The 115,096-nt window shown below is 73.1% G+C and carries 104 protein-coding genes and 1 pseudogene (2 of these 105 running past the window's edge); 76 read left to right on the top strand and 29 right to left on the bottom strand.

Features of this window, described 5'->3' with window-relative positions; genetic code table 11:
• On the bottom strand, positions 1 to 143 hold the start of the coding sequence (locus BM414_RS08520) for a carbohydrate ABC transporter permease (protein WP_093578995.1). 808 nt of this gene lie to the left of the window's left edge; the window shows 143 of its 951 coding nt (coding positions 1-143); it begins with the start codon at positions 141 to 143; its stop codon lies off the left edge, out of view.
• 15 nt (positions 144 to 158) lie between these two features.
• Positions 159 to 1,487: an extracellular solute-binding protein gene (locus tag BM414_RS08515; RefSeq protein ID WP_093578994.1), complete on the bottom strand. Its 1,329-nt coding sequence runs from the start codon at positions 1,485 to 1,487 to the stop codon at positions 159 to 161.
• Positions 1,488 to 1,679: 192 nt separating this feature from the next.
• Here BM414_RS08515 and BM414_RS08510 point away from each other — a divergent pair, with 192 nt between their 5' ends.
• On the top strand, positions 1,680 to 3,560 hold the full coding sequence (locus tag BM414_RS08510) for a glycoside hydrolase family 2 protein (protein ID WP_093578993.1): 1,881 nt from the start codon (positions 1,680 to 1,682) through the stop codon (positions 3,558 to 3,560).
• Positions 3,561 to 3,813: 253 nt separating this feature from the next.
• Positions 3,814 to 4,980, top strand: coding sequence for an ABC transporter ATP-binding protein (locus BM414_RS08505; protein WP_175551501.1), 1,167 nt, complete (start codon positions 3,814 to 3,816; stop codon positions 4,978 to 4,980).
• Between the two features lie 171 nt (positions 4,981 to 5,151).
• Here the strand turns inward: BM414_RS08505 and BM414_RS08500 are convergent, their stop codons facing one another.
• Positions 5,152 to 6,357 carry a glycosyltransferase family 4 protein gene (locus BM414_RS08500; protein WP_175551500.1) on the bottom strand — a complete coding sequence of 402 codons (1,206 nt, stop codon included), beginning with the start codon at positions 6,355 to 6,357 and terminating at the stop codon, positions 5,152 to 5,154.
• Positions 6,358 to 7,191: 834 nt separating this feature from the next.
• Positions 7,192 to 7,659, bottom strand: a complete 468-nt coding sequence (locus BM414_RS29225; RefSeq protein ID WP_175551499.1) for a DUF6153 family protein — start codon at positions 7,657 to 7,659, stop codon at positions 7,192 to 7,194.
• Between the two features lie 219 nt (positions 7,660 to 7,878).
• Here BM414_RS29225 and BM414_RS08490 point away from each other — a divergent pair, with 219 nt between their 5' ends.
• From BM414_RS08490 to BM414_RS08470, 5 genes are all read left to right on the top strand, one after another.
• Positions 7,879 to 8,088, top strand: a complete 210-nt coding sequence (locus BM414_RS08490) for a heavy-metal-associated domain-containing protein (RefSeq protein WP_175551498.1) — start codon at positions 7,879 to 7,881, stop codon at positions 8,086 to 8,088.
• A 92-nt stretch (positions 8,089 to 8,180) separates the two neighbouring features.
• On the top strand, positions 8,181 to 8,462 hold the full coding sequence (locus tag BM414_RS08485) for a metal-sensitive transcriptional regulator (protein WP_093578989.1): 282 nt from the start codon (positions 8,181 to 8,183) through the stop codon (positions 8,460 to 8,462).
• A gap of 61 nt (positions 8,463 to 8,523) precedes the next feature.
• A complete protein-coding gene (locus BM414_RS08480) occupies positions 8,524 to 9,576 on the top strand; it encodes a hypothetical protein (protein ID WP_093578988.1) in 1,053 nt (350 codons plus the stop codon).
• A gap of 45 nt (positions 9,577 to 9,621) precedes the next feature.
• The gene (locus tag BM414_RS08475; RefSeq protein ID WP_093578987.1) at positions 9,622 to 11,982 is read left to right on the top strand and encodes a heavy metal translocating P-type ATPase; all 2,361 of its coding nucleotides are present in this window, start codon (positions 9,622 to 9,624) and stop codon (positions 11,980 to 11,982) included.
• Positions 11,983 to 12,056: 74 nt separating this feature from the next.
• The gene (locus BM414_RS08470; RefSeq protein WP_093578986.1) at positions 12,057 to 14,501 is read left to right on the top strand and encodes a heavy metal translocating P-type ATPase; all 2,445 of its coding nucleotides are present in this window, start codon (positions 12,057 to 12,059) and stop codon (positions 14,499 to 14,501) included.
• 246 nt (positions 14,502 to 14,747) lie between these two features.
• Here BM414_RS08470 and pdxT read toward each other — a convergent pair whose 3' ends face one another.
• Together pdxT and pdxS are read right to left on the bottom strand one after the other, a co-directional pair.
• Positions 14,748 to 15,392: a pyridoxal 5'-phosphate synthase glutaminase subunit PdxT gene (gene pdxT, locus BM414_RS30130; RefSeq protein ID WP_139245747.1), complete on the bottom strand. Its 645-nt coding sequence runs from the start codon at positions 15,390 to 15,392 to the stop codon at positions 14,748 to 14,750.
• Positions 15,389 to 16,294 carry a pyridoxal 5'-phosphate synthase lyase subunit PdxS gene (pdxS, locus tag BM414_RS30125; RefSeq protein WP_093578985.1) on the bottom strand — a complete coding sequence of 302 codons (906 nt, stop codon included), beginning with the start codon at positions 16,292 to 16,294 and terminating at the stop codon, positions 15,389 to 15,391. The genes pdxT and pdxS overlap by 4 nt, the downstream gene beginning before the upstream one ends.
• Positions 16,295 to 16,392: 98 nt before the next feature.
• On the opposite strand from pdxS, the gene pdxR reads away from it, so the two are divergent.
• The 28 genes from pdxR to BM414_RS08320 all read left to right on the top strand — a co-directional run bounded on the left by pdxR (position 16,393) and on the right by BM414_RS08320 (position 47,965).
• Entirely contained in the window at positions 16,393 to 17,817 is a 1,425-nt protein-coding gene (gene pdxR, locus BM414_RS08455) for a MocR-like pyridoxine biosynthesis transcription factor PdxR (RefSeq protein ID WP_093578984.1), read from the top strand.
• Positions 17,818 to 18,766: 949 nt separating this feature from the next.
• Positions 18,767 to 18,976, top strand: coding sequence for a dodecin (locus BM414_RS08445; protein WP_093578982.1), 210 nt, complete (start codon positions 18,767 to 18,769; stop codon positions 18,974 to 18,976).
• A gap of 209 nt (positions 18,977 to 19,185) precedes the next feature.
• A complete protein-coding gene (locus BM414_RS08440) occupies positions 19,186 to 20,454 on the top strand; it encodes an ROK family transcriptional regulator (RefSeq protein ID WP_175551497.1) in 1,269 nt (422 codons plus the stop codon).
• 97 nt (positions 20,455 to 20,551) lie between these two features.
• A complete protein-coding gene (locus tag BM414_RS08435; RefSeq protein WP_093578980.1) occupies positions 20,552 to 21,823 on the top strand; it encodes an ROK family transcriptional regulator in 1,272 nt (423 codons plus the stop codon).
• A 234-nt stretch (positions 21,824 to 22,057) separates the two neighbouring features.
• On the top strand, positions 22,058 to 23,359 hold the full coding sequence (locus tag BM414_RS08430) for an ABC transporter substrate-binding protein (RefSeq protein ID WP_093578979.1): 1,302 nt from the start codon (positions 22,058 to 22,060) through the stop codon (positions 23,357 to 23,359).
• Positions 23,360 to 23,424: 65 nt separating this feature from the next.
• Positions 23,425 to 24,378 carry a carbohydrate ABC transporter permease gene (locus tag BM414_RS08425; RefSeq protein ID WP_093578978.1) on the top strand — a complete coding sequence of 318 codons (954 nt, stop codon included), beginning with the start codon at positions 23,425 to 23,427 and terminating at the stop codon, positions 24,376 to 24,378.
• A gap of 12 nt (positions 24,379 to 24,390) precedes the next feature.
• On the top strand, positions 24,391 to 25,224 hold the full coding sequence (locus BM414_RS08420; protein ID WP_093578977.1) for a carbohydrate ABC transporter permease: 834 nt from the start codon (positions 24,391 to 24,393) through the stop codon (positions 25,222 to 25,224).
• 165 nt (positions 25,225 to 25,389) lie between these two features.
• On the top strand, positions 25,390 to 26,310 hold the full coding sequence (locus tag BM414_RS08415) for a thioredoxin family protein (RefSeq protein ID WP_175551496.1): 921 nt from the start codon (positions 25,390 to 25,392) through the stop codon (positions 26,308 to 26,310).
• 27 nt (positions 26,311 to 26,337) lie between these two features.
• Positions 26,338 to 27,564, top strand: coding sequence for an ABC transporter ATP-binding protein (locus BM414_RS08410; RefSeq protein WP_093578975.1), 1,227 nt, complete (start codon positions 26,338 to 26,340; stop codon positions 27,562 to 27,564).
• A 14-nt stretch (positions 27,565 to 27,578) separates the two neighbouring features.
• Positions 27,579 to 28,586: a sugar phosphate isomerase/epimerase family protein gene (locus BM414_RS08405; RefSeq protein WP_093578974.1), complete on the top strand. Its 1,008-nt coding sequence runs from the start codon at positions 27,579 to 27,581 to the stop codon at positions 28,584 to 28,586.
• A complete protein-coding gene (locus tag BM414_RS08400) occupies positions 28,586 to 28,981 on the top strand; it encodes a C-glycoside deglycosidase beta subunit domain-containing protein (RefSeq protein ID WP_075015896.1) in 396 nt (131 codons plus the stop codon). Before BM414_RS08405 ends, BM414_RS08400 begins: the two co-directional genes overlap by 1 nt.
• Entirely contained in the window at positions 28,981 to 29,385 is a 405-nt protein-coding gene (locus BM414_RS08395) for a C-glycoside deglycosidase beta subunit domain-containing protein (protein WP_093578973.1), read from the top strand. Before BM414_RS08400 ends, BM414_RS08395 begins: the two co-directional genes overlap by 1 nt.
• A 2-nt stretch (positions 29,386 to 29,387) precedes the next feature.
• Positions 29,388 to 30,422 carry a sugar phosphate isomerase/epimerase family protein gene (locus BM414_RS08390; RefSeq protein ID WP_093578972.1) on the top strand — a complete coding sequence of 345 codons (1,035 nt, stop codon included), beginning with the start codon at positions 29,388 to 29,390 and terminating at the stop codon, positions 30,420 to 30,422.
• Positions 30,419 to 31,930, top strand: a complete 1,512-nt coding sequence (locus tag BM414_RS08385) for a GMC oxidoreductase (RefSeq protein WP_093578971.1) — start codon at positions 30,419 to 30,421, stop codon at positions 31,928 to 31,930. Before BM414_RS08390 ends, BM414_RS08385 begins: the two co-directional genes overlap by 4 nt.
• Positions 31,927 to 33,432 (top strand): GMC oxidoreductase, encoded by a 1,506-nt coding sequence (locus BM414_RS08380; RefSeq protein ID WP_093578970.1) that lies wholly within the window; start codon positions 31,927 to 31,929, stop codon positions 33,430 to 33,432. The genes BM414_RS08385 and BM414_RS08380 overlap by 4 nt, the downstream gene beginning before the upstream one ends.
• Positions 33,429 to 34,733, top strand: a complete 1,305-nt coding sequence (locus BM414_RS08375) for a C-glycoside deglycosidase beta subunit domain-containing protein (protein ID WP_093578969.1) — start codon at positions 33,429 to 33,431, stop codon at positions 34,731 to 34,733. Before BM414_RS08380 ends, BM414_RS08375 begins: the two co-directional genes overlap by 4 nt.
• A 110-nt stretch (positions 34,734 to 34,843) precedes the next feature.
• Positions 34,844 to 35,623, top strand: coding sequence for a nuclear transport factor 2 family protein (locus BM414_RS08370; RefSeq protein WP_093578968.1), 780 nt, complete (start codon positions 34,844 to 34,846; stop codon positions 35,621 to 35,623).
• On the top strand, positions 35,623 to 37,047 hold the full coding sequence (locus tag BM414_RS08365; protein WP_093578967.1) for an MFS transporter: 1,425 nt from the start codon (positions 35,623 to 35,625) through the stop codon (positions 37,045 to 37,047). Before BM414_RS08370 ends, BM414_RS08365 begins: the two co-directional genes overlap by 1 nt.
• Positions 37,048 to 37,211: 164 nt before the next feature.
• Positions 37,212 to 38,180 (top strand): sugar phosphate isomerase/epimerase family protein, encoded by a 969-nt coding sequence (locus tag BM414_RS08360; protein WP_093578966.1) that lies wholly within the window; start codon positions 37,212 to 37,214, stop codon positions 38,178 to 38,180.
• A complete protein-coding gene (locus tag BM414_RS08355) occupies positions 38,177 to 39,151 on the top strand; it encodes a sugar phosphate isomerase/epimerase family protein (RefSeq protein ID WP_093578965.1) in 975 nt (324 codons plus the stop codon). The genes BM414_RS08360 and BM414_RS08355 overlap by 4 nt, the downstream gene beginning before the upstream one ends.
• Complete coding sequence (locus BM414_RS08350; RefSeq protein ID WP_245784575.1) at positions 39,148 to 40,107, top strand: sugar phosphate isomerase/epimerase family protein; 960 nt, start codon at positions 39,148 to 39,150, stop codon at positions 40,105 to 40,107. Before BM414_RS08355 ends, BM414_RS08350 begins: the two co-directional genes overlap by 4 nt.
• Positions 40,104 to 41,090, top strand: coding sequence for a sugar phosphate isomerase/epimerase family protein (locus BM414_RS08345; protein ID WP_093578964.1), 987 nt, complete (start codon positions 40,104 to 40,106; stop codon positions 41,088 to 41,090). Before BM414_RS08350 ends, BM414_RS08345 begins: the two co-directional genes overlap by 4 nt.
• Positions 41,090 to 41,500 (top strand): C-glycoside deglycosidase beta subunit domain-containing protein, encoded by a 411-nt coding sequence (locus tag BM414_RS30120; protein WP_217644616.1) that lies wholly within the window; start codon positions 41,090 to 41,092, stop codon positions 41,498 to 41,500. Before BM414_RS08345 ends, BM414_RS30120 begins: the two co-directional genes overlap by 1 nt.
• Positions 41,497 to 42,555, top strand: coding sequence for a sugar phosphate isomerase/epimerase family protein (locus tag BM414_RS08340; RefSeq protein ID WP_217644615.1), 1,059 nt, complete (start codon positions 41,497 to 41,499; stop codon positions 42,553 to 42,555). The genes BM414_RS30120 and BM414_RS08340 overlap by 4 nt, the downstream gene beginning before the upstream one ends.
• Before the next feature lies 1 nt (position 42,556).
• Positions 42,557 to 43,333 carry a TIM barrel protein gene (locus BM414_RS08335; RefSeq protein ID WP_093578963.1) on the top strand — a complete coding sequence of 259 codons (777 nt, stop codon included), beginning with the start codon at positions 42,557 to 42,559 and terminating at the stop codon, positions 43,331 to 43,333.
• Positions 43,330 to 44,247, top strand: coding sequence for a ThuA domain-containing protein (locus BM414_RS08330; protein WP_093578962.1), 918 nt, complete (start codon positions 43,330 to 43,332; stop codon positions 44,245 to 44,247). Before BM414_RS08335 ends, BM414_RS08330 begins: the two co-directional genes overlap by 4 nt.
• 196 nt (positions 44,248 to 44,443) lie before the next feature.
• Positions 44,444 to 45,556, top strand: a complete 1,113-nt coding sequence (locus tag BM414_RS08325) for an FAD-dependent monooxygenase (RefSeq protein WP_175551495.1) — start codon at positions 44,444 to 44,446, stop codon at positions 45,554 to 45,556.
• A gap of 570 nt (positions 45,557 to 46,126) precedes the next feature.
• Positions 46,127 to 47,965, top strand: a complete 1,839-nt coding sequence (locus BM414_RS08320; RefSeq protein WP_093579065.1) for a BCCT family transporter — start codon at positions 46,127 to 46,129, stop codon at positions 47,963 to 47,965.
• Positions 47,966 to 48,049: 84 nt separating this feature from the next.
• On the opposite strand, the gene BM414_RS08315 is transcribed toward BM414_RS08320, so the two are convergent.
• Entirely contained in the window at positions 48,050 to 48,661 is a 612-nt protein-coding gene (locus BM414_RS08315) for a TetR/AcrR family transcriptional regulator (RefSeq protein ID WP_093578960.1), read from the bottom strand.
• Positions 48,662 to 48,745: 84 nt separating this feature from the next.
• On the opposite strand from BM414_RS08315, the gene BM414_RS08310 reads away from it, so the two are divergent.
• Positions 48,746 to 49,894 carry an MFS transporter gene (locus BM414_RS08310; protein WP_245784574.1) on the top strand — a complete coding sequence of 383 codons (1,149 nt, stop codon included), beginning with the start codon at positions 48,746 to 48,748 and terminating at the stop codon, positions 49,892 to 49,894.
• On the opposite strand, the gene BM414_RS08305 is transcribed toward BM414_RS08310, so the two are convergent.
• Positions 49,871 to 51,043: an NAD(P)/FAD-dependent oxidoreductase gene (locus BM414_RS08305; RefSeq protein ID WP_093578958.1), complete on the bottom strand. Its 1,173-nt coding sequence runs from the start codon at positions 51,041 to 51,043 to the stop codon at positions 49,871 to 49,873. The genes BM414_RS08310 and BM414_RS08305 overlap by 24 nt on opposite strands.
• Positions 51,040 to 51,360, bottom strand: a complete 321-nt coding sequence (locus tag BM414_RS08300; protein ID WP_093578957.1) for a bifunctional 3-phenylpropionate/cinnamic acid dioxygenase ferredoxin subunit — start codon at positions 51,358 to 51,360, stop codon at positions 51,040 to 51,042. The genes BM414_RS08305 and BM414_RS08300 overlap by 4 nt, the downstream gene beginning before the upstream one ends.
• A 129-nt stretch (positions 51,361 to 51,489) precedes the next feature.
• Between BM414_RS08300 and BM414_RS08295 the strand changes: the two genes are divergently transcribed.
• Together BM414_RS08295 and BM414_RS08290 are read left to right on the top strand one after the other, a co-directional pair.
• Entirely contained in the window at positions 51,490 to 52,281 is a 792-nt protein-coding gene (locus BM414_RS08295) for an IclR family transcriptional regulator (protein WP_093578956.1), read from the top strand.
• A gap of 327 nt (positions 52,282 to 52,608) precedes the next feature.
• Positions 52,609 to 53,730 (top strand): aromatic ring-hydroxylating oxygenase subunit alpha, encoded by a 1,122-nt coding sequence (locus BM414_RS08290; RefSeq protein WP_093578955.1) that lies wholly within the window; start codon positions 52,609 to 52,611, stop codon positions 53,728 to 53,730.
• Positions 53,731 to 53,946: 216 nt separating this feature from the next.
• Here BM414_RS08290 and BM414_RS08285 read toward each other — a convergent pair whose 3' ends face one another.
• Together BM414_RS08285 and BM414_RS08280 are read right to left on the bottom strand one after the other, a co-directional pair.
• Complete coding sequence (locus BM414_RS08285) at positions 53,947 to 54,555, bottom strand: MBL fold metallo-hydrolase (protein ID WP_093578954.1); 609 nt, start codon at positions 54,553 to 54,555, stop codon at positions 53,947 to 53,949.
• Positions 54,552 to 55,643 carry an S-(hydroxymethyl)mycothiol dehydrogenase gene (locus tag BM414_RS08280; protein ID WP_093578953.1) on the bottom strand — a complete coding sequence of 364 codons (1,092 nt, stop codon included), beginning with the start codon at positions 55,641 to 55,643 and terminating at the stop codon, positions 54,552 to 54,554. The genes BM414_RS08285 and BM414_RS08280 overlap by 4 nt, the downstream gene beginning before the upstream one ends.
• Before the next feature lie 193 nt (positions 55,644 to 55,836).
• Here BM414_RS08280 and glyA point away from each other — a divergent pair, with 193 nt between their 5' ends.
• From glyA to BM414_RS08250, 6 genes are read left to right on the top strand one after another with little or no spacing between them, the layout of a single operon-like run.
• On the top strand, positions 55,837 to 57,165 hold the full coding sequence (glyA, locus tag BM414_RS08275; protein WP_093578952.1) for a serine hydroxymethyltransferase: 1,329 nt from the start codon (positions 55,837 to 55,839) through the stop codon (positions 57,163 to 57,165).
• Complete coding sequence (locus BM414_RS08270) at positions 57,162 to 58,394, top strand: sarcosine oxidase subunit beta family protein (RefSeq protein WP_093578951.1); 1,233 nt, start codon at positions 57,162 to 57,164, stop codon at positions 58,392 to 58,394. Before glyA ends, BM414_RS08270 begins: the two co-directional genes overlap by 4 nt.
• A 15-nt stretch (positions 58,395 to 58,409) precedes the next feature.
• A complete protein-coding gene (locus BM414_RS08265; protein ID WP_093578950.1) occupies positions 58,410 to 58,688 on the top strand; it encodes a sarcosine oxidase subunit delta in 279 nt (92 codons plus the stop codon).
• Entirely contained in the window at positions 58,685 to 61,555 is a 2,871-nt protein-coding gene (locus tag BM414_RS08260; protein WP_093578949.1) for a 2Fe-2S iron-sulfur cluster-binding protein, read from the top strand. The genes BM414_RS08265 and BM414_RS08260 overlap by 4 nt, the downstream gene beginning before the upstream one ends.
• Entirely contained in the window at positions 61,548 to 62,132 is a 585-nt protein-coding gene (locus BM414_RS08255; RefSeq protein ID WP_093578948.1) for a sarcosine oxidase subunit gamma, read from the top strand. The genes BM414_RS08260 and BM414_RS08255 overlap by 8 nt, the downstream gene beginning before the upstream one ends.
• Positions 62,133 to 62,185: 53 nt before the next feature.
• Positions 62,186 to 64,666 (top strand): GcvT family protein, encoded by a 2,481-nt coding sequence (locus tag BM414_RS08250; RefSeq protein ID WP_093578947.1) that lies wholly within the window; start codon positions 62,186 to 62,188, stop codon positions 64,664 to 64,666.
• A 64-nt stretch (positions 64,667 to 64,730) separates the two neighbouring features.
• Here BM414_RS08250 and BM414_RS08245 read toward each other — a convergent pair whose 3' ends face one another.
• Entirely contained in the window at positions 64,731 to 65,399 is a 669-nt protein-coding gene (locus BM414_RS08245) for a GntR family transcriptional regulator (RefSeq protein WP_245784573.1), read from the bottom strand.
• A gap of 140 nt (positions 65,400 to 65,539) precedes the next feature.
• Here BM414_RS08245 and BM414_RS08240 point away from each other — a divergent pair, with 140 nt between their 5' ends.
• A complete protein-coding gene (locus tag BM414_RS08240) occupies positions 65,540 to 66,913 on the top strand; it encodes an L-serine ammonia-lyase (RefSeq protein WP_093578945.1) in 1,374 nt (457 codons plus the stop codon).
• Positions 66,914 to 66,923: 10 nt separating this feature from the next.
• Positions 66,924 to 67,772, top strand: a complete 849-nt coding sequence (purU, locus tag BM414_RS08235; RefSeq protein ID WP_093578944.1) for a formyltetrahydrofolate deformylase — start codon at positions 66,924 to 66,926, stop codon at positions 67,770 to 67,772.
• 63 nt (positions 67,773 to 67,835) lie between these two features.
• Here purU (BM414_RS08235) and BM414_RS08230 read toward each other — a convergent pair whose 3' ends face one another.
• Together BM414_RS08230 and BM414_RS08225 are read right to left on the bottom strand one after the other, a co-directional pair.
• Entirely contained in the window at positions 67,836 to 69,239 is a 1,404-nt protein-coding gene (locus BM414_RS08230) for a threonine/serine exporter family protein (RefSeq protein ID WP_245784572.1), read from the bottom strand.
• 197 nt (positions 69,240 to 69,436) lie between these two features.
• A complete protein-coding gene (locus BM414_RS08225) occupies positions 69,437 to 70,165 on the bottom strand; it encodes an enoyl-CoA hydratase/isomerase family protein (protein WP_093578942.1) in 729 nt (242 codons plus the stop codon).
• 268 nt (positions 70,166 to 70,433) lie between these two features.
• Between BM414_RS08225 and BM414_RS08220 the strand changes: the two genes are divergently transcribed.
• The 3 genes from BM414_RS08220 to ald all read left to right on the top strand — a co-directional run bounded on the left by BM414_RS08220 (position 70,434) and on the right by ald (position 75,358).
• Complete coding sequence (locus tag BM414_RS08220; RefSeq protein ID WP_175551494.1) at positions 70,434 to 72,524, top strand: SpoIIE family protein phosphatase; 2,091 nt, start codon at positions 70,434 to 70,436, stop codon at positions 72,522 to 72,524.
• A gap of 208 nt (positions 72,525 to 72,732) precedes the next feature.
• On the top strand, positions 72,733 to 74,127 hold the full coding sequence (locus tag BM414_RS08215) for an aspartate aminotransferase family protein (protein WP_093578940.1): 1,395 nt from the start codon (positions 72,733 to 72,735) through the stop codon (positions 74,125 to 74,127).
• Positions 74,128 to 74,227: 100 nt separating this feature from the next.
• Entirely contained in the window at positions 74,228 to 75,358 is a 1,131-nt protein-coding gene (gene ald / locus BM414_RS08210; protein WP_093578939.1) for an alanine dehydrogenase, read from the top strand.
• 150 nt (positions 75,359 to 75,508) lie between these two features.
• Here ald and BM414_RS08205 read toward each other — a convergent pair whose 3' ends face one another.
• Positions 75,509 to 76,273 carry a hypothetical protein gene (locus BM414_RS08205; protein ID WP_093578938.1) on the bottom strand — a complete coding sequence of 255 codons (765 nt, stop codon included), beginning with the start codon at positions 76,271 to 76,273 and terminating at the stop codon, positions 75,509 to 75,511.
• A gap of 115 nt (positions 76,274 to 76,388) precedes the next feature.
• The gene (locus tag BM414_RS08200; RefSeq protein WP_093578937.1) at positions 76,389 to 77,231 is read right to left on the bottom strand and encodes a Rossmann-fold NAD(P)-binding domain-containing protein; all 843 of its coding nucleotides are present in this window, start codon (positions 77,229 to 77,231) and stop codon (positions 76,389 to 76,391) included.
• 116 nt (positions 77,232 to 77,347) lie between these two features.
• Between BM414_RS08200 and BM414_RS08195 the strand changes: the two genes are divergently transcribed.
• Positions 77,348 to 77,776: a MarR family winged helix-turn-helix transcriptional regulator gene (locus BM414_RS08195; RefSeq protein WP_093578936.1), complete on the top strand. Its 429-nt coding sequence runs from the start codon at positions 77,348 to 77,350 to the stop codon at positions 77,774 to 77,776.
• Between the two features lie 96 nt (positions 77,777 to 77,872).
• On the opposite strand, the gene BM414_RS08190 is transcribed toward BM414_RS08195, so the two are convergent.
• The 6 genes from BM414_RS08190 to BM414_RS08170 are packed head-to-tail and all read right to left on the bottom strand — an operon-like array spanning position 77,873 to position 83,986.
• Positions 77,873 to 79,372: an aldehyde dehydrogenase family protein gene (locus BM414_RS08190; RefSeq protein ID WP_093579064.1), complete on the bottom strand. Its 1,500-nt coding sequence runs from the start codon at positions 79,370 to 79,372 to the stop codon at positions 77,873 to 77,875.
• Positions 79,369 to 80,259, bottom strand: a complete 891-nt coding sequence (gene folP / locus BM414_RS08185; protein ID WP_245784571.1) for a dihydropteroate synthase — start codon at positions 80,257 to 80,259, stop codon at positions 79,369 to 79,371. Before folP ends, BM414_RS08190 begins: the two co-directional genes overlap by 4 nt.
• Complete coding sequence (locus tag BM414_RS29215; RefSeq protein WP_175551493.1) at positions 80,256 to 80,393, bottom strand: hypothetical protein; 138 nt, start codon at positions 80,391 to 80,393, stop codon at positions 80,256 to 80,258. The genes folP and BM414_RS29215 overlap by 4 nt, the downstream gene beginning before the upstream one ends.
• Positions 80,390 to 82,210: an aminodeoxychorismate synthase component I gene (gene pabB / locus BM414_RS08180; protein WP_093578935.1), complete on the bottom strand. Its 1,821-nt coding sequence runs from the start codon at positions 82,208 to 82,210 to the stop codon at positions 80,390 to 80,392. The genes BM414_RS29215 and pabB overlap by 4 nt, the downstream gene beginning before the upstream one ends.
• Positions 82,210 to 83,070, bottom strand: coding sequence for a bifunctional methylenetetrahydrofolate dehydrogenase/methenyltetrahydrofolate cyclohydrolase FolD (gene folD / locus BM414_RS08175; protein ID WP_093578934.1), 861 nt, complete (start codon positions 83,068 to 83,070; stop codon positions 82,210 to 82,212). Before folD ends, pabB begins: the two co-directional genes overlap by 1 nt.
• 52 nt (positions 83,071 to 83,122) lie before the next feature.
• Positions 83,123 to 83,986 carry a methylenetetrahydrofolate reductase gene (locus BM414_RS08170; RefSeq protein ID WP_093578933.1) on the bottom strand — a complete coding sequence of 288 codons (864 nt, stop codon included), beginning with the start codon at positions 83,984 to 83,986 and terminating at the stop codon, positions 83,123 to 83,125.
• A 289-nt stretch (positions 83,987 to 84,275) separates the two neighbouring features.
• Between BM414_RS08170 and BM414_RS08165 the strand changes: the two genes are divergently transcribed.
• From BM414_RS08165 to BM414_RS08135, 7 genes are all read left to right on the top strand, one after another.
• Positions 84,276 to 85,874, top strand: a complete 1,599-nt coding sequence (locus tag BM414_RS08165; protein WP_093578932.1) for a PAS domain-containing sensor histidine kinase — start codon at positions 84,276 to 84,278, stop codon at positions 85,872 to 85,874.
• Positions 85,871 to 86,533, top strand: coding sequence for a response regulator (locus BM414_RS08160; RefSeq protein WP_093578931.1), 663 nt, complete (start codon positions 85,871 to 85,873; stop codon positions 86,531 to 86,533). Before BM414_RS08165 ends, BM414_RS08160 begins: the two co-directional genes overlap by 4 nt.
• A gap of 162 nt (positions 86,534 to 86,695) precedes the next feature.
• Positions 86,696 to 86,995, top strand: coding sequence for a 2Fe-2S iron-sulfur cluster-binding protein (locus tag BM414_RS08155; protein ID WP_245784570.1), 300 nt, complete (start codon positions 86,696 to 86,698; stop codon positions 86,993 to 86,995).
• A 173-nt stretch (positions 86,996 to 87,168) separates the two neighbouring features.
• Positions 87,169 to 87,903, top strand: a complete 735-nt coding sequence (locus BM414_RS08150) for an alpha/beta fold hydrolase (RefSeq protein WP_093578929.1) — start codon at positions 87,169 to 87,171, stop codon at positions 87,901 to 87,903.
• A 1-nt stretch (position 87,904) separates the two neighbouring features.
• Positions 87,905 to 88,183, top strand: a complete 279-nt coding sequence (locus BM414_RS08145; RefSeq protein WP_093578928.1) for a muconolactone Delta-isomerase family protein — start codon at positions 87,905 to 87,907, stop codon at positions 88,181 to 88,183.
• A gap of 47 nt (positions 88,184 to 88,230) precedes the next feature.
• Complete coding sequence (gene ligA / locus BM414_RS08140; RefSeq protein ID WP_175551492.1) at positions 88,231 to 88,599, top strand: protocatechuate 4,5-dioxygenase subunit alpha; 369 nt, start codon at positions 88,231 to 88,233, stop codon at positions 88,597 to 88,599.
• Positions 88,592 to 89,446 carry a class III extradiol dioxygenase family protein gene (locus BM414_RS08135; RefSeq protein ID WP_093578927.1) on the top strand — a complete coding sequence of 285 codons (855 nt, stop codon included), beginning with the start codon at positions 88,592 to 88,594 and terminating at the stop codon, positions 89,444 to 89,446. Before ligA ends, BM414_RS08135 begins: the two co-directional genes overlap by 8 nt.
• Positions 89,447 to 89,522: 76 nt before the next feature.
• Here BM414_RS08135 and BM414_RS08130 read toward each other — a convergent pair whose 3' ends face one another.
• Together BM414_RS08130 and ligM are read right to left on the bottom strand one after the other, a co-directional pair.
• Entirely contained in the window at positions 89,523 to 90,884 is a 1,362-nt protein-coding gene (locus BM414_RS08130) for an aminomethyltransferase family protein (protein WP_093578926.1), read from the bottom strand.
• Between the two features lie 286 nt (positions 90,885 to 91,170).
• Positions 91,171 to 92,571, bottom strand: a complete 1,401-nt coding sequence (gene ligM, locus BM414_RS08125; protein WP_093578925.1) for a vanillate/3-O-methylgallate O-demethylase — start codon at positions 92,569 to 92,571, stop codon at positions 91,171 to 91,173.
• Between the two features lie 451 nt (positions 92,572 to 93,022).
• On the opposite strand from ligM, the gene BM414_RS08120 reads away from it, so the two are divergent.
• From BM414_RS08120 to BM414_RS08060, 13 genes are all read left to right on the top strand, one after another.
• Entirely contained in the window at positions 93,023 to 94,168 is a 1,146-nt protein-coding gene (locus BM414_RS08120; RefSeq protein ID WP_175551491.1) for an MFS transporter, read from the top strand.
• A gap of 156 nt (positions 94,169 to 94,324) precedes the next feature.
• Positions 94,325 to 95,080, top strand: coding sequence for an ABC transporter ATP-binding protein (locus BM414_RS08115; RefSeq protein WP_217644612.1), 756 nt, complete (start codon positions 94,325 to 94,327; stop codon positions 95,078 to 95,080).
• On the top strand, positions 95,067 to 95,777 hold the full coding sequence (locus tag BM414_RS08110; protein ID WP_093578922.1) for an ABC transporter ATP-binding protein: 711 nt from the start codon (positions 95,067 to 95,069) through the stop codon (positions 95,775 to 95,777). Before BM414_RS08115 ends, BM414_RS08110 begins: the two co-directional genes overlap by 14 nt.
• Position 95,778: 1 nt before the next feature.
• Complete coding sequence (locus tag BM414_RS08105) at positions 95,779 to 96,660, top strand: branched-chain amino acid ABC transporter permease (RefSeq protein ID WP_093578921.1); 882 nt, start codon at positions 95,779 to 95,781, stop codon at positions 96,658 to 96,660.
• A 125-nt stretch (positions 96,661 to 96,785) separates the two neighbouring features.
• A complete protein-coding gene (locus BM414_RS08100) occupies positions 96,786 to 97,817 on the top strand; it encodes a branched-chain amino acid ABC transporter permease (protein WP_245784569.1) in 1,032 nt (343 codons plus the stop codon).
• Complete coding sequence (locus BM414_RS08095) at positions 97,814 to 99,076, top strand: ABC transporter substrate-binding protein (protein WP_093578920.1); 1,263 nt, start codon at positions 97,814 to 97,816, stop codon at positions 99,074 to 99,076. Before BM414_RS08100 ends, BM414_RS08095 begins: the two co-directional genes overlap by 4 nt.
• A gap of 151 nt (positions 99,077 to 99,227) precedes the next feature.
• Complete coding sequence (locus tag BM414_RS08090) at positions 99,228 to 99,905, top strand: GntR family transcriptional regulator (protein ID WP_245784568.1); 678 nt, start codon at positions 99,228 to 99,230, stop codon at positions 99,903 to 99,905.
• A gap of 80 nt (positions 99,906 to 99,985) precedes the next feature.
• Positions 99,986 to 100,639 (top strand): GntR family transcriptional regulator, encoded by a 654-nt coding sequence (locus tag BM414_RS08085; protein ID WP_093579059.1) that lies wholly within the window; start codon positions 99,986 to 99,988, stop codon positions 100,637 to 100,639.
• Complete coding sequence (locus BM414_RS08080; RefSeq protein ID WP_093578919.1) at positions 100,636 to 101,340, top strand: 4-carboxy-4-hydroxy-2-oxoadipate aldolase/oxaloacetate decarboxylase; 705 nt, start codon at positions 100,636 to 100,638, stop codon at positions 101,338 to 101,340. The genes BM414_RS08085 and BM414_RS08080 overlap by 4 nt, the downstream gene beginning before the upstream one ends.
• Positions 101,337 to 102,413, top strand: a complete 1,077-nt coding sequence (locus BM414_RS08075) for a 4-oxalomesaconate tautomerase (RefSeq protein WP_093578918.1) — start codon at positions 101,337 to 101,339, stop codon at positions 102,411 to 102,413. Before BM414_RS08080 ends, BM414_RS08075 begins: the two co-directional genes overlap by 4 nt.
• A 26-nt stretch (positions 102,414 to 102,439) precedes the next feature.
• On the top strand, positions 102,440 to 103,396 hold the full coding sequence (locus BM414_RS08070) for a VOC family protein (protein ID WP_093578917.1): 957 nt from the start codon (positions 102,440 to 102,442) through the stop codon (positions 103,394 to 103,396).
• A complete protein-coding gene (locus BM414_RS08065; RefSeq protein ID WP_093578916.1) occupies positions 103,393 to 104,178 on the top strand; it encodes a DUF1932 domain-containing protein in 786 nt (261 codons plus the stop codon). Before BM414_RS08070 ends, BM414_RS08065 begins: the two co-directional genes overlap by 4 nt.
• Positions 104,175 to 105,194, top strand: coding sequence for an amidohydrolase family protein (locus BM414_RS08060; protein WP_093578915.1), 1,020 nt, complete (start codon positions 104,175 to 104,177; stop codon positions 105,192 to 105,194). The genes BM414_RS08065 and BM414_RS08060 overlap by 4 nt, the downstream gene beginning before the upstream one ends.
• Before the next feature lie 22 nt (positions 105,195 to 105,216).
• Here the strand turns inward: BM414_RS08060 and BM414_RS08055 are convergent, their stop codons facing one another.
• A complete protein-coding gene (locus tag BM414_RS08055) occupies positions 105,217 to 105,837 on the bottom strand; it encodes a putative quinol monooxygenase (RefSeq protein WP_093579058.1) in 621 nt (206 codons plus the stop codon).
• A 268-nt stretch (positions 105,838 to 106,105) separates the two neighbouring features.
• Between BM414_RS08055 and BM414_RS08050 the strand changes: the two genes are divergently transcribed.
• Positions 106,106 to 107,683, top strand: coding sequence for a tannase/feruloyl esterase family alpha/beta hydrolase (locus BM414_RS08050; protein WP_093578914.1), 1,578 nt, complete (start codon positions 106,106 to 106,108; stop codon positions 107,681 to 107,683).
• A 275-nt stretch (positions 107,684 to 107,958) separates the two neighbouring features.
• Positions 107,959 to 108,831 (top strand): formyltetrahydrofolate deformylase, encoded by an 873-nt coding sequence (gene purU, locus BM414_RS08045; RefSeq protein ID WP_093578913.1) that lies wholly within the window; start codon positions 107,959 to 107,961, stop codon positions 108,829 to 108,831.
• 91 nt (positions 108,832 to 108,922) lie between these two features.
• Here the strand turns inward: purU (BM414_RS08045) and BM414_RS08040 are convergent, their stop codons facing one another.
• Positions 108,923 to 109,549, bottom strand: coding sequence for a hypothetical protein (locus BM414_RS08040; RefSeq protein ID WP_093578912.1), 627 nt, complete (start codon positions 109,547 to 109,549; stop codon positions 108,923 to 108,925).
• 186 nt (positions 109,550 to 109,735) lie between these two features.
• Here BM414_RS08040 and BM414_RS08035 point away from each other — a divergent pair, with 186 nt between their 5' ends.
• The 3 genes and pseudogenes from BM414_RS08035 to BM414_RS31610 form a co-directional block, all read left to right on the top strand.
• A complete protein-coding gene (locus BM414_RS08035; protein WP_093578911.1) occupies positions 109,736 to 110,608 on the top strand; it encodes an SDR family NAD(P)-dependent oxidoreductase in 873 nt (290 codons plus the stop codon).
• 135 nt (positions 110,609 to 110,743) lie between these two features.
• Positions 110,744 to 111,934 carry an MFS transporter gene (locus BM414_RS08030; protein WP_175551490.1) on the top strand — a complete coding sequence of 397 codons (1,191 nt, stop codon included), beginning with the start codon at positions 110,744 to 110,746 and terminating at the stop codon, positions 111,932 to 111,934.
• Positions 111,935 to 112,048: 114 nt separating this feature from the next.
• A pseudogene (locus BM414_RS31610) lies at positions 112,049 to 112,258 on the top strand (aromatic-ring hydroxylase C-terminal domain-containing protein); the annotation flags it as partial.
• 41 nt (positions 112,259 to 112,299) lie between these two features.
• On the opposite strand, the gene BM414_RS08020 reads toward BM414_RS31610, so the two are convergent.
• On the bottom strand, positions 112,300 to 113,532 hold the full coding sequence (locus tag BM414_RS08020) for an FAD-dependent oxidoreductase (protein ID WP_093578909.1): 1,233 nt from the start codon (positions 113,530 to 113,532) through the stop codon (positions 112,300 to 112,302).
• Between the two features lie 42 nt (positions 113,533 to 113,574).
• Positions 113,575 to 113,868, bottom strand: a complete 294-nt coding sequence (locus tag BM414_RS08015; protein ID WP_093578908.1) for a putative quinol monooxygenase — start codon at positions 113,866 to 113,868, stop codon at positions 113,575 to 113,577.
• Positions 113,869 to 113,996: 128 nt separating this feature from the next.
• Here BM414_RS08015 and BM414_RS08010 point away from each other — a divergent pair, with 128 nt between their 5' ends.
• The gene (locus tag BM414_RS08010; RefSeq protein ID WP_245784567.1) at positions 113,997 to 114,653 is read left to right on the top strand and encodes a TetR/AcrR family transcriptional regulator; all 657 of its coding nucleotides are present in this window, start codon (positions 113,997 to 113,999) and stop codon (positions 114,651 to 114,653) included.
• Positions 114,654 to 114,657: 4 nt separating this feature from the next.
• Here the strand turns inward: BM414_RS08010 and BM414_RS08005 are convergent, their stop codons facing one another.
• Positions 114,658 to 115,096, bottom strand: the 3' portion of a protein-coding gene (locus BM414_RS08005; RefSeq protein ID WP_139245743.1) for a GNAT family N-acetyltransferase. The gene runs 134 nt beyond the window's last position; only the last 439 of its 573 coding nucleotides appear in the window; the start codon falls outside the window, past its right edge; its stop codon occupies positions 114,658 to 114,660.

Below are 115,096 nucleotides of genomic sequence, written 5' to 3'. Positions count from 1 at the left end.
AGGAAGGCGAGGTAGAGGGCCAGGAACGGGGTGGCGAACAGCCAGCCCGCCCGGTTCTCCGACCGCGGGGGCCTCCCCGCGGTCGCGGCGCGGTCCCCGACCTCGACCCCTGTCCTGGGCGCGGGGAGAGCGGTGGCGGTCATGGCGCGGTCTCCGTCCTACACGGGTGGCCGGGCGGTGGAGAACGTCTGCAGGCTGCTGGTCAGGGCGGCGACGCCACCCGCGGGGTCGGTGGCCCCGGTGAGCACGCTGGCGACGACGGAGCCCATGGCGGTCTGGAAGTCCGAGCCCGCTCCGGTGTACCAACCCGGCGGGTCGTACACCGCGTTGAAGGCCGCCTCCGTGTAGTTGCTCTGCGGCTGGAGCTCGAGGAACTCCTCGCTCTCCTGCACCGGTAACCAGGCGGGGACGTGCCCGCCGTCCGCCCAGGTCGAGCTCTGGTCCAGCAGGCCCTGGACGAAGCGCACGGCGTTCGCCGTCCGCTCGTCGGAGCGTCCGGGACTCGCCGGGACGACCAGTGCGTGCGAGTCGGCGTAGGCGACCGGCTCGGGGCCGAGGAGGGCGGGGAAGGGCACGACGTTGAAGTCGAGACCCTCGACGTCCCGGTACGTCGGGATCTGCCACACGCCGTCGAAGAGGAAGCCGACCTCGCCGTTACTGAAGAGGGTCGACGACGTCGTCGACGTGGCGGTGCGTGGCATCAGTCCCAGGTCCCCGGTGAGGCTCTGGAGGAAGGCGAAGGACTCCTCCATCGCGGCGCGGTCGATCGTGACCCGGGTGCCGAGGTCCTCGACGATCGGTCCGGCCAGACCGGAGTAGGTCATCAGGAGGAGGCGCCAGCAGGTCGAGGGGTCCACCGTGATCGACGCGACCGCCGCGTACTCGCTACCGGTCGAGTCCTTCATCGCCTGGAGGGTGGCGACGAAGTCGTCGCTGTTCCTCATGGGCTTGAGGTTCTCGCCGGTCTCGTCGAGCAGGCCGGCCTGCGCCGCCAGCTCGGTGTTGTAGTACAGCACGAACGGGTGGGTGTCGATCGGCACCGCGTACGTGGTGCCGTCCACCGTGGCCTTCTCCCAGGCGGCCGGTGTGAACTTGTCCTCGGTGATCCCCGCGGCGGCGAACTGGTCCGCGACGGGCTCGAGCAGTTCGGCCTGCGCCAGGAGGGGCACCCGGGACAGGTGCGCGACGGTCACGTCGGGCGGGCGGCCGCTCGACGTCGACAGCGCCAGCTTGGTGTAGAAGGGGTTGCCCCAGGAGAGCAGCGAGGACTCGACCGACGTGCCGGACGACTCGCGATAGGTCTCGATCATGGTCGCCATGTTCTCGCCGTCGCCGCCGCCGAACAGGTGCCAGAAGATGACGTCGGCCGTGCTCGGCTGGGCCCCGGTGAGGCTGCTCCCGATCGGTGTGGAGCACCCCGACATCGCGACGGCGAGCGAGACACTGCCCCCCGCGGCAAGGAACTGGCGACGCGAGAGCTGAGTCATGAGGGGACATCCAGTCTGGCGCGATAAGCCGAACCCGATGACTGTCACACGGCTGTATATCGACGGCAACTCGGCACTCGTCGTTGAGTGAGACGCGTGACCCAGACATCGGGCCTCTAAGGTTTTCCTCGTGTGCGCTGATGCGGGCCAGGTGAAGGCGACTGCTCGTCGACGCAACGGAGGAGCCCGCTCGTGAAGGCGACGCAGCAGGACGGTTCCCATCCCCGACCCCTGATGTGCCGGGAGGCGTGGACCAGCCTTGACGGCACCTGGCAGTTCGCTCACGACGACGCCCGCGAGGGGATTGCTTCGCGGTGGTTCCACCCCTCGAGCGCCGAAGCGTTCGAGCGGAGCATCCAGGTTCCGTACCCCCCGGAGTCGCCCGCCTCAGGGGTGGGGGCTCGTGAGTTCCACCCTGTCGTCTGGTACCGCCGGGTCATTCCGCACGACGTCCTCGCCGGAGACGGCGGTGACGCACGTCGGGTCCTCGTGCACTTCGGTGCCGTCGACCACAGCGCCCAGGTCTGGTTCGACGGACAGCTGGTCGCCGAGCACGTCGGTGGCCAGACGCCCTTCACCGCCGACGTCACCGACGCGCTGGCGACCAGCCAGGATCAGGGTCCGGAGGAGCACGTCCTCGTGGTCCGGGCCGAGGACGACCCCCACGCCCTCCACCAGCCCCGCGGCAAGCAGGACTGGAGAGAGAAGCCGCACAGCATCTGGTACGAGCGCACGACCGGCATCTGGCAACCGGTCTGGCTCGAGACGGTCCCGGTCCCAGCGGTCGTCGACGTCGCGTGGACCTTCTACGCGTCGTCCGCCGTGGTCCGTGGGGAGGTCACGCTGGCCGCCACGCCGGCCACTCCGCTCGAGCTGGAGGTCACGCTGAGCCTCGGCGAGGAGGTCCTGGGGGAGGCCACGTGCGTGGTACGGCAGGCGGTCACCCAGATCGACATCGCCGTACCGGCGGTGCGCAACGGTCAGGACCGCGCGCGTCTGTTGTGGGCCCCGGAGCATCCCCACCTCGTCGACGCGGAGGTGGTGCTGCGCGACCGCGACTCCGGGCAGCCGGTCGACACGGTGGCCAGCTACCTGGGTCTGCGGGAGGTGTCGGTCGGCGAAGGCTCCTTCAACCTGAACGGGCAGCCCTACTACACGCGGTCCGTGCTCAACCAGGGCTACCGGCCTGAGACCCACCTCGCTTCGCGCGGCAACGACGAGTTGCGCGCCGAAGTGGAATTGATCAAGGCGATGGGGTTCAACGCGGTCCGCATCCACCAGAAGGCCGAGGACCCGAGATTCCTCTTCTGGGCTGACCGGCTCGGTCTGCTGGTATGGGGCGAGACGGCCGGGGCCTACGAGTTCTCGGTGAGTGCGATCGCCCTGCTCACCTCCGAGTGGATGGAGATCGTCCGCCGCTACCGCAGCCACCCCTCGGTCGTGGTGTGGGTCCCCGTCAACGAGAGCTGGGGAGTGCAGGACATCGCCACGGTCCCGGCTCAGCAGCAGTTCTCGCAGTCCCTCGTGAGCCTGACGCGGGCCCTGGACCCGAGCCGTCCCGCCGTCTCCAACGAGGGGTGGGAGCACGTGGACAGCGACATCCTCGGGCTGCACGACTACACCGTCGACCCCGACCGGCTACGCGCCCGCTACCTCGACAACCAGGCGGCCCTCCGCGCAGTCCTGACCGGGCACGGCCCGCAGGGGCGACGGCCGATCCTGAACGACGCGCAACGACAACGATTCCTCGACGGCCGGGCTCCGTTGATGATCACGGAGTTCGGCGGCATCTCGCTCTCGCAGCAGGAGGAGTCCTGGGGCTACGACCAGGTCGAGTCGACGGACGAGTACGCCGGCCGTCTCGCAGGGCTCTTCGAGGCGCTCCGGGCCAGCAGCGACATCGTCGGATTCTGCTACACGCAGTTCATGGACACCGGGCAGGAGACCAACGGGCTCGTGTTCGCTGACGGAACGCCGAAGCTCCCTGTCGAGGACATCTTCCGGATCGTCACCGGCCGCACGGACACTGCGCTCGACGAGCCCTCCTCGACCTTCGGTACGCCGGACGAATGACTTCGTGGGTGTCCGCTGATTCGACCTGGATCGACCGGGTGCCGGGAGCAGACCTGCACCGTCGACTCCCGCACCACAGGAGATCAACGACGGCTCGCGGCTGACCATGCACTAGGTCGTTAGGCGGGACGAGTGACGTTCAGGGGCAGCCCGGATGGCCTCGGCTTGCCCGAACTCAGCAGACTCCGCCCACCGCAGCGCCCAGCGTCGTGGATCATCGGTCGGGCAGCGGCCTGAGCGGTGGAGGCGGCGGATGGGCGACCCGATGAGCGGCACATGGCTCAAGAACGTGACCGTCATCCGTGACGGCAGACAGGTGCTGCGGGACGTGACGCTCCGGGCGGCCGACGGGGAACTGCTCGTCGTGCTCGGTTCCTCAGGAAGCGGCAAGTCCACCCTCCTGCGGGTGCTCGCCGGGCTCAACCAGGTCGGGTCCGGCACTGTGATCATCAACGGCCGTGACGTCACCAAGCTGCCGCCCGGTGAGCGACGCGTGGCGATGGTCTTCGAGACCTCGGCGCTCATTCCCTTTCTCGACGTGTCCCGCAATCTCGGGTGGGGGCTGCGCGCGCAGCGGCTACCGGATACCGAGGTGAAGGAGCGGGTCAAGGACCTCGCCCGGCAACTGCGGTTGAGCCGGTTACTGCCCCGCCGTCCGGACGACTTGTCCACGGGCGAGCGCGGCCTGGTCGGCATCGGGCACGCTCTCGTGCAGCGCCCGGACGTCTTCTTGCTCGACGAGCCGCTCGCGGGCCTGGATGCCGCGGAGCGCCCCCGAGTGCGTCAGGAGATCGTCCACATCGTCCGTTCCCTGGGAGCCACGACGTTCTTCGTCACCCACGACCAAGCCGAAGGACTCGCGGTCGCCGACCGGGTCGCCCTGCTGCACGACGGCGCCGTGGTGCAGGTGGGCACACCTCGCGAGCTGTATGAGCGGCCGGTGGACCTGTTCGCGGCCGGGTTCGTCGGCACCCCGCCGATCGGACTGCTTCCCGCCCGGCTGGTGTCCGCCGGCGGGCAGGCCGCGTTCACCGTGGGCAACAGGACACTGCCGCTGTGGCGGGCGGTTCCGCCGCCGCTTCGTGACCACGTGGGCCGTGAGGTGGTACTCGGGCTCAGAGCTGAGGACGTGCACGACCCCACGGCCGGCAACGACCCGGACTCGGTGGCCCTGGCTGCGGTAGTGCGGGAGGTCGAGTACACCGGTCGACGAAACGTGGTCACGGTCGCAGTCGGCGCCCCGCCGATCACAGCCCGGGGCAGCGAAGTGTCCGGCGACAAGTCACGTGGCGCGACGCTGCGCTCGTTCTTTCCACCGCGATCCGTGATTCGTCCCGGTGCCGCGGTGACAGTCGCGGTCAAGGCGTCGAGCGCCCACGTCTTCGACGCCGTCACCGGCCGCGCGCTCTGGCACCCCTGAACCTCTCCAGATCACCCGTGAACCTCTCCAGACGAAGCGAGGACGCCGCTCCCATGTGGCGATCCGGAGGCGAGCCACCTGCATCAGCGTTGCGGAGAGCCGGGGGAGGGCCAACGCTGGAGCAGTGAGGTGTTTGCCCGGTGGTCGTCTCCAGTGCGGGACCGGCGGGCCTCAGCGCAGCAGCTCGACGTAGACCTCCGCGGTCTGCCGCGCCATCCGCTCGCTGCTGAACTCGCGCTGTACGCGCGCCCGGCCCGCGCTGCCCCAGGCGGACGCGAGTTTCCGGTCCTCCAGCGGCTCCAGGATGGCGGCTGCGAGCGCGTCGGTGTCGCCCGTGCCGTCCAGTCTTCCCCGCTCGACCAGCCGGCCCGTGACGTCGTCGATCACGACCTCGCTGGTCCCGGGTACGCGGGTCGCCACGACGGGGCGGGCGGCTGCCATCGCCTCGAGTACGACGAGCGGCAGCCCCTCAACGGTGGACGCGAGGAGGAAGACGTCCGCGGCGGCCATGAGGTCAGGGACGTCCGAGCGCTCCCCGGCGAACCACACCCATTCATCGAGGCCCATCATCCGCACCCCCTCGCGCAGTTCGGTCTCGAGCGGCCCGGTACCGACCCACAGGAACACCGCCTCCGGCCGGCTCCGGACGACCTTGTCCACAGCGCCCAATATGAAGCGGTGCCCCTTCAACTCGACCATCCGGCCGACGCTGAGCACGATCCGCCGCTCTGGGGGCAGGTGCAGGCGGCCGCGAGCGTTCTCCGCGCTCACCCCGCCGCGCGACGGCCGGATCCCGTTGCGCACGACGCGCAGCTTCGCCTGCTCGACCCCCACCTCGAGGAAGCTGTCGCGCACGCCCTCCGACACGCAGATCACGCGGTCGACGAGCTCGACGACGTCCAGGTACTCCCTTTGAAGAACCGTGACCAGCTCCGCCACCTCTGCGTCGGACAGCCGCCGGTCGGGGTGGTGGTACGGCGAGTGCAGGAGGTCGGGCAGTTCGTCGGTGGGAAACACGGCGGAGGGCTCGGCCAGGTGCTCGGTGCGCACCACCGCGGGGACGCCGGCCTGCCGGGCCGCACGCACCCCGGCGTATCCCTCGATCATCACTCCGGCGTGGCAGTGGAAGAGCTCCACTCGGACGTCGCTCAGGAACGCGACCAGCTCGGCTTCGCTGTCGGGACGGCCGACGTGGATCTCCGCGGTCCTCACCCCGAGCGCGTGGGCGCGCTCGAGCAGCCGCGAGCCGCTTGGGCTCGGCGGGCAGACGAGCGAGAGCGTGAAACTCTCCTGCAGCTCGTCCGCGAGGGTCAGGATGTGCTCGCCCACACCGGACGGGGCCGTGCTGTCGGTGAACAGGCACACCGCCGGTTTCACGACCACCCCTCACTGGGCCCGGTGAACCGCGCCTCGTCCTGTCGACGAGAGGGGCAAACACCACCACCAATCGTGGGAGTTGTCCAGCGGGGGGCGCGCTCGGTGTGGCGAACGACTTCGGGGAGCTGGCCGGAGAAGGACTGGAGGATGTATCCGTACTGCCAGCCGGGAGCGCATCAGGCGTCCGCCCGGGTTCAGCACTGAGCTGCTGGGCACAGTGGACGACGCTCCCGGGTGCGGGGGAGGGCTACCGCAACCGGTACAGCAACGCGGTCCGGACGAGCCCGTACCCGGCCCGAACGACGGCGGACGCTGCGGCCCTGCGACCTGCGGAAACAGCACGACCGCGGACGACGGCGAATGTCACGAAGGTGACTCGGGGTCAAGGGGTCGCAGGTTCGAATCCTGCCAGCCCGACAGTAGGAAACCGCAGGTCAGGGGCCGCTTACGGAGAGATCCGGAACGGCCCTTGACTGCTTTCCGACCACAGTTTTGACCACCATGGTCCCTGTCGACGGTCCGCAACCGGGCCTGATGACTGTGCCGCCGGGTGGCGCTTTCGGCGAGCCGTGCGTCGTGTCCGGCGTCGATCTCCGGTCGCGTGGCTCGCACGTCACCGCCATGACCAGCGCATTCGCCCGAGGGGCCATCTGCGTCTTCGAACGGGCGCCTGCACGGCGGTGACTCGCCCGGCGAGCAGGGCGCCGGTCAGGCCGGGGGTGTGTGCGGTGGTGCGGTTCATGAGGGTGTTCTCCTGCGGTCGTTGCTGGAGGGAGGCGTGCGCGGACCGTCGCCGCGGCAGCTGTGCTGGCGCGGGACGGTCGAGCAGTCGGCCTAGATCCGCAGGACGCAGAGTGAAGACAGCTCCGGCGGCCGCAGCGGCGTGGGCCAGCGAGCGCCGCGCAGTTCCCGCGGGGCCGTGAGGGGCGATGCCAGCCCGACCAGCCGGGGTGCGAGGACGGCGGCCAGGACGGCCAGGCCGGCGGCGAGCACCGCCAGGCAGACCATCCACAGATGACCGGGCAGGCCGTGCCAGTGCCCGGGCGTGCTGTCGGCGGTGGTGGCGGGTGTCGCCGCGGTGTGTGCGGCCGGTGCAGCCATCGCCGGGCTCTCGGCGGCGTGAGCGGTGGGGTCGGTCCGGTGGGTGTCGGTGGCCGTGAGCGCCACCGACACGGTGGGGGAGCCCTGGCCGTGGTCGGCGTTCGTGGGGTGGCCGGCTGCCGGGCTGCACTGCAGTCCGTGCCCGAGGAAGACCGCGGCCAGCAGCAGCACCGCCGCCCAGCCGTGCAGCACCGTCCTCACGCGCTCGAGGCTACGACGGCGCCATCGCAGTGACGCGCGCTGCGACGACAGGCAGCAGGGGCAGGAGGTGACCCTCGTCGGCCACCTTCTGTTTCGGCGCAGCGGTCAAGGCGTGCACGAGACGAGCGCCACAACCACTTGTCAGATGTACCCCAGGGGGGTACACCTTGTACCCCGTACCACTAGGGGGTACCCATCCACCTCGAGAGGAGAACCACCGTGAGCACCACCGACTACGCCGTCCGGGGGATGACCTGCGGCCACTGCGCCAGCGCGGTGACCGAGGAGGTCTCGAAGGTCCCCGGTGTCACCGGGGTGCAGGTCGACGTGGCTGCCGGCCGGGTGACCGTCGAGGCCGACCAGCCGGTGCCCGCCGACGCGGTCGCCGCGGCGGTCGACGAGGCCGGCTACGAGGTCGTACCGGCCTGACCCGGTCCGGAGCGGAGCGCCGGCTGCCCGTCGGACCCGGCGCTCCGCCCCACTTCCCCCACCGCACCTGCCGACTGCACGAGGAGACCGACATGGCCAGCTACACCCACGCGAAGGACGAGCACCTCAAGCGGCTGCGCCGCATCGAGGGCCAGATCCGCGGGCTCCAGCGGATGGTCGAGGACGACAAGTACTGCATCGACATCCTCACCCAGGTGTCGGCGGCCACCCGAGCCCTGCAGTCGTTCTCCCTCGGCCTGCTCGATGAGCACCTGGCCGGGTGCGTGGTCGACGCCGCGCAGAAGGGCGGGCCCGAGGCCGAGGAGAAGGTCCGCGAGGCCTCCGAGGCGATCGCCCGCCTCGTCCGCTCCTGACTGTCCGCAGCCGGCCCGGCATCTCCCGGCTCCCCGGGCACCACTTGCAGGAAGGACCCCGATGAACACCCCCACCCGGCTCGGCGTCTACGCGCTCGGTCTGGTCGCCGTCTTCGGCGCCGCCGCCGGCATCGGCTCGGTGGCCGGCCCCATCGGCGCGGCCGCCGACGACGCCGCCACCCAGGACACCGCCACCCAGGACACCGCCACCCACGACACCGCCACCCATGACACCGCCACCCACGACACCGCCTCCTCCACCGGGTCGCACACGGAGTCCCCGATGGACACCAGTGCACCGCAGGCATCCGCCGTCGACCACGTGCCCGGCGGCCTGCAGATCTCGGAGGGTGGCTACACCCTCGACGTGGCCGGCTCCCTGCCGGCCGGCGCGGCCACCCCGGTGTCCTTCCGGATCCTCGGCCCCGACGGGCGCCCGGTCACCGCCTACGACACCGCCCACGACGAGGACCTGCACCTGATCGCCGTGCGCCGGGACCTGACCGGCTACCAGCACGTGCACCCGGACCTGGCCGCCGACGGCACCTGGTCGATCCCGCTGGAGCTGACCGCCGGCACCTGGCGGCTGTTCGCCGACTTCGACCCCGCCGGCGGGGACGCCGGGCTCGTCCTGGGCGCCGACGTCGACGTCGCGGGCGACCTCGTCCCGCAGTCGCTGCCCGAGCCGTCGACCACGGCTGAGGTCGACGGGTACACCGTCACGCTCGACGGGCAGCTGACCCCCGGCGCCGAGTCCGAGCTGACCCTGTCGGTCAGCCGGGACGGCCGGCCGGTCACCGACCTGCAGCCCTACCTGGCCGCCTACGGGCACCTGGTCGCCCTCCGCGACGGCGACCTGGCCTACCTGCACGTGCACCCGGCCGGTGAGCCCGGTGACGGCACCACCGCGCCCGGCCCGGACATCACCTTCTACGCCACCGCCCCCTCGGCTGGGGACTACCGGCTGTTCCTGGACTTCCAGCACGGCGACGTCGTCCGCACCGCCGAGTTCACCGTCCGCGCTGGTGATCTCGCCGGCGCACCGACCGGCAACGGAACCCCTGCCACCGGCGACGGGGGTGGGCACGGCGACGACGGCCACGCCCACGGCTGACGCCCACTGCCCGACCACCGCGAGCGCGATCCGAGGAGGAAGACGATGAGCTCCGCGACACAGAACACGACCCCGTCGACCCAGGCCGGCGACAACCACGTCGACCTGGCGATCGGCGGGATGACCTGCGCCTCCTGCGCGGCGCGCATCGAGAAGAAGCTCAACCGGCTCGACGGCGTCACCGCCACGGTCAACTACGCCACCGAGAAGGCGAGAGTCACCTTCACCGGCGACGTCACGCCCGCCGACCTCATCGCAACGGTGGAGAAGACCGGCTACACCGCCCACCTGCCCGAACCCCCGAAGGCCCAGACCGACGGCGGGCAGCCGGACGCCTCGGAGGGCGACGATCACGTCCGCACCCTGCGGCAGCGGCTGCTGATCTCGGCCGTCCTCACCGTCCCGGTGGTGGCGATGGCGATGATCCCCGCGCTGCAGTTCACCTACTGGCAGTGGCTCTCGCTCACCCTCGCCGCGCCGGTGGTGGTGTGGGGAGCGTGGCCGTTCCACAAGGCGGCCTGGACCAACCTGCGCCACGGCGCGTCCACGATGGACACCCTCATCTCCATGGGCACCCTCGCCGCGCTGGCCTGGTCGCTGTACGCGCTCTTCTGGGGCACCGCCGGCGAGCCGGGCATGACCCACCCGTTCGAGTTGACCATCGCCCGCACCGACGGCTCGGGGAACATCTACCTCGAGGTCGCCGCCGGGGTCACCACGTTCATCCTGGCTGGGCGCTACTTCGAGGCCCGATCCAAGCGCCGCGCCGGCGCCGCCTTGCGCGCGCTGCTCGAGCTGGGCGCGAGGGAGGTCTCGGTGCTGCGCGGCGGGCGTGAGCAGCGGATGCCCGTCGACCAGCTGGCCGTGGGCGACCTGTTCGTCGTCCGCCCCGGGGAGAAGATCGCCACCGACGGCGTGATCACCGAGGGTTCCTCGGCGGTCGACGCCTCGATGCTCACCGGCGAGTCCGTGCCGGTGGAGGTCGGACCCGGCGACGGCCTCATCGGTGCCACCGTCAACGCCGGCGGCCGGCTCGTCGTGCGGGCCACCCGCATCGGCGCCGACACCCAGCTGGCGCAGATGGCCCGGCTGGTCGAGGACGCCCAGAACGGCAAGGCCGAGGTGCAGCGCCTCGCCGACCGCGTCTCGGGCGTCTTCGTCCCGATCGTCATCGGCCTCGCCGTCGGCACCCTCGGCTTCTGGCTCGGGACCGGTGGCGGACTGGCGGCCGCCTTCACCGCGGCGGTCGCGGTGCTGATCATCGCCTGCCCCTGCGCGCTGGGCCTGGCCACACCGACCGCGCTCATGGTCGGCACCGGCCGCGGCGCCCAGCTCGGCATCCTGATCAAGGGTCCTGAGGTGCTGGAGAGCACCCGCCGTGTTGACACCGTCGTACTCGACAAGACCGGCACGGTCACCACCGGCCGGATGACCTTGCTCGACGTCGTCGCCGCTCCCGGCGAGGACCGCGTCCAGGTGCTGCTGCTGGCCGGTGCGCTGGAGGACGCCTCCGAGCACCCGATCGCCCGAGCGATCGCGACCGGCGCCGCCGAGGCCGTCGGCGACCTGCCGGCCGTGGAGGACTTCGCCAACGTCGAGGGCCTCGGGGTGCAGGGGATCGTCGACGGGCACGCGGTGCTCGTCGGACGCACCACGCTGCTGGCCGACTGGTCCCAGCCCCTCGGCGCGGAACTCGAGCAGGCGAAGACCGCGGCTGAAGCGCAGGGCAGGACCGTCGTGGCCGTCGGCTGGGACGGCGCCGCCCGTGGCGTCCTCGTGGTCACCGACGCCATCAAGGACACCTCCGCCGAGGCCATCCGCCAGCTCCGCGAGCTGGGCCTGACCCCGGTCCTGCTGACCGGCGACAACGCCACCGTCGCCCGGTCGGTCGCCGTAGCCGTCGGTATCGACGAGGTCATCGCCGAGGTGCTGCCCGCCGACAAGGTCGACGTCGTCCGCCGGCTGCAGCAGCAGGGCAAGGTCGTGGCGATGGTCGGCGACGGCGTCAACGACGCCGCCGCACTCGCCCAGGCCGACCTCGGCCTCGCGATGGGCACCGGCACCGACGTGGCCATCGAGGCCAGCGACCTCACGCTGGTCCGGGGCGACCTGCGTGCCGCTTCCGACGCCATCCGGCTGTCCCGCAGGACTCTGAGCACCATCAAGGGCAACCTGATCTGGGCCTTCGCCTACAACGTCGCCGCACTCCCGCTGGCCGCCGCCGGGCTGCTCAACCCCATGCTCGCCGGCGCGGCGATGGCGTTCTCCTCGGTGTTCGTCGTCACCAACAGCCTGCGGCTGCGCCGCTTCCGCACCGCCAGCGGTGCGACCCCGGCCGGCGTGCGCCGGGAAGCGGCAGCCGACGCCACCAGTGACGCACCACGGGCGACCACCGCGGCCCGCTGAGGGCCGCATCCACAGCCCACTCACTGCCAGACCCGCGCGCCCACAGGCCGCGGTGGACCGGGAGAGGAGAGGTCATGGCAGGAGACCAGACGACAACCGTGCTGGAAGTCGCCGGCGTGCACTGGGCGTCGGAGAAGGCCACCGTCGAGCGCGTCCTCGGCCGGCGCCCCGGCGTCCTGGGCGTCGAGGCCAACCCCGTGGGTCAGACCGCCACGGTCACCTACGACCCGACACGTACCTCAGTGGCCGACCTCACCGCGTGGATCCGCGATTGCGGCTACCACTGCGCCGGGCAGTCGGTGCCGCGGCACGTGTGCGACCCCGCCGCGGAGCCGCACGGGGGTGACGACCACGGCGGCCACCGGCCGACCGCGGACGCCGGGGGAGGCGACCACGGACAGGCTCCTCACGCCGGTCACGAGATGGGCCTCGGCGGACACGGCGGGATGACGCCGCAGGACGCGATGGGGCACGGCGGCCACCACGCCGGCATGTCGACGGACGACATGGCCAGGGACATGCGCAACCGCTTCCTCGTCGCGGCACTGCTGTCGGTGCCGATCCTGTTGTGGTCGCCGATCGGCCGGGAGGTGCTCGGCTTCACCGCGCCGGCGCCGTTCGGCCTGCGCGACGACGTCTTCTCGCTCCTCCTGTCGCTGCCGGTGGTCTTCTGGTCAGCCTGGATCTTCTTCGACGGCGCCTGGCGGGCGCTGCGTGCGAAGACGCTGGACATGATGGTGCTGGTCGCCGTCGCGGTCGGCGCGGGCTGGCTGTACAGCCTGGTCATCACGCTGACCGGGGGCGGGGAGGTCTTCTACGAGGCCGCCACCGTGCTCACCGCGTTCGTGCTGCTCGGGCACTGGTTCGAGATGCGCGCCCGCGGCGGCGCCAACGACGCCATCCGCACGCTGCTGGAACTGGCACCGCCGCGTGCCGTCGTGCTCCGCGACGGGCAGCTGGTCGAGGTGCCCACCGCCGAGGTCGTCGTCGGGGACCTGCTGCTCGTACGGCCGGGCGCCAAGATCCCGGTCGACGGGGTGGTCGAGGACGGCGACTCCGAGGTCGACGAGTCGATGGTCACCGGCGAGAGCCTGCCGGTGCACAAGGCGCCCGGCGACGCGGTCATCGGCGCCTCGGTCAACACCACCGGCACCCTGCGCGTTCGGGCGACGAAGGTCGGCGCTGACACCGCGCTGGCCCAGATCGTGCAGCTGGTGCAGGAGGCGCAGAACTCGAAGGCCCCGGGCCAGCGGCTGGCCGACCGGGCCGCGTTCTGGCTGGTCCTCGTCGCGCTGATCGGTGGCGGCCTCACCCTCGCGGTCTGGCTGCTGGTCGGCGCCGTCTTCGCCACGGCCATGCTCTTCGCGATCACCGTCGTGGTGATCACCTGCCCGGACGCCCTGGGCCTGGCCACGCCGACGGTGATCATGGTCGGCACCGGTCTCGGCGCCCGGCGCGGCGTGTTGTTCAAGAACGCCACCGCGCTGGAGACCGCCGCGCAGATCGACACCGTGGTGATGGACAAGACCGGCACCTTGACGAAGGGGGAGCCCGAGGTCACCGACGTCGTGGTCGACGGCATGGTGGCCGAAGACGTCCTGGCGCTGGCCGCCGCCGTGGAGCGGGAGTCCGAGCACCCGCTGGCCGCCGCCGTCGCTGCGCATGCCGAGTCCCTCGGCGTGCCGGTGCTGACCGCCACCGGGTTCCGCAACGTCCCCGGCCACGGGGCAGCCGCGGAGGTCGTCGGGCACCGGGTGCTGGTGGGCAACGCCAGGCTGATGGCCGACGAGGGCGTCGACCTCGGGACGCTCGGCGCCCGCCGGGACGAGCTGGCCGGTAGCGGCCGCACCGCCGTCCTGGTCGCCGTCGACGGACGTGCCGCGGGGGTGATCGCCCTGGCCGACGCTCCGCGGGAGACCTCGGCCGCCGCGGTGACCGCGCTGCACGAGGCCGGCGTCGAGGTGGTCGTGCTCAGCGGCGACAACGAGGCCACCGCCCGCCGGATCGCCGGCCAGCTGGGCATCAACAGGGTCATCGCCGAGGTCCTCCCCGGCGACAAGGCCGCGAAGATCACCGAGCTGCAGCAGTCCGGCAGACGCGTCGCGATGGTCGGCGACGGGGTGAACGACGCCCCGGCCCTGGCGCAAGCAGACCTCGGCATCGCGATCGGTGCCGGCACCGACGTCGCCATCGAGACCGCCGACGTCGTCCTCATGCGATCCGACCCGCTCGACGTCCCGACCGCGCTCACCATCGGCCGGGGGACGCTGCGCAAGATGCGGCAGAACCTCGGCTGGGCGATCGGCTACAACGCCATCGCGCTGCCGATCGCCGCCGGCGTGTTCGAGCCCGCCTTCGGGCTCGTGCTGCGGCCGGAGATCGCCGCTCTGTCGATGTCCGGGTCCAGCTTCCTCGTCGCGGTCAACGCCCTGCTGCTCAAGCGGCTGCGGCTGCCCGCTCCAGAGGCCCCTGCGGCGACCGCGGCTACAGCGACCGCGCCTCAGCCGGTGTCCCGGTGACTCACGCACCGGGCCCCATCGCTGGATCGCCGGGGAGGAGCCCGGTGGTGTCTCGGCTCTGACGAGACGAGCAGCCGAGTCCCGTCCGCGGTCGGACAACGGGACTGCGACTGGAGGAAGACCGGAGCGGGCGTGTGGTCATGGCGATCGTAGCGTTGGCGCGCTCACGTCTGGTCCCACCGGGATGGGCCTGGCCCAGGCGGTCAGACGCTGTCTTGTCACGCGCCCATGGTCGGCCCGCCGGGTTCAGGTCGCGCACTGAGCGCGGCGTCTGGCGGACGTCCTGACCATGTGGATGAAGAGCCGGTGGACCCGGGTGTCCCCGGTGAGCTCGGGGTGGAAGCTGGTGGCCACGACGGCGCCCTGACGCACCGCGACGATCCTGCCGTCGGCCGGTCCGCCCCCGACCCGCCCGAGGACCTCGACCTGCGGCCCGGCCTCCTCCACCCAGGGTGCGCGGATGAACACCGCCGACAGCGGCCCCCCGGGGACGCCGGCCAGCGGGACCGGCGACTCGAAGGACTCGGCCTGCCGGCCGAAGGCGTTGCGGCGCACCGTGACGTCGAGGCCCCCGATGGTGGGCTGGTCCGGCGGGGCGTCCAGCAGCCGCTCGGCCAGCAGCACGAGCCCGGCGCACGTGCCGTAGACGGGCAGCCCGCCGCGGACGGCGTCGCGCAAGGGCTCCAGCAGGCCGGTGCGGACGGCGAGCTTCGCCATCGTCGTCGACTCCCCGCCGGGCAGGACCAGCCCGTCGACGGCGGCCAGCTCCGCCGGGTGCCGCACGGTCACCGCCTCGGCGCCCAGCCCGGTGAGGACGGCGAAGTGCTCGCGGACGTCGCCCTGCAGCGCGAGCACCCCGATGCGGACGTCCCCGGGGTGTGGAGCGCTCACCAGCCGCGGGTGGCGAAGCGCTGCGCGTCCGGCAGCGTGTCCACGTTGATGCCGACCATCGCCTCGCCGAGGCCGCGGGAGACCTTGGCGATCACGGCCGGGTCGTCGGAGAACGTCGTGGCCTGCACGATGGCCGCGGCCCGCTGGGCGGGGTCGCCGGACTTGAAGATGCCCGAGCCCACGAAGACGCCCTCGGCGCCCAGTTGCATCATCATCGCCGCGTCGGCGGGGGTGGCGATGCCGCCGGCGGTGAAGAGGACGACCGGCAGCTTCCCGGCTCGCGCGACCTCGACGACCAGGTCGTGCGGGGCGCGCAGCTCCTTGGCGGCGACGAACAGCTCGGGCTCGTCGAGGGTCGCCAGCCGGCGGATCCCGGCCCGGATCGCCCGCATGTGCCGGGTGGCCTCGACGACGTTGCCGGTGCCGGCCTCGCCCTTGGACCGGATCATCGCCGCGCCCTCGGCGATCCGGCGCAGCGCCTCGCCGAGGTCGGTGGCGCCGCAGACGAACGGCACGGTGAACGCGTGCTTGTCGATGTGGTGGGCCTCGTCGGCGGGGGTGAGCACCTCGGACTCGTCGACGTAGTCCACGCCCAGGGTCTGCAGGACCTGCGCCTCGACGAAGTGGCCGATGCGGGCCTTGGCCATCACCGGGATGGACACCGCGTCGATGATCCCCTGCACCATGTCCGGATCGCTCATCCGCGCGATGCCGCCCTGCGCGCGGATGTCGGCGGGCACCCGCTCGAGCGCCATGACGGCGACCGCGCCGGCGTCCTCGGCGATGCGGGCCTGCTCGGGCGTGACGACGTCCATGATCACGCCGCCCTTGAGCTGCTCGGCCAGGCCGCGCTTGACGCGCTCGGTGCCGATCGTGGAGGTGGGGTGCGTCTGCGCGCTCATGGTGTCCTCCCATGGACGTCGGGTCTGGGTGCACGTCCACGATGCGCGACACTTTGGTCCTCGCGGCAGTCCAAACGCCGTGGACCCAGGAGGACCAAATGGCCTACACCGGTGACCTGTTCGTCCCGGTCGACCGGACAGCGGACGCGCCGCTGAGCGTGCAGATCGCGGCCTCGGTGCGCGCCGCCGTCCTGGGCGGTGCACTGGGACCGGGCGACACGCTGCCGTCCACGCGCACCTTGGCTGCCAACCTCGAGGTCTCCCGCGGAGTGGTGGTCACCGCCTACGAGCAGCTGATCGGTGAGGGGTTTGCAACCGGGCGCCGGGGCGGCGGCACGGTGATCGCCGTCCGCCCCGACCTGACCGCGGCGCGGCGCCCTCCGGGCGCCCATCGTCCGGCGCCGGATCCGCCCGCCGCCCCCCACGCGGTGGACCTGACGCCGGGCCGGCCCGCCACCCGGCTGCTCGACGACGCCGAGTGGCGCTCGGCCTGGCGCCGGGCGGTGGCCGAGGACCTCCCGTCCGGGCCGCCGGATCCGCTCGGCCTGCCCGCGCTGCGGCGAGCCGTCGCCGTCTACCTGCGCCGCGCGCGGGGGATGGAGGCGGTCGCCGACGACGTGATCGTCACCGCCGGTGCCAGCGACGCCCTCGCGCTCGTCACCACGGCCCTCGGGGCGCCCGGACGCGTTCCCCGGATCGTCGTGGAGGACCCCAGCTATCCCGCCGCTCGGCGGGTGCTGGCCACCGCGGGCGCCCAGGTGGTGCTGCTGCCGGTCGACGCCGACGGCCCGCGGGTGGCCGACCTGGCGGCGCTGTCCCCGGCGCCGGACGCGGTGCTGCTCACGCCGTCGCACCAGTACCCGCTGGGCGGCCGGATGCCGGTGCAGGAGCGGGTGGACCTGCTGCGGTGGGCCGCGGCCGAGCACGTCGTCGTCCTCGAGGACGACTACGACAGCGAGTTCCGCCACCGGCAACGGCCGCTCCCGGCGATGGCGTCGCTGCCCTCGGACGCCAACGTGGTGCTGATCGGCAGCTGGTCCAAGACGCTCACCCCGTGGCTGCGCTGCGGCTGGATGGTCACCCGTGGAACGGTGGGAGAGCGGCTGCGGGCCATCCGCACCGCGCTCGACTCGCCGGTGTCGGGGGTGCAGCAGGCCGCGCTCGCGCACTTCCTCTCCGGTGGGGGCCTCGCCCGGCACACCGCACGGGCGCAGCGGTACTACAACCACCGGCGCTCGATGGTGGTGTCCGCGCTGGGCGGCCGGCCCGGTATGACCCTGGGTGCTCTCGACGGCGGGCTGCACGTCGTCGTCCACCTCCGTCCAGGTGCCGACGCCGCCGCACTCGTCCGCGCTGCCGCCGACCGCGGAGTGGTCGTCGCCGACCTCGCCGACTACCACGACGGCCCGACGGCGTCCCCCGGCGTCGTCCTCGGCTACGGAGCCCCGACGGACCTCGAACTACGGGACGCGCTGGCCATCCTGTGCGGCCTGCTCGACAGCGCATGGTCCGAGAACCGGTAGAGGTTCGATTCTCTGGCGCCCGGCCAGACCGGGAAGCAGCGGCGTGGGGGACGCTGGCCAGCGCCGTAGAGCAGTGCACGGGACATGCGCGTAGAACCGCTCGACGCCGCCCTCCCTGCGCCGGTCCACAGACGATCGCGCAACCGGGACACCGGTCGGCGTCGTGGGCGCGCTGGAGGCCGGTCGAGGCGGTGCAACGCGACAGCACGTCGCCGCTGCGCCAGTGGGCCGACATCAGCAGGTCGCGCTCCTGTCCTCCTCGGGGCTACGACCGGTGAATGACGGTGTCGAAGATCGAGCAGTGTGGTGAGGCCGTGGCATCGGACTCGACCAGACCCGCCCCGCAGGTCGGACAGCAAGTAACGGACCGGTCCACCTCTCGCCGTCGACGCAGGAACGCGGCGCTGTTGACCACCATCTTGACCACCATCTTGACCACCATCTTGACCACCATTGTTCCTTGGCGGTGTCGTCCGCTGCGGATCGCACTCGTTCCCTTCATGGGCTGACCTGCATGTATGTACTTGACCGAACTCCTGCGGATGTGCTGCGCAGGTCTGGGGGTCAAGGGGTCGCAGGTTCGAACCCTGTCAGCCCGACAGCGGGAAACCGCAGGTCAGGGGCCGGTCCGACGAGAGTCGGGACGGCCCCTGACTGCTTCCTGCGGCGGTTGACCACCTCGTGACCACCATCGGCCACCCCTGTTCGCCGCAGGCCGGGCGCGGTGCCGGCAGGTCGGTCAACACGGCTGGCACAGGTCCTCAGGCGCGCTGATCCCTGCCGCGAAGGCTGGTCCGTGTCACCACTGGGTAGCCCTCCACTCCGTCGCGATGGTCCTGCTCCCGTGCTCACGCCGGCGACGATGCCGCGTTCGTGCACGTCCTCCCGGGCTCGGCGTGCCAGGGTGAGGCGCGTCGCCATCGGGCGCCGCCCACCCGGGAGGTCAGTCGTGAGCAACCACGTGTACCGACTCAGCGAGATCGTGGGCAGCAGCCCGAGCAGCGTGGACGACGCGATCCGCACGGCGATCGCCAAGGCCGCTCGGACGGTGCACAACATCGAGTGGTTCCAGACCGAGGAGATCCGTGGTCAGGTGGTCGACGGCAACGTGGCCCACTTCCAGGTGCGCCTGAAGATCGGCTTCCGCGTCGACGACTGAGCCGCGATGCGCCGCCCGGCCGGCTGCTCGCTCACGCCGGCGCCCGTCGCCGGGACAGGGCGTGCGGCCTGGGTGTGACGGGGCGGGAGAATGGGCGACCGCGCCGGGTGGAGTACCCCGTCGGGACGATCCGTCCCCACGGTGGCCTCGTGACGGCGCCGCGGCACCGATGATGGTGAGCGGACCCCGGCCTGGAAGGAGGCGCACACGTGCCGAGTGATCGCTACACCGGCCTCGCTGCGGTGCTCGGTGCCATCCGCAACTCCGCGGACATCACCCAGCCGCTCCTCGTCGAGCGGGTGGGCCTCGGCCGCAGCGTGGTCGCGCAGCGCGTCGCGGAGCTGGAGGTGGCCGGCCTGGTCGTGTCCGACGGTTTCGGGCCCTCGACCGGTGGCCGGGCCCCGCGCCGCCTGCGGCTGCACGCCGAGGCCGGCTACGTGCTGGGGGCCGACATCGCCACCAACGAGCTGGTGGTCGGGGTGGCCGACCTCGCGGGCAACCTGCTGGACACCCGGCACCGGGAGACCGACGTCGTCGACGGCCCGGACGCCGTCATGGGCGCGGTCGAGGAGATGGCCGGCGAGCTCGTCGAGGAGGTCGGCGCTCACCGGAGCCTGTGGTCCTTCGGTGTCGGCATGCCGGGGCCGGTGGCCTACGACGACGGGGGTCCGGCCGCGATGCCCACCATGCCCGAGTGGAGCCGCCACCCGACCCGCCAGCGCCTGACCGACCGCTTCGGGGTCCCCGTGTGGATGGACAACCGCACGAACCTCTCGGCCCTGGGGGAGCGACGGGTGAACCCGGTCGCTGCGCGGTCCCAGCACATGGTCTACCTGGGTGGGGGCTACGGCATCGGCGCGGCGGTGGTCGTGGGCGGCCGCATCCACCGAGGGGCGCACGGACTCGCCGGTGCCATCGACCACGTCCCGGTGCCGGGCGCAGCCGACGTCGTGTGCCGCTGCGGCAAGACCGGCTGTCTCGAGGCGGTCGCCGGTGGAGCGGCACTGGCGCGGGACGGCCGGCTGCTCGCCGAGACCGGGCAGAGCCCGGCACTCGCCGACGTCCTGGGACGAACCGGTCGGATCCGCCCCGGTGACGTCACCGAGGCGGCCGGATCCGGCGACGCGGCCGCCCGTGCCCTGCTGAACAGGGCGGCGGTCCTGCTCGGGCGCAGCCTGGCGACGTTGGTCAACGTGTTCGACCCCGACCTGGTGGTGATCGGCGGCGGCATCGCCCGGGCGCGTGCCCACGTCCTGGCAGCGATCCGCGAGGAGGTCCACCGGTCGGCACTCCCCGCCGTCACACGGGACCTGCGGATCGAGCCGTCGGCGTTCGACCAGGAGATAGCCGGCATCACCGGCGCCGTGGAGTTCGCGCTCGGTGAGCTGTTCAGTCCCGAGCACTTGCCGACCGTTCTCGACGCCCGGGCCGGGGGGACCCCGGACGCCCTGGTGGAGGAGCGGGCACTGCCGGCCTGAGCCCTCAGCGGCGCACCGCACTTCTTCCGCCCTCCAGCCGAAGTGTGACTAGGCTGCACCCGACAGCGCGCTCTGCCGCGACGGGGGTGGGGCGGTCATGGCCGGTGAGCGGATGGACGGTCTGGTGGCCGTCCTCGACGCGGTCCGGGCCGGCCACGGGGTGACGCAGGCTCAACTCGCGCGGCAACTGGGGCTCGGCCGGACGGTGGTCGCCCAGCGGGTCGGCCGGCTGGAGTCGGCCGGACTCGTGGTCCAGGACGGGCTGGCTCCGTCCAACGGCGGCCGCGCCCCGCGCCTGCTGCGCCTGCGCGACTCCGCGGGGCTCGTCGCGGGCATCGACATCGGGGCGACCGGGATGGCCGTGGGACTGGCCGACCTGGCCGGCAGAGTGCTCGTGCAGGCCCGGGAACCGGCCGACGTCGCCGCTGGTCCCGACGTCGTGCTCGGCCGTGTCGAGGAGTTGGTCGCCGACCTGCTCGGCCGGCTCGCCGATCCTCCTCCGCTGTGGGGCCTGGGAGTGGGCGTCCCCGGACCGGTGGAGTTCGCGACCTCCCGTCCCGTCGCCCCGCCGATCATGCCCGGATGGGACGGCCATCCCATCCGCGAGCGGTTGTCCGCGCGCTTCGGCGCGCCGGTGTGGGTGGACAACGACGTCAACGTCCTCGCGCTGGGGGAGCTGCGGACGAACCCGGCCGCTGCCGAGGCCGCCGATCTCCTGTACCTCAAGATCGGTACCGGCATCGGTGCGGGGCTCGTCTCCGGCGGCCGGGTCCACCGCGGGGTCGACGGGTGCGCGGGTGACGTCGGCCACGTGGCGGTCACCGACGCCGACACCGTCGTCTGCCGGTGCGGCAACACCGGCTGCCTCGAGGCGGTGGCAGGAGGCGATGCGCTCGCCCGGTACGGCCGGCAGCTGGCCGAGAGCGGGGACAGTCCCGTCCTGGCCGGGGTGCTGGCCGCACGGGGATCCGTGTCGGTCGCCGACGTGACCACCGCAGCCGATCGGGGTGATCCCGCGGCCCACGGTCTCCTGGCCCGGGCCGGTCGTCTCGTGGGTGCCACGCTCGCCACCCTGGTCAGCTTCTACAACCCCGGGCTGGTCGTCCTCGGTGGCGGGGTGGTCCATGCCGGTGACCACGTCCTCGCGGCGATCCGCGAGTCGGTGTACCGACGGTCGCTGCCCCTGGCGACCCGGACGCTGCGCATCGAGCTGTCGATGCTGGGCGACGCCGCGGGTCTCGCGGGCGCGGTCCACCTCGCCCTCGACAACCTGTTCGAGCCGTCCTGCCTGCCGCTGTGGCTGTCCGACGGGTCTCCGTCGGGACGTCCCGAGGTCGCGTCGGCGACCGCGCGGCGCCGCGCGATCTGAGCGCACCCGCCGCGTTCCCGTCCCGGACGCACCGTCGCGGTGTGGTCCAGGTCATCAGTGGAGCTGATGCGGGGCATCAACGAGGTGACGTCCTCGGTGCATTGACTTCTTCCGCAGACTGGCAGAAGTATGTGGTTGCCATCACGTGGACGGATCGTCACAGCCGGACGTGGTGCTCGGACCCACCGTCGCAGTCGTCGTCCGGTCGCCGGACCCGCTCCGAAAGGCACCCACATGACCCAGCAACGCCACCGGGGACTCCGCCGCATCGGCGTCCTCGTCGCCGTTCCGGCACTGAGCGCCCTGACGCTCGCGGCCTGCGGCGGTGGTGACGAGGACAGCGGCGCGGGCGGCTCGGGCGGATCCGCGGACGGCTTCACCTTCGCCTTCGAGAACGCCTCCGGTGGGCAGCAGAACCCCTGGCAGCTCCTGGCCGACGAGTACGCGCAGGAGTCCGGCGTCCAGATCGAGACGCAGGGCCTGCCGCCGGACAGCTACGGCCTGACGATGCGCACGCAACTGCAGGGCGGCAACGCCCCCGACGTCATGATGTTCTCGCCCGGCGCCGGCAACGCGAACGCCGTCCTGCCCCTGGCCGAGGCCGGCTACATCGAGGAGCTCGGCGAGGAGTCGGCGGCTCTCGTCCCGGAGGGCAACGAGCCGCTGTTCGAGATCGACGGCAAGGTCTACGCGCAGCCGACCAGCATCATCCCCGTCGGCATGGTGTGGAACTCCAGCGCGGCCTCCTCGGCCGGCGTGGAGGTCCCCGAGGACGAGGCCGCCATGCTCGACGCGTGCAGCACGCTGGCCGCCGACGGCAAGTCGTTCCTCGCCATCGCGGGGTCCGCGCCGCCCAACATGGGCCTCATGGCCATGGCCATCTCCGCCACCCGCGTCTACGCCGAGACGCCGGACTGGAACGAGCAGCGCTCGGCCGGTGACGTCAGCTTCGCCGACAGCGAGGGCTGGCAGGCCACGCTGCAGACCATCGTCGACATGAACGACGCCGGCTGCTTCCAGCAGGGCGCGGCCGGTGGTGGCTTCGACGCCATCACCCAGGGGCTGACCCAGGGCACCTCGCTGGGTGCGTTCGTGCCCGGCGCCGCGGCCACCGAGCTGGCCAACGCGAGCCCGGGTCTGGACCTGCAGGTCCAGCCGTTCCCGGCGGCCGACGGCGGGGACCCGTTCGTGCTGGCCAGCCCGAACTACGCGCTGTCGATCAACGCCTCGGCGGACGAGGGTGCCAAGGAGGCCGCGCGCGAGTTCCTGGCCTGGATGGCCGAGCCGGAGAACGCCGCCCGCTTCGTCGAGCTCCAGGGCGGGGTCGCGATCACCGGTCCGGACGAGAACCTCTCGCCGGTGTACGAGCCGCTCGCGGACCTGCTCACCAACGGCGACTACGCGCCCCTGCCGAACCTGGCATGGCCCAACCCGGGGGTCTACGACGCGCTGTCCACCGGTGTCCAGGGCCTGCTCGCCGGCCAGGGCGACGTCCAGTCGGTGCTCGAGGGCATCGACCAGGCCTGGGACCAGTGACCCCGGCCGGCTGATCCCGGCACGATTCCCCGACCGCACCTCCGGACCGCACCGAGGGACTGACGATGACCGCAACCATGGGCACCCCGCAGGACACCGGTGCGCTCGTCCGAGGGTCGGTCCCGGCCGCCGGGGGCGGGCAGCCCGCCCGCTCCCGGCGCAGCCGGCCCCTGATCACCTACGGCCGCTGGTGGTGGGCGCTGCCCGCCGTCGCCATGGTGCTGCTGATCCACTACGCAGCCACCGCCGGCGGCGCCCTGTACGCCTTCACCGACTGGACCGGCATCGGCGACTTCGAGTTCATCGGCCTGGACAACTTCCGCCGGATCCTCGACGACCCCGACTCCATCGGGTCGCTGCAGAACACGCTGTTCCTCGCGTTCGGCTTCCTGGTCCTGACCAACGTCGGTGGCCTGCTCCTGGCCCTGGCGCTCAACCGGACGCTCAAGACGCGCTACCTGCTGCGCGTGCTGTTCTTCATGCCGGTCGTGCTCAGCCCCCTGGCCGTGTCCTACGTCTGGAAGTTCATCTTCGACTTCAACGGCCCGCTCAACGACGTCCTCGGCTGGGTGGGCGCGGAACCGCGCACCTGGCTGGCCGACCCCGCGCTGGCGCTCTGGGCGGTGCTGGTGGTCATGGCCTGGCAGACGACCGGCATGGTCATGGTCATCTACCTGGCCGGGCTGGCCACGGTCCCGCCGGAGATCGAAGAGGCCGCAGCCCTCGACGGGGCCAGCACCTGGCGGCGCTTCCGGTACATCACCGTGCCGTCGGTCCGCCCCTCGATCGCCATCGCCTCGACCCTGATGCTCATCCAGGGGTTGCGCGTGTTCGACCAGGTCATGGCGCTCACCGGCGGGGGTCCCGCCGGGGCCACCGAGACGCTGGCGACGCAGGTCTACAAGGAGACGTTCGCGCTGAGCAACTTCGGCTACGGCGCCGCGCTCGCCCTCGTGCTGACCATGATCATGCTCGTCTTCTCGGTGCTGCAGCAGGCAGCGACCCGGGACCGTTCCTAGGAGGCCGGACACGTGTTCCGCTACACGAAGGCGACGGCCCTCCGCGAGGGGATCGTCTGGGTCGTCGCGCTGCTCACGCTGATGCCGTTCTACTTCCTGATCGCCACCGCGCTCAAGCCCGACGAGGAGCTGCTCACCACCGGCACCTCGGCGCCGCCGAGCCGGCCCACGCTCGAGAACTTCACCGAGGTGCTCAGCAGCGGCGGGGACAACAACATCCTGCTGGCGCTGCTGCACAGCGTGGTGATCACCGTCGGCAGCATCGCCGGACTGGTCGCCTTCGGCTCCCTGGCCGCCTACGTGCTGGCCAGGACCACGCACCGCTGGGGGTCGGTGACCTTCTACCTGTTCCTCGTCGCGATCCTGCTGCCGACCCAGCTCGGCCTGGTCCCGCTCTACATCGGCGCCCGGCAGATCGGGCTCGTCGGCTCGATGTGGGGGATGATCATCCTCTACGTCGGCACGCTGATGCCGCTGGCGGTGTTCCTCTACGCCGGGTTCTTCCGCAACCTCCCGCGTGACTACGAGGAGGCAGCCGCGCTCGACGGCGCGAGCCCGGCCCGGGTCTTCTTCCGCGTCGTCCTCCCGCTCATGGCCCCGGCCACGGGCACCGTCGCGATCCTCACCGGCCTCATCGTGTGGAACGACTTCTTCTCCGCGCTGATCTTCCTCGGCGGTTCGGACAACCAGACCCTGCCGGTGTCGATGTACTACTACGTCGGCTCGCTGGTCTCCGCGTGGAACAAGATCTTCGCCATCGTGATCATCTCCATGGTGCCGATCCTGGCGTTCTACCTCTTCGCCCAGAAGAAGTTCATCCAGGGCTTCGCCGGCGGCATCAAGTAGTCCCGCGGCCCTCCGGTACCGGAGGGAGCGCCGGCCCGTCCGTCCTCGCTCATCCGCTCCGCTGATGTACGGCATCAGCCGGAACAGCCGCTGCACGATTGACTTCCTCCGACATCCGGAAGAAGTATGTGTCCCGAGCCACCCCGCATCCGCAGAGGAGGACCCGTGTCCGATCAGGTCCACGCCGGCACCAGCGCGGCACGGCTGACAGTGGGGGAGCACGCACCGCTGTTCGCCCTCCCGGACACCGACGGGACACCGATCGGCATGGAGCCCGCCGCGCACGAGGCCACCGTGGTCGTGTTCACGTCGAACGGCTGCCCCTTCGCCCTGGCCTGGCACGACCGCCTCCAGGCCGTGGCCCGGGACCACGCCGACCGCGTCGTCGTCCTGCAGGTCGTCAGCAACGACGAGACCGACCACCCCGAGGACTCGCCCGAGGGCATGCGCCGGCGCGTGGCCGCGGGCGAGCTCGCCGGCCCCTTCCTGCGCGACGCCGACCAGGCGGTGGCGCAGGCCTACGGGGCGACGGCCACACCGGAGGTCTTCGTCGTCGACCGCGCCGGGCTCGTGCGGTACCACGGCGCACCTGACGCCGACCACGACGACCCCGCCCAGGACGCCGCGTGGCTCCGGGAGGCGCTGGAGGACGTGCTCGCCGGACGGGACGTCGCCCGCCCGGTGACCTCCCCGGCGGGCTGCTCGGTCAAGTGGCGGGTCGAGCTGCTCTGGTGGGCCGGCTGCCCGTCGCACGACCGGGCCGCCGACCTGCTCCGCGGCACCCTCGCCGACCTCGGCAGGGGAGAGGTGCACGTCGTCGAGCGGGAGGTCCGCAGCCGGGAGGAGGCGGCACGGCTCGGCTTCCCCGGGTCGCCGACCTTCCAGGTCGGCCGGCGCGACCTGTTCCCCGTCGCCGCCCCCGCCGCCCTCACCTGCCGCGTGTACCCCCGCGAGGACGGACGCGGCTCACCCCTCCCGGAGCGGACCGAGCTCGCCGCCCGGCTCCGCGAGGCCCTCGCCCGGCCCTGGGACCTCCCGCACTGGGTGGACCCGCGCAGGCCCGCCCCCGCCGACAGCCCGTCCTGACCACCCGATCCCGCCGCAGGAGCAGTCATGGCATCGATCACGTACGACCGCATCACCAAGCGGTACCCGGACGGGACGCAGGCCGTCTCCGAGCTCGACCTGTCCATCCGGGACGGGGAGTTCCTCGTCCTCGTCGGCCCGTCGGGGTGCGGCAAGACGACGGCACTGCGCATGGCCGCTGGCCTGGAGGAGATCTCCGACGGCCGCCTCCTTATCGGCGACCGGGTGGTCAACGAGGTGCACCCCTCGCAGCGCGACATCGCGATGGTCTTCCAGAACTACGCCCTCTACCCGCACATGTCGGTGCGGGAGAACATCGCCTTCCCGCTGCTGTGCGCCAACGTCGCGAAGAGCGAGGTCAAGGAGCGGGTGGACCGGGCAGCCGAGTCGCTCGGCCTCACGGAGCTGCTGCACCGCAAGCCGAAGGCGCTCTCGGGCGGCCAGCGGCAGCGGGTGGCGATGGGGCGCGCCATCGTGCGCCAGCCGCAGGCGTTCCTCATGGACGAGCCGCTGTCCAACCTCGACGCGAAGCTGCGGGGGCAGATGCGCGCGGAGATCCGCAGCCTGCAGCGCGAGTACCGCACCACCACGCTCTACGTCACCCACGACCAGGTCGAGGCCATGACGATGGGCGACCGGATCGCCATCCTGCGCAAGGGGGTCCTGCAGCAGCTCGGGACCCCGGACGAGCTGTACGAGACCCCGGCCAACCTCTTCGTCGCCGAGTTCATCGGCGCTCCGCCGATGAACGTCCTGAGCGCCACGGTCACCCGGACACCGGCCGGTTCCACGCTCGTGCTCGGCTCCCAGCGGCTGGCACTCCCCGCCGGCGCCCTCGACGCGTACCCGGCCCTGGCCGGAGCCGACGCCACGCCGGTGGCCCTCGGCCTGCGCCCGGAGGCGCTGCGCGACGTCACCACGGCCGACCCGTCCTGGCCGCGCCTGGTCGCCGACGTCGACCTCGTCGAGAACCTGCCGCCGGAGAAGCTCGTCCACCTCCGCGTCGACGCCGACCCCGTGGTCACCGAGGCGACGCTGGAGATCGCCGCCGACATCGACCAGGCGGCCGCCGAGGAGCTGCGCACGCTGGGGCGCGGGTCGGTGCTGCACGCCCGGCTGCCCGGCACCACGGCCGTGCGCGAGGGCGGCCGCGCGGAGTTCGCGATCCCGCCGTCGGCCCTGCACTTCTTCGACCTGTCCACCGGACAGGCCATCGCCCCGCAGTCGCCGCGGCTCGCCGCGGCGACCGCCTGACCGGGAGGACCTCGGTGACCGCACCGGCACACCAGATCAAGCGGGGCGTGAGCCTCTACTCGTTCCAGGAGGAGTACTTCCTGCGGACGATGTCCGTCGAGGACTGCATCCGCGTCGCCGGCGAGGTCGGCGCCCGCGGCATCGAGCTCATCCCGGAGCAGATGATCCCCGGCTTCCCCGCGGTGAGCGACGAGTTCGTCGAGTCCTGGTTCTCCTGGATGGAGCGGTACGGGACGACGCCGGTCGCCACCGACCTCTTCCTCGACACCAAGCTGCACCCGGGCCGCTGGCTCAGCCAGGAGGAGCAGGTCGCCTCGGTCTGCCGCGACGTCGACATCGCCGTCCGCCTCGGCGCGACCGTCGTCCGGGCGATCATCAACACCCCGCCGGAGGTGATGGAGGAGTCGGCACCGTACGCCGAGGAGCAGGGCGTCCGTCTGCTGCTCGAGGTGCACGCGCCCTTCCACTACGAGCACCCGTGGATCCTGCAGCACCTCGAGGTCATGCACCGGACCGGCTCACCGGCGCTGGGCCTGATGCCGGACATGGGCACCTACGTCGAGCGCTTCCCGCGGGTCGTGAGCGAGCGCGCGCTGCGCGACGGTGCCAAGCCCGAGCTGGTCGACCTGGTCGTCTCGACCTACGACGACCACGGCGACACCCACGCGCTCATGGACGTCGTGAACTACCGCGGTGGCGGCCCGGTGGACTTCGGTCTGGCCCGCCAGGCGACGCACTACATCTGGAGCGAGCCCAAGGCGATGCTCGAGCACATGCCCCTGATCGGGCACATCCAGGCGAAGTTCTACGAGATGACCGAGGACGAGGTCGAGTACTCGATCCCCTACGACCGGATCGTCCCGGTGCTCGTCGAGGGCGGCTTCGACGGCTACCTGTCCAGCGAGTACGAGGGCAACCGCCACATCCAGGACGTGCACCCCGTCGACAGCGTCGAGCAGGTCCGCCGGCAGCACGCCATGTTCGCCCGCCTGCTCGGCGAGACCACCGGAGAGGACGCCTGATGTTCGACAAGTACATCGTGTGCGAGGAGGGGTTCCGCACGCTCGACGACGGACGCACCGGCGGCGTCGTGGAGGTCCGGATGCCCTACTACCGGGGCCTGGCGCTGTCGATGGTCGAGGCCGTCGACCTCGTCGTCGACGGCCGGCCCGTGCCGGCCGCGCGCACCACGTTCACGGTGCACGGGAACACCTACCGCTTCGACCAGCTGCCGCGCACCACCGACGACCGCTGGGAGATGGGGGAGCGGGCGCAGCTCGCCTTCGAGACCGACGAGCCGCTGGCCGCGGGGGAGCACGACGTCGCCGTCGCCGTCCGGCTGCGCATCTCGTACATGCCCGTGCCCGGCGGCGGCCGGGACGCCAAGCGCCTGACCCTCGCTGCCCAGGAGATCTGATGGGACCCCTCGACGACCAGGTGGTGCGGGCCGACTCGCTCACCGCCACGCCCGACGGCCTGGACATCGCCGTCTACTCGCACTGGTACCGGGCGCTGCCGCTGCCCTCGCTGGCCCGCGTCGACCTGACCGTGGACGGGGAGCGCATCGAGCCCTCCTCGTTGTCGGTCACCGTGAACGGGCAGCGCCATCCTTTCGCCGCGCTGGCGGAGAAGGGCGACGAGTACTGGTTCACCACCGACCCGGTCGTGCTGCACGTGCCCGTCGAGACCGCCCCCGGACGCGAGCACCGCGTGCGGCTGCTCCTCGGGCTGTCGATCCCGTACATCCTCACCGGCCCGGACCGGGTGCCCCTGGTGGCGCCCAGCCTCACCGACAAGACCCTCACCGCGGCAGGAGCCTGACGATGACCGACACCGCACCCGGCCTGCCGCGCCTGGGCACCACCCTGTTCAGTCTCTCCCTGGAGCAGCGCAAGCCCGGCCGCGACTTCGCCTCGCTGGTGGCCGAGGTGGCGGCGCGCGACCTCGGCCCCGGCCTGGAGATGGTCGCCTTCCAGAGCCTGCGCGGCTGGCCGCGGCTGGACGACGCCGCCGTCCGCGAGGTCCGCGGCGTGATCGAGTCCTCCGGCCTCACCCCCTCGTGCCTGGCCATCAACAACGACCTCGGGCTCTACCCGGGCCGGCTGCTGACCGACGACGAGTCCTACGAGTACGTGGCCGTTCAGGTCCGCGGCGCCGCGGCGCTGGGCTTCCCGGTCGCCCGGGTGGGCGTCGAGACCAGCCCGGCGATCCTGGAGCGGCTCCTGCCCCTGGCCGAGGAACTCGGCGTCGCGGTGGGGGTGGAGATCCACGCGCCGCTGACGATCGAGGCGCCGCCGGTGGCCGCGCTCAAGGAGTTCTTCGTCCGGCTGGACACCCCGTGGCTGGGGTTCATCCCCGACATGAGCTCCAGCATGCGGGCCATCCCGGAGGCCGTCGACGACGCCCACCGCGCCGCCGGCATCTCGCCGGAGCTGACGGCCATGACCAAGCAGCTGTGGGCCGAGCCCGGCCCGACGGTGGCCAAGTTCCCCGAGCTGGAGCGGCGGGCCGCCCAGGCGGGCGCGAGCCCGGCGCAGGTCGGCAACCTGAAGATGCTCTTCACGATGCACGGGAAGATGGAGCCCGAGCGCTGGGCCGACTTCTTCCCGCACGTGGTGCACGTGCACGGCAAGTTCTACGGGATCGTGGACGGCCCCGACGGACTCACCGACCCGTCCATCGACTGGCCGAGGGTCGCCCGCGTGCTGGTCGAGCAGCGCTACACCGGCTTCATCTCCAGCGAGTACGAGGCGCACGCGTACAGCGACCGCTACGACGCATTCGACCAGGTCCGCGCCCAGCACGACATGCTCAAGGGGCTGCTCGAGGCCGAGGCCTCGGTGGTGGTGGCCCGGTGAGCGGGTCGTACGACGTCATCGTCGTCGGCTCCGGCCCGGTGGGGACGGCGGTCGCGCGCGAGCTGGCCGACGCCGGCTCCGGCCTGCGGGTCCTCGTGCTCGAGGCAGGGCAGGCGCTCGGCGACACCGCCGGCGGGCACGTCAAGAACATCGCCGACGTCGACGAGCGCGACCGGCTGCTCGCCGGTCTCGCCACCGGCCCCGGCCCCCTGCCGGGGGGCACGCCGGCCCGGCCGGGGACGACGTTGGTCGGCGCTCCGGACATGCCCAACGCCGCGGTGTCCACCAACGTCGGCGGGATGGGCGCGCACTGGACCGCGGCCTGTCCCCGCCCGGTGGACGACGAGGTGCCCGACTGCGTCGACCCCGCTGTGCTCGACGAGGCGCTGACCCGTGCGGAGGCGCTGCTCGCCGTCACGACGCACGCCTTCGACCGGGCGCCCCTGACCGGCGCGGTGCAGCGGGTGCTGGGCGAGCTGTTCGACCGTCCGCACCGCCGCCCGGCCGGACCGATGCCGGTCGCCGTCACGGTGGGCGAGGACGGCACGCTGCACTGGACCGGTCCGGCGATCATCGCGGGGGACCTGTGGGACCGGACGGACGTCGAACTGCGCACCGGCACTCTCGTCCGGCGGGTCCTCCTCGACGCGGGACGGGTGACCGGGGTCGAGGCAGTCGACCTCGCCTCCGGGGAGCGTCACCAGATCCCCGCCCGTGCCGTCGTCGTCGCCGCCGACGCGTTCCGGACGCCGCAGCTGCTCTGGGCCTCGGGCATCCGCCCGCAGGCGCTGGGCCGGTACCTGACCGAGCACCCGCAGGTCATGGCCGCCTCGCTCCTGGACGAGCGGTACGTCCCGGCGGACGCCCCCATCGACGCCGACCTCCCGGCCACGGCGGCCGCCGCGCCCGGGGGTGGGGCGATCGTCCCCGTCTCCGGGGTCTCCTGGGTGCCCTACGCCGCCGACCGGCCGTTCCACGGTCAGGTCATGCAGATGGACGCCTCGCCGATGCCGCTCGACCCGGGCGTGACCGTGCGTCCCGGTCAGGTGGTCGGCCTCGGCTGGTTCTGCCGGAAGGAGCTCTCGCCGGACAACCGCGTCCGGTTCGACGAGGACGCCGCCGATGAGCACGGGCTGCCGGCCATCCGCATCGACTACGCGCTCAGCGACGTCGACCGCGCGTCGATCGGCGCGGCTGTCGACGAGGTCCGCCGGGCGGCACGAGCACTCGGCCAGCCGCTCGGCGACCCGTTCGTCATGCCGCCCGGCAGCTCGCTGCACTACCTCGGCACGACCCGGATGGGTGCGGCCGACGACGGCACGAGCGTCTGCGACCCGACCGGCCGGGTGTGGGGCACCGAGAACCTCTACGTCGGCGGCAACAACGTCATCCCGACCGCGACCGCCTGCAACCCCACTCTCACCGCCGTCGCGCTCGGTGTCCTCACCGCCCGGTCCCTGGCCGCTTCGCTGGCCGCCACCCCCGTCGCCGAGGAGGCGCACGCATGACCCCCCGAGTTCTGATCGTCGGCAGCGGGCCGACCGGAGCCACCTACGCCCGGCTGCTCCTGGAGCAGGTCCCGGACGTCGAGGTCCTCATGGTCGAGGCGGGGCCGGTCGTGACCCGTCCGATCGGCATGAACGTCAAGAACGTCCCGGACCCGGAGGAGCAGGCGGCGGCGCGACTGGCCTCGCAGGGCCGGTCGCACGAGAGCGGCGTCTCCGGCATCCCGGGCGGCGTGGTCGTCGAGGGGACGATCACCGCGCGGCAGGGCACCCACCTCATCGGCCGGGCCGCCGACGGTTCCCCGGGCATGCCCGCGGCGGCCGGCGCGACATGCGTCGGCGGCCAGGGCGTGCACTGGACCTGCGCCACGCCCGCTCCGACCGGGCCGGAGCGCGCCCCCTTCATCGAGGACGCGGACTGGGAGCAGCACCTCGCCGTCGCGGAGTCGCTGCTGCACGTCCACCGGCCGTCCTTCGACGGCGCGCCCCAGGCCGCGGCGATCCTGGAGCGGATCCGCGACGAGTTCGCGCCGGACGGCATCACGGTGCGCCCCCTGCCGGTGGCCGCCGACCCGCAGGCGGACGGCTCCCTGCGGTGGAGCGGCACCGACGTCGTCCTCGACGGCGTGCCCGACGACGGCAGGTTCACCCTGCGCGCCGAGACGCTGTGCGTGCGGGTGCTCCGCGACGGCGACCGCGCCGTCGGCGCCGTGCTGCGCGACCTGCGCACCGGCGCGGAGGAGGAGGTCCGGGCCGACGTCGTCGTCCTGGCCGCCGACGCGCTGCGCACCCCGCAGCTGCTGTGGGCCTCCGGCATCCGCCCCGAGGCGCTGGGCCGGTACCTGACCGAGCACCCGCTGCTCTTCGGCGTGGTGGCGGTGCGGGGCGACGTCGTGCCGCCGCGGGAGGACCCCGCCGGGCCGGTCGACCCGATCCGGGCCATCATCGCGATCCCGTTCGACGAGGAGCACGGGCACCCGTACTCCGCGCAGATGATGTTCAGCCCCGTCTCGCCGGTACCGCTGCCGGAGGGCAGCCGGTTCCGCGACAACCCCGGTGGCTACGTCGGCATGGGCTGGGGCCTCCGCAAGTGGCCCCGGCCGGAGGACCGGCTCACCTTCGAGGACGACGCGCCCGATGAGAACGGCCTGCCCGGCATCCGCATCGCCTACGAGCTCACCGACCTGGAGGAGGCGGACTTCGAGCGGGCCCGGAAGCACCAGGCCCGCGCCGCCGCCGCGCTCGGCGAGTTCGTCGACGGGATGCCCAGGGTCATGCCGGCCGGCAGCTCGCTGCACTACATGGGGACCGTCCGCATGGGCGAGACCGACGACGGCACCAGCGTCTGCGACGCGTGGTCGCGGGTGTGGGGCGTGCCCGGCCTGGTGCTCGCCGGCAACGGGCTGATCCCGACCGCCAACTCCATGAACCCCACCCTCACCAGCGTCGCCCTCGCCGTGCGCGGGGCCACGGCGCTGGTCACCGAACTCCGAGAAGGGGCATGACCGTGCTCGAGTTCCCGATCATCCAAGGGCGGGGCTTCCGCAACGTCGTCGAGGACGGCCGGGTCACGGGCTTCTCCTTCCGGCTGCGCAACCCCAACTACCGCGGCGGGCCGGCCAGCATGCTCGACGGCATCGAGGTCGTCGTCGACGGCGAGCGGATCCCCGACCACCTGCCGCTGTGGACGCTGCAGGGCCGCACCTTCACCCTCGACGAGCTGCGGGCCTCGACCGACGTCCGCTGGCAGCTCGACGAGCCGGCCACCATCACCGTGCCGAAGCCCGGCGGCCTGTCCGTCGGCGTCCACCGCCTCGAGGCGACGGTCTACCTGCGGCGCTCCTACTTCCCGCCGCCGATCGCCCGGTCGGAGTTCGCGATCGCCGGCTCGGGAGTGATCGTCCCCCCGGTGCCCGACGGCGGCCTGCGGTACTGCGTCTCGACCTACAGCTACACCGGCGACGTGTACACGTCGATGACCCTCGAGGACGTCTTCGCCGACATCGCCGACCTGGGGGCGACCGGCATCGAGGTCCTTGGTGAGGGCAACCTGCCGGGCTACCCGTCGCCCGGCGCGGCCTGGATCGACTCCTGGCACGGGCTGGTCGCCGAGTACGGCCTCACGCCCACGAACTTCGGCTCCTGGGTCGACACGACCCGGTTCTCCGGCCGCGACCTCACCGCGGAGGAGGGCGCCGAGCAGCTCCAGCAGGACCTGCGGCTGGCCAAGGAGCTCGGCTTCACCTCGGTGCGCCCGAAGTTCGGCGTCGTCTCCTGGGACCTCGACCCGCACCCGATCTGGGAGCAGGTCGTCGAGCGCTCGCTCGACCTGGCCGCCGACCTCGACGTCGTCATCTGCCCGGAGATCCACTCGCCGACACCGATCGAGCACCCCGTCACCCAGAGGTACGTCGACTTCATCGAGAAGACCGGTACCGAGCACTTCAAGCTGCTCATCGACACCGGCATCTTCCAGACCGCCGCCGTGCGCGAGGCCGCGGAGAGCCTCGGCACGGACGACGAGGACGACATCCCCGCACCGTTGCGCCCGCTGCGCGTGCCCATGTCCGACCTGGTCGAGGTCCTGCCGCACACGCACTTCATCCAGGCCAAGTTCTTCGAGATCGACGACTCGCTGCGCGACCTGCACGTCCCGTGGGGCGAGATCGTCCCGACCCTGGAGGACGCCGGCTGGAGCGGCTGGCTGTCCAGCGAGTACGAGGGACGGCGGGAGCCCTACCGCGGCCGTGACCAGGTGCGTCGCCAGCACGCCCTGCTGCGCTCGCTGCAGCAAGGCCGCGGCTGACCCGTGCCCCGATCCTGCCGACCGATCACGCCGCGGCCGTTCCGCGGACCGCCCCGCGCGCCCTGGACCCGAGGCCCGTCAACCGCCCCACAGAGGGAGTAGGACACGACATGACCACCATCGACGAGACGCAGGCGCTCGAGCAGCGCCTGGCAGCACTGGAGGAGCGGCTCGCCGCCGCTGAGCTGACCGCCACCCGTGCGCAGGACCGCGGCGCGGTCGACAACGTCTTCAACCGCTACATGCACTACCACAACGCCTACGAGGACGAGCGGATCATCGCCGAGCTCTGGGCCCAGCCGGGCACGCCGGGCATGTGGTCGCGCTACAACAACGTCGGTCGCTACACGACCTACGAGTCGGTGACCGCCTACCACCGGGGCCGGCCGCGCCCGGTCGGCAAGCTGCTCTTCCACTACGCGACGACGCCGGTCATCGAGGTGGGCGCCGACGGGCAGACGGCCAAGGGCATCTGGATCATGGCCGGCCTCGAGTCCGGCCTCATGGACCCCGAGGTGGCGCGCAACGTACCGCCGTGGGTCCTCTCCGGGGGCGACGTCGACGGCAAGCCGGTCTGGGCGCACTGGGTCTGGTGCAAGTACGGCGTCGACTTCGTCAAGCAGGACGGCGAGTGGCGCATCTGGCACTTCCGCTGCTACGAGGTCGCGCGGGCGCCGTTCAACCGGGACTGGATCTCCTTCGCCAAGGACAACCAGGAGAGCCACGACTCGCAGTTGGCCTGGTTCGGCGACGACGGCGTGCCGGTCTTCCTGCCGCCGGTCGACGAGCCGGCCGAGACCGAGTACCACCCCTACGCCAACGACCGCGCGCAGACCCTCGAGCCCCTGCCGCCGGTGCCGTACACCGACTTCGAGGACACGTTCAAGTAGTGGAGACCACGGTTCCCGCGGCGGGGCGGGCCGCCGCCCCGCCACGGCGGCCGGGAGTCCTGCTGGCGATCGCCTGCGCCGCGCAGTTCATCTGCGTCCTGGACACCTCGATCGTCAACGTCGCCCTGCCCCCGATGCAGGAGAGCCTCGGGCTGTCGGCCACCGGCCTGCAGTGGGTGGTGAGCAGCTACACGCTCACCTTCGCCGGGTTCCTCCTCCTCGGGGGGCGGATCGGCGACCTGTGGGGCCGCAAGCGCGCGTTCCTCGGCGGCCTGACGCTGTTCGCCCTCGCCAGCCTGGCCGGCGGCCTGGCCCAGGAGGGCTGGCAGCTGGTCGCGGCGCGCTTCGTCCAGGGCATCGGCGGCGCGGTGCTCGTGCCGACGACGCTCAGCCTGATCACGACCGGGTTCGCCGAACCCCGGGCGCGCGCCCGCGCCCTGAGCCTGCTCACCGCGGCCGCCGCCTCGGGCAGCGCCCTCGGCGGGGTGGTCGGCGGCCTGCTCACCGGCCTGCTCAGCTGGCGGTGGGTGCTCTTCGTCAACGTCCCGCTGGGCGCGGTGCTCGCCGTCGCCGCGGTCTGGGCGCTGACCGGCCGGTCGCCGGGCCACGTCCGGGGCCGGCTGGACCTGCCCGGCTCGGTCACGGTCACCGCCGGGACCGCGCTGCTCGTCGCGGCGGTGATCCTCGGCGAGGAGCGGGGCTGGCTCTCGGTCCCGGCCCTCGGCTGCCTGGTGGGCGCGGTGGCGTCCTTCGCGGCCTTCGTGGCCGCCGAACGGCGTGCCGAGCAGCCGGTCGTCCCGCTGTCGGTGCTGCGCGTGCGGCCGGTCACGGTGGCCAACTCCCTGTCGGCGCTGACCGGCGGGGTGCTCCCGGCGATGATGTTCTTCCTGGTGCTGTACCTGCAGCAGGTGCTCGGGCTGGACCCGCTCCGGGCCGGGCTCGCACTGGCGCCGGCGGCGGTCGGGATCGCACTCGGCGCCCAGGTCGCCTCGCGCACCATCGAGCGGATCGGACCGGCCCGGCTCTTCCAGCTCGGCACCCTGGTGGCCGCCGCGTCGCTGTTCTGGCTGTCCCGGCTGGAGGTCGGCGGCTCCTACTGGACCGACGTCCTGGTCCCCAGCGTCCTGGCCATGGCCGGGTTCGGGGCGGCCGGGCTGCCGCTGACGGTGACCGCCGCGACGGGACTGGGACCCGAGCGCGCGGGGCTGGCCTCGGGGCTGCTGTCCATGTCCCGCCAGGTGGGCAGCGCCGTCGGGCTGGCCGCGCTCGTCGCGGTCGCCAGCACGGCGACGGCCTCGGCCGGTGCGGGTGCCGAGGCCCTCACCCAGGGGTTCGGGATCGGGCTGCTCGCCGGCGCCGGGCTGCAGGTCGCCGCCTGCCTGGGCGGCTTCGCACTGCCCCGCCGGACCTCCCACCCGGCCTGACCTCCCACCCGACCCGACCCCTCATCCGATCCGACCCCTCACCCGATCCGACCCCTCACCCGATCCGACACGGCTCCCACGCCGGATGCGTCGGTGGCCCCGGTCACCGACGCGAGATCCCCGCACGACACCGACGAGAAGACGTTCCAGGAAGCGAGGCCAGGATGGCTTGGACCAAGTGGTCCTACATGGACCACTGGGTGACGGAGACGCCCCAGGGGCCACAGCCCCCGTCGTTCAACCGCGCCTACATGGACCGGTACGTCAAGCAGCTGTCGGCGCTCGGCTTCACGGGCTTCGACACCTTCTTCTTCTACCTGCCCCTCTACGCCGGGATGTACGGCGGCGTGCCGGGCTTCGAGCGGTTCCTGCAGGACAACGGGTTCGAGAAGATCACCGGGATCTTCTCCGCCTACCCGTCGGCGACCAGGTACACCGCGCCGCACGTCCGGGAGACCCACGACCGGATCGTCGCCGACTGCACGAACACCCTGCGCATGTGCGAGGGGCTCACCGGCGTCGAGAACTTCATCGTCATGCCGACGTCCACGTACCACCAGAGCGAGCCGGTCACCGACGACACGATCAAGGTCGTGGCCGACCTGTGGAACCGGGTCGGGAGGCTGACGCTCGAGCACGGCATGACGACGACCTGCCACTTCGAGTTCTGGGGCGCGATCCGCACCCGCGAGCAGGTCGACACGTTCCTCGAGTACACGGACCCCGAGCTCGTCCACTTCTTCTGCGACACCGCGCAGCACACGATCGCCGGCGTCGACCCGGTCCAGCTGTTCCGCGACCACTCCGACCGCTGCACCGGGTTCCACTTCAAGGACACCAAGAACGTCGACGAGCACGAGGCCTACCGCACGCCGCCGGACCCGGAGCTCATGGCGCCCGAGGTGACGCGCTGGTTCTACGAGATGGGCGAGGGCGGCCTCGTCGACTTCCCGGCGCTCATGAAGGAGATCGTCGCCAGCGGCTACGACGGCTGGCTCACGGTCGAGCACGACAAGGCCGAGCTCGGCGGCGGCAGCTACGCCGAGGCCACCGCGGTGGCGAAGTGGTACATCGACAACGTGCTCGCCGAGGCCGAGGCCGAGGCGCGCGCCGAGCTGGAGGCCGCACGATGAGGGACACCCTCCGCTGGGCCTACGCGCTGAACCAGTGGAACGTCCGGCTCGACGTCTTCGTCCGGCACGAGGAGCAGCAGCGGGCGCTCAAGACCGTCTCCGCGTGTGGCTTCGACACCATCGAGCTGGCCTCGGGCACCGGCCGCTGGGACAACATCAGCCGGCCCGAGGTCATCCTGGCCAACCACGGGAGCCACGAGGGGTTCCTCGACTTCCTGCGTCGCGCGAAGGTCCAGGGCGTCTCCAGCATCTTCTGGGACCCGCAGGCACCCACGGAGGAGGAGGAGGGGTATGCCTTCCGCTCGACGGCGAACCCCGGCGACTCCGACGCGATCGTGGAGTGGGCGGAGCCCTTCGTCGACTTCCTCGCCGGTGTGGGGGGCGAGCAGCTCGTCGTCCGCCCGGTGGGCTCGGCCTGGATGTCCCCGCCGCTGGATCCCGACGGGATCAAGGTCGTCGGGGACGTCTGGAACCGGATCGGCGAGCTGACCTCTGCCGCCGGGCTGGGCCTGGCCCTGCACTACGACTGCCTCGGGGCGGTGCACACCCAGGAGGAACTCGTCGGGCTGCTCGACGCGACCGACCCGGCGACCGTCGGGCTGGCGCTCGACACGGCGGAGTTCACGATCGGCGGCATCGACCCGGTCGCCTTCTACCGGGAGCACGCGGACCGCGTCACCCACGTGCACCTGAAGGACACCCGGTACGCCGACGCCGGGGAGGAGTACCGGATGCCGGGCGCCGAGTCGACGATGCTCAAGGGCGGGGCCGGACGGCGCATCGAGCGCTGGTTCTACGAGCTCGGCACCGAGGGCGGTCTGGTCGACGTGACGGGCTTCGTCGCCGCCCTGCGCGAGCGGGACTTCCCCGGCTGGGTCGTCGTCGAGAGCGACCACGGCGGGAACCCGGCCGAGCTGGCGATGCTCAACAGCTGGTACCTGCAGCGCGAGCTGGGGGTGCCGAAGTCGTGAGCGCCGTGACCGAGGACGAGCGCGCGATCAAGTGGTCCTACATGGACCACTGGCGCAGCAACGGCCCCACCGGACCGGTCGACCAGTGGCACTCGCACAAGACGATGTCGGCCTTCCTCAAGCAGATCAAGGCGACCGGCTTCGACGCGATCGACACGTTCGACTTCCGGATCTGGCAGATGTACGGCGACTACGGCGGGCCGGCGAAGTACCAGGAGATGGTGCGGGACCACGGGCTCGAGCGGATCGTGAACACGTTCCACGCCGCCGACTACGACGTCCGGAACTACGCCCCCCACCTCCCGGAGACGCACGCGAACATCCTCGAGGACTTCCGCGTCACCATGGGCCGCTGGTCGGAGATCGAGCTGGACAACATCATCGTGATGCCGGCGACGCTCTTCTACGACATGGAGCCGATCACCGAGGACAAGCTCAAGTACTCCGCGGAGTGCTGGAACAAGGTCGGTGAGATCACCGCCGGCTTCGGCGTGAAGCTGACCTGTCACCACGAGTTCTTCTGCGGCATCCAGAGCGAGCCGGACATCGAGACCTTCTACTCCTACACCGACCCGCGGTACGTGTCGCTGTTCGTCGACACCGCCCAGCACTGCATCGCCGGGCTCGACCCCGTCGCGCTGTACGACCGGCACGCGCACCGCGTCAGCGGCTTCCACTTCAAGGACACCCGCAACGTGGCCACCGGCGACGACCACCGGCACCGCCCCGACTCCGAGATCATGGCGCCGACCACCGGCAAGTGGTTCTACGAGATGGGCACGCCGCACGGCCTCGTCGACTTCGAGGCGATGATGACGGCCGTCCGCGACAACGGGTACCGCGGGTGGATCTCCGTCGAGCACGACAAGGCCAACAAGGAGGGCGGCGACTACTCCGAGAGCACCGCGATCTCCCGCTGGTACGCGAAGAACGTCCTCGAGGAGATCTACCGGTGAGCGGCATCCGCTGGGCCTACGCGATCAACCAGTGGAAGCCGCAGTTCGACGACTTCGTCCGGCGTGAGCAGCACGAGCGCGCGCTGAAGACGATGTCGATCGCCGGCTTCGAGGGAGTCGAGCTGACCTACGGCACCGGGCGGTGGGAGCCGCTGGGCAACCCGCGGCAGCTCGCCGCCAACTTCGGCTCGGTCGCGGGATTCCGGGAGTTCCTGCACAGCTGCGCCGTCGACGCGGTCAGCAGCTGGTACTGGGACCCGGCCGAGCGCTCGATGGAGGAGCTCACCGGGCCGCTGTCCCCGCTCACCGAGGCCGACGTCCCCGCGATCGTGGCCCGGGCGAGCCGGCTCGCCGAGGCCCTCGCCGCGCTCGGCGGCTCCGTGCTCCTCGTGCGCCCGGTCCCGGGCGCCGGGGACGTGGAGCCCCTGGACGACGACGCCCTCGACCGGGTCGCCGCCTGCTGGGAGGCCGCCGGCCGCGCGACGGCGGAGCACGGGATCCGCCTCGCGCTGCACGTGGACTTCCTCTCGGCGCTGCGCCGGGACCACGTGCCGAGCCTGCTGGACCGCACCGATCCCGCGCTGGTCGGCCTCGCTCTCGACACCGGTGAGCTGACCGCCGGGGGGATCGACCCGCTCGCGGTCATCGAGCGGATGGGCGACCGGATCTGGCACGTGCAGTTCAAGGACGCCCTCGCCGTCGACGACGCCGAGGAGTACCTCCAGCCGCACGCGCACTGGACGGTCCGCGTCCGCGGAGGTGCCCGCGAGGTCCGGTGGTTCGCCGAGCCGGGCGCCGAGGGCGGTCTCGTCGACTTCCCGGCGGTCACCCGGGCCCTGGTCGACGCCGGCTACTCCGGCTGGATCGTCGTCGAGAGCGACCAGAGCCCCCACCCCGCCGCCAGCGCACTGCTGGCCGGCTACCTCGTGCAGCGCGAGCTGCGCCCGCTCGTGGGCAGCGCCGCACCGGAGGGGGTCTCCTGATGGCCACCGGCGACACCGTCCTCACCCGGGACAGCCTCTTCCGGCGGCCGGAGGGCCTGGGGATCGCGCTCACCGTGCCCTGGTACCGCAGCCTGTGGCTGTCGAGCGTCAGCTCGATCGCCGTGTCGGTCGAGGGCCGCGCGGTCCCCGGGGACGACCTGCGGGTCGAGCTGGGGGAGCGGACCTTCGGCATCGACGAGCTGGCCGGCCAGTGGGACGTCCTCTGGTTCATCCAGGACCGGCTGGTCGTGGTGGTCCCGCTCGACGACCCGCCCGCCGAGGGCCAGGAGGTCGACGTGGAGGTGACCGTCGACCTGCGGCTGCCGTACATGCAGATCGCCCCGCAGGTCTACGTGACCAACCACGCCAGCAACCGCCGCTCCCTCGTCGCGTCCGGAGCCCCCCGATGACCGCTCCCGCACCCACGCGTGCCGCCGATCCCGCCGTCCCGGGCAGCGGCATCCGCCTGGGCCTGACCCTCTACTCGCTGACCAGCGAGTGGGCCGCCGGCCGCTACGACCTGGCCGGGCTGCTCGACGTCGTCGACGCCGCGGGCATCGGCCCGGGCATCGAGATCGTCGCCTCGCAGACGATCCGCACCTATCCGGACGTGACGCCGGAGTTCGTGCGCGACTGGCGGGACGCGTTCGACCGGCACGGCTTCGTGCCCAGCTCCTTCGGCTGCAACCTCGACACGGGCCGCCGCCGCGACCGGGACATGACCCCGGACGAGGAGTACGACTTCACCGTCGCCCAGTTCCGCAGCGCGCACGCGCTCGGCTTCCCGCTGGTCCGCATCCAGAGCGCGAAGCCGGAGCTGATCCGGCGGCTGCTGCCGGTCGCCGAGGAGCTCGACCTCACGATGGGCTGGGAGCTCCACGCGCCGCTCGGGCCGAACTCGCCGAAGGTGCTCGAGATCCGGGAGACCTACGAGCAGATCGGCTCCCCGCGACTGGGCTTCGTGGCCGACTTCAGCTCGACCATGCACGCCATGTCGCCGACCATCCTCCGCAAGCTCGCGACGATGGGTCTCCGCCGCGAGGAGCTCGGGCGCCTGCAGGAGATCTGGGCGACGGACGCGGACATCAACGCCCGGCACGGGGAGTTCGTCGAGTACCTGCACGCGCGCGGCATCGCCCCGGAGAGCCTCGGCTCGTTCGCCCGGCTGGCGTTCAACATGCACGGCCACGTGGATCCCGCCGAGTGGGCCGAGATCATGCCGCAGATCGTGCACGTGCACGCGAAGTTCTACGACATCGACGAGTCCGGGAACGAGCCGGCCATCGACTACCCGGCGATCGTCCGGGAGTTCGTCCGCGGTGGCTACGCCGGCTTCTTCTCCAGCGAGTGGGAGGGCCACGCCTTCGCCGACCTCGACGAGGCCGACCCGGTCGACCTCGTCCGCAAGCAGCACGACCTCATCCGCCGGTCGATCACGGCCGCCCTGACCGAGAAGGACTCCTGACGTGTACCAGCTCTCCGCCAACATCGAACTGCTGTTCACGGAAGCCGGCGAGGACGCCGGAGACCGGGTCCGCGCCGCCGCGGCCGCCGGGTTCGACGCCGTCGAGATGTGGTTCTCCACCGACAAGGACCTGGACTCGCTGGAGAAGGCGCTGGCCGACACCGGCGTCCAGCTCACCTCGCTGCTCGCCGGCCCGCGGATGGGCTACACGTTCCCGGGCACCGACCTCGCGCCGGCCCACGAGGGCCTCGACGTCGCCGTGGAGCACGCCCGCCGGCTCGGCTGCCCGCGGGTCGTGCTCGCCTCGGGCGTGGGCTTCCCCGGCATGAATCGGCAGCGCAACCACCAGGTGGTCATCGACATGTTCGGCGAGGCGGTCGAGCGGCACCGCGGCTCGGGTGTCGAGTTCGTCCTCGAGCCGGTCAACTCCCGCGTGGACCACCCGGGTGCGCTCACCGACCGGACCGAGGACGCCGTGGCCGTCGCGCGCGCCATCGGCGACGACTCGTTCGGGATCCTCTACGACCTCTACCACTCGATCGCCCAGGGCGAGGACCCGGCGACCGAGCTGGCCAACGCGGCGGGCTTCGTGAAGTACGTGCAGCTCGCCGACGCCCCCGGCCGGCACGAGCCCGGCAGCGGCGACGTCGACTGGCCCGCGCAGCTGGCCGTGCTGCGTGCCTCCGGCTACGACGGCCCCATCGGGCTGGAGTACTTCCCGGCCGTCGAGACGACGACGTCGATCGAGTACATCCGGTCGGTCGCGGCCCAGGCGTGAGCGGGGACAAACTCGACGTCCTCCTCGCGACCGGGCGCGTCACCGTCGAGCACGACAACGAGCACCGCAGCTTCCGGCACCACACGTCCATGCTGACGACGCTGCTGGAGTCCACCGGGCGCTTCCGCGTCCGGGTGCTGGAGGAGTTCCGCGGCATCGGCGACGAGCTGCTCGACCGGTTCGACGTCGTCCTCGTCGTGTACGAGGGGCGTGACGACTACCACTCGCCGGCCGAGCGGCTCGGGGACACCACCGAGCAGGCGCTGCTGCGCTTCGTGCGCGAGAAGGGCCGCGGGGTCCTGTGGTTCCACGGCTCCTCGGTGCAGGAGCCGGACTGGGGCTTCCCGGAGGAGTTCGACCGGATGCGCGGTGCCACGCTCAGCCGGACCACGGGCCTGCGTCCCCGGCCCCAGGGGGAGGTGACGGTGCGGTTCCCCGAGCCGCGGCACGCCATCACCGACGGGCTGCCGGCGGAGTGGGCCGTCGTCAACGACGACCTGCTGACCGGTGCCCGCCTGGACCCGTCCGCCACGGTCCTGCTCACCGTGTTCGACGACGTCGGGACCTATCGGCGGGCCGGCTGGCCGAACGCGCACACCCCGGTGGACATCCCGCCCGGCGGGATCGAGGACCTGCCGGGCATGGACACCGACCAGGCCCTGGCGTGGGCTCACGAGTGGGGCGCCGGGCGCAGCGTGAGCATCGTCCTCGGCCACGACTGGGACACGTTCCGCAAGATCCCGTTCATGACCCTGCTCGTGCGCGGCGTCGAGTGGGCGGCCACCGGGGAGGTCACGCTGGAGCCGCCCGAGCGGACCGGCGCGGCGCGGTGGCGCGTCTGGCCGTACTACGACGGCGATCCGTCGCGGTTCGACCGGGCGACGCCCGCCGCCGAGGCCGCGGCGCGCCACTGACCACGTCCACGTCGCCAGGAGGAGGACCCGTGACCCGGCCACCGTCGGCGCGCGACGTGCTCGTCCGGAGCGATCCCCTCGCGGCAGGGACCCGCGCCCGCCCGTCCGCAGCAGTGCGGCTCCGCAGCGAGGCCGGGCTCATCGCGTCGACGTCGCTCCCGCCGCGGACCGCGGTACCGCAACCGCAGGTGGCGACGTGAGGGTCCTGGTCGTCGGCGCCGGCCCCGCCGGGTGCACGGCGGCGGTCGCACTGGCCGCCCAGGGCGCCGAGGTGGTGCTGGTGGAGGCCGAGGCCGAGATCCGCCCGTCCGGCCCCGGACTGGTCCTGCAGAGCGCACCGATGCGGGCGCTGGACTCCCTGGGGTTGCTCGAGCCCTGCATCGAGCACGGCTACGCCCACGAGGAGATCGACCTCTGCGACTCCCGCGGCGTCGTCCGGACGACCCTGACGCCGCCGTCACTGCTCGAGGGCCGCCCGGCGTCGATCGCCCTCTCGCGGGCCACCCTGTCCGAGGTCCTCGTCGGCGCGGTCGCGGCCACCGGTGCCGAGCTGCGCCTGGGGACGACGGCGACCACCCTGGCCGACCGGGGCGACCGGGTCGAGGTCCGGCTGTCCGACGGGACGGCCCAGACCGTCGACGTCGTCGTCGGCGCCGACGGGCTGCACTCGCGCACCCGGACGTCGGTCCTCCCCGAGGCGCCGGCACCGCGGGCGACCGGCCAGCTGATCTGGCGGGCGCCGGCGCCACGCCCGCCCGAGGTGACGCGGTACTCGATGCTCGACGGCGGCCCGGAGCTCGGGAAGGTCGGCGTCGTCCCGGTGTCGGGGACGGCGCTCTACGTCTGGCTGCTCGAGTCCGGACGCGGAGCGGAACGGCCGCCGCAGGAGCGGCTGACCGAGGTGTTCCGCGAACGGCTGCGTCCCTTCGGCGGCCCGGTGCCGCTCGTCGGGGAGTCACTGGGCGGCGAGGTGGACGTGCGCTCCCTGCAGTCGCTGCTCGTCCCGCTGCCCTGGTCGCGTGGCCGGACGGTGCTCATCGGGGACGCCGTCCACACCACCACGCCGCAGATGGCCTTCGGCGTCGGCATGGCCATCGAGGACTCCGTCGTCCTCGCCGAGGTGCTCGCGCAGGACGACGACGTGCCGGCTGCACTGCAGCGCTTCGGCGAGCGGAGGTTCGACCGCTGCCGCCTGGTGGTCGAGACATCGGTGCAGCTGGGGCGGTGGGAGCAGCACCCACCCGGCGACCCGTCCCTGCCGGGACGGCTCACGGGACAGGTCCTGGCCGAGCTCGCCCGACCCGCCTGAGCGGCGCTCGAGCAGGGCACGACCCTCCGACTCGGCCTCTGGCCGTCGAGGTGACAGCCGTGCCGGAAGTCATCGCGTGAGGTGGTGACGACAAACACCTGTGTCGGCATCCGGCGCCTCCTGGCGTCGACGACGGCAGAACGCGGGGACCGCGGACGCCGGGTCCGAGTCGCCGGCTGTGGTGCTCGGTCCGTGCGACGGCAAGCGCTGCCGTGCCCGGAGGCCGCGGTGAGAACAGGTGTGGATCACGCGGGGTGGTGTCTCGGTCCCGCGGCGGTGACCGTGTCTCCTCGTCGCTCCGGCACCACGCAGGGTCGTGTCACGGCGGGACTGTGTGGAGAATCACCTTCGGCCCTTGTCTGGGGGCAGGGCCTCTGGTTCCCTCATGCGAAGTCGGTCTCGAATGACGCAACACGATTGGGGAGTGTCATGGAGCCACCGCGAAGCGACAAAGCCTCGTCCTCCGGCCAGCCGGGCCCGTCGGAGGCGGTGGGAGCTCACTCCACCCTCGGCAGTGCGGCCGGCGGACCGGGGGAGGAGGCCCCGACCGTCGGGGTCAAGGACGTGTCGGTGACCGGCACCCACCCGGCCATCGCGGAGCCGCCCCCTTGTGTCGCCGACCGCCACTGGGCCGTGGACAGGGTCCTGTTCGCCGTCGCCGCGGCCATGGCGCTGGGCTTCGTCGTCTGGGGCTTCGCCACGCCCACGGGTCTCGGCACCGTCAGTGGTTCGGTCCTCGGCTGGGTCACCGGCAATCTCGGCTGGCTGTTCGTGCTCCTGGCGACGACGTTCGTGTTCTACGTGATCTGGCTGGCGGCCAGCAAGTACGGGCGCATCCCCCTGGGCCGTGACGACGAGCGGCCGGAGTTCCGCACGATCTCGTGGATCGCGATGATGTTCAGCGCCGGCATGGGCATCGGGCTGATGTTCTTCGGGGTCGCCGAACCGCTCTCCCACTACGTCTCGCCGCCGCCGCTCACGACCGAGGCCGAGTCGTCCCAGGCCATCCAGACGGCGATGGCCACCACGCTGTTCCACTGGACGCTGCACCCGTGGGCCATGTACGCCGTCGTCGGGCTGGCCATCGCCTACGGCACGTTCCGGAGGGGACGCCGTCAGCTGATCAGCTCGGCGTTCATCCCGCTCCTCGGTGAGCGGCGGGCTGCCGGTCCGACCGGCCGGGTCATCGACGTCCTGGCGATCTTCGCGACGCTCTTCGGATCGGCGGCCTCCCTCGGCCTGGGTGCCCTGCAGATCGGCAGCGGGGTGCAGATCCTCGGCTGGTTCGGCAGCGTCGGTGACGGCGTCCTGGTGGCGATCATCGCGGTGCTGACCGCTGCCTTCGTCGCCTCGGCCGTCTCCGGTATCGCCCGTGGGATCCAGTGGCTCTCCAACATCAACATGGTCCTGGCCCTCGTCCTGGCGGTGTTCGTCTTCGTCGTCGGGCCGACGATCTTCATCCTCAACCTGATCCCCGACGCGGTCGGCAGCTACTTCTCCGACCTCGGCGCGATGGCCGCGCGCACGGAGGCCACCGGCGGAGACCCGATGGCCGCCTGGCTGCGTGGGTGGACGGTCTTCTACTGGGCCTGGTGGATCAGCTGGACGCCGTTCGTCGGGTTGTTCATCGCCCGCATCAGCCGGGGGCGCACCATCCGGCAGTTCGTCACCGGTGTGCTGCTGGTGCCCAGCATGGTCAGCCTGCTGTGGTTCGCCGTCTTCGGCGGGGCCGGGATCGCCGCCCAGCGCAACGGCGTCGACGTCGCCGGCCAGGGCACCACGGAGGGGCAGCTGTTCACCGTCCTGGAGCAGTACCCCTTGGCCACCGCCGCGACCGTCCTCGTGATGATCCTGGTGGCGATCTTCTTCGTGTCCGGTGCGGACGCGGCCTCGATCGTCATGGGATCGCTCTCGCAGCGCGGCACCCTGGAGCCGAGCCGCTCGGTCGTCGTCTTCTGGGGCGTCGTGATGGGCTCCGTCGCAGCGATCATGCTGCTCCTGGGCGAGGACGGTGCGGCCCTGACGGGGCTGCAGAACCTGACGATCATCGCGGCCCTGCCCTTCGCCCTGGTGATGGCGGCGATGGCCGTGAGCCTGGTCAAGGACCTCCGCCGAGATCCCATCGTCCTGCGCGGCAACTACGCCACCCTGGCGATCGAGAAGGCCGTCGTGGACGGCATCAGCCGCCACGGCGACGACTTCGTCCTGGTCGTGGAGAAGACGCCGAGACTGCCGTCGGACACCGCGGCCGGGGCGGGGCAGCCGCCCCTGGCGAGCTCGGAGGCGAACGGCCAGCCGTCGGTCAGCCCGGGCGGCAACTTCGTGGTGTCGCCGGGGAGCGCGTCCGTCCCTGTGCAGGGTCAGCCCCAGGTGGAGGCTCTGGGCCGTCCGCAGGATCCGCGCGACTGAGGACCTCGACCGGCGGGTGAGAGCCTCCCGGCGCCGGGGCGGCTGCGCGTCGCTCCGGCGCCGGGAGGCTCCGCTGCGGCGGGCTCAGCCGGAGGGCCGGCCCGGGGGCACCCGGCCGGCCAGCCAGTCGGCCGCCATCCGCCGCGCGCGGTGCAGCGGGTCGCCGGTGTCCAGCCCCGGCGTGGCCGCCTGGCGTGCCAGGCGGGCCAGCGCTCCGTCGTAGAGGGCCAGCAGGCCGTCGGCGATCCCGGTGGGGTCTCCGGCACCGGCGGCCTCGGCCAGGTCGTGGAGCCGCTCGGTGAGCAGCCGGGAGTCGGCGGCCAGCCACTGCCGGCCGGGGTGACCCGGCGGCAGTTCGACGGCGGCGGCGAGGAACGCGCACCCGCGGCGGTTGCCCTCGACCGCGCGGTACCGCACGACCGCGTCGAAGACCGACAGCAGCCGGTCGACCGGGTCGGTCCGCTCGTCGAGGACCTCGTCCCAGACGTCCCGCCACTGCCGGAAGCGGCGTTCGAGGTTGGCCGCCACCAGTCCGTCCTTGCCGGAGAAGTGCGCGTACAGGGTCGCCGGTGACACCCGTGCCCGGGCCAGGACGGCGTCCACCCCGGTCGCGGCAATGCCGGACTCGTAGAACAGCTCGCCGGCGGCATCGAGCAGGCGTTCCCGGGCCGGTCGACTCGCGGCATCTCTGGACACGGCTCTAGCATAACGACCGTTATGACGAAACGATCGTTACAGCTGGTCGTCGGGCCTCCCGTCCGGCGTGCGCCGCAGGTGCCGATGGTGGTCAGTGGGCTGTCGGTGATCGCGGTGACCTACGGCCTGACCCGGTACGGCTTCGGCCTGTACCTGCCGCAGTTCCGTGCCGACCTGGGGCTGACCGCCGGCGCCGCCGGCGGCATCGCCGCGGCCAGTTGTCTCGCCTACTGCGCCGCAGCCGTCCTGGGCCTGTACCTCGTCGACCGGGGGCGGGCGCGTCGGGCCCTGTGGTCGGCCGGGGTCAGCGCCGCCGTGGGCGCGCTGGTGGTCGCCGCCGCGCAGGCGACACCGGTCCTGGCGATCGGGGCACTCATCGCCGGCAGCGGAGCGGGAGCGGCCAGTCCGGCGCTGGTGGCCGCCGTGGCCCGGACGGTGCCCCCGTCCGCCGAGCCCCGGTCGCAGACGGTGGTGAACAGCGGCACGGGGGCCGGGGTCGTCGCAGGTGGCCTGGTGGCCCTCGGCTGGCCGGCGGAGTGGCGGTGGGCGTGGCTCGGTTTCGCCGCCGGCGCGCTGCTCGTGACCTGGTGGGCCGACCGGTCCGCGTGCTGGTGCCCACCCCCGGCTGACCCGGACCGGCCGGGCTCCGGTCTGCGGCCGCTGCGCCTCGTCCGTCCGCTGGCCGCCGGTCTGCTGGCCGGGGCGGGCGGGGCCGGGGTGTGGACGTTCGGCCCGGACGTGACGGCCCGGAGCGGACTGTCGACCCAGGCCACCGGGCTGTTGTGGTGCCTGCTCGGTGCCGCCGCCCTCCTCGGCGGCCTGAGCGGGAGCGTCGTGCGCCGAGCCGGCCTGGCCGCCGCCTGGGGGGTCCCGGTGGCGATGACCGCCACCGGCACGGTCCTGCTCGCCTGGTGGCCGGGGTCCGTCGTGGTCGCCGCCGGGGCCCTGGCCCTCTTCGGCTGCGGCTTCGTGGCCCTGAGCGGCGTGCTCATCACCTGGGCCGGCCGGCTGGCGCCGGAGGCGACCGCGCAGGCCACGGCTCTCCTGTTCATCGCGCTGACCACCGGCCAGGCAGCCGGTGCCGCCCTCCTCGGCGCGCTCGTCGACGCCGCCGGCGCACCGGTCACCTTCGTCGCCGCCGCGGGCCTGGTGTCGGCCGCCGCGCTCGCGGCTCCACGCGATCGTCGCCGGACGCCACCGGCCGGGCGGTCAGGGCGGCGTCGGCACCGCTGAGCGCAGTTGCCGGCGCCATCGGGTGAACAGGCGGGGCTGGTTCATCCCGAGGACGGCCACCGGGTGCCCGTCGCGTTCGTAGACCACCAGGAAGCTGCGGTCGGCGCAGCTGCCCTCCACCACGCGTGCGACGTCGCCCCCACGGCGCGAGCCGGCGAACTGGATGCGGGCGCCGTACTGGTCGGACCAGAAGTAGGGGACCGGGGTCGGCGCCGGTCCGCCGGTGCCCAGCAGCGTGGCGACCGCCGTGGCCGGCTGCTCGAGAGCGCTGGTCCAGTGCTCGATGCGGACGTGTCGCTCCGCGGCGGCCGACCACGCCGCGGCACAGTCCCCGACGGCGACCACGCCGGGGATGTTGGTGGCCCCGCACGCGTCGGTGAGGACGCCGTTCCCGAGGGCCACGCCGGAGCGGGCGAGCCAGTCGATGTTCGGGATGGCGCCGATCCCCACGACCACCACGTCGGCGGGCAGGCGCGTGCCGTCGGTGAGTTCCACGGCCTCGACCCTGCTGGTCCCGACGAGGCCGGCGACCCCGGTGCCAGTCAGCAGGCGGGTGCCGTGGTCGCCGTGCAGCTCGGCGCACACCGCGCCCATGTCGGTGCCCAGCGGGCCGGCGAGGGGGACCGGCTGGGTCTCGACGACGGTCACCTCCAGCCCGAGTGCGCGGGCCGTGGAGGCGACCTCCGCACCGATGAACCCGGCACCGATCACGACGAGCCGTCCGGCGGCCACCAGGTCCGCGCGCAGGGAGATCGCGTCGTCCAGGGACCGCAGCACGTGCACGCCGTCGAGGTCCTGGTCGCCGGGCAGCCGTCGTGCACGGGCGCCGGTGGCGAGGACGACGCCGTCCGCCTGGATCTCGGTGCCGTCGTCCAGGAGCACCGAGCGGCTGACGTGGTCGAGCCCGACCGCCGTGGTGCCCAGCCGCCACTCCAGCCCGAGGTCCTCGTCGTCGGGCGCGCCCAGGGCGATGTCGTCCAGTGAGGCCGTGCCGGCCAGGAACCCCTTGGACAGGGGCGGGCGGTCGTACGGAGCGTGCGGCTCGTCCCCGATGACGACGATGCGGCCCTCGTAGGACTGCTCCCGGAGCGCGCGCGCGGCCGACAGCCCGGCCAGGGAGGCTCCGACCACGGCGACCGTGGGGCTCATGCGAGACCGTCCGCGGCGGGCTCCACCTGCACGTGGACCATGCCGTCCTGGACGACGACCCGGTGCGTGCGGACCGGTGTCTTGGCCGGCGGGCCGGACACCTTGCCGGTCCGCAGGTCGAAGCAGGAGGCGTGCAGCGGGCACTCCACGGTGCAGCCGTCCAGCCAGCCGTCGGCGAGCGAGGCGTCCTGGTGGGTGCACGTGTCGTCGATGGCGTAGAACTCGCCGTCGACGTTGAAGACCGCGATGGGCTCGTCGGCCTCGACTCGGATCGCCTCGCCAGGCGGCAACGCGGTCGTGGGGCAGACCGGGATCATGTGCACTCCAGGCTCACTAGTGTTGCGGAGACCGCAACGCTGTGCCGATAGCGCAACAGCATGGCCGCAGTCCACGGTGGCGTCAAGTGGGCGGCCCGACATGCACGCCCGGCCACCTACGCTGAGGTCATGACGGGGCCGCAGGGTGCAGATGGGGAGCGGAGCCCGGTCGCCACGGTCCAGTCCGTCGACCGCGCTCTGAGCGTCCTCGAGATCCTGGCGGCACACGGGGAGGCCGGCGTCACGGAGGTGGCCGCCGAGCTGGGGGTGCACAAGTCCACGGCCTTCCGGCTGGTCGCGGTGCTCGAGAGCCGGGGCTTCGTCGAGCAGCTGGCCGATCGGGGCAAGTACCGGCTGGGCTTCGGCGTCGTGCGCCTGGCCGGTGCCGCCGCCGCCCAGCTCGACATCGCCCGGGAGGGGCGGCGGGTGTGCGAGACGCTGGCCGCCGATCTCGAGGAGACGGTCAACATCGCCATCCTGGACAGTGACCGTGCCGTGAACGTCAGCCAGGCCCGCGGGCCGGCGGCGCTGAGCACCCACAACTGGGTGGGGCAGGCCACGCCGCTGCACGCCACGTCGAGCGGCAAGGTGCTCCTGGCCCACGCCCCCGACGCCGTCCGCAAGGGCGTGCTCTCCCGCGAGTTGCCGCGCTTCACCTCCGCGACGATCACCGACCCCGACGTGTTGCAGCAGCACCTCGACCGGATCGTCGAGCAGGGCTGGGGTGCCACCGCCGAGGAGTACGAGGTCGGGCTCAACGCCGTCGCCGCTCCCGTCCGTGGGGCTGATGGAGACGTGATCGCGGCACTCAGCGTCTCGGGGCCGTCGTTCCGCATGGGCGTGGAGGACTTCCCGAGGCTGGCCCGGCGTGTGGTGGCGGGCGCCGACGAGATGGGCAAGAGGCTGGGCTTCTTCGGCTGATCCCGCCGGTCCGCCGCGTGCCGGCGTCCGTGATCGTCGAGACGTCGGCGCGGTCCCGCGGGCGAATCCACGGTCCACGACGCGATCGGGGCGGCGTGGGGAGGTGCATGCAGGCGCCCGTTGCCGTGTCCGCAGCGCCGTCCGGCCGTACGGGCTCGATGGGCACCGAGGCTGCGTCCATCGTTGCGTCCTGCGCGAACCGCTGTGTAATGTGCAACACACCGGTCGTCCGGGGCCCGTCAGCGGGCGGCGGCCGTGGCGTGGCGCAGTCTGCGTCGTCCGACCTCCGGCGTCCCCCGGACCGCCGACGGAACCTCGAGGTGCCGTATGACCACCACCGACCTCCCCGCGAGCCTCATCTCCACGCTGCCGGGCCACTACTACACGGATCCGGCCGTCTTCTCCCTCGAGCAGGCCCGGATCTTCGAGACCATGTGGTTCTGCGCGGTGCGGTCGGCCGACCTGCCGACGCCCGGGAAGTTCCGGAAGGTCCAGGTCGGCCGGGAGAGCGTGCTGGTCGTCCGCAGCCGGGACGGGGAGCTGCGGGCCTTCCTCAACATCTGCCGGCACCGCGGCGCACAGATCTGCACGGAGGACTCCGGTGAGGTCAGGCGGGCCTTCCAGTGCCCCTACCACGCCTGGACCTACGACCTCGAGGGCAAGCTGATCGCGGCCCCGAACCTGACGAAGATGCCCGACATCGACCGCGTGCGGTACGGCCTGGTGCCGGTGCACCTGCGGGAGTGGCTGGGGTATGCCTGGGTCTCCCTGGCCGAGGAGCCCCCGTCCTTCGAGCACGAGGTCATGGGGACCATCACCGACCGCCTCGGTGACCTCGAGTCCATCGACCACTACGAGCTGGACTCGCTCACGGTGGGCCGCCGCATCACCTACGACGTGAAGGCGAACTGGAAGCTCATCATCGAGAACTTCATGGAGTGCTACCACTGCGCGACCATCCACCCCGAGCTCACCGAGGTGCTGCCGGAGTTCGCCGACGGCTACGCCGCCCAGTTCTACGTCGGGCACGGCGCGGAGTTCGGTGAGGACGTCCAGGGCTTCACCGTCGACGGCAGCGAGGGCTTCGACAAGCTCCCCGGTATCGACGAGGACCAGGACCGCCGCTACTACGCCATCACCGTCCGGCCGACGGTCTTCGTCAACCTGGTGCCCGACCACGTGATCTTCCACCGGATGTTCCCGGTCTCGGCCGACCGGACGATCGTGGAGTGCGACTGGCTGTACACCCGCGAGGTGGTGGAGTCCGGGAAGGACGTGTCCCGGTCGGTGGAGCTGTTCCACCGTGTCAACGAGCAGGACTTCGAGGCCTGTGAGCGGACCCAGCCGGCCATGTCGTCCCGGGCCTACGTCAACGGTGGCGTCCTGGTCCCGTCCGAGCACCACATCGGGGAGTTCCACGACTGGCTGAGGCAGCGCCTGTCGCACTGAGCCGGGGTCCCCCTGCGGGCGGAGGGCGACGTCCTCCGCCCGTGAGGGGCGTCCGTGGCCGCGTGGACGGCGTGGCCCGGCCTGGACCAGCGAGGACGTCCGACGCCCCCCACGTGGCCCGACTGCTCGGCGTGCCTCAGTGGCGGGACCTCGTGGCTCGCGACCCGCGGCGTCCGCTCCGGCGCGACGCGAGATCGCCACCGAGCCGGCCGGCCCTCAGTGCACGGAGCCGAGCTCTGCGGAGATGCGGGTGTCCTCGCCGTGCCCGGTGTGGGCCACGGTGTCGCCGTGCAGGGTCAGCAGCTTGCTGCGGATCGAGTTGAGGATCGTCGGCTCGTCGCTGAACGAGCGCCCGGTGGCGCCGGGGCCGCCGTGGAACAACGTGTCGCCGGTGAAGACGGCGGCCAGGTCGGGGGCGTGCAGGCAGGTGCTGCCCGGCGAGTGACCGGGGGTGTGCAGTGCGGTCAGCGTGGTGCCGGCAACGGTGAACCGGGTGCCCTCGGCCAGCGCCTCGTCGGGCAGCGCGTCGGTGTGGACCATCTCCCACAGCATCCGGTCGGCCGGGTGCAGCCAGACCGGCGCGCCGGTGGCCTGCCGCAGGTCGACGGCGGCGGTGACGTGGTCGTCGTGCCCGTGGGTGAGCACGATCGCGGTCACCTTCCGCCCGCCGACTGCCTCGAGGGTGGGGTCGGCGTGGTGCGGGGCGGCGATGACGAGCACCTCCTCGTCGTCGCCGAGCAGCCAGACGTTGTCGTCCACGTCGACGTCCTGACCGTCGAGGCTGAACAGCCCGCTGATCACGGCCTGCTCGATGCGGGCGGTCACTTCTGCAGCACCACCACGGAGCGCAGCACCGAGCCTTCGTGCATCTTCTCGAACGCCGCTTCCACGTCGTCCAGGCCGATGGTCTCGGTGACGAAGTCCGCCAGCGGGAAGCGACCCTGGCGGTAGAGGTCGACCAGCATCGGGAAGTCCCGGCTGGGTAGGCAGTCGCCGTACCAGGAGGACTTCAGTGCCCCGCCGCGGCCGAACAGCTCGATCATCGGCAGGGTCAGGTTCATGTCGGGGGTGGGCACGCCGACCAGGACGACGCGCCCGGCCAGGTCGCGGGCGTAGAACGCCTGCTCGAACACCTCCGGGCGGCCCACCGCGTCGATGGCGACATCCACCCCGAACCCGCCGGTGTGGCCCTTGATGGCCTCGACCGGGTCGGTGTCGCGGGTGTTGACGGTGTGGGTGGCGCCGAACCGCCGCGCCCACTGCAGCTTCCGGTCGTCGACGTCGACGGCGACGATCGTGGTGGCGCCGGCCAGCTTCGCGCCGGCGATCGCGGCGTCGCCGACGCCGCCGCAGCCGAACACCGCCACGGACTCCCCGCGCTGCACGCCGCCGGTGTTGATCGCCGCGCCGACGCCGGCCATCACCCCGCAGCCGAGCAGGCCGGCGGCGGTGGCGGGGGTCTGCGGGTCGACCCTGGTGCACTGCCCGGAGTGCACCAGGGTCTTCTCCACGAACGCGCCGATCCCCAGCGCCGGGGAGAGTTCCGTGCCGTCGGCCAGCGTCATCTTCTGCGCGGCGTTGTGGGTGTCGAAGCAGTAGTGCGGCTGGCCCTTGAGGCAGGCGCGGCACTGGCCGCACACCGCCCGCCAGTTGAGGATCACGAAGTCCCCGACGGCCACATCGGTCACGCCTTCGCCGACCGCGGCCACGGTCCCGGCGGCCTCGTGGCCGAGCAGGAAGGGGAACTCGTCGTTGATGCCGCCCTGGCGGTAGTGCAGGTCGGTGTGGCACACCCCGCACGCGGCCACGTCCACCACCGCCTCACCCGGCCCGGGATCGGGCACCACGACCGTCTCCACGCTGACCGGTGCTCCCTTGCTGCGGGCGACGACGCCCCTCACCTCGTAGGCCATGGCGGTGGATCTCCTGTCTCGGGGACGTGGGGGACGGCGCGCGGTGGCGGCTCGCCGGTGGGTGCGCCGACCGGGGGAGGGCGGCGGGAGGTCCCCGGCGCCCCGCCCCTTGACCCCGCGCACCACCCAGCCTACGGTGTTGCACGACTGATATACCAGTCTTGCCAGAAGTTGTGACAGGAGGGACCCCGGCATGGTCGTCCAGGTCGACGAAGCGCCACAGGCCCCGGCCGTCCGGGAGCGCGTGCTCGACCGGTCGCTGGCGGACACCGACCCGGAGGTCTTCGATGCGATCTCCGCCGAGCTGCACCGGCAGCAGAGCACGCTGGAGATGATCGCCAGCGAGAACTGCGCCCCGGTGTCCGTCATGCAGGCCCAGGGCTCGGTGCTGACGAACAAGTACGCCGAGGGCTACCCGGGCCGGCGGTACTACGGCGGCTGCCAGCACGTCGACGTCATCGAGCAGCTGGCCATCGACCGGCTGAAGGCGCTGTTCGGCGCCGAGTACGCCAACGTCCAGCCGCACTCGGGCGCGCAGGCCAACGCCGCGGCGATGTCCGCGCTGCTGGAGCCCGGTGACACCATCCTGGGCCTCGACCTGGCCCACGGCGGTCACCTGACCCACGGCATGAGGCTCAACTTCTCCGGCAAGCTCTACGACGTCGCCGCCTACCACGTGGGCCGTGAGGACCACCGGGTCGACATGGCCGAGGTGGAGGAGCTGGCGCTGGAGCGGCGACCCAAGCTCATCGTGGCCGGTTGGTCGGCCTACCCGCGGCAGCTGGACTTCGCCGAGTTCCGCCGGATCGCCGACGAGGTCGGGGCCCACCTGATGGTGGACATGGCGCACTTCGCCGGCCTGGTCGCCGCCGGGCTGCACCCCTCGCCCGTCCCGCACGCGCACGTGGTCACCTCGACGACCCACAAGACGCTCGGTGGCCCGCGTGGCGGCGTCATCCTGGCCACGGCCGACCTCGCCAAGAAGTTCAACTCGTCGGTCTTCCCCGGCCAGCAGGGCGGACCCCTCGAGCACGTCATCGCCGCGAAGGCGGTCGCCTTCAAGCTGGCCGGCGAGCCGGCCTTCCGCGAGCGCCAGGAGCGCACGCTCGCCGGCGCGCGGCTGCTGGCCGAGCGGCTGCTGGCTCCCGACTCCCGTGCGGCCGGCATCGACGTGGTCAGCGGCGGGACCGACGTCCACCTCGTCCTGGTGGACCTCCGCGAGTCGGAGCTGGACGGCCGGCAGGCCGAGGACCGGCTGCACGCGATCGGTATCACCGTCAACCGCAACGCCGTGCCCTTCGACCCCCGCCCGCCGATGGTCAGCTCCGGGGTGCGCATCGGCACCCCGGCGCTGGCCGCCCGCGGCTTCGGCCTCGAGGACTTCGCCGAGGTCGCCGACGTGATCGCCCTCGCGCTGCGGCCCTCGGTGGGCGAGGAGCTGCTCGCCGAGCTCCGCACGCGGGTCACCCGGCTGGCCGACCGCCACCCGCTCTACCCCGACCTGACGGAGGTCCCCCGATGAGCCCCCGCACCCCCGGCGCGGACCTGCCGGAGCACCCGGACTCCCTGTGGCGGAGCCCGGAGCCGAAGCGCTCCTACGACGTGGTGATCGTCGGCGGCGGCGGCCACGGCCTGGCCACGGCGCACTACCTCGCCAAGAACCACGGCATCACGGACGTGGCGGTGCTGGAGAAGGGCTGGCTGGCGGGCGGCAACATGGCCCGCAACACCACGATCATCCGGTCCAACTACCTGTGGGACGAGAGCTCGGCCATCTACGAGCACGCGCTGAAGCTGTGGGAGGGACTCGAGGAGGACCTCGGCTACCCGATCCTGTTCAGCCAGCGCGGCGTGCTCAACCTCGCCCACACCCTCCAGGACGTCCGCGACAGCGTGCGCCGGGTCGAGGCCAACAAGCTCAACGGCATCGACGCCGAGTGGCTGGAGCCGGACGAGGTCCGCAAGATCTGCCCGGTCGTCAACACCTCGACCGACATCCGCTACCCGGTCCTGGGGGCGACCTACCAGCCGCGCGCCGGCATCGCCAAGCACGACTACGTGGCCTGGGGCTTCGCCCGCCGGGCCGACGAGGCCGGCATCGACCTCGTCCAGGACTGCGAGGTCACCGGGTTCGACACCGACGGCAACCGGGTCACCGGGGTGCGGACCACCCGCGGCACCATCTCCGCCGGCACGGTCGCCCTCTGCGCGGCCGGCCACACCTCCGTGCTCACCGACATGCTGGGCATCCCCGTGCCGGTGCAGAGCCATCCGCTGCAGGCGCTGGTCTCCGAGCTGCTCGAGCCGGTGCACCCCACGGTGGTCATGTCCAACGCCGTGCACGTGTACGTCTCGCAGGCGCACAAGGGCGAGCTGGTCATGGGCGCCGGCGTCGACTCCTACAACGGCTACGGCCAGCGGGGGGCCTTCCACGTCATCGAGCGGCAGATGGCCGCCGCGGTCGAGTTGTTCCCGGTGTTCGCCCGGGCGCACCTGCTGCGCACCTGGGGCGGCATCGTCGACACCACCCCCGACGCCTCGCCGATCGTCGGGCGGACGCCGTACGACAACGTCTACCTCAACTGCGGCTGGGGCACCGGCGGGTTCAAGGCCACGCCCGGCATCGGCTCGGCCCTGGCGCACACCATCGCCCACGACGACCCCCACCCGTACGTGGCGCCCTTCACCCTCGACCGTTTCGTCACCGGAGCGCTGGTCGACGAGCACGGCGCAGCCGCCGTCGCCCACTGAGCCAGGGAGTCTCCCGTGCAACTCATCGCATGCCCGTGGTGCGGCCCCCGCGAGGAGGTCGAGTTCTCCTACGGCGGCCAGGCCCACGTCCCGTACCCGGACGACCCGGGGGCGCTCTCCGACGAGGAGTGGGCGCACTATGTGTTCTTCCGCGCCAACCCCAAGGGCCGCTTCGCCGAGCGCTGGAACCACAGCGCCGGCTGCCGCCGCTGGTTCAACGCGATCCGCGACACCGCCACCTACCGCTTCGAGCGCGTCTACCGGCTCGACGACCCGAAGCCGGTGATCCCGTGACCAGCACCTCCCGCACTCCCGAGGGCGGCCGCATCGACCGCGCGACCACCGTCGAGTTCACCTTCGACGGGCAGACCCTCACCGGCCACCCCGGCGACACCCTGGCCTCGGCGCTGCTCGCCTCCGGCCGGCACCGGGTCGCCACCAGCATCAAGCTCGGCCGACCGCGCGGCATCGCCGCGGCCTGGGCCGAGGACCCGGGCGGCCTCGTGCAGATCGAGGAGCCCTTCCCCGAGCCCATGCTGCTGGCCACCACCGTCGAGCTCCACGACGGCCTGGCGGCCCACGCCCTGCCGGGGCAGGGCCGCCTCGCCGACGTCCCCGACTCCGCCCGCTACGACGCGGTCCACCACCACGTCGACGTGCTGGTCGTGGGCGCCGGACCCGCCGGGCTGGCCGCCGCGCTCACCGCCGCCCGGGCCGGCGCCCGCGTGGCCCTGGTGGACGAGCAGTCCGAGGCCGGCGGCTCCCTGCTGTCGGGCACCGACCGGCTCGACGGCGTCCCGGCGCTGCAGTGGGTCGCCGCGGCGGTCGCCGAGCTGGCCGGGCACCCGGAGGTGCTGCACCTGCAGCGCACCACCGCGTTCGGCAGCTACGACGACGGCTTCGTCCTGGCACTGGAGCGGCGCACCGACCACCTCGGCGCCGCCGCGCCCAAGCACGTCTCCCGCCAGCGGGTGTGGCGCATCCGGGCGCGCTCGATCGTCGTCGCGACGGGGGCGCACGAGCGTCCGGTCGTCTTCGCCGACAACGACCGCCCGGGGATCATGCTCGCCGGCGCCGCCCGGACCTTCCTGCACCGCTACGGCGTGCTGCCCGGCCGCCAGGCCGTCGTGTTCACCACGAACGACAGTGCCTACGACGCCGCCCTCGACCTGCACCGCGCGGGCGTGCGGGTGCAGGCGCTGGTCGACGCCCGGCCTGAGGGCTCACCGCGCCGGCGCGAGGAGTGCGAGCACGCCGGCATCCGCGTCCTGTCCGGTGCCGTCGTGACCGGCACCCAGGGCGTCGAGCGGGTCACGCACGCCCTCGTCGCCCCGTTCGCGGACGGGGAGGTCGGTGCCGGCAGCGCCATCGCCTGCGACCTGCTGCTGGTCAGCGGGGGCTGGAACCCCGCGGTGCACCTGTTCAGCCAGGCGCGCGGCCGGCTCCGCTATGACGAGGCCCTCGGCGCGTTCCTCCCGGGCGAGGAGCTCGACGGCCTGGCCGTCACCGGCTCGGCCGCCGGCGTCTTCGACCTGGCCGGCTGCCTGGCCGACGGTCAGCGCGGAGCCGGCGCCGCGCTGGGCGCCCTGGCCATCCCTCCGGCGGGGGAGGACCGGCTGCCCGCCGCCCCCGAGCCCGTCGTCCCGGCCGCGCCCCTGGTGCTGTGGCGGGTGCCGGACACCTCCGGCGCCGAGGGCAGCACCTCGTTCGTCGACCTGCAGCGCGACGCGACGGTCGCCGACATCGCCCGCGCGGTCGGCGCCGGCCTGCGCTCCATCGAGCACGTCAAGCGCTACACGACGATCGGGACGGCGCACGACCAGGGCAAGACCTCCGGCGTCCTGACCTCGGGGATCACCGCCGAGCTGCTGGGGATCCCGGTGCAGGACACCGGGACCACCACGTTCCGGCCGCCCTACACCCCGGTCGCCTTCGCCGCTCTGGCCGGCCGCGACCGTGGCCGGCTCTTCGACCCCGAGCGGGTCACCGCCCTGCACGAGTGGCACGTGGCGGCGGGGGCGGTCTTCGAGGACGTCGGCCAGTGGAAGCGTCCCCGCTACTACCCGCAGCCCGGCGAGGACATGGAGGCCGCGGTCCTCCGGGAGTGCGCCGCGGCCCGCACCGGCGTCGGGATCCTCGACGGGTCCACGCTCGGCAAGATCGACGTCCAGGGTCCCGACGCCGCCGTCCTCCTGGACCTGCTCTACACGAACCTGATGAGCAGCCTGAAGGTCGGTTCCGTCCGCTACGGGGTCATGTGCGGCGTCGACGGCATGGTGATCGACGACGGCACGGTGCTGCGCCTGGCCGAGGACCGCTTCCTCGTCCTCACCACGACGGGCGGCGCGGCGAAGATCCTCGACTGGATGGAGGAGTGGGTCCAGACGGAGTGGCCGGAGCTGCGGGTCCACTGCACCTCGGTCACCGAGCAGTGGGTCACCCTCCCCGTCGTCGGTCCGCGGTCCCGCGACGTCGTCGGCGCGGTCTTCCCGCAGGTGGACGTCTCCACCGAGGCCTTCCCGTTCATGACCTGGCGGGACACCACCCTCGACGGAGTGCCGGTCCGGCTGGCCCGGATCAGCTTCTCCGGCGAGCTCGCCTTCGAGGTGTACGTCAACCCCTGGTACGCGGTGGCGGTGTGGCAGCGGCTGCTCGAGGCCGGCCGGCCGTACGGCATCACGCCGTACGGCACCGAGACCATGCACGTCCTGCGCGCGGAGAAGGGCTACCCGATCATCGGGCAGGACACCGACGGCACCGTCACCCCGCACGACCTGGGCATGGCCTGGGCGGTGTCGAAGAAGAAGCCCGACTTCATCGGCAAGCGCTCCTTCACCCGCCCGGCCAACGCCGACCCGCTGCGCAAGCAGCTGGTCGGGCTGCTGCCGGTGGACGGGCAGACCGTGCTGCCGGAGGGCTCGCAGATCGTCGAGTTCCTCCCCGACGGCGAGCTGCCGCCTCCGCCGGTCCCGATGCTGGGCCACGTCACCTCCAGCTACCGCAGCGCCGCACTCGCCCGCCCCTTCGCCCTCGCCCTGGTCAAGGGAGGCCGGTCCCGCGTCGGTGACACCGTCCACGTCCCCGTCGACGGCACCCTCGTCCCGGTCGAGGTCACCGGCTCCGTGCTCGTCGATCCCGAAGGAGCCCGTCGCGATGGCTGAGCTGCTGCGCACCCACCCGCTCGAGGGGTGGAGCGCCGCCTTCGAGCGCCTGCCCGACACCGTCCGCATCACGGTCGAGCCGTACGTGGCGATGGTCGACGTCCGCCTCGGGCCCGTTCCCGCCGAGGCGTCGACGGCGCTGGGCGTCGACCTGCCGACGGCTCCGAACACCTGGGTGCCGGCCGGCACGGGGCGGGCCGTCTGGCTCGGCCCGGACGAGTGGCTGGTCAGCAGCACCACCGAGACCCCCGAGGAGCTGGAGGCCCGCGTCCGGGCCGCCGTCCTCCCACTGGGCGGGTCCGCGGCGGACGTCTCCGCCCAGCGGATCGGCCTCCGGCTGACCGGTGCGCGGGTGCGCGACGTCCTGGCCAAGGGCTGCTCCATCGACCTGCACCCACGGGTCTTCGGCCGGGGGAGGAGCGCCCAGACGGCGCTCGGCCAGGCGGGCGTCGTCCTGCTGGCCCTCTCCGACGCCGGCGACAACCACGGCGTCCTCGTCCGGTCGTCGTTCGCCGGATACCTCGCCGAGTGGCTGCTCGACGCGGCCCTCGAGTTCACCCCGACCCCCACCCGCTGACCGCGCTCGTCGGCCAGCACGCCCGGATCCACCAGCAGTCAGGAGCGAGAGCCATGTCCGCCACCCCTCGTGTGGTCGTCATCGGAGCGGGGATCGTCGGCGCCAACCTGGCCGACGAGCTGACCGCCCGTGGCTGGGACCGCGTCACCGTGCTCGACCAGGGACCCCTCCCGCTGACCGGGGGCTCCACGTCGCACGCCCCGGGTCTGGTCTTCCAGACCAACGCCTCCAGGACGATGACGGCCTTCGCCAGCTACACGGTGGAGAAGCTCGCGGGCATCGACGTCGACGGCGCCTGGTGCTTCAACCAGGTCGGGGGCCTGGAGGTCGCCACCACCCCGGAGCGGCTCGCCGACCTGCACCGCAAGCAGGGCTGGGCCACCTCCTGGGGTGTGGAGTCCCAGGTGGTCGACGCGGACGAGTGCGTGCGGCTGCACCCGCTGGTCGACCGCGACCGCATCCTCGGCGGCCTGCACATCCCCACCGACGGCCTGGCCAAGGCCTCCCGGGCGGTCGTCGCCCTGGCCCGCCGCGCGGAGGCCCGGGGCGCCCGCTTCCAGGGCTCCACCCGGGTCACCGGCATCGAGCAGGCCGGTGGCCGGGTCACCGGCGTCCGGACCCCGGACGGGGTCGTCCCCGCCGACATCGTCGTCTCCTGCGCCGGCTTCTGGGGCCAGGAGCTCGGCGCGATGGTCGGGATGGACGTGCCGCTGCTGCCGTTGGCCCACCAGTTCGCCTGGACCGGCCAGGTGCCGGACCTGGTCGGCCGCAACGACGAGCTCAGCGAGGCGAGCCTGCCGATCCTGCGCCACCAGGACCAGGACCTCTACTACCGGGAGCGCGTCGACCGCCTGGGCATCGGGTCCTACGCCCACCGGCCGATGCCCGTGGACCTGCGCGAGCTGCCCCAGGGCGGCAGCGATGACACGGACGTCCGGGAGTCGTCGATGCCCTCGATGCTGCCCTTCACCGAGGAGGACTTCGCCCCGGTCTGGGAGCAGAGCCAGCTGCTGCTGCCCTCGCTGCGCTCCTCGAAGATCGACACCGGCTTCAACGGCATCTTCTCGTTCACGCCGGACGGCGGCCCGCTGATCGGGGAGTCCGCGGACGTGGCCGGCTTCTGGATCGCCGAGGCGGTGTGGGTGACCCACTCCGCCGGCGTCGCCCGGGCGGTGGCGCAGCTGCTGGTGGACGGGCGCAGCGAGATCGACCTGCACGGCTGCGACGTGCACCGCTTCGAGGACGTCCAGCTGGCGCCGGAGTACGTCAGCGAGACCTCCCAGCAGAACTTCGTCGAGATCTACGACGTGCTCCACCCCCTGCAGCCGAGGCTGTCCCCGCGCGACCTGCGGGTGAGCCCGTTCCACGCCCGCCAGCAGGAGCTCGGCGCCGTCTTCCTCGAGGGCGGTGGCTGGGAGCGGCCGCACTGGTACGAGGCCAACGCGGCCCTGGTGGACGAGCTGCCGGCGGCGTGGGTGCCGCCGGAGCGCGACGCGTGGGCGGCGCAGTTCTGGTCCCCGATCGCGGCGGCGGAGGCGTGGAAGACCCGCACCGCCGTGGCGGTGTACGACATGACGCCGCTCAAGCGCCTCGAGGTGAGCGGGCCCGGCGCCCTCGCCCTCCTGCAGCGGCTGACGACCGGCGAGATGGACAAGTCGGTCGGGGCGGTGACCTACACGCTCGCCCTCGACGAGGCCGGCGGCATCCGCAGCGACCTCACCGTCGCCCGGCTCGGGGAGCAGCTGTTCCAGATCGGCGCCAACGGCCCGCTGGACCTCGACCACCTCCGGCGCCAGGCGCCGGACGACGGCAGCGTGCAGATCCGGGACACCACCGGCGGCACGTGCTGCATCGGCCTGTGGGGCCCGCGGGCCCGCGACGTCGTCCGGGGGCTCACCGCCGACGACTTCTCCGACGACGGGCTCAAGTACTTCCGCGCCAAGCGGGCCCGGATCGGGGGAGTCCCGGTGACGGCGATGCGGCTGTCCTACGTCGGTGAGCTGGGCTGGGAGATCTACACCAGCGCCGACAACGGCCGGCGGCTGTGGGACGTGCTGTGGGCCGCCGGCCAGGAGCACGGCATCGTCGCCGCGGGCCGCGCGGCCTTCAACAGCCTGCGGCTCGAGAAGGGCTACCGCGCCTGGGGCCACGACATGACCACCGAGCACGACCCCTACGAGGCCGGTCTCGGCTTTGCCGTGCGCAAGCAGAAGAAGGACGACTTCGTGGGGCGGGAGGCCGTCGCCTGGATGAGTGGCGACACGGTGAGCCGACGGCTGTCCTGCCTGACGATCGACGACGGACGCAGTGTCGTCCTCGGCCACGAGCCGGTGTTCGTCGACGGCCGGCCGGCCGGGTACGTGACCAGCGCGGCGTTCGGGCACACCGTGGGCCGGCCGATCGCCTACGCCTGGCTGCCGGCCTCGGCGACCGTCGGGACGAGCGTCGAGATCGAGTACTTCGGCACCCGGATCCCGGCCACCGTCGCGGCCGAGCCGCTCGTCGACCCGGACATGACCCGGCTCCGCGGCTAGCCCGCTCCCTCCGCCGGACCGGCGGGCGGCCACCGACCGGGGCCGCCCGCGCCGGGGTCCCTGGTCAGATCACCGCGCGGATCGCCTTCTCGAAGCCGAGCACGTGCACGCGGGCGAGGTCGTCGGCCCGATCGGCGTCGCCGGCGGCGATCGAGCGGAGCAGCTCCACGTGCTCCCCGACGTGCTCGTCCACCGTGGGCAGCCGGTCGAGGAACAGGCAGAAGATCCGCGTCGCCAGGTTGTCGTAGCGGATCAGGACGTCCTCCAGGTGGGGGTTGCCGGCCGCCCGGTAGATGGCACGGTGCACCGCGAGGTCCCAGCGCATGAGTTCCGTCCGGTCGAGCTGGGCGACGTCGAGCTGCTGGATGTGCGAGGCCAGCTCGTCGAGCTCGGAATGCGCCGTGCGGACGGCTCGCTCGGCGGCGCGACGGGCCGCCAGCGGCTCGAGCTGGGCGCGGATGTCGGAGATGTGCGCCAGATCGGAGATGTCCATGCCCGTCGCGAACGTGCCCCGCCGCGGGTAGGACACCACGAGCCGGTCACCCTCGAGGCGCTTGAGCGCCTCGCGGACCGGGGTCCGGCCCACGCCGAGGTCCTTGGCCAGCTCGTCGTCGTCGATCGGATCGCCCGGGCGGATGTCGAGCATGATCAGCCGGTCCCGGATCGCCACGTAGGCCTTGTCCGCCAGGGACGTGGCAGCCGACGGGTCCAGGTCCAGCGGTGCGACGGTCACGGGCAGATCGTAGAGGTTGGCGGCCAACGGGTCTTGCCTCCTCAGGGGGATCGACATACCGTCACGATACAACTGATATACCACGGCGGTCGCGACGGCCCGGGCCGTCGTGACCACCGGCAGGGGAGAGGGAGGCACGGGTGACCATCAGCGCCTTCGACCTGTTCAAGGTGGGGATCGGCCCGTCCAGTTCGCACACCGTCGGTCCCATGCGGGCCGCCTGCGCCTTCGTCTCGCGCCTGCGGGAGGAGGAGCTGCTGGGACGGGTGGCCGGCGTGCGGTGCGAGCTGTTCGGATCGCTCGGCGCCACCGGGCACGGCCACGGCAGCGTGAAGGCGGTCGTCCTCGGGCTGGAGGGTGAACAGCCCGACGTCGTCGACCCGGTCGCGGCCGAGCCGCGGGTCGAGGCCATCCGCCGCGAGGGGGAGCTCCGGCTGGCCGGCGAGCACCCCATCGCGTTCTCGGTGGACGACGACGTCGTGCTGCACCGGCGCAAGCGGCTGGAGTTCCACAGCAACGGGATGCTCTTCGTGGCCGTCGACGCCGGTGGGGCAGAGCTCCGACGGCGCGAGTACTACTCGGTGGGCGGCGGCTTCGTCCTCGACGAGGACGCAGCCGGGAACCCGGTGATCGTCGAGGACAGCACGCCGGTGCGGTACCCCTTCCGCACCGGCGAGGAGCTGCTGGCGTGCACCCGGGAGACCGGGCTGCGCATCAGTGACGTGATGCTGGCCAACGAGCTGTGCTGGCGGACCGAGGCGGAGGTCCGCGCAGGCCTGCTGCACGTCTGGTCGGTGATGCAGGAGTGCGTGGAGCGCGGCACCCGCACCACCGGCGTCCTGCCCGGGGGACTCAGGGTCCGCCGGCGGGCGGCTGCGCTGCGCGCCCAGCTGGAGGACCAGCGCGACGAGACCGACCCGCTCCGCGCGATGGAGTGGGTGACCCTCTACGCGCTGGCGGTCAACGAGGAGAACGCGGCCGGCGGCCGGGTGGTCACCGCGCCGACCAACGGCGCCGCCGGCATCGTGCCGGCAGTCCTGCACTACTACCGCGACTTCATCGACTCCTGCTCCGAGGACGGCATCGTCCGCTTCCTGCTCACCGCCGCGGCGGTCGGGCTGCTGTTCAAGGAGAACGCCTCGATCTCCGGTGCGGAGGTGGGCTGCCAGGGGGAGGTCGGCTCGGCCTGCTCCATGGCTGCCGCCGGCCTCGCCGAGGTCATCGGGGGCACCCCGGAGCAGGTGGAGAACGCCGCCGAGATCGGGATCGAGCACAACCTCGGCCTCACGTGCGACCCGGTCGGGGGACTGGTGCAGATCCCCTGCATCGAGCGCAACGCCGTCGGCTCGGTCAAGGCCATCACCGCGGCCCGCATGGCCGTGCGCGGTGACGGGCGGCACCACGTCCCGCTGGACAAGGCGATCAAGACGATGCGCGAGACCGGCGCGGACATGAAGGACAAGTACAAGGAGACCGCCCGTGGCGGGCTGGCGCTCAACATCGTCGAGTGCTGAGGAGGCACCCGTGTCCCACCCGTTCACGCTCACGCTGAGCTGTCAGGAGCGTCCGGGCATCGTGCACGCGGTCAGCTCGTTCCTTTTCGAGCACGGCTGCGACATCGTCGAGCACCAGCAGTTCGACGACGCCGCCCGCGGGCAGCTGTTCCTGAGGACGGCGTTCGTCTGCTCGGAGGACACCGACACCGAGCGCCTGTCGGCGGACTTCGATGCGGTGGCACAGGAGTTCGGCATGTCCTACCAGGTCGCCGACGACCACCCACCGCGCGTCCTCGTCATGGTGTCCAAGCTGGGCCACTGCCTCAACGACCTGATCTTCCGCTGGCGTGCCGGCAGTCTCGGGGCCGACCTCGTCGCCGTGGTCTCCAACCACGAGGACCTGCGTCCGATGGCCGAGGCCGCCGGGCTCCCGTTCCACCACGTGCCGGTGACGCCGGCCACCCGACGGCAGGCCGAGGCGCGGCTGCTCGAGCTGGTCGACGAGCACCGGGCAGACCTGGTCGTGCTGGCCCGGTACATGCAGGTGCTCTCCGACGAGGCGTGCGCCGCCCTGCACGGCCGGGCCATCAACATCCACCACTCCTTCCTGCCGGGCTTCAAGGGCGCCAAGCCCTACCACCAGGCCTTCGACCGCGGGGTGAAGCTGGTCGGCGCGACCGCGCACTACGTGACGCCGGACCTGGACGAGGGCCCGATCATCGAGCAGGAGGTCATCCGCATCGACCACACCTTCGACCCTCGTGCCCTGGCCACCGTCGGTCAGGACGCCGAGGCCCTCGCGCTCTCCCGGGCCGTGCGCTGGCACAGCGAGCGACGGGTGCTGCTCAACGGCCACAGCACGGTCGTCTTCCGGTGAACGGGCCGCAGGAGGTCTGACGCCGACCGGGTCCGCGGTGCCGCCGCCCGACCGGAGAGCGGCTCAGTCGGCGGTCATCGCCCGCCGGCGGACCCGTTCGTCGTAGCGGTCCCGCTCGCCGCTGACCGGCCGGCCGAGGTACCCGCCCAACGTGACGCCGGCGGCGAGGGCGAGACCGATGGCCAGGGCCCCGACGAGGGCGGCGAGTCCGCCGTCGATGTCGGCGTCGACGACGATCGTGAACAGGCCGTGGTAGATCGCCAGTCCGGGCAGCAGGGGGACGATGCCGCAGACGGCGACGAGCTGCGGTGGGACCCGTAGCCGCTGGGTCAGCGCCTCGCCGCAGAACCCGAGGACGACGGCGGCGAACCCGCTGGCCAGGGCCGGACCGGCACCCACTCCGCTCACTGCCCAGAACGTCGTCCAGGCCAGCGCTCCGGCCACCGCGGCGAGGCCGACGGCGCGCGGCCGGGCATGGCTGGCCAGGGCCCAGAACCCGGCGATCCCGGCCGACGCGGCCAGCGCGACGGGGAAGGACACCGGGACCGGTGAGGTGTCGACGACGGTCAGCGGGAGCCGGGCGCGCTGGGCCAGGTCGAGCACACCGGCGATGCCCACGACGATGCCGGCCGTCAGGGTCACCACCTCGAAGGCCCGCGCCCCGGCGGTCACCGGGAAGCCGCTGATCGCGTCCTGGGCCGCGCTGACCAGGGACAGGCCGGCGAGGAGGACGACGATGCCGGCGGCGACGACCAGCGAGGTCCGGACGTCGACGTCCCAGGCGGCCAGGAGGACGGCGACGCCCGTGGCGAGCGCGGCCCCGGCCACCTGCTGGAAGAAGACCGGCAGGCTCTGCCGGTTGAGCACGCGGAGCACCTGCTCGATCACGGCGGTGGTGAGCGCCGCGACGAGGGCCTCCAGCCACCCACCGCCGAGGACGAGCCCGAAGCAGGCGGCCACGCCGGCCCAGGCCAGCGTGGTCACGATCCGGCGGTACGTGACGGGCGCCGACACCACCTGGTCCAGTCGGCGGTGTGCCTCCTCGACGTCGAGGTCGCCCGCGCCGATCGCACGGGCCAGCTCGGTGATCCCCTGCAGCCGGGTGTAGTCGGTCCGGCTCATGCGCACGATCCGCATCGCGGTGAGCGGAACTGCGTCCTCCCGGTCGAAGCTGACCGTGAGTGAGGTGAACGTGATGTCCACCTGGCAACTGGTCAGCCCGTAGGCGGCCGCGACCCGCAGCACCGTCGCGGTCACGTCGGCGGAGGGAGCCCCGACGGCCAGCATCGACGCCCCGATGCGCAGCGCCAGGCCCAGCGCAGCGTGCGCGGTGAGGTCGTCCATCCGGCTGGGCTGGGCCCGCAGGCCGATCGGCGCGGTCGGCGGGCTGCTCCCCGCGACCGCCCGCCAGGCCCGCTCCGGGAGACGCGCGTACGGCATGCGGCGGTTCGGAGGCCAGGCGGGCACGCCTCCAGGCTATGCGTGGTGCCTGCTGACCGACCGTCGCGTGATGGCTCCGGGACACCGGCGACGCCTGGGGGAGCAGCGAAGGCGTGCTCCGATGGACCGCGGTGGGCTCGCTGCGTCCTCCTGGGGTGGTCGGGTCGACCATCGACGCGACCGATGGGCTCCCGCCCATCGACCGTTCCTCGCGGGCAGTGCGGTCAGCGCCGGTCCAGCGCCTCGAGCACGGCCCCTATCCGCAGCCGGGTGTCGTCGGAGGCCCAGCCGGTGAGGACGGCCGCGTCGTTCCCGGCGGTCGCCTCGATCGCCGCGTTCGCGGGACGGTGGAGCTGGACCTTGGCCAGCCGGTAGGACTCCGGCGACCGGGCGGCCAGCTCCGTGGCCAGCGCGAGCGCGCGCGGCAGCAGCTCGCCGGGCTCGGGAAGTTCGTCGACCATCCCCAGGGTCAGCGCCCGCTCACGGTCCTCGGCCCGCGCGCCGAGCAGCACGTGGCCGGCGCGGGAGCCGAGTGCGTGCCGGATGATCTCCAGGGCGGACGTCGGGAAGGGGACGCCGACCGCCAGCTCGGTCAACCCGATCCGTCCGCCCGACATCAGCCGCGAGTCGCAGGCCAGGGCCAGCACGCAACCACCGGCGATCGCGTGCCCGTTGACCGCCGCGACCGTCGGCCGCGGGTGGTCGAAGACGGCGCGGAACGTGCGCGACAACGCCGCCAGGAGTCCCTCGGTGTACGGCCGGCCGCCGTCCAGGATCCGGCGCAGGTCCACCCCGGCGGAGAACGACGCGCCGCTGCCGGTGATGACCAGCGCCCGGTCGGACGCTGTGACGGCCTCGGTGAGGGCGTCCAGCAGCTCGACGTCGAGGGCGCCGACCCGGCCGTGCTCGATGCGCAGAACGGCGACGTCGCCCCGGTCCTCGGTGATCAGCACCCGGCCATCATCCACACACCAGGGTCTGGTGCCGGACGACGGCCCTCTCGCGCGACCAGGCCGCCGAGGGCTCCCCCTCGAGCAGGCGACGGCCTCCGCCTCGGGGACCTGCGCGCGGTCCGGAGGCGGGTGCGGCAGGGGCCGCTCCGTCCTGCGAGCCGGCGCCGTCTCCCATCCGGTTCGGTCCGTGGCGCATGGTGGTGCAGGAGACGGGGGTAGGGGCCCGCGGGCGCACTCGCGTCCGGGCACTACGGGAACGGGTGTGCGTGTGGACGACCGCGGCGGGACAGAGACCGACCTGCCCAGGTCCGCCGACGTCTCCATGACCGTCCACGACGGCACGCCGGGTCGGGCGGAGAACCGCAGCGGCGTCGACGACGGCGACGGGCTCGACCGGTTGGTCGGGGAGGCGCGCGTCGTCCGCGGGGCGTTCGACCAGCTGCCGTTGATCGTGGCGGTGTACGCCGGTCCCGAGCACACGGTGGTGGCCAGCAACGCCGCCATGCGTGCGTTCTTCGGCCGGGACGAGATCATCGGGCTGCCGATCCGCCTCGCGCTGCCGGAGCTGGCCGGGCAGCACGTCTTCGAGCTCCTCGACGAGGTGTACGCGACCGGCCGCAGCCGGGTGGCGTGCGAGTGGCGGCTGCAGGTCGACCCGGGGAGCACCGGCGAGCTGCAGGAGGTGTACCTCGACTTCCACCTGGCCCCGACGCGCACCGGCGAGGGACACGTGTCCGGCGTCGCCACCTACGCCTACGACGTCACCGAACAGGTACGGGCCCGGCTCGTCGCGCAGGCACGTGCCGCCGACGCCGAGCGACGCGCCCAGGATGCCCGGGACGTGGTCACCACGCTGCAGGAGGCCCTGCTCCCGTCGGACCTCCCGGTGCTGCCCGGGGTCCGGACAGCGGCCCGCTACCTGGTCGCTGCCCGGGACCAGGTCGCCGGCGGGGACTGGTTCGACGCCGTCCCGCTGCCCGGTGGCGGCGTCGCGCTGCTCGTCGGGGACGTCGTCGGGCACGGGGTGGCCGCCTCGGCGGCCATGGGCCAGCTCCGCGCCGTCCTCGACGACGCACTGGTGACCGGCTGCCGCCCGGACGAGGCGCTGGCACGGGCCGACGCGTTCGCCGCCCGGAACCCCCGGCTGAACGCCACGACCGTGGCCCTGGTCGTGCTGGACCCGTCCACGGGAGAGCTGAGCTACGCCTGCTGCGGGCAGCCACCTCCCCTCGTCGTCGGCGAGGACGGTTCGGCCCGCTACCTCGGCGACACCGGCGGCCCGCCGTTGGGCACCCGTGCCCCGGGCACCGGTCCCGTCCTGCGGACCGACACGCTCGCGCCCGGGGAGACGGTGCTGCTCTACAGCGACGGCCTCATCGAACGACCGCACCGCAGCCTCGCCGACGGCATGGCCGAGCTGGCGAAGGTCGCCGCCGACGCCGCGGCGAACCGGGCGCTGCCACTCGGCGCGCCCGCCACCCCGGCCGAGCGGGTGTGCCGGCTGACCGTGGAGCTGCTCACCCGCACCGGCTACGACGACGACGTCACCGCCCTGGCGGCCCACCGCCTGCCCGAGCCGCTGCCGGCCCTGCACGCCGCGGAGCCCACCAGCCGCGACGGGGTCCGCCGGCTGCGGCGCACCGCGGACGCGTGGCTGGACCGGCTCGACCCGGCCGGCGAGGACCGGGACGCCGTCGAGCTGGCGGTGTGGGAGGCGGTCGCCAACGCCGTCGACCACGCCTATCCCCCTGGCCATCCCGGCCCGGTCAGGATCGACGCCGTCCTGCTGCCCGACGGCGTGCTCGAGTGCCGCGTCACGGACCAGGGCCGGTGGCGCGAACCCGATCCCGGCGCCACACACCGCGGCCGCGGGCTGCTGATGGCGCAGCGGCTCACCGACTCCCTGCACGTGCAGCGCTCCACCGACGACGGCACGGGGACCGTGGTGACCCTGCGGCACCGGCTGCACCGGCCGGCGATGCTCGGCTCCGAGGTCGGGCGCGACGACGCGGCACGGCCCCGCCCTCCGTTCGCCGTGAACGTGGAGCACGGGCAGGAGGACGGGGGCCCGGGGCGTCCCGGAACGCCCGGCACGGTGCGGCTCCGGGTGTCCGGGCCGGTCGACGTCACCACGGTCGAGACGCTGGCGCGGCAGCTGTCGGCGGCCTCCCGCGGTGGGGTGCTGCCGATGACGGTCGACCTCACCTCCGTGACCCTGCTGGCCAGCGCCGGCGTGCAGGTCCTCCACCGGATGCGCGAGCAGCTCGCCGCGCACGGTCACGCGCTGGTCCTCGTCGCGCCCCCGGGCGGCACGGCCCGAGCGGTGCTCGACCTGGTGCGCCTGCCGGCCGTGGACTGATGCCGGCTCCCCGACGGGCTGTACGGCGGCCCACGGGAGGCGACACAGTGTGTGTCGTGACTCCCGGGCCGGCCGCCGTCAGGATCGGGACCGTGCCGACGGACCTCGTCGCGGCCGCCCCTGACGTGAGGGACCACGCGACGGGTGGGCCCGTGGCCCGCCCGGGTCCCCGCGACACGCCCGCGGACCCGAGCCAGGAGGAGCCCGGATGACCACCTCGATGGAGCAGCCCCCGGCCGGCGTGCCGGACGCGACGGCGGCCCGCGCCGCCGACCACCTCTGGATGCACTTCGCCCGCCAGGGCCGCCACCCGGAGACGCCGGTCCCGGTCGTCACCCGCGGGGAGGGCGCCTACATCTGGGACAACCGCGGCCGGAAGATCCTCGACGGGCTGTCCGGCCTCTTCGTGGTCCAGGTCGGGCACGGGCGCCGGGAGCTGGCCGAGGCGGCCGCGAGGCAGGCCGCCGAGCTCGCCTACTTCCCGGTGTGGGGCTACACCACCCCGGTGCAGGCCGAGCTGGCCGAGCGGGTCGCCGACCTCGCGCCCGGCGACCTGGACCGCGTCTTCTTCACCACCGGCGGGGGAGAGGCCGTGGAGTCGGCGTGGAAGGCCGCGAAGCAGTACTTCAAGCTGATCGGCAAGCCGCAGAAGCACAAGGTGATCAGCCGCGCGGTGGCCTACCACGGCACCCCGCACGGCGCTCTGGCGATCACCGGCCTGCCGGCCATGAAGAAGGACTTCGAGCCGCTGGCCCCCGGCGGCTTCCGGGTGCCCAACACCAACCTCTACCGCCACCCCGAGTTCGCCGACGACCCGAAGGCCTTCGGCCGCTGGGCCGCCGACCGGATCGAGGAGGCGATCCTCTTCGAGGGCGCCGACACCGTCGCCGCCGTCTTCCTCGAGCCGGTGCAGAACTCCGGCGGCTGCCTCACGCCACCGCCGGGGTACTTCGACCGGGTCCGCGAGATCTGCGACCAGTACGACGTGCTGCTGGTGTCCGACGAGGTCATCTGCGCGTTCGGCCGGCACGGCGCGACGTTCGCCTGCGAGAAGTTCGGCTACACCCCCGACCTGATCACCTGCGCCAAGGGGATGAGCTCCGGCTACGGCCCGATCGGCGCGATGATCGCCTCGGAGAAGGTCGTCGAGCCCTTCCTGCGTCCCGGCGTGGCGTTCCCGCACGGCTACACGTTCGGCGGCCACCCCGTCTCGGCGGCCGTCGCGCTGGCCAACCTCGACCTCATGGAGCGCGAGGGGCTCAACCAGCGCGTGCTGGACAACGAGGCGGCACTGGGCGCCACCCTGGGGAAGCTGCTGGACCTGCCGATCGTCGGCGACGTCCGCGGCGACGGCTACTTCTGGGCCGTCGAGCTGGTCAAGGACAAGGCCACCCGGCAGACCTTCGACGCCGCCGAGCGGGAGCGGCTCGTCCGCGGCTTCCTGCCCGGCGCGCTGTTCGACAACGGCCTGTACTGCCGCCCCGACGACCGCGGCGACGTCGTCGTCCAGATCGCCCCGCCGCTCATCTGCGGCCAGGCGGAGTTCGACGAGATCGAGCAGGTCCTGCGGCAGACGCTGACCGAGGCCCAGACCCTCGTCTGACGCCAACCCGTGCCACCGGGCCGCGACGGCACCCGACGCCGCGGTCCACGACGACCGCTCCGGTGCGACCGCACCGGCGCACGACCGGAGGACGCACGCCATGAGCACGCTCGTCGTCGGAGTACCGAGTGAGATCAAGGACAACGAGAAGCGGGTGGCGCTCACCCCGGACGGCGTCGTGGAGCTCGTGCACGACGGTCACCGCGTCGTCGTGCAGTCCGGCGCCGGCGTCGGGTCGCGGTTCACCGACGACGAGTACGCCGCCGTCGGAGCCGAGGTCGTGCCGACCGCCGACGAGGTGTTCGCCGCGGCCGACCTGGTCGTGAAGGTCAAGGAGCCGGTGCCCGAGGAGTACCACCGGTTCCGGCCGGGCCAGCAGCTGTTCACGTACCTGCACCTCGCCGCCGACCGCGGGCTGACGGAGTTCCTGCTCGAGCGGCGGATCCACTCCATCGCCTACGAGACGGTGCAGACCGCCGACCGGAAGCTGCCGCTGCTGACCCCCATGAGCGAGGTCGCCGGCCGGATGGCCGTGCAGGCCGCCGCGCACCACCTGGAGAGCCCGGCCGGGGGAGCGGGGATCCTGCTCGGCGGCGTGCCCGGCACCCCGGCGGGGCAGGTCCTCATCATCGGCGGCGGCGTCGCGGGGACCGAGGCGGCGAAGATCGCACTGGGGATGCGGGCCATGGTCCGGGTCCTCGACACCAACCCGTCCCGCCTCGCCTACCTGTCCGACATCTTCGGTGGCCGGCTGGACCTCGTGACGCCCAACCGGGCCCGGACGGCCGCCTACGTCGCCGAGGCCGACGTCGTCATCGGCGCGGTCCTCGTGCCCGGCGCCAAGGCACCCGAGCTGGTGAGCCGGGACATGATCGCCGCGATGCGCCCGGGCAGCGTGGTCGTCGACATCGCCATCGACCAGGGCGGCTGCTTCGAGACCAGCCGGCCGACCACCCACTCCGACCCCACCTACGTCGAGGAGGGCGTCACCCACTACTGCGTGGCGAACATCCCCGGCGCGGTCGCCCGCACCTCGACGCTGGCCCTGACCTCGGCCACGCTGCCGTACCTGGTCCGGGTCGCACGCCACGGCGTGGTCGGCGCGGCGCAGGCCGATCCCGCCCTGCGCCTGGGCCTGAGCACGCTCGACGGACACCTCGTCCACCAGCCGGTCGCCGAGGCGCACGGGCTGACCGCCACCGACGCCGGGGAGCTGCTCGCGGCGCGCTGAGGTCGGCCACCAGGGTGGACGACCCCATCGTCACCGGGCGCGGCGAGTCGCTCCGGCGCAGCCCGTCCGGCCCGCCGGGGCGTTCGCCGAGCCACCGATCGCTGCTGCCGGGGGTCCCGCCCGTCTGCGGGGGAGGACGGACGGGCCGGTTCAGGCCTCGTCAGCGTCCTGCTGGACCTCGCGCTCGGGGATCGTCTCGACGGTCACCGCCACGGGTGCAGCGGGCCCGAAGACCCTCGTGGCGGCCGTGATCGTGCTCCTCAGGACGTACTGCATGTAGTTGGCGGCGGCCATGGGCCCGACGCCGAAGGGCAACAGCCCGGCCAGGAGCGGCGGCCCGACCGCCAGCGCCCATGCCCGGAGGATCTCCGACTGCGAGGCGGCGATCTCCTGTCGCTCCTCCGCCGTCAGGGCCGCCAGGGCGTCGTAGGCAGCGGCCTCTCCGAGCAGCGACGCGTGGCGTCCCAGGATGGCGTCGGGACGGATCCTCCCGGTCTTGTCGAGCTTGACCGCCCCCTCCGTGAGGACGAGGAGGACGGCGGTGCGGGTGAGCTCCGGGTCGGTGAGGTCCCTGTCGTGCAGCAGTCCCACCTTGATCGTCGCGCTCACCGCCTCCTTCAGGACCTCCCGCAACGCGACCGGGACCGCGGCGGCCGAGATCGCCGTGCCGACGCCCGGGAGGATCGACGGCAGGGAGTAGGAGACCGCCCGCGCCGCCCTGATCCGGTTTCCGCGGGTCACCTGGCCGACCAGGTCTCCCGGCGCGACCAGGGGCCTGCCCGCGCGGACCTTGTCGACGGCCTTCTGGGCGTCCTCGAGGGAGGGTTGCAGGGTCCGGTTGATCAGCGCCATCGCCCGCTCGACGGTCGCCTCGAGGTCGAACTCCGGTTTCGGGAGGTTGAAACCGCTGGTCATGGTGGGCTCCTGTCCGTCGGCGACGCGTCGAGGATGCCAGCCGGACGTCCGGGAGGGAGACCGCAGGGGGCAGACGCCGCACCCTCGACGGTGGGCACGGCCGGCCGGGACGCCGTCAGGCCGCGCGTCCCAGGACCGGTCCGGAGCCGGCGAGGAAGGCCTCCAGCGTCCGTGCCGGCCGTCCCGTCACGCCGTGGACCGTGTCGGTCACGACGGCGAAGACGCCGGCCTGCACGCGCTCGAACGTCAGCGCGGTGAGCTCCCGCTCGAAGCCCCCGGTCCCGGCGATCGCGTCGTCGATCGACACCTCCCGGTGGACCACCGGGCGCCCCGCGGCACGGGAGAGCAGCTCGGCCGTCCGCGGCAGCGAGAGGGGCTCCGGCCCGGAGAGCTCGTACACCCGGCCGGCGTGCCCCTCGTCGAGCAGTGCCCGCCCGGCCACCGCGGCGATGTCCCGGGCGTCGATCCAGGCCACGCTCGCGCCACCGCTCGCGAACGGCAGCTCGCCGGTGTCCACGAGCCGGTCGCGGTAGAAGCGCGGGTCGGTGAAGACCTGCATGAACCAGCTCGGCCGCAGGATCGTCCAGCTCCGTCCGCTGCCGCGTACCGCCCGCTCGGCCCGCAGCGCCCACCCGTCGGGGCCGACGGAGTCGGCGTCCTGCTCGGACAGCAGGACGACGTGGGCCCGGGCCGGCGTCCGGTCGAGCAGGGCGCCGATCAGCTCCGGCGCGTCCGCGCGGTCCGGCCGGACGACGTACACCGCGTCGACGCCGTCGGTCGCCGCCGGCCAGCCGGAGGGGTCGTCCCACGAGAAGGCGGTCGGCCGGACGCCGTCGACGGTGACCGTGGCCGGGTCGCTGCTGCCGCCGAGGACCTCGACGCCCGGCCGGGGGGCGAGCAGCTCCGCCAGCGGGCTCCCGGTCTTGCCGCGGACCCCGGTCACCAGGACGCGGGTCATGACGGCTCCTCCGTGACCGGACGCTCCATGATGGTCACCTCCCGGTACTTGAGGCACTCAAGCTCTTCGGGTCCATGGAAGCACGATCGCTTCAGCGGCTCAAGTAATCTCGTCCCGTGACCGGGGCCGGGAGTGCGCTCGACCAGCAGCTGTGGGACCTCGTGTACGCCTACGACGCGGCGTACGACCGGGCGGCGCGGGCGGCTGGGCTGAGCGCGGCGCAGGCCTGCCTCCTCGACGCGCTGACCGGAGGCAGCCGCTCGATGGGGCGACTCGCCGTCGAGCTGCTGTGCGACGCCTCGAACGTCACCCAGCTGGTCACCAGGCTGGAGGCGGGCGGACTGGTGACCCGGGTGCCCGACCCGGACGACCGGCGGGTCAAACAGGTGTCGATCACCCCGGCGGGACGCCGCGTGTGCCGCGCCGTCCAGCGGGCCTTCGACTTCCCCTCCGACCGGCTCGGCCGCCTGACGGGGCGCGAGCGGTCCCAGCTGTCCGGGCTGCTGGCCAAGCTGCTCGCGCCCGAGGCGTCCTCGCCCTCCTGACCGGGCACGCCGGCCCGGTCGGTGGTGCGGCAGGTGTCCCGGAGCGCGGGGACCGCCGGGGCCGGCGGCGAAGCGCCTCGCCGGCCCCGGCGGCTCTCAGTGCGCGGCCTCGGCCTGCGCGGTCTCGTCCGCGGCGTGCGCGATCGAGCGGGTGTCCTGGAAGGCGCGGACGCCCTCGATGCCCTGCTCGCGGCCCATGCCCGAGGCCTTCATGCCACCGAACGGGGCCCGCAGGTCCAGCCGCGCGGCGCCGTGGTCGTTGACCCAGACGTAGCCGACCTCCAGCTGCCCGCCGATGCGGTTGGCGGAGTCGGTGTCGGCGGTCCAGACCGACGCGCACAGGCCCGCCCACGTGTCGTTGGCCAGCCGGACGGCGTCGGCGTCGTCGTCGAACGGGAGCACCGGGATCACCGGGCCGAACTGCTCCTGGGTGACGACCCGGAGCGACGGGTCGGGGTCCACGACGATGGCCGGGCGGAGGAAGTTCCCCTCGGCGAACTCCCCGCCGGGCAGCTCGCCGAACTCCAGCACGGTCGCCCCGGACTCCCTCGCCTCCTCGACGATCTCGGTGACGAACGCCTTCTGCGCCGGCTGGTGGAGCGGGCCCATCGTCGTGTCCTCGGCCAGCCCGTGCCCGAGGACGGTCCGCTCCAGGCGTGCGGACAGCCCCGCGACCAGCTCGTCCATGCGCGACCGGTGCACGTACAGCCGCTTGGCGTTCATGCAGATCTGGCCGGTGGTGTCGTAGACGGCGCTGAACAGCCGGTCGAGGTGCTCGTCGTCCAGGACGGCGTCGGCCCGGATGATCGCGGGGTCGTTGCCGCCGAGCTCGAGGGTGACCCGGGTGAGGCTGCGCGAGGCCATCTCCATGATCTTCTTGCCGCCGTTGACGCTGCCGGTGAAGCACACCTTCGCGACGTCGGGGTTCTCGATCAGGCCGGCCATCTCGCTGTCGCGTCCGGTGACCACGTTGAGCACGCCGGGGGGCAGCTTCTCGGCGACGCGCTGCACCAGGCGCGTGGTGGCCAGGGGCGTCGACGGCGGGGGCTTCACGATCACCGTGTTGCCGGCCAGCAGCGCGTGCGGGAGCGACGCGGCGAGGATCGCGATCGGCCAGTTGAAGGGCACGATCACGGTCACCACGCCGAGCGGCTGGTAGGCGACGGTGGTCTGCACGGGGATGCCGGGCGCGGGGGGCAGCACCTTCGTCAGCTCCACCTCGTCGGCGAGGGACAGGGCCAGCTGCCACCGGATCTCGAAGACCAGGGCGTCCACCCACGCCTCGTGGACGATCTTGCCGTTCTCCAGGGAGAGGACCCGGGCGTCCTCGTCCCGCTCGTCGGCCAGGCCGTCGATCGCGGCGGCCATGGCGGCCGCACGCTCCTTCGCCGGGAGGGCCGACCACGCCGGGTAGGCGCCCTTGGCGGCCGCGACGGCGTCGGCCACGTCCTCCCTCGTCGCCGCCGCCGCGGTGCCGACGACGACGCCCGGGCGGGCCGGGTCGACGACCTCGAGCACCTCCGCCGTGGTCCGTTCCTGCCCGCCGATGTAGAGCCCCGTCGTGACGGGGGCCGTCGTGCTCACCGTGCTCGTCATGCGGATCGCCACCTCTCTGTGTGTCCGTTGTCGGTCGTGTCCGGTCGATGGTCGGGATGCCGGCGCGCCGTGTCGACGGCGGCCAGCACGCGGACGGCGTCGGCGCTGCCGGCCACGTCGTGCACGCGCACGCCCCACGCGCCGGCGCGGGCGGCCAGCACCGAGGTGGCCACCGTGGCGCTGTCGCGCCGGTCGGGTGGCCAGGGGCGCCCGTCAGCGCTCGCGAGGACGGCGCCGAGGAAGCGCTTGCGGGAGGCGCCGACCAGGACGGGGAAGCCGAGGTCCGTGATGCGGTCCAGGCCGGCCAGGAGCGCGAGGTCGTGCTCCGGCTGCTTCGCGAAGCCCAGGCCCGGGTCGACGACGAGCCGCTCGGCCGCCACGCCCGCCGCCATCGCGGCGTCGACGCGCCGGCACAGCTCCCGCCGGACGTCGGCGACCACGTCGCCGTACGTGGCTCCGGCGTACATGTCGCGGCTCTCGCCCCGCCGGTGCATCAGCACCCAGGGGACGCCGGCATCGGCGACGACGGAGGCCATGGCGGGGTCGGCCAGGCCGGCGCTGACGTCGTTCACCATCACCGCACCCGCCGCCAGGGATGCCGCGGCCACCGACGCACGGGTCGTGTCGATGCTCACCGCGATCCCGAGCCCGGCGAGCCCGGCGACCACGGGCAGGACCCGGCGGCACTCCTCCTCGGGGGGCACGCGCCCGGCGCCGGGCCGCGTCGACTCGCCCCCGACGTCGACGTAGTCGGCCCCGGCCCCCGCCATGTGCAGCCCGTGCGCGACCGCGGCCTCGACGGTGGAGTGGCGGCCGCCGTCGGAGAACGAGTCCGGCGTGACGTTGAGGATCCCCATGACGACGCAGCGGCCGGGGCGGGCGATCACGAGGAGGGCTCCGACCGCAGCAGGCCGCGGGCCCCGCCGGCGGTGAGGTCGCGGTGCTCGCGCCCCTCCCCGCGGAGGTTCGGCGACTCGCGCTCCACCTCGGAGGCCGGGTGGGCGACCGGGGCCCTGGTCACCCGTGCACCGTCCTCCGCGATCCGGCGCCGACCTCGTCCGCGGGCCGCCCGTGCACCGGCACCTGGCCGACGCGCAGCCGTGCCTCGCGCCAGCCGCGCAGCGAGTTGAGCACCGCCACCTCCTCGGCGTCGTACAGGTCGGCGACGGACAGGACCCGTTCGGAGAGGTGCCCCAGGTCCAGCAGACGGGCGCGCTCGACCCCGGGCAGGCAGCCCGCGCCGGTGGGCGGCGTCCACCACCGGCCCGCGATGCGCAGGGCGAGGTTCGCCGTGGTCGTCTCGGTCAGCTCGCCGTGCTGGTTGACCAGGACGACGTCGTCGGCCTCCGGGTGCCGCAGGGCCCGCGTCAGGTAGACGTCGCGGCGGGTGCTCTTGTGCTGCAGCCACGGGTCGGTGGCGTCCACGGGATCGTCGTCCAGCGCCAGCCGCACCGGCCGGGAGGCGGCCGGTGGCATGACCTCCAGCTCGACGTCGACGTCCCCGTCCCGCGACAGCAGGACCCGCACCCGAGCCGGGTCGGTGCGCCCCGCGACGGCCCGGCGGAGGGACTCCCGCGCCGCGGCCGGGTCGAAGCGGAACCCGGCCCAGTCGGCGGAGTCGGCCATGCGGGCGAGGTGCCGGTCGATGTTGCGCAGGTCCTCGGCGGGGACGAAGGCCAGCGTCTCCAGCAGCCGGTGCTCGGTCACGTCGTGGACCAGGACGGCCGCCTTGGCGTGCAGCTCGGCCCGTTCCCGTGCGGCCTCCGAGCCCCAGGTGATGCCGCCGCCGGCCCCGTACACGGCCTCGCCGGTGGCGCGGTCGACGACGGCCGTCCGGATGGCGACGTTGAACCGGGCCCGGAACGGCGCGGACGGGGGAGCGACCAGGCCCACGGCGCCGCAGTAGATCCCGCGCGGTGTCGGTTCGAGCTCCTCGACCAGCTGCATGGTGCGCCGCTTCGGGGCGCCGGTGACCGATCCGCAGGGGAACAGCGCGCGGAACAGGTCCAGCAGGCCGGTGCCGGCCGGGACCCGGGCGCTCACCTGCGAGGTCATCTGCCAGACGGTGGGGTAGCGCTCCAGGGCGAACAGCTCGTCGACCACCACGCTGCCGACCTCGGCCACCCGGCCCAGGTCGTTGCGGAGCAGGTCGACGATCATGAGGTTCTCGGCCTGCTCCTTGCTGCTGGACCGCAGGAGGAGGCTCTGCTCCCGGTCCTCCGCGGTCGTGCGGCCGCGGGGGGCGGTGCCCTTCATCGGCCGCGTCCGGACGACGTCCCCGGCCCACTCGAAGAACAGCTCGGGGCTGGCGCTGGCGACGACGTGCCGGCCGAGGTCCAGGTAGGCGTTGTGGGCACCGCGCTGGGCGAGGGCGAGCCGGGCGTAGAGGGCCTCCGGATCCCCCGGCGCGGTGCAGCGCAGCCGGTCGGTCAGGTTGCACTGGTAGGTCTCACCGGCGGCGATGTGCTCCCGGACGCTCGCGACCGCCCGGGCGTACTCGTCGTCGGTCCAGTCGGGACGCCACGGCGCCGGCTGCGGCCCGGCACCGGCCGGCGGTGCCAGCGGCGCGACCCGCGCGGGCTCGTCGCACAACCCGAACCACACCAGTGGCGCCCCGGCCGGCGCGCAGCCGCCCGGCAGCTGCGGGTCCAGGCCGGCGGCCGCCTCGTACGCGACGTACCCGAACGCCCAGCTGCCGGCTTCCGTGGCGTCGTGGACCTGCTGGAGCACGGCGGCGACCTCGTCGGGGCGCACCGCGGTCAGGACCCGGGACGGCGGGGGGCAGAGCAGTGCCTCCCCCGTGCGGAGGTCGTCGAACCGGGCCCACGGCCGGCCCATCAGTCCCCGATCCCCTGTTGGACCCGGGCCGCGGTGAGGGTGTTGGCCAGCAGCATCGCGATCGTCATCGGCCCGACCCCGCCGGGCACCGGGGTGATCGCGCCCGCCACCTCGGCGGCCGCGTCGAACTCGACGTCCCCGCGCAGTCCGTCCTCGCCGCGGTGGATGCCCACGTCTATGACGGTCGCGCCGGGCTTGACGGCGTCGTCGCCGACCAGCCCGGGGATGCCGGCGGCGACGACCAGCACGTCGGCCCGCCGGCAGACCTCGGGGAGGTCGCGCGTGCGGGAGTGGCAGACCGTCACCGTCGCGTTGCGCGCCAGCAGCAGCTGGGCCATCGGCTTGCCGACCAGTACCGACCGGCCGACGACCACCGCCTCGGCGCCCGAGAGGGGGACCTCGTACTCGTCGAGCAGGGCCATGACCCCGGCCGGCGTACACGGGCGCAGCCCCGGCCGGCCCTGGGCGAGCAGGCCGGCGTTCGCGGTGGTCAGCCCGTCGACGTCCTTCGCCGCCGGGATGCGGGCGATCAGGGCGTCGGGGTCCAGGTGCCGGGGCAGCGGCAGCTGCAGCAGGATGCCGGAGACCGCGGGGTCGGCGGCGAGCTCGTCGACGAGCGCGGCCACGGTGGCCTGGTCCGCGTCGGCCGGCAGGTGGCGGTGCAGGTCCTGCATGCCCGCCTCGACGGACAGGCGGCGCTTGTTGCGGACGTAGACCTCCGACGCGGGGTCCTCGCCGATCAGCACCGTCGCCAGTCCCGGGGCGACTCCGCCCGCGGCGACGAGCGCCGCCACGCCCCGTCCGACCTCCTCGCGGACCCTCCGCGCCACGGCCGTGCCGTCGATGACCCGTGCGGTCACTGGACTCCCCTCGGAGGGATCGGCCGGGCGGGACGCGCCGACGCGTGCGTGGTCAGGCGAGGTCCTTCAGCATCCGCTGACGCCACGCCTCGGTCGGCCCGAGGTCGTTGAAGGTGAAGACGTGGAAGCCGTCGATGGAGTTGTCCGGCTTCCCGATGTGCGGCGCCAGCCCCTTGATGATCTTGTCCGGGCTGTAGCCGCCCGGGATGAAGAAGCGCCAGAACATGCTCTGCTGCTTCGTGAGGAACTTCGCCGACTCCCCGATGCCCAGTCCACCGGAGACCCGCAGGAGCTTCTGGCGGTGGACCGCGCCGGGGACGCCCACCTGGACCGGCAGGTCGATCCCGCGGTTCCGCAGCTCCCGCGCCCACGTCAGGATGACCGCCGGGTCGAAGACGATCTGGGTCTTGATGTGGGTCGCCAGCGGCGCCTTGTCCTTCAGCGCCTGGAACAGGATCTCCGTCGACGCCGTGGGGTGACCCTCCGGGTGGCCGCCGATGCCGATGTCGGTGAAGCCGTGGCCGAGCTCGTGGAGGGCGACCAGCAGGTCGTGCGCGTGGCGGAACTCCGTGGGGTCCTCGGTCGGGTCCCCGCCGACGACGAAGACGTCGGTGATGCCGGCCTCCCGGCAGCGGGCCACGGCGTCGGCCAGGTGGGCGCGGTCGCGGACCTGCCGGGCCGAGAGGTGCGGGGCCACCGTGTAGCCGTGACCGGCGAGCGCGACGCTGAGGTCGATCGTGGCGTCCTGCCCCTTGGCCGGGGAGGCGGTCACCGTCAGGCGGACGTCCTTCGGCACGCACGACAGCACCGACTGCTCCGTCTTCTTGAACGGGATCACCTCGTAGCCGAGGCCCTGGAAGGCCTGCCTCAGCGACTTCCGGGTGGTCGCGTCCCGGACGGCCAGCGAGCGCTTCACGTGGTCTCTCCTCTGCAGGGGTCGGGCGCGGGTCCCGTACCCATCGTGACGTGCACCACCCCGGGCGGGGACGGTGCCATGACGGCACCTGGGGAGCCGGATCGGTGGCGGGCCGTACGTCAATCGTCGCGGTGGACGGGTGGTGCGGGACCGCCTCGACCGTCCTGACGGCCGGTCCGGGTGGTCCCGGCCGCTGCGCCGCACACCGGCGCTGTGCCGCGTGTCAGCATCTCCCGCAGTGACCCGGGCCACGGCCGGTCCGGAGTGCAGGTCCAGGAGGGAGGCAGCGGTGCGACGAGGAGGACGGGCGACCGTCGACACGACGACAGGTCCGGTCACCTCCGCGGAGGAGGTGGTGCGGCAGGCCCCCGACGGACTGGCGGTCATCGACGGACAGGCCCTTTTCGTCGACGCCAACCCCGCCGCGGTGCTCCTGTGCGGCCTCGACCCGGGCGCCGTCGCGGGTGCCCCCTCGCCGTTCCCCGTGCCGGACGAGCCCGCGGCCGCAGGCCGGTCGGGGGAGCTGACCGTGGCCTGGGAGCCCGGGCCCGGTCACCGGCGGGAGTTCGCCTACGTCCTCGCCCCGATCCCCGGTGAGGAGCGCTGGATCGTCTCCTTCCGCGACGTCACCCTCAGCCGCTTGCGGGAGCGACGGCTGACCGCGATCGCCAGGGCGGCGTCGAGCGTGGCGTCGAAGCGTTCGCTGGTCGGCACGCTCGAGGTCCTCGCTCGGGAGGTGGCGCGGACCGACGCGCTCGCCGGCGTCCAGGTCCTCACCGTGAACTCCTCCGGCGACCGGCTGCACGTCATGGGCGCCGCCGGCTTCGGGCGGGCAGCCGACTTCTTCGACAGGCTGATGGAGTGCCGCGCGCTGGGCGCCGAGCTCAAGATGCTCGAGGCGCTCGAACGGCGTGAGCCGCTCGTGGTGCCCCACCGGTACGAGCAGACCATGCAGGACCCGGCGTGGGCGCCGCTGCACGACCTCCTGCGCCACCCCCGGTGGGACTGGTTCGTCAGCGTGCCCCTCCTCGCCCGCGGGGAACCGGTCGGCATCCTCAACGCCTTCTACGCACCGGGGCAGGTCGTCGGTGCCACCGAGCTGGAGTTCCTGCTGGCCATGGCCGAGCAGGCCGCCATGGCCGTGGACCACGCCGCGCAACGGCAGCGGGAACGGGACGTGGCCCGGCGCGAGGAGCGCCAGAAGCTGGCCCGCGACCTGCACGACTCGGTCGTGCAGCAGGTCTTCTCGATGATGATGCAGGCGCGGTCGCTGAGCGTCCTGGTGGAGCGGGGGCTGCCGCCCACACCGGACAGGGTGGCCCAGGTGGCCGACGACCTGAGCACCAGTGCCGAAGCGGTGCTGGCGGACCTGAGGGGGATGGTGGTGGAGCTGCGGCCGGCGGCGACGACGGGGGAGGGGCTCGCCCCCGCACTGCAGTCGCTGGTCGACACGACGTCGGCTCGCACCGGCGTGGCGGTCTCGCTGGAGGTGGACGACCGCGACGACGAGCTGCCCGCCCAGGACGCCGACCTGCTGGAGGACGTCTACCGCATCGTCGCGGAGGCGCTGCACAACAGCATCAAGCACGCCGACGCGTCGACGATCGACGTCCGGCTCGCCGTCACCTCCCACGGACGGCGCAGGCGACTCGTCGCCGAGGTCGCCGACGACGGTCGCGGGCTCGCGGCCGGCGGTGCCGTCGCCCCCGCCGGGGGCCCCACCTCGAGCGGCTTCGGGATGACGGTGATGCGCGAGCGCGCCGCCAAGTGGGGCGGAGCCGTCCGGGTGCGGCAGCCCGCCGCAGGCGGCACGAACGTGCGGCTGACCCTGCCGCTGCCGACCTCCTTGCCCGCGGTGCCGGCGACCGAGATGACGGTCGCGCCGTGACCGCGCCGCACCCGATCCGGGTCCTCGTCGTGGACGACCACGCGGTCGTGCGCCGCGGGGTGGTCGCCTACCTCGAGGCGCTGGAGGACGTCGAGGTGGCGGCCGAGGCCGGCGACGGCCAGGAGGCGCTCGACCAGCTGGCCCGGGCCGCCGCACACGCCGAACTGCCCGACGTCGTCCTGATGGACCTGCAGATGCCCGGGATGGACGGGGTGACGGCGACCGGAGAGGTGCTGCGCCGGTTCCCGCAGCTCAAGGTGGTCATCCTGACCAGCTTCGGGGAGACCGAGCGCGTGCACGCGGCGCTGGAGAGCGGGGCGTCGGGCTACCTGCTCAAGGACGCCGGACCGGCCGAGGTCGACGCCGCACTCCGCGCAGCCGTCCGCGACGAGGTCTTCCTCGACGCCGCGGTGACCCGCCGCCTCACCCAGGAGATGCGTGCGCCCCGGACGGGACTCGGCGCCCTCACCTCGCGGGAGAAGGAGGTGCTCGTCCTCGTCGCGGAGGGGAGGTCGAACAAGGACATCGCCCGGCACCTGGTCATCAGCGAGCGGACCGCCCGCACGCACGTGAGCCACCTGCTCACCAAGATGGGTCTCACCTCGCGGACACAGGCGGCACTGCTGGCCGTCAAGGAGGGGCTCGTCCAGCCCCGGTGAGGGCGGGTGCCGTCATCTGTCGCGTCCCTGGCGCGACAGGGGCGTCCGTCGCCGTCGGTCAACCGGGCGATGGGCCGGCCCGCCGGGCGGCCTAGCGTCGCTCCCGGTCGCACGCCGGCGTCCCCCGTCCTGCGTCCGACCGCGCGACGAGGGGAGGACCACGTGGCCGTCGCTCCGGAGGCTCTCGGCGAGGCCGGCGGCCTCCGGGTCGTGTGCGCTGCCGCGGGGATGGCGCTCCTGGTCCCCGCGGACACCTCCGTCCTCGAGGCGGTCCGGCGGGCGGGCCTGGAGGTGCCGCCCGCGTGCGGCGACGGCCACTGCGGTGCCTGCGAGACGCGGGTCCTCGAGGGCGAGCCCGACCACCGGGACGGCGTCCTGACCGGCGAGGAGCGGGCGTTCGGCGAGACCATGATGATCTGCGTGTCCCGGGGGAGGACGCCGAGCCTGGTGCTGGACCTCTGAGGTGCTGCCCGGCCGGCGGCGGGGACGAGCACGACGGATGACACGACGGATGACGTAGCGCGCCGGTGCCGCAACGGTGGCAGCCTCGTGACATCGGGCCGATCCCGTCCGCCGTCCCGCTGCCTACCGTGAGGGCCGGGGCACACCCGGGGTCCTCGGCAGATGGGGAGAGCATGGCCACGTTCGTCCTCGTGCACGGCGCCTGGCACGGCGGGTGGTGCTGGGACCGCGTGGCGCGTCCGCTGCGCGAGGCGGGCCACGAGGTGCACGCGCCCACGCTCACGGGGCTCTCGGAGCGCGCCCACCTGCTCTCGCCGCTCGTGGGGCTGGAGACGCACGTCGAGGACGTGGTCCGGCTGATCGACGTCCTGGGCCTCACCGACGTCGTCCTGGTCGGGCACAGCTACGCCGGCCAGGTCGTGACCGCCGCCGCCGACCGCCGTCCGGACGCCGTCGCGCGGCGCGTCTACCTCGACGCCTTCGTGGGCGCCGACGGCGAGGCCGCACGGGACCTGCTGCCCGAGACGGTGGAGCACCACTGGGCGCAGTCCGCGGCCGAGCAGGGGTTCGGCTGGCTGGTGGCGGTCCGCAAGCTGGCGGTGCTGGGCGTGACGGAGCCCGCCGACGTCGACTGGCTGAGTCCCCGGCTCACCCCCCACCCCTGGAAGACCTACACCGACCCGCTGCTGCTGACCGGGGCCGTCGACGCCGTTCCCGCGGCCTTCGTCGAGTGCGTCAGCTGGATGCGCGTCTTCGCCGCCCAGGCCGACCGGGCTCGCGCGCGGGGGTGGCCGGTGCGCGAGATCGCGACCGGTCACGAGGCGATGGTCACCGCGCCGGACGAGCTGGCCGCGGTGCTGGTCGAGCTCGCCGGCCTCGTGCCGGGCACGCCCGAGGGAGGAGACTGACGTGGAGTTCCTGGTCCGGTCCGAGAACCGGCTGCCGGCCGACACGCCCGCCGAGCGGCGGGAGGAGCTGCGGGCAGGGGAGCGTGCGCGGGCTGTGGAGCTGCGCGCCGCCGGGGTGCTGAAGCGGCTGTGGCGGGTCCCCGGCCGCAACGCGACGATCGGTCTCTACGAGGCCGAGGACCCGGCCGCGCTGCACGACGCGCTCATGTCGCTGCCGATGGCCCCGTGGCTCGACGTCTCCGTGGAGGCGCTCGCCACCCACCCGCAGGAGCGGACGTGACCTCCCCGTCCGGCGGCGCACCCCCACGGGAGCGAGGAGAACCAGTCATGACCACCGACAGCGGCGCCGGCCGCCTGGACCTGCCGGGGACACCGATCTTCGACGGGGACACCAGCCGCCGGGGACTGCGCATGAACAAGCTCTTCATGAGCCTGCGCGATGCGGGCAACCGCGAGCGCTTCGCGGCCGACGAGGCCGCCTACTGCCGGGGGTTCGGGCTCACCGCGGAGCAGGAGAAGGCGGTGCTGGACCGCGACTGGCAGGCGATGATCGACCTGGGCGGGAGCATCTTCTACGTCTACAAGCTGGCGATGATGGACGGACGGTCGATGCAGTACCTCGGGGGAGTGTTCACCGGCATGGGCGAGGACGACTTCCTGGCCGCGATGCGCGCGGGGGGCCGCCGCGATGGCTGAGGTGATCTGGGGCCTGGCGACCTCGCACGTGCCGTCGATCGGCGCGGCGATGGACCGCGGCAAGGCCGAGGACCCGAACTGGAAGGCGCTCTTCGACGGGTACGCCCCTGCACGGGCGTGGCTGGCCGAGCACACGCCCGACGTCGCGATCGTGGTCTACAACGACCACGCCAACGGCATCGACCTGGACTTCGTCCCGACCTTCGGGCTGGGCACCGCCGAGCGGTACGAGGTCGCCGACGAGGGATTCGGCCGCCGGCCGGTGCCGGACGTGATCGGCGACCCCGAGCTCTCCTTCCACCTGGTGCAGAGCCTGGTCGACGACCACTTCGACCTGACCGTCTTCCAGGAGCTCGCCGTCGACCACGGGTTCACCGTGCCGCTGTCGGTCTGGACCGCCGACCCGGGGGACGCCTGGCCCTGCCCGGTGATCCCGCTGCTGGTCAACGTCATCCAGTACCCGCAGCCCACGGCGGCGCGGTGCTACGAGCTGGGCCGGGCCCTCGGCCGGGCGATCCGGAGCTATCCGAAGGACATCACGGTCGGCGTGCTGGGCACCGGTGGCATGTCCCACCAGCTGGCCGGCAGCCGCGCGGGGTTCATCAACCCCGACTTCGACTCCATGTGGATGGAGGCGATCGAGACCGACCCGGCCAGACTGGCGGCGATGTCCCGGGAGGAGCTGATCCGTCAGGCCGGCTCGGAGGGCATCGAGCTCATCATGTGGCTGGTCATGCGCGGGGCGATGGACGACCGGGTCACGAAGGTGCACTCGGACTACTTCGTGCCGGCGTCCAACACCGCGGCCGGCATCGCCCTGTTCGACAACCGGGCGCCGTCCGCCTGAGGACCTGCGCCACCGCGGTGAGGCCCCCGGGACGAACTCGTCCCGGGGGCCTCGACGTGCGCGGCGACGGGCGGCGTCAGCGGGTCCGGTAGGCCTCCCGGGCGAAGTCGACGAACGGGACGGGGGCGACGGTGGCCCGGATCTCGACCTGCACGTGGTCCTCGACCGCCGGCTTGCCCGAGACCGGCTGCTCGCCCCACACCACGGTCACCTCGGTGCCGGGCTCGGCGAACTCGTTCTCGAGCGTGGCCAGCGAGACCATGACCCGCTCGTTGGCCAGGTAGCCGCAGTCCAGCGAGATGCCGATCTGCCGACCGTCCTTGAGCACCTTGTCCTCGTGGTGGGTGGCGTAGCGTGCCTTCGGCATCTCGATGTACTTCGCACCCGGGCCGGGCCGGTACACCGAGCCGACGGCCGCGGTGACGTCGTCGGCGTTCCAGACGAGGGTCACCTTGGTCCGGGGCGGCGCCTCGGCCAGCTTCTCGAGCGCCTCGCGGCCGACGAAGTCGTGGTCGAACCTGACGGTCTTGCCGTAGCCGACGTCGAACGGCGTGAGGTGGTGGTCGCGGATGTCGGCCGGGTCGTGGCTGCCTCCGATGGAACCCACCTTCGTGACCGGGAGCCACTCCCGGTACTCCTGCATGAGGGGGTGGTTGGAGAACAGGGCCGTCATGGGCGCCGGCACCCATCCGGACTCGAGGTTGGCCGTCGAGTACGCCTTCGCCCCGACCCGCACGAGCCCGTGGTGCTCCCCGGCCGTGAGCAGGGCCTCGAGGACCGCGTCGCCGTCGTCCCACGGGCCGAACAGCTCGAAGCCGGGCTGGCCCGCCATGCCGTGCCGCAGGCCGCGGACGCGCCGGCCGGCGATGGTGAACTCGGTCGTGTTGAAGAACCTGACCTGGGGGAGCGGGGCACCGGTCACCTCCTCGATCAAGGCGGCGGCGGTCGGCCCCTGCAGCTCGTAGCGGTAGAGCTTCGGCGGACCGGAGGTGCGCACAGCGGAGTTGTCGTCCCGTTCGACGGTGGCCTCGTAGTCCCCGCGCTCGAGGTGGAACGTGACCCAGTCGATGACCATCGGGTGCCCGACGAGGTCGAACAGCTCCTCCTCGAGGTGGAAGAGGATGGCGTCGCCGATCAGGTGGCCGTCGGGGTTGACGGCGACGTACTGCTTGGCCTTGCCCACCCCGAAGCCCGCGAAGGTGTTGACGGCCAGGTCGCTGAGCAGCCGCAGGGCGTCCGGTCCCTCGATGAAGAGGTCGGTCATGTGGTGCGACTGGTCGAGCAGGGCACAGCTCTCCACCCAGGCCCGCTGCTCGGAACGCCAGTTGGTGAACTCGGGCCTGACGGGGAAGGTGCTCGGGGGGAAGGCGAGGTTCCGCAGCAGCTCGACGGGGCTGCCGACCCGGGCGAGGGCCGCGGCCAGACTCTCGGAGGACATGACGGTGGTGGCCCTTTCGTCGCGGGAGGGAGTCGCGGGAGGGAGTCGCGGGAGGGACAGGAGCAGTGCCTGCCCGGGGGTGCCGCAGTACCGGCTCGAGCCGTCCTCCGGCGGTGTTCCTCCACCGTATGGAGCCCGGATGTGCAGCGGATCACGCGGATGACCACAGCGGGTGACCCCCCGGACGCAGGCGCGCCGCGACATGTGACGTACCGCGGCCACCGGGTCCGGACACGGCTGTGGCCGGGCGACGAGGGATCGTCGCCCGGCCACAGCCGGTGTGCCGTCAGGCCCTGCCGGTGGTGCGCCAGCCGCCCTGGTAGGTCTCGCGCGCCATCTTGGCGTAGGGGACCGGGCTGACGATGGCCCGGACCTCGAACTGCTCGTGCGGCTCGACGGTGGTCTTCTTGCTCCCGCCGTCGGGCTCGCCCCACACCACGCGGACCTCGGCGCCGTGCGGCACGTCGGGGCTGATCGTCGCGAGGGACAGCCCCTTCTTCTCGTTGGCCGAGATGCCGGTGAACATCGAGACGCCGAGCACGGTGCCGTCGGCGTCGACGACCGAGTCGAAGTTCGACGACCCGTAGTTCGCGTTCGGCAGGTCGAAGAACTGGTACCGGGCGTCCTCCACCTGGTTCGCGAGGAGCTTGGCCAGGTCCTCGGAGTTCCACTCCAGGGTCACCTTGCGGCGCTGGCTGTCCTTGTCCACGGCCTCGAGGGCGTCACGGCCGACGAAGTCGTGGTCGAACTTGACGAAGGAGCCGTAACCGAGCTCCCACGGGTTGGTGTAGTAGTCCTCGATGTCGTCGGAGACGAAGCTGCCGGCGATGGCGTTGGTCGCCTCGTAGCTGTCGGCGCCGAGCCACTCGCGGTACGGGCGCAGCTCCTCGCCGGTGTAGATGGCGGGCAGGGGCGAGGGGATCCAGCCCGACTCGAGGGTGTTGGTGGAGTACGCCCGCGAGCCCACGGGCTCCATGCCGAACTCCCGGCCGGCCTCGATGATGGCCTCGCGGACCCGGTCGTAGCTCTCGTAGGGGCCCCAGATCTCCAGGCCCGGCGCGCCGGCCATGCCGTGCCGCAGCGTGCGCACGGTCTCGCCGGCGATGGTCATCGTGCTCATGCGGAAGAACTTCAGCTGCTCCACCGAGCCGCCGTTGAGCTTCTCGATGATCGACCAGGCGTTGGGCCCCTGGATCTGGAAACGCCACAGGTCGCGGGTGACCGCCTTGCCGTACGGCCGCGACGGCGACCGCGGGTCGTTGCGGATCTCGACGTCGTAGCCGCCGGTCTCGCCCTTGAACTGCAGCCAGTTGGCGCCGGGCGCGCGGCCGACGTAGACGTACTCCTCCTCGGCGAGGTGGAAGAGGATGCCGTCGCCGATGACATGGCCGGCGGGGGTCACCGGGACGAACTGCTTGGCCATGTCGACCGGGAAGTTCGCCACGCTGTTGATGCCGGTGTCGGAGATCAGCTTGATCGCGTCCGGGCCGCGCATGAAGAGGTTGAACATGTGGTGCGACTGGTCGAAGAGCACGGCGGTCTCCTGCCACGCCTTCTGCTCCCGCCGCCAGTTGGTGAACTCGGAGGGGACGACGGGGTAGATGTAGGCGCCGAGCTGCGAGTTGCGCAGCAGGCCCACGGTGTCGCCGGTCTGGTCGAGGAGGTCCTGGAGGTTCTTCGCAGTCATGTCCGTCCGTTCTCGTCGGTTGTCACTGCCACGGGCCGGCCGGTGCGCCGGTGGCTGCCCGCAGGTGGTCGGTCGGGCCGGGCGGTCGGGCCGGGTCCGGGTGGTGCGCCGCCGCGGTGCCTGCGCGGGAGGCCCGGGGACGTGCGTGGCCCCCGGCCCCCACGACATCGCGGGTCGAGCCTAGAGCCGCTCCTGTGGTCCAGCACACAGACATCCGTCACCGGGTCCCGGCCGTTGCGGCCGAGCGGCGTGCGTCGGATGACGGGACGACCGCGTCATATGACGTAGGGGACGGCGGGTCCGCGGCGCCCGGCGTGACGACGGCGCCGACATCGGTGAGGGTGGCCCCGTCAGACGACGGCGGAGGGGGCAGGCGATGAGGCGTCGGCCGTCCGCCCCGGGGCCCGCGCCCGCGGTCGCGGCCGGGCCGGACCGGACGTCGTGGCGCGCCGTGGCGGCCCTCCTGGGCGCCGGGGTGGTCGCCGCGGCGCAGATCGGCGGGGCCGCGGCCGCACTGCCGGTCCTGACCGACGACTTCGGGCTCGGCTCGGCCACCGCCGCCTGGTACCTGTCGACGGTGAGCGCCCTGAGCGCCGTCGGTGGTGCCCTCCTCGGGTGGCTGGGGCAGACGCTGGGGTTCGGCCGCCAGGTCCGGCTCGGCCTGACGGCGATCGTCGTCGCCGACCTCGGGGGCGCGGCGGTCGACTCCCTGACGGGGCTGCTGGTGGCCCGCGTCGGGGAGGGCATCGGGCTCGTGATGGTGATCCTCGCGGCGCCGCCGCTGCTCTCGGAGGTGTCCGGGCCGGAGCACCGGCGGCTCGTCGCCGGGACCTGGGGCGCGTACATGCCCGTGGGCTCCGGGCTGGCGGCGCTGCTCGTCCCTCCCGCGATCGGGCTCGTGGGCTGGCGGGGGGCGTCGGTCGCCGACGCCTGCGTCGCTGCCGGCGCGCTCCTGGTGGTCCTGCGCTGGGTGCCGTCGGCCGCGGTGCGCCGGAAGCCGTCCCTCGCGGGTCTGCTGGGAGCGTTCCGCTCGCGGTCCGTGGTGGTCATCAGCGTCGTCTTCGGTCTGTACTCCGCCCAGTACCTGGCCGTGGTCGGCCTGCTGCCGGCCGCCCTCGTCGCCGACGAGGGGCTGTCCGTCGCGGACGCGGGACTGGTCGGCGCCGTGGTCTTCCTCGTGAACGCACCCGCCAACCTCCTCGGGGCCTACCTGGTGCACCGGGGAGTGCCCCTGCGGTGGGTGGTCCCCGCGGCGTGCGCGGGCATGGCCGTGACCGTCTGGGGAGTGCTCGACCCGGCGCTCCCGGTGGAGCTGCGGGTCGCGTCGGCGGTCGCCTTCTCGTTCGTCGCCGGACTGGCCCCGGCCGCCCTGTTCGCCGGCCTCGCCGCGGTGTCGGCGGGCACCGGGTCGGCCGGCGCGGCCATCGGCCTGGTGACGCAGGGGTCGGGCGTGGGGCAGCTGCTCGGACCGCCGCTCGTGGTGGCGGTGGGCACGGCCGCCGGCTCCGGGACGGCCCAGTCGGCCGTGCTCGTGTGCCTCAGCTGCCTGGTCGCGGCGGGTGCCGTGCTGCTCCCTCGAGGCGCGCGGAGCCCCTGACGAGGTCCGCGGCGGCCGAGACGACTCTCACATCAAATCGTTGACAATCCCCGGGAGGCCTCCGTACGTTGCGGCGACGGGTCGGGGGCCCGCGCACCGGAGCACGTCCCAACGGCGGGAGATGCGGCAATGGCAGGTGAGCTGACGCTGCAGGACGTGAGTCTGCAGTTCGGCGGGATCAAGGTGCTGCAGGACGTGTCCTTCGCCGTCGAGCCGAACCAGATCTTCGGCCTCGTGGGGCCCAACGGCGCGGGCAAGACGTCGCTGTTCAACTGCATCAGCGGGCACTACCGGCCGACCGCGGGCACCGTGCTGATCGACGGCACCGAGGTCCAGGGCGCGCGCCCGGCGACGCTCGCGCGTCACGGCCTGGCCCGGACGTTCCAGCACCCCGCGCTGCAGCTGCACGAGACGGTGCTCGAGAACGTGCTGCTCGGTGCGCACGCGCGGCTCCCCGGCGGAGCGCTGGAGTGGGCGGTGCGGACGCCGCGCACCCGGCGCGCGGAGAAGGAGTTGCGCGCCGAGGCGCTCGACCTGCTGGAGCGCAACGGCCTGGGCTGGGCCGCGCACCTGCAGGCCGACGAGCTGTCGCACGGCCTCCACAAGGGCATCGAGCTCTGCCGTGCGCTGCTCATGAAGCCGAAGCTGCTGCTCCTCGACGAGCCGGCCGCCGGTCTGCCGCACAGCGAGGTGGAGACCCTGATCGCGACGGTCCGGCGTCTGCGCACCGACGACGACATCACCGTCGTCATCGTCGAGCACCACATGGGCCTCATCGCCGCCCTCACCGACCGCGTCGTCGTGCTCGACCACGGGGCCAAGCTGATGGAGGGGACGGCCGCCGAGGCGCAGTCCGACGCCCGCGTCATCGAGGCCTACATCGGGAAGGACGCCGCGGATGACGCTGCTTGAGCTCGAGGGCGTCACCGCGTCCTACGGCCCCGTGCAGGTGCTCGACGGCGTGTCGCTCAGCGTTCCCGAGGAGGGGGCGGTCGGCATCCTCGGCGCGAACGGCGCGGGCAAGACCACGACGCTCCGCGCGATCAGCGGCACCGTCCGCGCGGGCGGCCGCATCACCTTCGACGGCAAGGACATCCGCGGCATGCGGCCCGACCAGGTCGCCGCCCTGGGCATCGCCCACGTGCCGGAGGGGCGCGGCACGCTCGGCGACCTGACCGTCCGCGACAACCTGCGGGTCGGCGCCTACCTGCGCAAGGACCGCAAGGGCGTCGACAAGGACATCGACTACTGCCTCGACCTGTTCCCGAACCTGGAGGAACGCATCACCTCGAACGCGTCGGCCCTGTCCGGTGGTGAGCAGCAGATGCTCGCCGTGGGCCGGGCGATCATGTCCAAGCCGCGGCTGATGCTCCTCGACGAGGCCTCGCTCGGCCTCGCCCCGAGCACCGCGAAGAACGTCTACGACGCGATCCGGCGCCTGCGTGTCGAGTCCGGCATCGCCATGGTCGTGGTCGAGCAGAACGCCAACCTCGCCTTCACCCTCGTCGACAGCGCCACGGTCCTGGAGACCGGCCGCAATGTGCTGACCGGCACGTCCGCCGAGCTCAAGGGCATGGACGAGATCCGTCGCGCTTACCTGGGAGGTTGAGATGGGGAAGTTCGTCCAACTCGTCGTCGACGGCCTGTCGACGGGCTCGGTCTACGCCGCGCTCGCCCTCGCCATCGTGCTGGTCCACCAGGCGACCGGCCTGATCAACTTCGCGCAGGGCGGCATGGCCGTGCTGTCCGCGTACGCCGTGTGGTGGCTGACGAACCGGGGCCTGCCGCTCGTCGCCGCCATCCTGGTGGCGATCGTCTTGTCCGTCGTGTTCGGCGCTCTGGTGGAACGGTGGTTGATGCGGCGCTTCGAGCGCGGCGACCCCGACACCGCCGTCGTCGTCACGATCGGCCTGCTGACGCTGATCACCGGCTTCGCCGGCTGGCTCTGGACGTACAACAACCAGCAGTTCCCCTCGCTGTTCCCCCTCGACACGGTGTCGTTCCTGGGCGTCTCCGTCAGCGTCCGCTCGCTCGGGACCACCGCCGTGATCGTCGTGGCGATGCTCCTGCTGCAAGGGCTCTTCGTCGGCACCAAGCTCGGCCTGGCGCTGCGGGCCGTCGCGATCAACCCGCAGTCCGCGGCGTTCTGCGGGCTCCCCGTCGGACGCCTCCTCATGGTCGGCTGGGGCCTGGCCGCAGCGCTGGGCGCCGTCGCCGCCGTGCTCGTCGCGCCGCAGCTCACGCTGACCCCGGGAATGCTCGACAACGCCCTCGTGTACGCGCTGGCCGCCGTCATCCTCGGCGGTCTCACGAGCCCGATCGGGGTGGTCATCGCCGCCTGGATCATCGGCATCCTGGAGAACCTGGCCGCGGTCTACGTCCCGTTCATCGGCTTCGACCTGAAGGTGGCCGTGCCGTTCATCCTCATCTTCGTCGTACTCATCGTCCGACCCCAGGGCCTGTTCGGCCGGAAGACCGTGGTGCGCGTGTGATGGCCTCCTCCCCGAAGACCTCCTCCCCGAAGACATCCGCCTCGAAGACATCCGCCTCGACGACATCCGCGCCGACGTCGTCCGCCACGACGTCGTCGGCCTCGTCGTTCCGGCAGCGTCCGTGGGTGCGCTGGGGAGCTCCGCTGCTGCTCGTCGCCGGGCTCGCCGTCCTGCCGCTCGTGATGACGGAGGGCGCCAACGACACGCTCGCCCGCATCGGCGTCTTCGCCGTCGCCGTGCTGGGGCTCAACGTGGTGATGGGCTACACCGGGCAGGTCTCGCTCGGCCAGATCTTCTTCCTGGGTCTCGGCGCGTACGTCACCGCGTACGGCGTCCAGAGCGGGTGGAACATCGTCCTCGTCTTCGTGCTCACCTGCCTCATCCCCGCCGTCGCAGGACTGGTCGTGGCACTCGCCGCCGCACGCCTGGGTGGGCTCGCGATCGCGATGGTCACCATCGCGCTGCCCATCGTCGGTGTGCCGCTGGCGAAGCGGTTGAGCGACTTCACCGGCGGCTCGCAGGGCCTGTCCGCGCGTTTCGTCGAGGCGCCGGAGGGGAGCGGGCTCTACGACGACCAGTGGCAGCTGTACCTCGTGCTGGTCATCGGCGGGATCGTGTTCCTGATGACGAGCCTCCTCGTCCGGGGCAAGTACGGCCGGGCCTTCGCCATCGTCAAGGGCAACGAGAACGTGGCGTCGTCCATGGGCATCTCGCCCTACCGCTACAAGGTGCTGGCCTTCACCATCGCGTCGCTGATCGGCGGGGTGAGCGGCTTCCTGTACATGGTCGTCGTCCAGTACACGTCGCCGGAGACCATGAGCTTCGGGCACTCGATCGAGCTGCTCGTCGCGATGGTGATCGGCGGCGCGGGCAGCATCGTGGGCTCGCTCCTCGGCGGCGCGTTCTACGTGATCGTCCCCGACGTCACGAACGCCATCGACCCGAGCCTGACGGCGCTGCTGCAGGGCGCGCTCCTGCTGGCCGTGCTGTTCGTCCTGCCCGGTGGCCTCGTGTCGCTGCCCCGCGCGCTGATGCGCAGGCTGCGGCGCTCTCCCGCCGGACGCGGCTCCGCCGCACCACCGACCACTCCGTCATCGACCCCCGGGTCGGGCACCGCGGCGGAGCAATCCGAGACAGAGAGGCAAGGTCACGCATGAACAGACACTCCCGATCGCGGAAGGCGCTCGGCATCGCCGTCGCGTCGGCGCTCGCGGTCACGGTCACGGGTTGCGGCAACCGGGAGGACGCCGGCCGCAGCGGTGACGCGGCCGAGGGAGCGCCCAGCCCCGGTATCACCGACGACTCGGTCACGCTCGGCATCACCACTCCGCTCAGCGGTGCCACGGCGGGCCCGGGCACCTGCACGGTCGCCGGCGTCACCGCGTACTTCGGCATGAAGAACGCCGAAGGTGGCATCGAGTTCGGCGACGGGCAGACCCGCACCGTCGAGATCGAGGCGCTCGACGACACGTACGACCCGCAGCAGGCGGCGGCGAACTACGACCAGCTCAAGGACGAGGTCTTCGCGATGACCGCGGGGCTGGGCACGCCGACGAACCGTGCCTGGCGCGACGCGGCGATCGCCGACGAGGTGCCGCAGGTGCTGATCATGACGGGCGACCCGCTGTTCAGCGACACCGAGGAGAGTCCGTGGCAGCTCGGCTTCGTGCCGATCTACCAGAACGAGGGCGAGGCCTTCGGTGAGCTGCTGGCCTCCTCGAGCGGCAACCACCGGGTCGCGATCCTGTCGCAGAACGACGACTTCGGTGCCGGCTACGTCGAGGGCTTCAAGTCGGCCATCGAGGGCGCGGACAACATCGAGATCGTCGACGAGCTCACCTACGAGGCGACCGACACGTCGGTCGACGCGCAGATCACCGAGCTCGCCAACAGTGACGCCGATGTCTTCTTCAACGCGATGTCGGTGACCCCGCTGGTCATCTCGTCGCTGCAGAAGGCGCAGCAGCTGGGCTGGACGCCGAACTGGTTCCTGCCGTCGAACACGTCGAGCCCGACGGCGATCCTCGAGCCCGGCGGCGCCGCGGCCTTCCCCGGCATCTACTCGGTGTCGTTCTCCAAGGCGCCGCAGAGCCCTGCGTTCGCCCAGGACGAGGACGTGCAGACCTACCTGGCCGCCCTCCCGCAGTACGGCAACTACCCCGACCCGCCGGCGTTCCCGCACTGCCAGTGGAGCTGGATGGTCGGCGCGACGCTGGAACAGGTCTTCATGGAGATGGAGGAGCCGACCCGCGACAGCTTCATGGAAGCCCTGCGCGGGATCGAGGGCTTCGAGGCGCCGCTCATGCTGCCCGACACATCGGTGAGCACGACCGAGGACGGCCAGCCCGCAGTGTCGACGGTGGTCGTGCAGAAGTACAACGGCCGGGGCTACGACACGGTCGAGTCCTTCGAGTGACGCCGGCGTGAGGCGCGGGGACGGCCCGTCCGTGGACGAGCCGTCCCCGCGTGCGGCGCACCCGCCGTGGTCGTCGCCGGCCCGCCCGCTCGGGGGACACTGCGCCTCCGGGCGCTCGCGCGGCCGCGATCGCGGTCCCTACGGTGACCCGGTGGCCCACCGCACCGGCGAGCACGCCCGCCTGCTGAGCGGCGTGCAGGCCCGGCGCATCGCCGAGCGACGACTCCGGGACGAGATCACGCGCGGTGCCGTCGTCCCGGGACAGCGGCTGGTCGAGCCCGAGCTGGGCGAGCGGTACGGCGTGACCCGCAACAGCGCCCGGCTGGCCCTGGACGTGCTGATCGCCGAGGGCCTGGTGGAGCGCATCCCCAACCGCGGGGCGCGGGTCCGGGTCATGTCCGGGTCCGAGGTGGTCGCCGTCCTGGAGTGCCGGCAGGTCCTCGACGGCCTGCTGGCGCGCAAGGCCGCCCAGAACGCCGCCGACGACCAGGTCGAGCGACTCCAGGCCACCGTCGGGCGGTTGCGGCGGGCGGTCGCCGACCACGAGTCCCTCGAGTGCTGGGAGCTGATCCAGGAGCACCACCGGCTGGTGGCCGAGGCCGCACGCCACGGCCTGGCGTCGTCACTGGTCGAGCTCCTGCAGAGCCGTGTCGCGCGGCACTCGTTCCAGTTCCTGCTGCGCCCGGGCCGCGCGCAGCAGGCGCTCGCCGAGCTGACGCAGGTGGTCGACGCCATCGCGGAGCGCCGGGCCGACGCCGCCGAGCGGGTCGCCCGGGCACACCTGCAGAGCAGCATCGACGAGCTGCTGCGGGAGCCGGCGGAGGCCTGACCGGCGGTCTGCGAGAAGAACGCCACCGATTGCTCACAGGATCGTTGGCAATCCTGCACCCCTGGGACTACCGTGCCGCCATGGCTTCCCCGGCCCAGGAGACGGCTGAGCGCGTCCTCCGCGTCGCGATCGCCCGCGGCGACATGCCACCGGGATACCGGCTGGTGGAGGCCGAGCTGGTGTCCCGCACGGGGGTCAGCCGCGGTGCCGTGCGGCTGGCGATCGACGCGTTGATCGTCGAGGGTCTGGTCGAGCGGATCCCGAACCGCGGCGCGCGGGTGAGGGTCGTGTCCACCGACGAGGCGGTGGCGATCACCGAGGTCCGGCTACCGCTGGAGGCGCTGCTCGCCCGCAAGGCGGCCGAACGCATCACCGACGCGGAGGCCGATCGGCTGCGCGCCCACCTGGAGACGATGACCGCCGCCGTCGACTCCGGCGACGTCCGCAAGTACTCCGAGCTCATCCAGCAGCTCTACGGCATGGTGGGCGCCGCCGCCCGTCACCCGATCGCCGCGGACCTGGTGAGCCGGCTGCAGGCGCAGCTCGTCCGCCACCAGTTCCGCCTCTCGCTCCGTCCCGGCCGGCCCCGCGTCAGCCTCGCCGGCTTCACCGAACTCGTGCACGCCGTCACCGCACGGGACCCCGCTCGCGCCGAGGCCGCCGTGGCCAGCCACCTCCGCAGCGTCATCGCGGCGCTGTCCGAGCCGACCCCGCACCCCGGAGGACCAGCATGAGGACCGTCGTCGTCACCGACCCGCCGCGCGCCGACGCCGGCGACGCCGAGACGCTGGGGGACTTCGGCGTCGCCACGGTGCACGAGGCGCTCGGACGGGTCGGCTACCTCGGTCCGGCGTTCCGCCCGGCCTGGGCCGGGGCGCGCATCGGCGGCACGGCCGTGACGGTGCTGTGCTGGCCGGGGGACAACCTGATGATCCACGTGGCCGTGGAGCAGTGCCGGCCCGGTGACCTGCTCGTCGTCGCGACCAACTCCCCGTCGACCGACGGCCTGTTCGGCGAGCTGTTCGCCACCGCACTGGCCCACCGCGGCGTCCGGGGGGTCGTGCTGGGCAGCGGGGTGCGCGACGTCGCCGAGCTCCGGGAGATGGGCTTCCCCGCGTGGTCGACCGCGGTCAGCGCGCAGGGGTCGGTGAAGGCCACCGCCGGCGCGGTCAACGTGCCGGTCGTCCTCGGGGGCCAGCGGATCTGCGCCGGCGACGTGGTGGTCGCCGACGACGACGGCGTGCTGGTGGTGCCGCGCCTCGACGTGCCGCGCGCGCTCAGCGCCTCCCGGGCCCGTCTCGACAAGGAGGCCGCGAGCCGCGAGGCGTTCCGGCAGGGCGAGCTGGGGCTGGACCGCTACGGCCTGCGCGACCGGCTCGCCGACTTCGGCATCCAGTACGTGTCCCACGACGAGTTCGCGGAGGCGGAGCGGTGAGCTACGACGACACCGGGGTGCGCTGCACGATGCTGCGCGGAGGCACCTCGCGGGGGCTGTACCTCGAGGCGCAGGACCTCCCGGCCGACCCCGCGGCCCGCGACGACCTGCTGCTGCGGCTCATGGGGACACCGGACCCACGGCAGATCGACGGTCTCGGCGGGGCCACGACGCTCACCAGCAAGGTGGCGGTCGTGTCGCCGTCGGAGGCCCCGGACGTCGACGTCGACTACCTCTTCCTGCAGCTCGGCGTGGACGAGGCCACCGTCAGCGAGCTGCAGAACTGCGGCAACATCCTGGCCGGCGTGGGGCCGTTCGCGGTCGAGCGCGGCCTCGTGCCCGCCGCGGAGCCCGAGACCAGCGTGCGGATCCGCATGGTCAACTCCGACAGCGTCGCCGTCGCCACCTTCCCCACCCCCGGGGGACGGGTCGAGTACCGCGGCGACGTCGCGATCGCCGGCGTCCCCGGCACGGCCGCTCCCGTCGTCCTCGCCTTCGCCGACACCGAGGGATCGGCCACCGGTGCGCTGCTGCCGACCGGCCACGTCCGCGACACGGTCGAGGGCGTCGAGGTGACCTGCGTCGACAACGGCATGCCGGTCGTCCTGGCGCTCGCCGCGTCGTTCGGGCTCACCGGGTACGAGTCGCACGAGGAACTGGCCGCGGACGCGGCACTGCTCGACCGGGTCGACGCCTTCCGCCGCAAGGCCGGCCAGCTCATGGGTCTGGGCGACGTCGCCCGCGCGTCGGTGCCCAAGACGGTGCTGCTCGCCGCCCCGCGCGACGGCGGGCAGGTCTGCACGCGCTCGTTCATCCCGGTGCAGCCGCACAGCTCGATCGGCGTGCTCGGCGCGGTCAGCGTGGTGACCGGGATGCTGCTCCCGGGCGCGGTCGGGCACGAGCTCACCGCCGACTGGCCGCGGGCGACCTCGCAGGTCGACGTCGAGCACCCGACCGGGCACCTGCTCGTCGACGTCGTGGTCGACGCCTCCGCCACCCCGCCACGGGTGGTCCGCTCGGGGGTCGTGCGCACCGCCCGCAAGCTCTTCGACGGCACCGCCTACCCGCGCTGAACCCGCCCGACCCGGAGGAGAGTCCCGTGCCACCCCTGCACGACATCGCCCATCTCGCCCACGTCGAGCTGCTCACCGACAAGCCCGAGGAGTGCCTGGACTTCTACGTCCGCTACCTGGGCATGACCGAGAACGGGTCGGCCGGCGACTCGGTGTTCCTGCGCGCCTGGGACGACTACGAGAACACGACGATCAAGCTGACCGCCGCGCCGCGGCCCGGCGTCGGCCGGACCAACTTCCGGGCCGGCACCCCGGAGGCGCTGCAGCGGCGGGTGGCCGCGATCGAGGCGACCGGGCTGGGCCGCGGCTGGCAGGACGGCGACCCCGGCTACGGCCCGGTCTACGTCTTCACCGACCCCGACGGCCACGAGATGGGCGTCTACTACGAGACCGAGTGGTACCGGCCGGAGGGCGACCTCGTCCCGGCGCTGAAGAACCAGGCCCAGGCCTACCCCGGCCGCGGCGTGAGCGTCCGGCGGATCGACCACATCAACTACCTCGGCGTCGACGTGGTGGCCAACCGCGACTTCGCCCGGGACGTCCTCGGCGGGATGGTCACCGAGCAGATCGTCCTCGACGACGGCGTCGCCGGGAGCTGGACGACGTTCACGAACAAGGGCTACGACGCTGTGTGGACCCGGGACAACACCGGCACCTCCGGCCGGCTGCACCACCTGTCCTTCGCCGTCGACAGCCGGGACGACGTCATCCGCGCCGCGGACCTGGCGCTCGAGCACGGCGTCCACATCGAGACCGGGCCGCACAAGCACACCATCCAGCAGAGCTTCTTCCTCTACGTCTGGGACCCGGCCGGCAACCGGATCGAGCTGGACAACCCCGCCGCCCGGCTGGTCCTGGCCCCCGACTGGCAGCCGATCGACTGGTCGGCGGCCGAGCGCGCCAAGGGCCAGGCGTGGGGGCTGCAGACCATCAGCACCTTCCACACCCACGGCACGCCGCCGGTCGAGGTCCCCGAGCGGTGACCACCTGCATCGCCGTCCTCGGGCTCGGTGAGGCCGGCTCGGAGATCGCACGAGACCTCGTCGCGGCCGGGGCCGACGTGCGCGGCTACGACCCCCTCGGCATCTCCGTCGACGGGGTCGCCGCGCGGGGGAACGAGGCCGACGCGGTGGCCGACGCCGACCTGGTGCTCAGCGTCAACAGCTCGCACGACGCCATGACCGCGCTGGCCAACGCGCTGCCCGGGCTGCGCGCCGGGACGCTGTGGGCCGACCTCAACACCGCCAGCCCGGGCCTGAAGGCCGCCCTGGCCGAGCGGGCGGGGGAGCGAGGCGTGCCCGTCGTCGACGTCGCGCTGATGTCGCCGGTGCCCGGCAAGGGCCTGCGCACGCCGATGCTGGTGTCCGGCGAGGCGGCCGGCCGGTACGCCGAGCTCCTCGCCGGCCTCGGTGCCGACGTCGACGTCGAGCCGGGCCCGGTGGGGACCGCCATGTCGCGCAAGCTGCTGCGCAGCGTCTTCTACAAGGGGCTGGCCGCCGCCGTGGTGGAGGCGCTGCGCGGTGCCGAGGCGGCCGGGTGCGCCGACTGGCTCCGCGGGAACATCGCCGCGGAACTGGCCGGGTTCGACGAGCGCACGGTCGACCGGCTGGTGGACGGCACCCGCGTCCACGCCCGGCGGCGGGCCGACGAGATGGCAGCCGCCACGGAGCAGCTGCACGAGCTGGGCGTGCCGGCCCGCGTGGCACCGGCCGCCCGCGACCTGCTGGTGGAGCTCCGTGACGCCGCTCCCGGGGAGAGCACGTGATCATCGACTGCCACGGCCACTACACGACGGCTCCGGCCGCGCACACCGCCTGGCGCGAGCAGCAGGTGGCGGCCTGGGGGGCCGGGACGACGCCGCCGGCCTACCCGTCCATCAGCGACGACGAGATCCGCGAGACGATCGAGTCGAGCCAGCTGCGGCTGATGGACCAGCGGGGCATCGACGTCACGCTCTTCTCGCCGCGGGCCTCCGCGATGGCCCACCACGTCGGCGACGCGGCGGTGAGCCTGGAGTGGTCGCGCCTATGCAACGACCTCGTGCACCGCGTGGCGACCCTGCACCCCGGCCGGTTCGTCCCCGTCTGCCAGCTGCCGCAGTCGCCGGGCGCGGACCTGCAGGCGTCGATCGCCGAGCTGCGCCGGTGCGTGGAGGAGCTCGGGTTCGTCGGCTGCAACCTCAACCCCGACCCCAGCGGCGGGTTCTGGAGCTCGCCGCCCCTGACCGACCGCTCCTGGTACCCGTTCTACGAGGCGATGGTCGAGCTCGACGTCCCGGCCATGGTGCACGTCTCGGCGTCGGCCACCCCGGTGTTCCACGCGACCGGTGCGTACTACATCAACGCCGACACCACGGCCTTCATGCAGCTCGTGCAGGGCCGCCTCTTCGACGACCTGCCGGACCTGCGACTGGTCATCCCGCACGGCGGCGGAGCGGTGCCCTACCACTGGGGCCGGTACCGGGGGCTGGCCGACATGCTCGGACAGCCGCCGGTGGAGTCCAACGTCATGGGCAACGTCTTCTTCGACACCTGCGTCTACCACCAGCCGGGGATCGACCTGTTGCTGGACGTGGTGGACACCGCGAACGTCCTGTTCGGGTCCGAGATGGTGGGCGCGGTGCGCGGCATCGACCCGCGGACCGGGCACCACTACGACGACACCCGGCGCTACGTCGAGGCCTCGGCCCTCGACGACCAGGCGCGCACCGCGGTCTTCGAGGGCAACGTGAGGCGCGTCTACCCCCGGCTCGACGCGGCGCTGGCGGCCCTGGGGCGGTGACCGCACGCCCCGCAGGACGCGGTCAGGTGGTCTCGGGGACCCGCAGGTGCGCGACGGCGACGTCGAACTCGGCGGTGTCGAGGACCTCGATGCCCAGGGCGGGGGCGAACTCCTCGCGGAACTGCCGGGCCCCCTCGCCCGCCTGCTCGAGGTGCGTCCCGCTGTCGTAGGAGACGGCGGCGACCGTGAGCCCCTCGTCCCGCCGGACCAGGACGCTGACGCTGCAGAACCCGGGCAGGTCGTCGAGCTTCGGCATCAGGGACAGGCGGACGGCGTCCACGGCGCGGTCGACGGCCCCGGGATCGGTGCGCAGCCAGGTGACGCGGGACCGGGCCCGCTGGCCGGCCTCCTGCACCCGGTGCATCGCGGCGATCTCCCACTCCTGCACCTCCGCCGTGCCGCCGAGGAGCTCGGTGGTCCGCTCCGCGTACGGCCGGACCGCCTCCCGGCTGTCCTGCAGCGCGGCCTCGTCCCGCCAGGACGTCGTGACGATGCAGCGGCCGCCGGCGCGGTCAGCCAGCACCGACAGACCGAGGCAGCCGTCCATCCGCTGCACCGCCGGCATCACCTCGTCCCGGGCGTGGTCGATCGCCGCGTCCACCGACCCGGGAGCCCCGGAGATCTCGGTGGACCGGGCACGCATCTCGGTCAATCGGCCTCCCGTCGGTCGCGGAGCCGGCGGTGCCCGTGGAGGGCGGCCGACCCGGCACAGGGTGCCCGTCGGCCCCGCAGACCGGCAACCGAGTCAATCGTCGCGTTCGGCGTACGACGGGAACGCCTGTGACCCGGATCACCCGGCGACCAGGATCGGGGCAACCGGACGCGACGCGGTGCGGACCGCGGGGGACAGTCGACCGCGCAGCGCCCCGCCCGGTCGACGGAAGTCCTCGACCCCCTGGGGGATCCAGCCCATGCGATCACGTCCACACCTCGCCGTGCTCTCGGTCCTGGCAGCGACCGCAGCCGCGGTGCTCGTGGCGCCCAGTGCGAACGCCGCGCCCCCGACGCCGGAGACCGGGCCGGTCGCCCCGGTGATGGGCTGCGGAGAGCTGGCGCAGTTCACCCACCCGGACACCGCGGTCACCGCGGTGGAGCAGCACCGCGGCGACGACAGGACGCCGGCGTCCTGCCGGGTCACCCTGCGTGTCGAGGACCCGGAGGACGGCGGGTCCGTCACGGTCTGGGTGTACCTGCCCGAGGAGACCTGGAACGGCCGGTTCCAGGGCGTGGGCGGCGGGGGCTTCTCCGGTGGGAGCGCCGGCAGCCTGGAGGCGCCGTTGCGCGCCGGCTACGCCGCGGCGGCGACCGACGCAGGACACGTGGGGCCCTCCGGCACCTTCGGCCTCCGTCCCGACGGCACCCCCGATCAGGCGGCCCGGGAGGACTTCGGCCACGAGGGCGTGCACGACATGACCGTCACCGCACAGGCGCTCGTGGCGGCCTACTACGGGCAGGAGCCGGCGTACTCCTATTGGAACGGCTGCTCGACCGGCGGCCGGCAGGGGCTCATGGAGGCCCAGCGGTACCCGGACGACTACGACGGCGTCCTCGCCGGGGCGCCGGTGATCAACTTCCCGGAGATGCAGACGGGGCAGATCTGGGGCCAGATCGTCATGCTGCAGGAGGACAACCCGGTCCCGGCCTGCAAGTTCGAGGCAGCTCTGGCGGCGGCGGTCGCGGCCTGCGACACCGTCGGTGACGGCGTGGTCGACGGCGTCATCGGGGACCCCTTCGCCTGCGACTTCGACCTGACCACGCTCGTCGGCACGGTGACCCCGTGCGGGACGATCACGGCGGAGGACGTCGCGGTCATGCAACGGATCCACGAGGGTCCGCGGGGCACCGACGGCCGCTTCCTCTGGTACGGGCTGCCCTTCGGCGCCCCCTACGCCGGCCTGCACGACGTCCGGCTCGACGAGTCGGGCCAGCTCGTCGGCAACCCGTTCGTCTACGACATCTGGTGGATCCGCTACTTCCTGACGGACGACCCGACGTTCGACTGGCGGACCCTCGACCACTCCTCGTTCGAGGCGCTGTTCGACCTCGCCGTCGAGCGGTACGGCGACATGATGGGGGCCAGCGACCCGGACCTGTCCGCGTTCCGCGAGAGCGGCGGCAAGCTCCTGATGTGGCACGGTCTCGCCGACTTCGGCGTGACGGTCCGGGGCACGGTCGACTACTACGAGCGCGTCCTCGACGAGCTCGGCCCGGGCCACACGCAGCAGTTCGCGCGGCTGTTCCTCGCTCCGGGCGTGGGGCACTGCGGTGGCGGGGCCGGCGCCCAGCCGGTCGACCCGTTCGGCGCGCTGGTCGAGTGGGTGGAGGGCGGCCGGGCACCCCGGACCCTCGACGCCGCCACGGCCGCGGGGGCCACCCGTCCGATCTGCGCCTACCCCACCGTGGCGCGGTGGACCGGCCGGGGTGACCCCGCCGACGGCAGCACCTACCGCTGCGTGCCCGCGACGCGGATGGAGCTGCGGCAGCCCTGACGGACCCGGGGACCCGGTCCCGGCCACGGCGGCGTCCACCGCCGTGGCCGGGACCGCCGGGGCGGACTCGCTGACCGGAGTGCGTCGATTGTCGCGGCCGGGGTGCTGACTTCTGCCGCGGGAGAGACGTCATCTGTGGCGTGCGGCACACCAGCCGCGGTCATAGGTTCACTGCGGCGCCGTCCTCAGGGAGCCGATCCGCTCGTCGGGACGGCCGGACGACGACGGTGCGGCCGGTGGACCGGCTGCTCCCGACCACTCGCCGAGGAGGCGCGATGACCCGGCCCGCCGACGCCCAGCACGGCGTCCTGGTGCTGTCCTGCCAGGACGCTCCGGGCATCGTGCACGCGGTGTCCGGACTGCTCGTCCAGGAGCGGTGCACCATCCTGGAGAGCCACCAGTTCGACAGCGCCGCGAGCGGCATGTTCTACATGCGGGTCGAGTTCGCCCACGTCGAAGGCGCACCGCTGGACTTCGCCCACCTGTGCCAGGCCTTCGAGGAGACCGCCCAGCGCTTCGGCATGTCCTGGCGGCTGGCCGACGCCGCCGAGCGCCAGCGCGTGCTCATCATGGTCAGCCAGTACGCGCACTGCCTCAACGACCTGCTGTTCCGCAACTCGATCGGCGAGCTCAACCTCGACGTCGTCGCGATCGTCTCCAACCACCCCGACCTGAAGGGCATCGCCGACTTCTACGGCGTGCCCTTCCACCACATCCCGGTGACCCGCGAGACGAAGCCCGAGGCCGAGGCGGCGCTGCTCGACATCGTGCGCGCGGAACGGGTCGAGCTGGTGGTGCTGGCCCGCTACATGCAGATCCTCTCCGACGGCCTGTGCCGGCAGCTCGAGGGCCGGGCGATCAACATCCACCACTCGATGCTGCCGAGCTTCAAGGGCGCCCGTCCCTACCACCAGGCGCACGCCCGGGGCGTCAAGTTCATCGGTGCGACCGCGCACTACGTCACCGCGGACCTCGACGAGGGCCCGATCATCGAGCAGGAGATGCTCCGCGTCGACCACTCGCTGAGCCCGGAGCAGCTCGCCGCGCGGGGGCGCGAGGCCGAGACCCGGGCCCTGTCGCACGCGGTGCGCTGGCACACCGAGAACCGCGTCGTCATCCGCGGGAACCGGACCGTCGTCTTCGAGTGAGCGGGACGGCGCGCCCGGCCTCCGCGCCGCCAGCCGGACCGTGCCCCACGGCGACCCGGCTCCGGGTCGCCGTGGGGCGCGGGTGCCCGGGTCAGACGGTCTCGGGTACCCGGAGGTGGGCGAGGACCAGGTCCATCTCGGCGACGTCGAGGATGTCGACGCCCATGATCTCCACCGCCTCCTCCCGCAGCGTGCGGGCCTGTTCCCGCGTCTGCTCGAGGTGTTCGCGGCCGTCGAAGACGATCGTGCCGACGGCGCGGCCGCTGTCCCGGTCGAGGAGCATGCTGAGGCTGCAGAAGCCCGGCATCCCCTGGATCCGCGGCATCAGGCTGGTGCGGTACATGTCGAGCAGCTGATCGGCCTTGGCCGGGTCGCCGCGGCTCCAGGTGATCCGCGCGCAGGCACCGTCCCCGGCGGCGTGCTCGCGGTGGAGGACGGCGATCTCCCACTCCCGCACCTCGGGGTCCCCGCCCGCTCCGAAGCGGTCCATCATGTGCCGGCGCATCGGCTCGACGCGCTCGGCGCTGGCCCGCATCGCCTGCTGGTCCCGCCAGGCCGACGTCGCGATGCACCGGCCGCTCTCGCGGTCGCACATCATCGACAGGCCGACGCAGCCGTCCATGTCCTGCATGGCCGGCCAGACCTCGTCCCGCATGTAGGCGATGGCGTCGTCGAGGGAGCCGGGGTCGCCGAGGATGGTGGTTGATCGGGCGTACATGCCGCCCTCCTCTCGGATCGGCGACGCCCCTGCGGCACCGCCGCACGGCCGAGCGTCCTCCCTCGCCGGACGCGGGACAACGGTCCTCGGCGCGGCCGCCGAGCCGCGGGGTCGAAGGGCCCTGACGGGACGGTGCGGTCGGGAGCAGGGTCGAGGCCCGCCGCCCGCGAGCCCGGGAGACCGACCATGACACGCCGACTGCCGACCGCCCCGCCCCCGTCGGCCGCCCTCGTCACCGGGGCGTCGTCCGGGATCGGGGCGGAGATCGCCACCGCCCTGGCCGACCGCGGCCACGAGGTCGTGTTGGTCGCCCGACGCCGGGACCGGCTCGAGGCCCTCGCCGGGCGGCTCTCGCGTCCCGGGATCAGGGTGCACGCCCTGCCGTGCGACCTGACCGACGAGGCGGCCCGCCGGGAACTGCCGGACGCCGTGGCGGGCCTCGGGCTGGAGGTGTCGATCCTGTGCAACGGCGCGGGCGCGGGGATCGCCGGTGACTTCACGACCGCGCCGGTCGAGCGGCAGGTCGACGTCGTCCGGCTGGACCTGGAGGCCGCCGTGGACCTGTGCGGGCGCTTCGTGCCCGGCATGGTTCACCGGAGGAGCGGCGCAGTGCTCAACGTCTGCTCGCTCCTCAGCATCGTGCCCATGCCGCGCATGGCGACGTACGCGGCATCGAAGGCCGCGCTGCTGTCCTTCACCGAGGCGCTGCACGCTGAACCGCGGCCGCACGGGGTCGCCGTCACGGCCCTGTGCCCGGGCACCGTCCCGACGGAGTTCATGGACCTCGCCGGCCTCGGCGCGGCGGTGCAGCGGATGCCCGCCTGGGCACTCGAGGACGCCCGCCGGGTGGCCGAGCGGGGCCTGGACGCCCTGGCGCGCAACCGGCGCGTCGCCGTCTCGTCAGCCCTGTACGGGGCAGCGGTGCTGTCACTGCGTTCCCTCCCGCACGCCCTGTGGCTCAGGGCGCTGCGGAGCGGATCGCCGTTCCCGGACGGGTGGGCGGACGTGCCCGCCGACGCCGGGTCCCGGGCCCTCGCACGGTCCTCTTGGGGATCCTGAGGCGCGCGTGGAGTCGCCTCACCCGGGCCCGGCGCCCTGGCGGGCACGCGGCGCAGCGGCCGCCGATCTGGTGGACTCGGCCCGTCGGACGGCCGGGGCACGGCGTCGTCCCGAGACGGGTGCGGAGGGAGCGTCGTGCAGGTGCGGCCACGCGGGCTCGTCCTGCTCGTGGCGCTCGCCTCCGCCGTCGCCCAGGCCTTCGGCCGCTTCTCCTACGCGCTGCTGCTGCCGGCGATCAACCGTGACCTGCTGGACTCCTACGCCGTCGCGGGGCTGGTCGCCACGGCCAACGTCACCGCGTACCTGCTCGGCACCGTGGCCGTCAGCGCGCTGTCCCGCCGGGCCCGTCCGGCCGCGCTGATCCAGGCGGGCCTGGCCTGCAGCGCGGTGGGCCTCGCGCTCCTCACCCGTGCCGGTGGCGCCGGGGGGCTGGCCGTCGGGCTCACCCTGACCGGCGTCGGCGGCGCGTTCATCTGGGTGCCGGCTCCCGGGCTCGCCGGCTCCGTCGTCCGCCCGTCGCGCCGTGGCGCCGCGATCGGCGTCGCGGGCTCGGGCATCGGCGGGGGGATCGTCTTCGCCAGTGCGCTGACCTGGGGTCTGCAGGCGCAGGGCGGCGATGCCTCCTGGCGCACGGTCTACCTGGTGGAGACGGCGATCGCCGTGGTCGCCCTCGTGCTGTGCCTGCTCCTGCTCCGGCCGGCGCCGCACCGCGACGACGGCGTCCCCGTGCGCGCCGGCGCCCTGCGCCGGGTCCCCGGCTGGATCGGTCTCACCGGCGGCTACGCCGCCTACGGCCTGGCCTACTCCGTCTACACCAGCTACCTGGTGACCGCGCTCGAGGACGACGCCGGCTTCTCGGCCGGCCACGCCTCGGCGGTCTACACGCTGGTCGGGATCGGCCTGGTCGCCGGCGGGATCGTGCTCGGACCCCTGTCGGACCGGTGGGGCCGCGGTCGCACGCTCGTCGCCGGGTACCTGGCCATGGCCGGCGCCATCCTGCTCGTGCCACTGGGTGTGGAACCGCTGGCCTCGGCGTCGGCCCTGGGGTTCGGCCTGATGATGTCCGGCCTGCCGGCGGTGATCGCGGCCCACCTCTCGGACTTCCTCACCCCGCGGGAGTTCGCCGGGGCCTTCGGTCGCTGCACCCTCGCCTTCGGTCTGGCGCAGCTGGCCGGGCCTCCGCTCGGCGGCTTCCTGGCCGAGACGACGGGCGGCTTCGTCGTCCCCTTCCTGCTCGCCGGGCTCGTGGCGGCGGTGGGCGCCGGCCTCAGCCTCGACGTCCTCCGCGCCGCGACCCCGCGCCGGCCGGACGGCGTCCGCCCCTGACCGGCGCGGGGTCCGCTACGACCTCGGCGAGGGGCACGACCTGCTCGGCCGGCGGCCGCGGGACGTGCGGCCCGGGCGGGGGCGGCTCCACGAGCTGATGCACCGCGGACGCATGATGCACGCGGGCTGCGCCTCGACACGACCGGCCGGCTGTCGGTCGCGGGCTGGGCGGACCGGGTCGATTCCCTCGTCGACGTCAGCGAGGAGCTCGACGTGCCCGCCGTGCTGCTGCGGCCCGACGGCCACGTGGCCTGGGCCGACGACCAGCAGGGCCTGCTCCACGCGCTGCCCCGGTGGTTCGACGCCGCCGTCGGCCCGGCCTGACTCGCCGATCCGGCCGCCGCCGGCCGCGGGCGGTCCCGCGGTCAGTCCGTCATCAGGGCGAGCTGCTTCGCGATCTCGCGCGGGTTGGTGTCGCCGGCGACCCTCTGCAGCAACGGCGTGTGGTCGAGGACCAGGTCGCGCAGCGGCCGCAGCGGTGCCGGCGCGTGGTGGAAGACCTTGCCGAGCAGGTAGGCGTGCTGCACCTGACGGGCGGTGTGCGGCTTGCGCGGGTCCTCGTAGGACTGCAGCGCCCGCGAGACGGCGGCGGCGTCGCTGAGGTCGACGCCGGTGAGCGCCCGGCCCAGGAAGTAGCCGTCCTCGATGGACATGCCCGCCCCGTAGGCGGCGTAGGGCGAGGTCGGGTGGGCGGCGTCGCCGACCAGGGTCGTGCGCCCCCTCGACCACTGCCTCAGCGCGGGGCGGTCGCGCAGCACCCAGCGCTGCACGTCTGCCGGGTCGGTGGCCGCGACCAGGCCCGGCAGGGGAGCGGGGAACCCGGCGGCCAGCCCGGCGGCGGCGGCCTTCGGGTCGGCCGGAGCGGGGGCGTCGGGGTCGGTGGCGGTGAGCACCCACCACTGGTGGCCGTCGCGGCCCCTGTTGCGGATCGACGTCCAGGAGCCCTGCACGGTGCGGCTGTGGGTGAGGACGCACTTGTCGGGCTCGGTGCCGTCGACGTCGGCGAAGGTGAAGCCGCCGACGATGTGCAGCCGGTGCTCGCGCTTGGGGGCGTCGCCCCACAGCGTGCGGCGGACGAGGGAGTCGATGCCGTCGGCGCCGACGAGGACGTCGTGCTCGGAGGTGCTGCCGTCGGCGAAGGTCAGGGTGACCGCGCGGTCGTCCTGCTCGATGCGCTCGACCTGCGAGCCGAAGCGGATGGTGCCGGGCGGGATGGCGGCGAGCATCCGCTCGTAGAGCTCCGGCCGGAGCAGGCCGATGAAGCCGCCGCCGTACTCGCGCTTGACGTCGTCGTCGAGCCTGACGCGGACGCGCACCTTCCCCGCGAGGTTGCGGAACTCCGAGTCGGTGGGGGCGCCGAGGTCGTCGGTGTCCACGCCGAGCGAGCGCAGCGCCTTCAGCGGCGGCGGCCAGAGGTTGAGGATGTTGCCGGCCGGGCGGGCCTCCCGGTAGCGCTCGTGGACGACGACGTCGTGGCCGGCCTTCAGCGCGCCGAGGGCGGCGGCCATGCCGGCCGGGCCGGCACCGAGGACGGCGACACGGCCGGGGACGCGGCCGGGGACGCGGCCGGGGACGCGGCCGCGCGGGGGAGTGGTCATCGCAGGTCTCCTCATCGGGATCAGTGCAGGAGGTCGGCCGGCTCAGGCCGGGTCGGGGACGTCGTGGATCGACATGACGGGCTCGCCGGTGACCAGTCCGCTGACCGCGGCGAGGAACTCCCGCGTGCGGTCGTGCGCCATGTGGGCGTCGAGCGCTCCCTGGTCGCGCCAGACCTCGACGCTGACGACCACGTCCGGCTCGTCGAGATCGGTGGCGAAGACGTAGGAGATGCAGCCGTCGTCCGAGCGGGTCGCCGCGGTCACCGCGCGGGCGGCGTCGACGAGTCGGGTCCGGTGTCCGGGTGCCGCCGCGGCGCGGCCGAGGGCGACCAGCACTGCTCCTCCTGGGGATGCGACGAACCGTAGCGCTCACTACGGTTCAGTGCGGAGAGCGTGTGGCAGGGGTCACCGCCGTGTCAAGGGCCGCGTCCGTCGGAGGTCCGGGCGAACGGGAGGATGACGCTGTGGGCTCAGCCGCAGAGGTCTCGCTGGAGGTCCGGCCGCCGCTGCAGCGGCGCAGCCGGGAGGCGTGGAACCGCGTGCTCGACGCCGGGGTGGCGCTCCTCGAGGACGGCGGCTCCGAGGCCTTCACCATCGCCGCGGTCTGCGAGCGGGCACAGGTGGCGCCGCGGGCCCTCTACGCGCGGGTCGACACCAAGGAGGCGCTCTTCCTCGCCGTGTACGAGCACGGCATCGCCCGGCTGCTCGCCGACCAGGAGGCGTTCGCCGACGCGGGCCGCTGGGCCGGGCTCGCGCCGGCCGACCTGGTCCGGGCCGCCGTGGCGCAGGTGACCGGGATCTTCCTGCGGCACGAGCGGTTCCTGCGGGCGGTCGTCCTCGTCTCGGCCGCGCACCCCGAGGTGCGCCGGCGCGGCTCGGGCTACGGGCGGCTGCTGGGGGACCAGTTCGCCTCGGTCGTGCTCCGGGTGTCGGACGCGGTGCGGCACGACGACCCCGAGGCCGCCGTCCGCTCGTGCTTCGGGACGGTGTTCGCCACCTCGGTCATCCGGGTCGCCTACGGCCCGGGCTTCGCCACACCGGCGCCGGTCGGGGACGACGCGTTCGTCGCCGACCTGGGTGAGACGGCGGTCCGCTACCTGCTGGCCGGCCCCGGCGACTGACCCGTCAGGGGACGGGCGGCAGGTCGGTCACCTCGACGGTGAGCTCGCCCCCGCCCTCGTGGCGCGCCGTCATCCGGCCCACCCGGCCGAGCATCCGCAGCGAGGCGCGGTTCTCCGCGGCCACGGTGGTGCGCAGCCGGACGACGCCGGAGGGCCGGCGGGCGAGCAGGGCGTCCATGAGCGCGCGGCCCACCCCGCGGCCCTGCCACGCGTCCGTGACGGTCACCGCGACGTCGGCCACCTCGGGCTCGTCGGGGTAGCGCACCAGCCGGGCGACGCCGACCTGACGGGCGTCGTCGCCGTCGGGGAACGCGGTGAGGACGACGGCGACGTGGTCGACACCGTCCACCGCGTCGACCAGGATCCGCAGCATCCCGTCGGACAGCTCCGGCAGGTCGGTGAGGAAGCGGAACCGCCGCGACGCGGGCGACAGCTCGGCGTAG

The sequence above is a fragment of the Geodermatophilus amargosae genome (assembly GCF_900116515.1).
Taxonomy (GTDB): domain Bacteria; phylum Actinomycetota; class Actinomycetes; order Mycobacteriales; family Geodermatophilaceae; genus Geodermatophilus; species Geodermatophilus amargosae.
The sequence above is the reverse complement of the archived record's forward strand: the minus strand, read 5'-3'. Positions and strand labels throughout refer to the sequence as shown.

What these genes read in the sequence shown, in the direction of transcription:
- BM414_RS08515 (WP_093578994.1), bottom strand. Translation starts at nt 1,487, where the DNA reads ATGACTCAGCTCTCGCGTCGCCAGTTCCTTGCCGCGGGGGGCAGTGTC.
- BM414_RS08505 (WP_175551501.1), top strand. Translation starts at nt 3,814, where the DNA reads ATGGGCGACCCGATGAGCGGCACATGGCTCAAGAACGTGACCGTCATC.
- BM414_RS08485 (WP_093578989.1), top strand. Translation starts at nt 8,181, where the DNA reads ATGGCCAGCTACACCCACGCGAAGGACGAGCACCTCAAGCGGCTGCGC.
- BM414_RS08480 (WP_093578988.1), top strand. Translation starts at nt 8,524, where the DNA reads ATGAACACCCCCACCCGGCTCGGCGTCTACGCGCTCGGTCTGGTCGCC.
- BM414_RS08475 (WP_093578987.1), top strand. Translation starts at nt 9,622, where the DNA reads ATGAGCTCCGCGACACAGAACACGACCCCGTCGACCCAGGCCGGCGAC.
- BM414_RS08470 (WP_093578986.1), top strand. Translation starts at nt 12,057, where the DNA reads ATGGCAGGAGACCAGACGACAACCGTGCTGGAAGTCGCCGGCGTGCAC.
- pdxS (WP_093578985.1), bottom strand. Translation starts at nt 16,294, where the DNA reads ATGAGCGCGCAGACGCACCCCACCTCCACGATCGGCACCGAGCGCGTC.
- pdxR (WP_093578984.1), top strand. Translation starts at nt 16,393, where the DNA reads ATGGCCTACACCGGTGACCTGTTCGTCCCGGTCGACCGGACAGCGGAC.
- BM414_RS08435 (WP_093578980.1), top strand. Translation starts at nt 20,552, where the DNA reads ATGGCCGGTGAGCGGATGGACGGTCTGGTGGCCGTCCTCGACGCGGTC.
- BM414_RS08430 (WP_093578979.1), top strand. Translation starts at nt 22,058, where the DNA reads ATGACCCAGCAACGCCACCGGGGACTCCGCCGCATCGGCGTCCTCGTC.
- BM414_RS08425 (WP_093578978.1), top strand. Translation starts at nt 23,425, where the DNA reads ATGACCGCAACCATGGGCACCCCGCAGGACACCGGTGCGCTCGTCCGA.
- BM414_RS08410 (WP_093578975.1), top strand. Translation starts at nt 26,338, where the DNA reads ATGGCATCGATCACGTACGACCGCATCACCAAGCGGTACCCGGACGGG.
- BM414_RS08400 (WP_075015896.1), top strand. Translation starts at nt 28,586, where the DNA reads ATGTTCGACAAGTACATCGTGTGCGAGGAGGGGTTCCGCACGCTCGAC.
- BM414_RS08395 (WP_093578973.1), top strand. Translation starts at nt 28,981, where the DNA reads ATGGGACCCCTCGACGACCAGGTGGTGCGGGCCGACTCGCTCACCGCC.
- BM414_RS08390 (WP_093578972.1), top strand. Translation starts at nt 29,388, where the DNA reads ATGACCGACACCGCACCCGGCCTGCCGCGCCTGGGCACCACCCTGTTC.
- BM414_RS08380 (WP_093578970.1), top strand. Translation starts at nt 31,927, where the DNA reads ATGACCCCCCGAGTTCTGATCGTCGGCAGCGGGCCGACCGGAGCCACC.
- BM414_RS08375 (WP_093578969.1), top strand. Translation starts at nt 33,429, where the DNA reads ATGACCGTGCTCGAGTTCCCGATCATCCAAGGGCGGGGCTTCCGCAAC.
- BM414_RS08370 (WP_093578968.1), top strand. Translation starts at nt 34,844, where the DNA reads ATGACCACCATCGACGAGACGCAGGCGCTCGAGCAGCGCCTGGCAGCA.
- BM414_RS08360 (WP_093578966.1), top strand. Translation starts at nt 37,212, where the DNA reads ATGGCTTGGACCAAGTGGTCCTACATGGACCACTGGGTGACGGAGACG.
- BM414_RS08355 (WP_093578965.1), top strand. Translation starts at nt 38,177, where the DNA reads ATGAGGGACACCCTCCGCTGGGCCTACGCGCTGAACCAGTGGAACGTC.
- BM414_RS30120 (WP_217644616.1), top strand. Translation starts at nt 41,090, where the DNA reads ATGGCCACCGGCGACACCGTCCTCACCCGGGACAGCCTCTTCCGGCGG.
- BM414_RS08340 (WP_217644615.1), top strand. Translation starts at nt 41,497, where the DNA reads ATGACCGCTCCCGCACCCACGCGTGCCGCCGATCCCGCCGTCCCGGGC.
- BM414_RS08310 (WP_245784574.1), top strand. Translation starts at nt 48,746, where the DNA reads ATGGTGGTCAGTGGGCTGTCGGTGATCGCGGTGACCTACGGCCTGACC.
- BM414_RS08305 (WP_093578958.1), bottom strand. Translation starts at nt 51,043, where the DNA reads ATGAGCCCCACGGTCGCCGTGGTCGGAGCCTCCCTGGCCGGGCTGTCG.
- BM414_RS08300 (WP_093578957.1), bottom strand. Translation starts at nt 51,360, where the DNA reads ATGATCCCGGTCTGCCCCACGACCGCGTTGCCGCCTGGCGAGGCGATC.
- BM414_RS08295 (WP_093578956.1), top strand. Translation starts at nt 51,490, where the DNA reads ATGACGGGGCCGCAGGGTGCAGATGGGGAGCGGAGCCCGGTCGCCACG.
- BM414_RS08290 (WP_093578955.1), top strand. Translation starts at nt 52,609, where the DNA reads ATGACCACCACCGACCTCCCCGCGAGCCTCATCTCCACGCTGCCGGGC.
- BM414_RS08280 (WP_093578953.1), bottom strand. Translation starts at nt 55,643, where the DNA reads ATGGCCTACGAGGTGAGGGGCGTCGTCGCCCGCAGCAAGGGAGCACCG.
- glyA (WP_093578952.1), top strand. Translation starts at nt 55,837, where the DNA reads ATGGTCGTCCAGGTCGACGAAGCGCCACAGGCCCCGGCCGTCCGGGAG.
- BM414_RS08270 (WP_093578951.1), top strand. Translation starts at nt 57,162, where the DNA reads ATGAGCCCCCGCACCCCCGGCGCGGACCTGCCGGAGCACCCGGACTCC.
- BM414_RS08255 (WP_093578948.1), top strand. Translation starts at nt 61,548, where the DNA reads ATGGCTGAGCTGCTGCGCACCCACCCGCTCGAGGGGTGGAGCGCCGCC.
- BM414_RS08250 (WP_093578947.1), top strand. Translation starts at nt 62,186, where the DNA reads ATGTCCGCCACCCCTCGTGTGGTCGTCATCGGAGCGGGGATCGTCGGC.
- BM414_RS08215 (WP_093578940.1), top strand. Translation starts at nt 72,733, where the DNA reads ATGACCACCTCGATGGAGCAGCCCCCGGCCGGCGTGCCGGACGCGACG.
- ald (WP_093578939.1), top strand. Translation starts at nt 74,228, where the DNA reads ATGAGCACGCTCGTCGTCGGAGTACCGAGTGAGATCAAGGACAACGAG.
- BM414_RS08205 (WP_093578938.1), bottom strand. Translation starts at nt 76,273, where the DNA reads ATGACCAGCGGTTTCAACCTCCCGAAACCGGAGTTCGACCTCGAGGCG.
- BM414_RS08200 (WP_093578937.1), bottom strand. Translation starts at nt 77,231, where the DNA reads ATGACCCGCGTCCTGGTGACCGGGGTCCGCGGCAAGACCGGGAGCCCG.
- BM414_RS08190 (WP_093579064.1), bottom strand. Translation starts at nt 79,372, where the DNA reads ATGACGAGCACGGTGAGCACGACGGCCCCCGTCACGACGGGGCTCTAC.
- pabB (WP_093578935.1), bottom strand. Translation starts at nt 82,210, where the DNA reads ATGGGCCGGCCGTGGGCCCGGTTCGACGACCTCCGCACGGGGGAGGCA.
- BM414_RS08150 (WP_093578929.1), top strand. Translation starts at nt 87,169, where the DNA reads ATGGCCACGTTCGTCCTCGTGCACGGCGCCTGGCACGGCGGGTGGTGC.
- ligA (WP_175551492.1), top strand. Translation starts at nt 88,231, where the DNA reads ATGACCACCGACAGCGGCGCCGGCCGCCTGGACCTGCCGGGGACACCG.
- BM414_RS08135 (WP_093578927.1), top strand. Translation starts at nt 88,592, where the DNA reads ATGGCTGAGGTGATCTGGGGCCTGGCGACCTCGCACGTGCCGTCGATC.
- BM414_RS08130 (WP_093578926.1), bottom strand. Translation starts at nt 90,884, where the DNA reads ATGTCCTCCGAGAGTCTGGCCGCGGCCCTCGCCCGGGTCGGCAGCCCC.
- ligM (WP_093578925.1), bottom strand. Translation starts at nt 92,571, where the DNA reads ATGACTGCGAAGAACCTCCAGGACCTCCTCGACCAGACCGGCGACACC.
- BM414_RS08110 (WP_093578922.1), top strand. Translation starts at nt 95,067, where the DNA reads ATGACGCTGCTTGAGCTCGAGGGCGTCACCGCGTCCTACGGCCCCGTG.
- BM414_RS08105 (WP_093578921.1), top strand. Translation starts at nt 95,779, where the DNA reads ATGGGGAAGTTCGTCCAACTCGTCGTCGACGGCCTGTCGACGGGCTCG.
- BM414_RS08095 (WP_093578920.1), top strand. Translation starts at nt 97,814, where the DNA reads ATGAACAGACACTCCCGATCGCGGAAGGCGCTCGGCATCGCCGTCGCG.
- BM414_RS08085 (WP_093579059.1), top strand. Translation starts at nt 99,986, where the DNA reads ATGGCTTCCCCGGCCCAGGAGACGGCTGAGCGCGTCCTCCGCGTCGCG.
- BM414_RS08080 (WP_093578919.1), top strand. Translation starts at nt 100,636, where the DNA reads ATGAGGACCGTCGTCGTCACCGACCCGCCGCGCGCCGACGCCGGCGAC.
- BM414_RS08055 (WP_093579058.1), bottom strand. Translation starts at nt 105,837, where the DNA reads ATGCGTGCCCGGTCCACCGAGATCTCCGGGGCTCCCGGGTCGGTGGAC.
- BM414_RS08050 (WP_093578914.1), top strand. Translation starts at nt 106,106, where the DNA reads ATGCGATCACGTCCACACCTCGCCGTGCTCTCGGTCCTGGCAGCGACC.
- purU (WP_093578913.1), top strand. Translation starts at nt 107,959, where the DNA reads ATGACCCGGCCCGCCGACGCCCAGCACGGCGTCCTGGTGCTGTCCTGC.
- BM414_RS08040 (WP_093578912.1), bottom strand. Translation starts at nt 109,549, where the DNA reads ATGTACGCCCGATCAACCACCATCCTCGGCGACCCCGGCTCCCTCGAC.
- BM414_RS08035 (WP_093578911.1), top strand. Translation starts at nt 109,736, where the DNA reads ATGACACGCCGACTGCCGACCGCCCCGCCCCCGTCGGCCGCCCTCGTC.
- BM414_RS08020 (WP_093578909.1), bottom strand. Translation starts at nt 113,532, where the DNA reads ATGACCACTCCCCCGCGCGGCCGCGTCCCCGGCCGCGTCCCCGGCCGC.